We start from the raw sequence: 115,343 nt of genomic DNA, 5'->3' as shown, positions 1-115,343 counted from the left end.
AATATAGAGAAGATATTATAAGAGATTGGAATTCTTTTGATTTGCCTGATTTTATAGAAGAAGAACTAATTTCCAAATTTTGTGATGTAAATTATCATTGTACCACTTTTATAACTTTAACTCCTCATGATCAGATATTAGAGCTTTCTGATAAAGATAGAATAGAATTAAAGGGAGATAGTTCTCTTACATATTTAAGAGCTTCTCTTAGTGGGTTACATAATGATTTAAAGGATCCAGATAAAGATTTTGAAACCCATTTCTTAATTTATGATGCTAGCGGTAAATACGACTTGATTGATGATTTCTTTACTCAGAAAGAAATGAGAAATGCAGACCACTGGTTAAAAGGTGAGTTTGATGAAAATGGTTTTTTCTCGGGAGAGATCAAGGTGTTTAATAAAAGAGAAAAATATACGTTTCGCCCTAACCGCCCTCCAGGTAAAACAACTTATGGCCCTTTTGCTATTGAATGGGGATCTGTTGAAGGTAATATTTCAAGTTCACAGCTTAATAATGAACAATACAGAATTATTGATGAAAAACTTGAAACCTTTGGTGGTTTGTATATTTATAGAGATGATTTTCGCGTTTTACCTTATGGTAGAACAGAAGCAGATTTTTTAGAATTTGAAAAGAGAAGAAGCTTAGGTGCAGGATATTATTTCTTTAGCCATAGAAGGTTTATGGGATATATTGACCTCTCTAGAGAAAAAAACCCCACTTTAAGAGATAAAGCAGGTCGAGAAGGATTTATTCAGAATAAAGCCTATAGGGAGTTTAGAGATGATCTAATTGAATTCTTTATAGATGTAGCTAAACGCTATATGAGAGTTGATTCTAAGAACGAGGAATATTCTACTTATCGAGAAGAACAACTATCTGAAATTCAATCGAAATACAAAAAACAATCCAACGCAGCTAAAAAGAAAAACAAAAAAACAAAAAAGGCATTTCTTGAAGACTTAAAAGAAAACACAACAAAAATTCCTGAACTCCTAAAAGAGATTGATGAATTGGAAGGCAAAATTACCAAAGAATCAGAAGCAATAGAGATCAATTATAACAGTTACAATGGGTTGATTAGTGTGTTAGAAGAGAAAAAGAATGAACTAAGATCATTAAAACTTCAAAAACCTCAGAATGTATCAGTTACCCAAAGGCAAGAAAAAGAATATCATTCTTACCAAAAATCGTATCGCGCTACTGAGGATCGAGTTCGATCCTGTGTTAAGATTGTAGAGAAAACAAGAGAACGTATAAATACAGAAAATCTAAAACTGGAATTTAATGACAAATTCCGATCTCATATAAAATTTTTAGGAAAGCAATTTTCTAATTTTCAATCTGTTTCTAGTGAGGGTTTTGATAGAATATATAAGTCTTTGGGAGAGGAAAAAGATGTACAAATTGATCTTTTTAAAATACAATCTGAACCTCTTAAACTTAATACTTCAGATACAAAAGAAGACATTACCGCGAAAATAAAGAATCTGGAATCAATTATTGAGGAGCAGAAAATTACAATTCAGGAATCTTTTGGAGGTTTTATAACCCATGTTTCTAATCTACAGATTGATGTTGATGATGACTTTTTGAGGAGTTGGTACGAAAAGCAAAATATAGAATTAGAGAAAAGAATACAAGATTATGAAGAACTTGCTCAATTAGGTATGTCCATTGAGATTATTGATCATCAATTTAATGTCATGTATTCTCAAATGAATGACGCTATTAATGAAATAGATCAATTTGCTCGAAAGAATAAGGAAATAGATTTCAGTTTCAAACAGCTTAAAAATGCTTTCCAACATATGGAAGGTAATTACAAGTTATTAAAACCTCTATATAGGACTAGTAGAAGAGTAAGAGAAGTAATTTACGGACATCAAATAGAAAAATACATCAAAGATTTCTTTAAAAATGATTTTAAAAGATATAGAATTGATTTCTCAGTAAATGATGCATTTAGAGAGTACGACTTCTTCTCTTATGATTCCATAGTAAAACCGGTTTTTTTGAATATAATCAGTAACGCAAATTATTGGTTGATTCCAGTTGAAGATCGTAAAATAAGAATAGAACTAGAAGATCAGGAAATTAGAATTATGAATTCAGGTGAACCTATAGATGATTCTCACCTGGAAGATGTCTTTACTATTTTCTTTACCAGAAAAAGGGATGGTAGAGGTATCGGATTATATTTAGCTAAAAAGAATTTACAATCGATAGGTTACGAGATATTTGCTTCTAACGACCCCACCAAGAATAAACTTAACGGAGCTTGTTTTATTATTAAAAAATCTAAATAACCTACTAAAATGACTTTTGAATCCATTGCAAATGAGGTAATAAAACGATCTATTAGATCTGCAGTTTGTCTTGATGATATGTTTGAACAACCATATATGACAGAGAAAGGAATAATAGAAAGAAATCAAGAATTGTCTGAAAGGGATAACCGGAAAATACAATTATTTAAAGATATTCCCGAAAAACTTTACAATTCTTTTAGAGAACATGGTTCTTGTGATATTGATATTTATAATTTTAAAAATATTGAAGAAAGTTGGCGCCCTGATTATATGCTTAACAATAAAGATCTTCTTGTAATAGACTGGGAGTTAGAAGGAAAAGGTAATTTTGAATCTACTATTGAAATATTGAAACAAGCGATCGAATCTAACGAATATACTAGTGTTCCATTTATAATAATATATACTCACTTACCAAATGAAGATTTTAAGTCTATAATTGTCCAATTAATTGAGCAATTTAATCCTTTTCTGAATAAAGATATTGAAACAAAAAGAAATGAATTTAGTAAGAACTTCAAATCAAGTTTTGAAGGCTGTTTTGAGGAAGAACCGGATGAAGAAGAAATAATTGATTGGCTTAATGAAAATAACAATCTATTTTTTGAATTTTGGAATCAAAATGCAGAAAAATTTAGAGACGAAACCAAAGGTAGAATAGCGAGAAGTATAAACGAAAAATTTAATACCATTACTAATAAACAAAGTAAGGTGTTGACAAAATTAAAGGGATCTCTTAAAGAAACTTTCTCTATTGAACTTAATGAAGGAATTGAACTTCTTCTTTATTTATCCCTTGAGACTAGAAACAATATTACATCTTTCTTTAAGCGTATCGACTCTTCTGATTTAGGAATGAAAATTAATGATTCAATAGTCACCATTTTTTCAAAAAATACAGACAACGGTGATGGAGTTAAGCCAGAAGAGGTATTTAAATCGTTTAGCGATTTAATATCCAAGGATCCACATAATTTTTTAACACTTCTTAGTATTGAAATGAAAGATAAGCTAAGAGATGACTTGTCAAAAATTGGCAATTCAATTTCTTCACTAAATGAGAAAGCTTTTTTTCATCATTTGCAGAATTACCAAAAAAGATCATCAAATCCAGAAAATGAATTTTTTGATTTTCTACTTAAATGTTGGATGAATGAGGTAGAATCTTATAATTTTAACAATCCACCTACTATTTTTAATACTATTAGTAGCTATGTAGAAACAAGAAACTATAAAGATCTTAAAGGACATGAAATAAAAGCTGAAATAGGTGAACTGGGCTATAAGCTTTCGACAGTAAATAGAGAAAGTAGACTTCTGAATTCCCCCAAAATAGGTTTTGGGGATATTTTCAAAGTAAATTACTCTGGCGATCAAGAAAATCAATCAGATGAAGATGAATACATGATTTGTATTACCCCATCATGTGTTTGTGTGGATCCAACAAAGGTAAACAACAACTTTTATTTTATAAAAAGTGAAAATGTAAAGGAGTATACAAAATCATCTGCAGCAAAGGATATTGAGACGAATTATTTTTCGCTTATTAAGCCAAAAAGCTCTGTTTGGGCTATAAAATGGGAATGCAAACCCTTTTCTATATTTATTCCTGAGAATAATTTAAATAATTTAAAATCATACTATTGTTGTAAACCAATGATTTTAGAATATGTAACTACTTCAAAAGAAAATTTCACACAAAGAATAGCTAATCAGTCATTTGCCTATGGGAACTCAATAGGTATTGATTTACCAAATATGAAACTTGGATAACAATCTAAAAAACATAATTTCAACTATTACCAGGATAAAATTTTCTGGGAAATTCAAATCATATATTGACTTTATACAGTTTCCGTATTATAGAAACATGGAACTGGACTCAAAAATAACGTTTGATTTTCCTTTAACGATTTTTATCGGCCAAAACGGATGTGGTAAAAGCTCTAGTCTTCATGCGCTTTATGGTGCTCCAGACAGATATACTCCTTATCAATTTTGGTTTGATACCAAAGTAGATCCTGTTGACTATTACAATAACAAGAAAAAAAGACATTCATTTTGGTATGGATTTGTTGATGATAATGGTGTTGAAAAAGAGGTGTTAAAAGCGAGGATTAGAAGAGAAAACGACCCTAATTATTGGGAGACAAGTAGACCTTTAAAATGGGCAGGGATGAAGACCCGAAAAAATAAGAATGACCGTGATTCACCAATAAAAAAGAAAGTAGTTTATTTGGATTTCAGAGCTGAACTGAGTGCTTTTGATAAATTCTTTTACTTTGGTAATGTAAAAGATAGAAAATCTAAAAATAAGCAAGAATTTATTAGGACAAAATCGGCTTCTTTAAAAAAACTTCTAGAAAAAAAGAAAAAATTCATTAATTCTAGTACAAGACAACTCAATGATGAGGTTGAGGTATTTTCTCAAGACATTTTAAAAGCAATCTCTTTTATTTTAGGACGAGAATATACTTCGGGCGTTTCCGTATACCATGAACTTTTCAGGAATGAAGGGTATTCAGTTCTTTTTAACACTTCATACGCTAAATATTCTGAGGCGTTTGCTGGAAGTGGAGAAATGGCCGTTTTTAGATTAGTTACAGAAGTGTTGTCTGCACCTGATTATTCATTAATCTTGTTAGATGAACCGGAAGTTTCTCTCCATCCTGGAGCACAAAAAAGGCTAAGAGATTTTTTATTACAACAGATAATAAAGAAAAAGCATCAGATTGTCTTAACTACTCATTCACCATCAATAGCAAAAGGGATGCCTAATGAGGCATTAAAGGTGTTTTATCAAAATCCTAACACAGGTAGATTTTTTGTAAAAGAAAATTTGTCTCCAAAAGAAGCTTTTTTTTATGTTGAATATCCACAGGAGAATAAAAAAAATCTTATAGTTGAAGATATACTTGCACAGAATATTATTGAAGGAGTACTTGATAAAATGGGTGAGGCGACAAGAAGCTTATATGATGTAAAGTTTAATCCCGGTGGTGAAACTGTTATTAAAAAAGAGTTTACCACCGTTTATAGCAGGGAACCTAATTCAAAAAATTACATATTGTTTGATGGTGATCAAAAGCCACCTCAGTTACATTATAATTGGCGTGACTTTAAATCTAGCGATCTAACCATCACCAACTTTACAAAAAAAATTAAAGATCAAACAGGAGAAAATATTAAATTTTCGGTAGATGGTGGCTCATTGGGAGGAAACAAATCACAACAAATCGAACTTTTGAAGTCTTACTTAGATTATTATTTAGCAAATGTTTTTTATCTACCTAAAAACATACCTGAAGAAATTATTTGGGATTCCGATATGGCTAACAAACTTATTAGTGTTGTTACGTCTTCAAGTACTAAGCTGGATGAATATAGGAATGAAATAGAGTCTGCAAGTTCATTTAAAGAGAAGTATGCAAAAATTGCTTTAATTACTCAAGGAATCAGTAATTCTGAAACTATTGCATCTATCCACAAGATGTTTTTGAAAAAGTGGTTGTCAATGGAAAATCAAGATTATCAAGATATAAAAAAGATAATCACTAAAATCACCTCGATTTGATTAAGATTTCCATTAATTAATGCAAAATTCTGAATACTGTTTTAACAAACTTTTTCTTTTTTTAGAGAGTTCTCTTAATTCTTTATTTTTCAATAATTTATTAAACTTTTTGCAATCTCCGAGTTGGTACAGACATAGAGCTTTATAAAAAATAGGATTATCGCGGGGCTTAATAGCGTAGCTTGAATCGTAATATTTTATAGCATCTTCGTAAAAATAGTCATATTCAGAATATAATGCTAGGTTATAGTAAACTGTTCCTAATTGGTTATAAGTAGTATATCCATTTTTATTTATGGCTATAGATTTTGTGAAGTTCTTAATAGCATTTTTATAATTCGTATAGATAACCGAATCTCTTACATGCTTGTTTTTAATAAGACTATCATTATTCTGATACTTGAGTGCTCTCATAAATTGGATATCTCCCTGTAAGAAATATTCGGAGTGATCAGAATAACTTGTTAGATGTTTTTCCAAGGATTCAAGTATTTCTCCTTTTGAATCTTCTCCTAGTAAACCCGCGTCTGTTAAAAACTTCATCTTCTTTCGAACCTCATAGTATTCCTCATCTGATTCTAGGAAAGCAGAAATTTGGTTATTTGTAAAAATTCTTTTGTTAGAATCCTCATTATTAATATAACTGAAAATATTTGAGACTAGTGATATTATCAAAGGAATTAAAATAGCCAACCAAATAGTTTTATTTTTAATTTGATGTTCTTTAATTTCAAGAAGTTTTTTTTGTTTTTCTAATTCTTTTTCTGATTGATCCATGGTTTTACTTTTAAATAAATCTCTTAATCTTTAATTGGAATTGTTAAGAAAAGGAACGTCATAACAATTTATCATGTAAAAAATCTGATGAAGAATCTTCTAATATTTCTATCCAGATAGGTAGGTGATCTGACATCTGATTTCTCTTCCAGTATCTATTATAATATTTCAAAAATGCTATATCATCTATCAAAGTAGACGGATCATCTTTATGCAAAAGCATCTTATTGTGATAATAAGAAACCATTTCTTCCGTGTAAACGTAATCATAAAGATTGAAGACACTTCCACTTTCTAAATTATTATTTTTCTTTAACTTGAAATACTTATCAACACTTAGAAAAATCCTATCGTAAGCTTCAGTTAGACTAGCATTTGTGGGTTTTCCTTTGAGACCGTCACATTCTATGAATTCCTGCTCTAATAATAGTTCAATAATATCTTCATTGTCATTATATAAATTTGTGTCTCCTAGAATAATCAAATTCTCACTCCATAAGTGCTTCTTAGCTTTTTTCTCAGAATAAAGGTCTAATAATAACTCAATTTCTTTTTTTCGAATTATTTTATCATTTGTACTATTACCTGGATGCAAGTGTACACCAACAACTGCAAATTTTTTCCATCCACATTTGAATCCTGTTATAGAAGGTGTTCGCTTTAATTGTTTGAATTCATCATCATCTGTCATTTCTGGAGATACAACTAATTCTCCCGATAATCCCGAATGCTTTATTCTTCGGGTATCATAAATGAATCCAAAACGTTCTCTATTACCATTTTTCCCCTCAGTTATATCTGTAATTATATAAGACCAATGATCTCCTAATATTTTAATAATTTTACCAAGATCAAAAAGTGAAGTTTTAATTTCTTGAATTGCTATTAAGTCAAACGAGTTTATAATCTCAGCTATATAATAGTATGATTCAGGAAGTCGTTCTTTTAAATGTCCAAATTCTTTAATATTCCATGAAGCAATTAGAATGTTATTATCTATTTTTTTACTTGGAACGTTATTGTTTAGTCCAGATTTTAGAGTTAGTAAATTAGTAATGGTTCGCTTTTTATCAGCATTACTTAATAATAATTTTTCTTCATAAAACGTAAGGTTATATTTATTTGGGATTAATTCTTTTTTTGGACGCAAGTCATTGTACCACATAAAAACTATATTTTAATATTACCTAAACCCTTTTTAAACAAAACACCCCATATCCAAAATGAATCTGGATACAGGGTTTCTGTAAATTTTACGTTGCTCTAAGTTAATAATAAAAATTTAAAACACTATTATTTCCCCAAAAAAAAACTTGTTTTTTCTAAATCAAATAACTATGCAGTCAGTCAGGAGGATTAATAAATTTAGTCATTGCCTATATTCAAAAGTGTTATAACTCCTCCAAGTCTTCGTCTCTGGTTCATACTCGTATAACAACATTTTCTCTTGAAATCTTTTGGTAGTAAAATGAAAGCGACCGTATTTTTGGATTAAACCAAAGAGGACTTTTTTTATATAATAATCATCTTTTGATAGATCAGGGATACCATTAAGCATAAAAATGCCCATACTCATCTCAGCTCTTCCTTTTTCGTTAGAGATTACTAAAACACCTTTTCTTTTCGCATCTGAGTAAAACGTATCAAATAATTCTTTATCCAAAATGATATTTTCCGCGACTAAAACTTTTTTCATAACTAGGATTATTTCCTAGTTAAAAGTATAAAATTAGGAAATATTCCATCATTAAAGTTGTAAACAGATTTTTATTTGTTAAAAAGTCTTTTTAGCAATCCTTTTTTCCGCTCCAAAACAATTGTAAACAAACTATCCGCTTGTGATCCGTGGTTATGAAATTTGATCTCAGCGACTGCTCTTTTTCTTCGAAATAGATTCCAGGGAGACTTACCAGGCTTTTTGTAATAGTAATAAATATCAAAGTTGTGAATGATTTTATAATTAGCCATTAAAGTATCCAGTTCAGGGACATAGATACCTTCAAAATCCAGATCTGGATTATGGATTCCAAATTGTTTTGCAGGCAATGATTTTAATTCATTGACTACATACATTGTGTCTTTTCCTTTTGCTTTAAATTTGCCTTGAGTAGATGATTTCACCGCTGAGTAACTGATCAAGTTACGTCTCAGGTTTCCAACTTCTTTTTTCAGTAGTTGCCGGAGTTCTTCATTCATGACCAATTTTGCATTTCTGGCATTGATTTCTGCTATTTCTGCTCGGGCTCTGCTTTTACCCTCCTGATCTTTCCATTTTTCTATCTCCTGGAATTGGGCACTCTGAATCTCCTTAAAATCCGAGATTTTTTGGCGTTCTCTTTTCCATTGGAAAAACAATATTACTACTAGAATAACTAACGCTATCGGCAGTAGCCTCCAGATCGTTTTTATAATATTGAGATAATAAGTCATACCATTGCTTTTTGAGGTTGTTCTTCTAATTCTGGATTAGTCTCTGCAGCTCCGATAATTTGTTTGGTAGAAATATTGTATTTGATTCCAGTAATGCCATATCTATTCTTGGAAGTAACAGCATAATTATTCTGGAAGGTATCATCTACTTTGATTACTTCAATATTGATCCCAGCATCGTATAAAGGTGCTGTTCCTCCACGAATAGTTTTCTGAGTGGTACGCTGAAAAATGACAATAAAGATAGTATCCGGATACTGCTTTCGTAAGCGGTCAAAGTCTTGTGAAGGTAATCCCGTTTTATTCCAACTATCGATAATAATAACATCAAATGTACCAACGGCACTTGTAATTGTATTGTATCCATTGGGAAGCCTGTCTGCTCTAGAGATACGATTTCTATTTTGTGGACTAAGGTATTCATTTTTCATCCTGGTGATCAAGTCTGATTTACCGCCGATCTCCAAAGTGAAAATGGCAACATTATTTCCCATTTCAGCAAATGCATCTGCTAGTTGATATGTAAATCTTGTTTTACCACCTCCTTGATCACCTTCAATGGTGATAGCTAATTCAAACTTTTCTAAATCTCCCAACAGTTCTCCCATTGCTCCAGGTAATCGAAACGTAGGGGTAGTGCTGGTCAAGGGCTGTTGATCAAATGACGTAAACAATATATTATTCTTGGTATCGGTAATAGGGATGTTTTTATTCTCTTTAGAAACCATATACTCAATACCTGATAAACCCACTGTTGGGTTTTGATTCACAATAGTTTTAAGTTCAGATCGCCATTTGCGATTGATGATAATTTTTACCTGTTCCTGCAGGATCATTTCATTATGCTGTTTGATCAATTTATGTTGTAACTTATCTATGTGCATAGCATAAGGATCATTTTTGGTGATTTCTTTTTTAGATACTGCTTTTTGTAATGCATAAATGAAGCTCTTTAATTCATTTTTAGATTTAATGGTGCTATGCATATCTAGAAAAGTCCTGATAAAGGAAATAGAAGCATTATTCTTAATCAAGTTTTCTTGAACAGATAGATATGCGTTCAACTGCTTCAGATAGATGTCAATAGTTTCTTTGATTTCTGGTTCTTGGTGATAAAAGTCTTTGGCTTCTATAAAGAATTGATGTCCTTTTTGCAGGATCTTTGGTAATGATTTAATGCTGACCTGAAGGATAGCATCGTTGTAATTTTCAAATGAAATAACGGGTTTTTCCATTTGGTAATAGTATCCTAAATGATCGTATTACTTTCTGGATAGTTCGGGATGGGTTATGATTTTGAGAATAAAAGTTGAAGTCGTAAAGCTTTTGATTGTAGCTTTAGAATATTTCGATCGTTATTCTTCTTTCTACTATTCTGCTTGAACATACTTTTTATAAGTTGTATTCCAACCATTTTAACTACAGGAACGCTAACCGCGTTTCCGATCAATTGATACCGTCTACTGTCACTAAGCTCTATTTGTTTTCCATCCCGAACACCATATTTTGTCCAATGATCCGGAAAACCCTGTAAACGTTCACATTCTAAAGGAGTGAATTTACGGATACACTCTAAATTGGTTAATAGGTTATCTCGATATCCTTGTGCCAGAATAGCACTTGTTTTACCATCCATACGAGGCACAAATTGCTTTTCCTGAAATGGAGCATAATCATTTCCTTCTTTTTGATGATTTTTTCGAATTCTTTTAGCTTTCTCCGTACGTTCCTTTCTTAATGGCATCCAATTATTGTGCAATAAATTGTCTTGAGGAACTCCGGTAAGACAATTGGTATTAACATCTTTTCTAAACTCTACTTTTGATCCTCTTTTTACATTTCTACCGCTTCTAATGGTTAATATATAAGGATTATCTTTTACGTATGAGTCACCTGCTTTGGTATGTATTGTTGAAGAAATGTTGGCTTCCGAGAGTTTTTTTCTAGTGCAGTTTTCAGTCTTTTGACAGCTTTCTCCGATAGGAAATACTTCGGGGCGGGTTTGTCCTCTAAGTGATCCGACAAGGTAGATACGCTCTCGATTCTGGGGGAGAAACCAGGAAGTATTAAGCAATTGCCATTGGATGTCATATATCCCAAGGTTGGCAAACGATTTAAGTACGATTTCAAAGTCTTTGCCCTGGTTACTAGAGAAAAGTCCTTTGACGTTTTCAAAGATAAACAGACTGGGTTTATAGAGGTTAAGGATTCTAATTGCTTCAAAAAAGAGTTTGCTTTTACTTCCTTTGATCCCTTCCCGTTTTCCAGCAATCGAAAGATCTTGGCAAGGGGAACCGAAGGTGATAATATCTGGTTTTGTGATTGTTCCTTTTTTGATGTCTTCGATAGGTCCTGCATAGATTGAGTTTTTGAAATTGTAAGAATAATTAGCGATTGCAAAAGGATCAATTTCACTGAAATAATGTTTTTTGAATCGAAAACCAGCCTCTTTTAATCCTTCAGGAAATCCTCCAATTCCAGAGAATAAGTCTAATAGAATTAGTTCTTTCATAATTTCCCTTCTTCTGCAAATGAGTAAAAGCTCTCTTTGGTAAGAATGATGTGATCTAATAACTGAATATCTAGTAATTCCCCTGCTTGTTTAATTTTAGAGTTTATTCGAATATCTGAAGTACTTGGTTTTAAGGTTCCAGATGGATGATTGTGCGCGATTATGATACTTGTCGCCAAACTTTTTAGTGCAACGGAGAAGAGAATTCGTATATCTACAACACTTCCTTTGATGCCACCAACAGAATGTGTATGATATCCCAGAACTTTATTACTATTATCTAAATACAACACAAAGAACTGTTCTCTAACTTCTATAGTATTCTTTGTATAAAATTTGGATACCGTCGTAGCTACATCCTTTGCTGAGCCTATTTTCCCGTTAACCTTTCTTTTTCTCGAAAACGTGATATTAATCTCTGGAATTGGAGTAGCGTTAGTAGATTCTTTTAAGCCACCTAATCCGCTGATGGTATAAGAAGGAGTTTTTGAAGTTGTTCCAAGAGTATTCTTCTTGGATTTTAATTCTTTAGAAGCTCTTTTGATCGCATTGGTCCATTTCTCTCCTTTCTTTCGGATTTGTTTGGCTCTTTTGCTAATTTGAGCAACTGTATTTTTTTTCTTGATCATTATTTAGGAATATCTAGACGTAATGATATGGCATTGCTAGATCTTAGTTTCTGGTTGGGGTGTTATTCTTATAAAAATATCTTTTAATTTGAAGAGGAGATAAGATTCTTAAAACAAGTAATACAATTGCGACATTAGAAAGATAGGAAACAATATATTCTCCTTTTTTTCATAATAAGTAATATCTACGGCAATATGCTTTCCAACATTATCACAGAAAAATATTTTTTTACAATAATATTTCCCCATTTTATTACTTGTTGTTACCTTTAAGAAAAGATACATAAACAATGTTTTTCTCTTATGAATAATCAGTATTCTGTAGGCACTTTGATGGATATTTATTCTCAAAGCTTATCTTCATCTCTTGATGCTCAGTTGATAAATATAGAGGGCTTTTATTTTGATCAGGAAGGAAAATTGTATGGTAAGGTTTATTACGACCGTTTGACAGATAAGAACAAAAGAAATCAGCTTACCATCCAAGTCCCTCAAGAAATCAAATCAAAGCTTGTTTCAAAACGTTTCTATCAATTTCAGGGATATATAAATAAAGCGCAATCAATAGATAATGATTCGAGGCTTAAGGTATATTTCAGAGTTACCAAAGTGCTAAAGCTTGAAAAAGATGTTCAATTAATTGATAAAGTAGAATACGATATCATCCGGGAACGTTATGACCGTGAATTTCCAAGTATAGAAGACTTATTAATAAATACTATTGAAAGAAAAGATAAGCCTAGGATCGATATTATAATGGGTGAGAATTCGACATCCAAGGATGATTATTCGAATGCTCTATATGACAAAGATTATTATGAGATTTGTCACCATAAATGTAGCCTTTCTTCTCAAACAGCGATGCTGAACTTTATGAACTCTTATGATTTTTCAGAGACGGACTTATTGGTATTTGTACGAGGAGGCGGAAATGGATTGGAGGTTTTCAATGAATTGGAACTTTGTAAAAAAGCAATTGAACTTCCGGTTCCTTTTATTACCGGTATTGGTCACGATAGTGATGTGACATTATTGCAAAGGGTATCTGATAAATCATTTTCTACTCCAACTGCTGTCGGTGTGTTTTTTCAATCTACAATAGATATTCATAAAAAACGCCAAAATGCTTTAAGGGATAAAGATCAGAAGATGGAATATGCAGAACAACAACATCAAAAGGATCAAAACCTATTAAGAGATCAAATAAATAGTCAACAAAAACAGCTAAGGAATAGCTGGATTATTCTTGTGCTACTGGTTTTAATTATCGCAGGGTTACTATATATATTATTTTAGTAATCCGTTCATTACCGATTATAGCCTGACCTATGGTTCCCCTAATCGTTCGAATAGAAAGCGTACCACTTCAGGGCGTAGTAATTTTGTGCTTTTTTTATACCCAAACTTTTGCAATTCCTCTAAATAAGTGTGAATCCAAGAAGAAAAAGTTTTGGTGCATACATTATACAAAGCTGCTAGTTCATGTTTATAATAAGCTCTTAGCTTAATAGGTTGCTCGCCTTCAAAATATGTTCCTTTTAACTGTGAAGATTCCATACTATTTTGCTAAGTTTTTATTTGCGAAAGAATCATATCCTTCTTTGCCTTCCCATAACGATTCCAAAGATTCTGTATCATCATCTACTTCATAGGTAATCCTTTGCGGGTTTTCTAAAACATATGGAGCTCCAAAGCTATCAATCGCTACTCCATACTTAGATGATAGTTTTTCCAAAGCTTTGATAAAAGCTTGGCAACGTTTTCTTTTATCTTTTTGAAGTTTGATATTCCATTTCATAGTACGTTGTTGTCTGTATTTAATTCTTCACCCAGGCAGGTCCCGATGAACCCTCCAATTAATATAAAGGGATAGGTTTCCTTTGGAACGTATTTTTTAGCTACAATAAATCCAAGCATACTCCCGATGAGTATCCAACCAGCTTTCTGTGTGTTTTTCGATATTCTCATAAGTTCATTCTGTTCTTATTCTGAGCTTGTCGAACGGATAGTAATAGCAACCCTCCGGCAGCGGCTATTGATCCCCAAGCAGCTAATTGTAAACGTCTTCTTCTTTCATCTCTAAAATCTACTAAGGTTACCGTAAAAGAATTTCCATATCGTTTTCTGTGTTCATTAGAAAGTTTTAGAAAACTTTCAAAATCATCAGCATTGGCAAATACCAAACACCCTGCAGAAAAATCATCAATCACTTTGGTTGTTCCTTGTTTTCTAGCTCGGTGGATGTTGATTCCAAATCTTCCTGTATCCTGAAATCCAGATTCAAACCATTTAAAGAGTCCCTTTCGTTCATAGTTACGAATGACGCTTACTGGTTTTTTTTGGATTAATGCCTGATACACTCCTCGATGTAATCCTAAACTGTAGGCATCTACATACTGTCCTTTTTTTAGAAAAGCAGTTCCTTGAGAATGCATAGGGTTATACAACCAATATTGCCCAGGATCTGTAGTTGCTTTAAACATATGATATACCCATTTTCCTTTATCATTGGTATAGAAAACATGTATCTCATCATCAAAATGGTTACTATTTATAAAACGACTGCGATACCCCACAATATTGAGTCTATAAGGTTCTCTATACACCTTGTATCCTTTGCTTTGTAATATTTGTAAACTCTTTGCCAGCATAGTTGATGGTAATTTTTGCTTGTCGGTGCTACCGACTACCAATGAAATCAGATACTGCCCATATTTGTTTTTTGAGCCTTCGTTTTTTGTAAACACCATCGCCTTCTCTGGATCCATTATCATTGGTGTTCCCTTCTACAGTAACAATCCAAGTAGAATTCCATTCATCTATAAAACCAATATGTGCCGGACGATTTAATTTGTGATACCAAATCATAAATACATCTCCTTTTTGTGGCTCTTTTGCTTCAAACTTTCCTTTTTGATAAATACGTTTACGCTGTAATGCATAACTCGGTACCCACCCGCTGAGCGGGTTCTGAATACCTACATTCTGATAAACCCAAGAAACAAAAGCTGCACACCAAGCATATCCAGGACCTAAATTCACACTCTCCAGATACATCTCTACGTGAGATCCTCTATTAGCGCCACCAACTTCGCGAACTCCTATCTGAGAATCATACAATTCTTTCACGCATTCACGTTTGTGTCGCTCATTAATTTGAGTTTCTGTCTGGCTTACAAAGTCCTGGCTAATAATGCTACTGCAAACAAGAAAGCAAAGAATATAAAAGTAGATAATTTTAGCTTTTGCCATGGTGTTATGGTATTAAAATCGTTTCTAAAATGATGGTCTAAATAATCTTCTGAGGTGGGCCAGATTAGTTTCATTAGTATGCGTACAATTCCGTGTAGAATAAAAACCCCAATGATTGCAAATAGATATACCTGAAATACTCCGGCATCATAGGTTCCTGCTGTAGGATCTATCCATCGAAGAAATACGGCACTATGGATCCATAGAATTAATCCAACTGCTAAGGAAGAAAGCTCTCTCCATACTTTAAAGTAGCTCCAAAGCGGTTTGAATTTATCAAAGATTGGTTGTAACCATCGAATTACTTTTTTCATGTGTTCTATTGTTTTTTTTTGAGATTCGTTTTCCGTTTTACTTATAAATAATAAACCTGTCTCTGACAGTTAGAAGGAGGATAGGTTTCTGGTAGGAGCAAAGACGGTTTCTCCGGATTGTGTTAGAATCCTGGTAGTACCATTCTCCATTCCCGTGATATATCCTACGACTGTATTGGGAGCTAGTTCTGGAACAATAAAGGATCCATCAGTTGATTTAAGCAATGTCGGTTTTACAGCAATTGCCAAGTTCCATTCATTATTAATACGATCCTGATTATTTATAAAGGTGTCGATGACACCTCCTAGTCCTGGGATAAACCACACGCCTCGTGCGTTTTGTTTGAGTCCCATACGTCTAAACTCTGATCGAATTTTTACTTTCTCTAACTCTTTTTGTTTGAATGCCACACTAAGAAGTGCATTTACTAAAGAAGTGACCCTGATCCCGGCAATCCGCACTCCCTGAAAAAAAGTACTCACAGATTGATACTGGCTTACGGAATTTATTTTCTTTAATCCATTCAATACGCCAAAAAGGTTTCTTTTATTGGCAGCATCGATGATTTCTTTAGAGATCGATGCTGCATCAAATCCTGATGTTGTGGTTTTGCCAACTAAAGTGGTAAAATTAGATTGTGTTATGGCAGAAGGAAATCCAGCAGCTCGTAATGCTCGTTCTGTTCCTTTTCCAAAAATCCCATCCACACGACCATTTCTAAAACTTGTTTCTTTGATGATCATGGCGGCTTGTCCACCTTTAGCCAGGAGTACATTTTGTATCATACTCACCAAAGCACCTCGAGCACCTCTCTTCACCGGAAAGCTACCAGAGGTAGCAATTGGCAAGTTTGGCGTTGTTATCGTGTCTTCAGAAGGAATTGTAATTGGATCATTTGTAAAGCTTCGCCTTGTAGCAGCTTTATTTCTGAAGTGGTTATACGCTAGATACCCTATTCCCAGAATCACGCCACCTCCTAATCCTATCATTACAATCTGCTTTTGAGTAAGTGGTTTCTTTTTATTTTTATTTGGCTGTCGCCCTGCGACTCCGCCTCGGACTTTCTTTTTTCTGCGGATCGCAGTTGTTATATTTTGTCGCATAGATCTTATCTTTTTGAATTAATAATTTCATTAGCAATAGCAAACTCTTCAGTAGTGAGTTCGCTTTGCAAGTCAGCTGAAAGATTTCTGCCTTCCAGATCTCTATAAGCACGTTGTACTTTTCGCATCATACTAGCAGTTGGGATTTGCTCTAAGGTTCTGAATAAGGATTCTTCATCCGTTCCCCATCCAAAAGCATTATCATTTTCAAAAGCCATGACTAAACGAATAGCAAAATTGGCTGGGTTTCCTTCCTCCAAGGCTTGTCCCTCACGAATATCCTTTTTGAATTTTCGAACTAATGCTCGGATTCCCAAAAAGACAACAGCTCCTAATCCTGTAGCTAGTAGCACAGAAATAGTAGTGCTACCAATAGTAAGCTTTGGTCTTTTCTTTATTGCTTTCACTGCCAGTGCTGCGGGGAGTGCCATGAATTATCCTTTTTTTATTTTGATTTTAACCAGATTTCGGATAAAAGCATCGTTTAGAAATAGATGTTCCATCCTTATAATGCCTTTAGCCCCAAAATTCCTATTCATCGTTTCAAAAGCTTTTTTTACTTGATGTGCTTCTGCTTTATCTTTGACTGCTATGTTTACAGTGATTGGTGTTTGCATAATTTCCTTTTTTAGTTTTTATAAGTTTCAAAGTGGCAAAGAATCAAAGTTCCAGAGTTAACATTGTTTCTATGCTTCTTTTTTATTTTGTGACTTCTTTTCTTGTAATTGATTTAAGTAATATCCTATCTTCTGGAGAAGCCCTTGATCATCTTTGATCTGACCCCCTAACTGGAGCATCAATTGAATGACTTGTTCAAACTGCTCTTCAGTAAACACCTCAGTGAGGTGATTTAGAATTTGAATTAGATAATCTTGATCTTCCTCTTTATCTATATTTTCAGGTGCATCGCTGATACCTAACCTCCCTAGTGTTCCTGCGATCCCTTTCATCTGATTGGGGTACTGTTTGGCTAATACTGAGATAGCACTAGGGAGGAGGACTTTTCCTAACTCTACAAACCCTAACTTTTTAACCAAGGTTTCAATTTCTTCTTGTTTGATTTCGGTTTCTTTCTTGGATTCACTGAGGTCTTTTTCTAATTTATCTATCTCCTTTTTACTTTTTGCAAAAGACTCTTTGAGTTCTTCAAAGTCTCGTTTCTGGAGTTCTTCCTGAAGCATACTATGCACTTTATGATGCACTCCGTTTAAGGTTTCCTGACTACTTTTGGATACTTCTTCCAGTTTCTCCTGTAACTTTCGATTCTCTATGGATAGCCGTTGAATAGTAAGCTTGTTTTCTACCTCAGCACTTCCCCGACGAGACATACCATCTGCAGGTAATTGTCGAATTGTATCATTTTCAGAAGTTGTTTTCAGAACTTCAAGCTTGGACTGACCTTGTTGCATCTTATACTTTACATAAGCACTTTCACTAGTAAACCCCAATCGATCCATTTCTGCATACTGCTCCTCGTTCAATCTTACTGATCCGGGTTTTCTATGCCTTGCTTCCATCATCCTTTGTTTTTAGAATCACTTGTAAAAAGCGAATGGTGCGCTGATACTTTCGGGTATTGATAATTTCTATCCGATCTCCATGTTCGTGAGCATTCTCCGCAATTCCCTGTGTATACCAATTATCATAGCGTCCATAATCCGATTTCACGATCAGTCCCCAAGAGATATACGTCACTAACCATATTTCATTATTTGCCTGAAACTTCAACACCCCCATAGGAGGTATCATAAACTCCCGATAAACAATCCTGTAGTCCTCGTACCCTCGTTCCTTGGCTCTTCTATCTGCATACTGCAGTGCAAATTCTTCCCTCATCACACATTGTGTGTTTTATTATCCCACTCTTATGCACGCATTGCGTGATTTATGTATTTACTTTAGCGGAGATAATTGATTAGTAATTCCTTTTATAAAAGCTCTTCTGGAGCCTCTTCAATTAATAGCCATACGGTTACTTCGTATGGATAAGTAGCTTGTCCTTCATCTTGATAAAAAGCGGTGATGTAATCCGTGTTTCCTGATTCATCCACCAGCGTCAATTGTTGATGTTCTGGAGTATCTAGTAACTTCAACCCCTTGTCCGGAACTAATTCTTGAGCAATAACTTTTGAGAACTTGTCTTCAGAGGATAGTTGTTGTTCCTTATAGAAAATCCCTCGTTTCTGAAATAATGATAGTGTTCCTAGTACCATACTGTGAGATGTAGATTAAGTATATTCTTCAAAGGTTATAAAAGTAGAGCCCGTATGAATTCCACTCCATAAAAAGAAAAGATCAGGATTACATTGTCCTTCGAATTGAAGGTTTAACTCCTTGTATTCTTCAAGTGGTTTCAAAAAACCATCTCCCTGATAAAAGGGAAACCTATCTGTTGCAGGATGTGCAAAATACCACCATCCTTCGGTTTGCTGCTCTACATAAATATCAGGGGAATAGGTGTCATTATATTCAATACCATCATCAAATTGAAGAAAACGTTCGTCTTCCATTTTAGAATCTGTAATTCCAAAATAATATCTGGGGGTGATAGGTGAATCACTACATTTTTTTTCGACTCTAGAAGTAACTAAAAGTGCATTGACTTTTGCAGTAGTGAATGGAAGTTTTGCCCCTGCGTTCAAAAATTGGTTTTCCCTTTGGATTGTAAATTTTATAGGGACAAACTTCCTCCGCACTATAACAGTACTATTACTACTTTTATTGTTTTCTTCTTTAATTATACATTTCATAACTAGAAATCGTTAAATTTTCCTTTGGTTAACTTTATCTACAACCGTTCACTAATTAGTAAGATAATTGTAACTGTGTAACCTCTTTCGAAAGTTGCATTACTATGATCTTTATCTTCAAAACGAACCTTTACCGAAAGGTCTCCAGGTAACACATCACCTAGTTCAAAAAAACGTTCTCTGGGAGCTACACTTAAAGAAGACATCAAAATTTTACTCTCAAAACCATCAGGAAAGAGTTCTTCGCCACCAATCTCAATACGTTGTTTTCCTCGGTAGTATAATCGATCTGGATACTCTGATATTAGTTGAATCCCTTTAACTAGGTTGGTGTGTTTTGGCAACTCAAAATTATCCACGGTAACAAGTCCGTTCTGCTTTTCCACCTTAAAGGAAAATACAACCCTTGTTTCCTTTGTGTTTTCTTGTTCTTCTGCGTTCATCTAATTAGTATTGAATATTCATTTTAATTTTTGCCCGGCACGGCTCGTGCCTAGGCGGGGACAGTAGCTGTTCCGGCGAGTACTACTTTGATCAGTGCTTTCTCAGGAGCATCATCACCAAGTTCGATATTGAATTCGAATTCTTCATCATCACGAATAAAGCGTGGACTTTCTAAAAAATACGTTCCAAGGTTCAGCATCGTATTACCATCGGTGGCAAATTCCTGCATCGGACGTTCATCAATAATAATCTTCTTATTAGCAATCAGTGAGAACACTCCGTTTTGCAACCCACCTACTTTTTTGATACTATCAAAATTGGTTTGTTTGATGACTCTTTTAAGCGCTGAATCACTTCCTGGAAGATCCCCTTCAATTTCTGCAGCTAACAGGATAATACGGTTGCACAAAAACAATCGATCTTTCTGAAGCTTGGCTTGTGTGACATTAGTAATCCCAATTTCTTTAGCATCCTGAGTCTCGAACATATCAATATTAGCTTTGTTTCCTGCAAACTTGATCGCATAGTAAGCGGTATCAGCTAGTTGCAGTCTACCTTCTTTGATCCCTGTCGCTACATTCACCATAGCGGGATCATATTTCTTAGCCTGATCTCTTAGTGAGATATGAGCATTCACAATTTCTAAGAACTGTGATCTTGAACTTTTTTTAATTGTATTCATCATAATTAGTATTAAGTATTTAGTAATGAGTAATGAGTATCGAGCAGTCAGAGTCTTATACTATGTACTCACTACTCGATACTCTGTACTATTCTTATGCTACCGCATTGAGTTCACTGATATCTTCTGATCCGCTGAGTTGTATGCTATCAATTCCGCTGATATCCCCATCAAATCCATTAGCAAAATCCTGCTGAATATCGATAGTGGGTAATTGTTCCCCGTTTTCAATTTTTCGGATGATCTCATCAACTTCGCTGGTATCAAAATCTCCTGTATCTACAACTTCGGATCCCATAAACACGAGTGGACGATCTTCAATATTTCCAAGTGCCAGTTTCTGTGCCAGGGAAGGGGATAACTTATCCAGATATAATTTTTTACCTATGGCTTTTAGAGAATTGATAGCACGATCTTTGGCATCATCAAGATTGTCTTTAATTCCATCAACACCATTAGCGGTTTGTGGTTTTCCTCCAAATCCGTTTGAAAATGCCATGCCGACCCCAGCTGAAGTGATCCAGTCTTTACCATAGTAGGCTCCCCCGAAAATAGTCAACGCACCCAATCCAAGGGAGTACCTTCCTACAGCTGATCCTGCGATCATTCCTAACATTCCAGTACTGAGATGTTTTCCAACTTCCAGAAGGCTATTTTTTGTATTTGCTTTTGTTTTCATAATAAATTTCGATTTCTGTTTTTACAATAATGCTTTTGGCACAAGTTTCTCTGGAGCTTTTCTTGTTGGGTCTTTTTTTCTACCTCTCCGGGTTCCGGAGCCTTTGGTAAACCTTCCTAAAGCATCTCTTGATGTTGTTTTTTGTCTACCTCTCTGTGATCGTCTTTTCGGAGTTCCAGAGATTGTTCTAGTAGTTTTCTTTTTACCAGATCGCATTGCAATGGCAACACCAGTTCCGACTACCAATATTCCAGCTCCAATAAGAATGGGTGTTTTATGCTTTTTAAAAAAGCTTTCCTTTGCTGGAGTATTGGTATTTGTATTTTGAGGTAATGCTTTATTTTGTATCATCTGTTGATTAACCGGTCTTCCCGGAAAAGCAGGTCCAAAATTATGTACAGGAAATTGTTGCTGTCTTGGATCTCCAAATCTGACAGGAGATACTTGCTTTGGTTTTTTAAATAAACTCTCCGCTTGTTCTTTTACCTCTTTTCCCTTAGTGAAAATGTTACCAATCTTTCCTACTAAAGCTGCAACTCCTGCCACAGCACTGGTTGCTGCAGCAATAGACGCACTAGTCGCTATAGCTCCCAATCCTTCTATCTGAATCTCATTATTCAAAAATGCTTCCACCACATCAGGATCTGATTCTACTACAAATTTTTCGAAAGGATCATTAAAAACATCCGGTTCTCCATCATCGAATGGGTTTCCTAAAGCATATCCACTAAGTGGCACCTGCTTATCCTTATTTCCTTTTCCTTTGAGAATTGCTTTTTTAAGATTCTTGACTTTGCCACCAGCCATATCATAAATCTTCTCTGCTTTAGAAATGGCTTTACGCATTTTGGCAAACTTGCGCATATCTCCACCTCGTTTTCTGGCTTCTGCTTCACTGAGATATCCATAGCGTAATTTCTCTGCTACCTTGAACATATTGATCTTCATCGCTAATAGAAATCCGTTTCTAAGTAAAATCGTAGCAGGATTTAAAAATCGGTTGAAAGTTTTTACAACAGGTTTAATCACTTTTTTACCAAACTTTTTTAGACCTTTTCCGATCTTTTTAAAGAAACCTCCCAAACCATCAATCACATAAATGTTTTCATCCAGGTCAGCATACATAACCACATTTCCATCATCATCTAATATCTCATATGCAATCTCCGGGGCGGAGTCAGAGACTCCATTTATTATCTCACTCGAACTTTGGATACTACTAATATCCAAACTATCTAATCCTGTGGCATCAAAGCCGTCTAATCGGTGTAATTCCATACTATTCTTATTATCAGGTCAATGACCTTTTTCTATTCTTATGTTGCTTCTTTTTACTAGCATTACGAGTTTTGTTTCTGGTTCCGCCAGTTTTGCTTTTTGTATTACGGGTGAGGAGCTTTAAAACTCCAATTCCTGCTGCTACTGATATTCCTGAAAGAATTAAAAAATTTAATAGTTTAAAATCTTTTTTAGGAGCAATGGTTTTGATCTGTTTTCCATCATTCAATCGAAAAGGAGACAGGACGCGTCCTGATTTCTCTGCCAGAGGCAGTTTGGCATTTTCAATTGGGATGGGACAGCGTGATTGTTCTCTTTTAGGAACTATTATTTTTCTTAATGGAATCGATGATCCTTCTAGTGCATTCAGACTAATATCGGCCATATCTACTCCACTTAAGGTTCCCAGGCCATCAATACTAAATGAGCCTATAGCTTTGATGTCTTTTTTTTCGGAATAGGGGACTTCATAATTGAACTGATCGGCTACACAATCGATGGCAATATGTCCATTGGGAATAGGGACTATTGGGTATACATGCTGAAAATGATGTTTCCCTCCGTATTTGGTAATTCTCATTTTAAATGGAATTCCAAGATTCGTAAGAATACTTCCTATAAACACAGTGTAACAATCACAATCTACACCCGTAAAACGATCCGCCCAGGTTCTGGAAGGCCTGCGAACCTGTTCAACACCGATTTTGTCCATTTTGTACTGGATGTGTTGATACACGAAATTCCAAATCCTTTTGCAAGTGTCAGTCACATTGTGGCCTTTTAATTTAGAAGCGAGATTCTGAGTGTCTTGCAAAGTCTCTCCTACTACGAGTTGCATTAATTGTAAGGTGTCTTCTAATTTTGCTTTGCCAGCACCGACCATAACGGTATCCTTTTGAACACTTGATGGAATCAAATGATCAAAGCTTCTAGTAGCACGGATATGTCTTTTTGTTTGCGCTTTCATTAGAGTTGTAGTGTAATCGTATCTGTTTGTTCATAGGGCAAGCCATTAACACGGGTAATGATTTGCGTTTGCAAGTTCAGTTGTATGGGATTTCCCAAACGTATGTCGCTGGCTACTTTGGTGCCCAATATTTGAATCAATGTTAACCACCCCGCAGATTGAATATATAGATCAAAATCTTTTTGGCTGTTTTCTGTAATCTCGATTACTGTATTTTCTACCGTAGAGCTTCCTAGAAGTTTGTTTTTATGCAAAATCTTGACAAAAGGATGTTGTAATCGTAAGGTTACTGGATTAGGGTTTTGTAATTGTACCATCGCTTTTAATTCAATACCCATTAGGTTCACTTTATGAATCCGTACCCGAATTCGAGAAGTGATATTGGTACTCGCTTTTTGTAAACGAGACAAGTATCGAATAGAAAATAAAGCAGCCAATCCACCAGCGATCCACTTAAACATACTCTTTGTTTTCTATCAAAGAAATAGTATGTATAAATACCCTGCAAACAAGCTTGTATAAGCTTGTTTTAGTTATGGAAATCCATCATTATTGTGATAATTTGGTAGTGTATAAGTGCTTTTTGAGATTGTATTGTAAACATTTGGTTCTTGCATCTTAAAAAACACTTTTGTGAACCCATAACACCCATAAAATGATCTATAGATTTTGGAGTAAGGCCGAGTTGGCAATCCGTTTTGGAATTAGCAGGGAAACGCTGCGATTGCGGTTAAAGAAAATTAAAGGATTGAATACGGGTAGGAGACAGTTATTATACCCTTATGAGGTTCGGATGATATTTAAGGAGTTCGGGGTGGAGGAGTGAAATTAACGTTCCATTAAAAAATATAAATAAATCTGGGTAACAAATAAAATTATCAAGAACTACCTAACAAGTTAAGTGTTTAACAAAAATAAAAACATTATGAAAGTATTAAATTTTTTAGCTCTACTAGTATTAGTATTGCTACTGGGTTCTTGCGAACTCCAATCTGATTCTGACATTACACAAGGTATTACTGTTTCAGAAGTAAAAGACATTTTCAATAAAAAACAACATCAAAGACTGGAAAATGGAGTAGAGTTTATAGAAATTAAATGGGATCAAGCTATTTATAAAATAATAGATGAAAAAGAAGTGTTAATTTTTCCTATTAGTGGATTAGATGATGAATACATTAGTAAAAGTGCAAACAAAAATAAACTATATCCTATTTCTAACAATTCATATGCTATTGCATATAGAGAAGAAGGTAATTTGCAACTTAAGTTGATAAAAGTAATTCCTACAGAAAGTTCAAAACCATTTACAGGTTTTATAGAGGTGGAAGATTGGAGCGGAAAAACAAACGGAAGTTATGAATATAAAAATGGAAATCTGGCTTTAAATGATAGTTTAAGTAAATCTCTAGACTGCACAACAACATATTATTATGCCTGTACCGAAGTAAGTGTTGGAGGAGAAGTAGTTGGAGATTATTGTGATTTAATAAGAACAGCTACTAGTTGTGTTAGTTCTGATGCTCCTTCCATAATATTTCCAGATGATCCATTAGGAAGTGAGGGAGGAGGCAGTAGCAGCTCTTCAGATGATACTGAAGATCCAAGTTGTGAAAGTTTCAATTTTCAAACTTACCCAGGTTCTTTATATCAAGAAGCCGCAGTAAAAGGTGTTCATTTTAATATTGTTGTGATTTCACAAAATGGAATTCAAAGAGCGACTAATATTAGTTTTCCTCAGCCAATTCTTTTTGGAATTCCAACTAACTATAGTATTGGGGGTGATTTTTCTGCTGGAGCAGCTGCAGAATTATCAGCTGAAATCTTGGAGATCACCATGGATGAGATCGTGAGACTTTATGGGACTGGAAATTATGCCCCATCATTTCTTCGCACTCAATTTAGAAATCTTCTTATATCAAACTACAGAAGTTATACGGCTGGAGGAGGCAGAGTTCAATTCAATTACTCAGGTAGAATACCGGCTACTCAATACCAAACAAATTGGTTTACTAATGGGGATTGTGATTAATACATAAAATTTAAAAAGAGTAGTATTTTTATTTGATTGGGATAAGAATCATAGTTCTACTATGAAATTCTTATCCCATTCTTATACTTAGCCAATTCTTTCCCATTAATCTTATTCTCATAAATAATAGCAGTCTCCCAGGTACCTTTAAAATGTTGCAATAGCATTTTTTCCAATCTTCGGATTCCTAATGCCTGATTAGGTTTGGATCTTTTATGTTTTTGGTCAAATGAATAAAAGGTTCTGGAGTTACCATCGTGAAAGTATACAATGCATTTACTCAATGCCTGATCTGGATTGGGATGTATCATTGTTTACGTGTTTACGACTTTATGTAAACTCTTTTCATACTGACTAAGTAAACGGTCGTCTTTGTACTGTGACAAGCGTTGTTGTTGTATTCTAAAAAGTTGTAAACGTGTTTTGTTTTTGTGTCTTCCTTTCCCTTTTTTATGATCATTCCATTCGTATTCAGTTTTCTGAATCAGGATCTGGTTTCTGATTTCTTTCTTCAACAATTCTTGTTTTAAAAACCATTCATAGGTTTTATTAAACCCATTGCGTTTGTTTTCTGGATTGAAATACAAATGTGGCGGTGGAATCCAGCGACTGGGATTCCGTTCCAGCCATCTGGAAACCATATCGATTCGTTTGTAAAGAATCTCCTGATAGCCTTCCCAATCTTTTTTGCTTCCAGTTATTTTAAATTTTCGATATACGGACGACCAAATAGCGTTTAGGATTTCAGTTTCTTCAGGTTGACTCAATTTAATATCTGGGTACAGAAGTATTCTGGTGTAGTTCCAAAAATCGCGCACTAGTTGTAATAAAAAAGCCGAATCCACTTCTTTGGCATTTGTAGATTTTGCAATCTGTTCTTGCTTTTTAGAAGCAGAATTTCGGCTTTCCCTGATGTTCTTGTGTTGTTCTTGTGGGGTTCCTGTAACGGCAGTTATTTCTTGCCTGTGAGCTGATAAGCGAACTCCTTCTTTTTTGGTTGTTAACTTATTCACACTGCTATTATTATTTTTTAGTTCTTGTTGTTCATGAACTAATGGGTGAAAATTTTTCACTTTGAGGTTATAAACCTCTTTTATTATTTGAATATTGTTATGAATTGTTGATACTTTTTTAGCCTGAAAAATGCTTGGATTGATCCATAGTTCTATCCCGGATTTCCCTCTATGGATCTCATTGGTTATAAATCCAGCTGCTTTTAAACGTTCTTTGTGATTGATGATCGTGCGAACTGTACATCCTTTACAAGAGGCTAAACTTGGATTAAAGGTCGTAAACCCAGGAAGACTTTCTGTGATATCTTCACCCAATGTGATCGCCTGATTCAATTGTTTTGCATACAGTCGTGTAATTAATTCTGCGGTGGCCCTATGATTAGCATTTAAGCGTTTTGTGAGCTGATCATGGTTTCTGTTATGGGTATCGATAAACGTTTTTGTTGCCGTAAACAACCTACTAAAATCATAATAACCTTTTAGTGCTTTACTATTTTCCATAAGATGTATTTTTAAGAGATTGAAGTTCCTTTAAAGAAGATAATACAGAGTCACAGCAGAAAACAGTATGATTCACTTTCTCTGTAAATATGTGTCTGTATCGATCACCAAATTGTTCCTCTAAGCATTGTATCAATCTTATGGAATCTTTGCGTTGTTCCTTTATAAATAACAATTGTTCTTCTAGTGTTAGCATAATAATCTGAGATGTTTACAAAAGTTTACAGTACAATATGTCTATCGAGATATTCCAAAATACTTCTCTTAGAATATCGAATGACTTTTCCTGCTTTAGAATATCGGATTTCATCACAATCTCGCAATTCCTGTAATTTGGTTTTGCTTTTGATTCCTAAAAGTTCCTTAGCTTCTTGAGCTGATAACCAATCATTAGCTGGATCCATATTCGCCATGGCTTCTTCCTTTGCCTCGCGAATGGTGGTTCTTACCATTTGCATCATCTCTTTTTGTAGATGTTGATACGCTTCTGATTCTAATACGATTACTTCCATATTACTATTTGTTTGCATTGATTTCTAATTGTCTGAGAAATTCTTGTCTTGAAATAAATAAGGAATCAGTATCTATTTTGTCACTAAATAGATCAAGATGCTGTTTCAGAATTTTCTCTCCGAATGGTAATTCTTTCTGAAGTAATACATTCTGTTTTGATCCGGTTGATTCCATTATTATTTAATTTCTCTTTTATCTGGGTGTAAAGAGAAACAATAGAATCATACCAAAACAGTGGTAAAAGGGTTTACAACCCCTGAAGAAAAGTTTAAAGAATTGTAAATCAATAATTTGAAATTCAAAAAAACATGGTATTTATCTAAAAAATAGTGTTTAGATACCACTCAGCCCACAAAACACGTTGAAAAACTGAACCCTTTTACAACCCCTTATTTTCATAAAATTTTGTGAAATTTTGGTTGAATTTGTCTTTGTGAGATTGAAACACTAAAAATTAGCTTTCGCTTTGAATCGAATTAAGCTGTCTTAGTATCGCTCTCAACATTTTTCTTACCGAGATTTTAGCACTTTCAGGGATGGAATAATATCGGTTACTTAAACTTTCCGGAGAAATTATATCCCTTTTAGATGTCTTAAAATTATTAGATATAAACTCAAAAAATGTTTTTTTAGACCCGTCTAATAATCCCTGCTCATATAACAATCTGGTGATCAAAGATATTTCTGAAACGGATATCTTAAGAAGTTTTTTCTGATTTGAGTATATCTCATTATTATCATTTTGTACTTTGACTTGAGGTTTTCTATCAATTACTTTTTGATAAAACAGGATTTCCTCTGTAGTCTTGACCAAGAGCTGTTCTTTTAATGAAGGTAATTCTGGATTAAATCTTTGATTACTAGTTATGGCAATGGCTTTGAGTTCTTTTAAATATCCAAAGAGAATCACCAGTTTTTTATGGATACTCGATACTCCGTTCACTCTTTTTTTAGCTCTTTTTGAAATGTAGGAGAATATATGGAATGTATTAAAATCCAGACTAATCATTAGTGCATATATTTCCGAAATATTCGGATTTCCTTTAAGGAAAAGTTTTCGCAACACCTTTATATATAACAAGTAATATGATTTCTGAGAATAGGTAAGTTTTACCAGTTCATTTTTTGAGATGCTTTTTAATGGAGCGCTGATCAAATGTTTCAGTTCTGTACTGATATTAGATTTTTCAATTAATAGGGATAATTCGGTACAACGACTTTTCTGGTTATAGGCAAACCATAACTTTCGCTGATATGGCATCTCAAGAGAATGCTCCAAATATTTGTAGAAAAATGCTTCTAGGTAGTCTAAAATCGTATCTAGAGTCTGATATACTAATTTGAAAATATCAGTGATGGACTTATCCTCTGAAATTTGATATTTCTCGTTTTTATCATCCGGAAGATAGGTTTGCTCAATGACCTTGCAGTAGTTAAGAAGTAAAATTTGATGATTCTGTATAATAGAATTAATACTACTGGGATCATCAATACATCGAAATACCTTATTATGAATATCTCTCTTTACTTTTTTTAAAGTATCAGATAACAGGTTTTCATAAAATGAGTATCTCTCTTTTTCTTTACTATTATTTTCTTCTTTGGTTAATTCATGATTTGGTTTTTGGTTTTTAGAGTTTGGCGAATTAAATTTTTGAGTTGTTTGGCTGGTCAATGGATTCAGATCTTCGTGCAGAATCTGATAAAATATATCCATAGGTTCCATAGACGATGTGTGTTTGATACCATCTCTCACATAAAATAATCTTATAAAATTATTTCTTTTACTCTCATACTTCGTCATAAAATATATTGATAGCTATGGCTATCCAGATATTTTCATTCTCGTCTGAAACCAAAATAATTTAATTTTATTGGGCGATCATTTTATATCAGAGTTGGTATTAGTTATTTTCCCTTTTTATGTATTTATAGGTTCATAGTGCTGATTTTTTTAAGTTGTTAGTTTCTATACTGCTTTATATTATAATCCCAATAGCAGTAAATTTCCTTGCGAATCCCTTTTTGAAATATTATGTGCCATTAAAAAAGCACTTATCTCAATTTCGTGAGGGGTATTTTGTACATTTTCTAAGAGGTTGCTTTTGTTTAGTCTTAAAAGTTCTAATGGTGCATATTTTGTTTTAAAATAATAAGTAGTGATAGGGTTCCACCAACTAAAACCTCTTCTCACCTCTTTATAAATATGAATCCAGTCATTAGATCCCTCAAACTCACAGAAGTTACCGTTTGGTAAGATTGTAAACCCAAAAGGATCTACAGCGCTTTCTTGATCCATATCAGATGAAATAATGCGTTTAAGATGATCCGATTGTAAGGGGCTTTTTGCATAGTATAACAAAACTTCCATTCGATGCAAAAGATCAAATACTTCAATCTTTTGCATTCCTTCAAAATTGCGCATGACTTTATATAATAGTTGTTGTTCTTGTTTCATTTTTGTTATTATTAGGTCATAAACTAGCCCCCTCTCTTTTGATTAAGATCCAAAGGAGGTATAATTATTTTGTTTGTTGAATTGAAAACACTAATCTATTTGCAAATTTGGTAGGATGTTTTGAAAATAAGATAGGTTTGGTTGACTATTGATATAACCGTTCAGTTGAACCAGCCACAAATCAATGTAACTGGTCTTTACTTTTATATTCTTACTCTTATCGCTGCGAAGTCGCGAGATATTCGTAGAGCCTTATATTACTTAGTCAATCTCGGATTCCAAATCCGAATTATCTGACTCATATTTCTCTAATTCTAATTTTATTTTATTTAACCACTCTTCAGTTGCTTCAATATTTTCAAAATAAATATTTGACTCAAGACTAATTTCTTTCCAATGTTTATGAACATTAGGGATTAAAGTATTAAGCTCTTTCTTGGCTTGTTCTAATTCTCGCATTGATTTCTCAGATTTATTGCAATCGGAAATATAATTTAATACTATTTCTTCATCACTTAAACCTTCAAAATCTGCATCAGGAAAATAACCGACAAAAAATTGAAACAATTCAGGGTATTCTTTTTTTAATATCATTTTTATAATTTTATTTAGGAAACGCTGTTAATATGTTATAGCTTCCACTACCTGTAGGTTTAAGAATTATTCTTGCATTTGTTAAATTCGAAACAGCACTTTGCCCTCTCATTATACCACGACCAATAACAGTATTACCTGTATATTCTAGAACAAGATTTCTTGTCGAGCCACTTTTAAGCCATGTATTTAGTGTAGAACGATTTGACCTAATAGCTGATGAAATTATTACTTCAGCCATTGGTTGATTAGAGAAAGTACTTGCTCCTGATATCCTTCTAGAAGAATTTAGTCTAGCTATTAATTGAGCATCAGTTTTTGCAATGTGTCGTGCAATTGTGTGACCCACACCTTCGTGAAAACTCAGCCATCCAGCATTACTACCAAAAATACCAGCTTGTTCTGACGCACCTAATACAGTTCCTGAAATATCATCTAACTTACTGGATGCTTTTGCAAACCAACCCAAACCACTAATTCCTCTACCAATCCAAGCAAACACTGCCTCTCCACTAAGGATTAAAACAGCATTATCAAAAGCTCCCATACCAACCCCCTCGGTATGTCTAATTGAATAACCTTCAGATTCTAAACGTGATTCTGTATTTCCTTTGGGAGAATAACTTTTTACACCATCAGTTACTATGGTATCATAATCATTATCATCTGCAAAAACTTCTGCTTTTTTAGTCTTAGTATTTATTCTAATAAAATCATCTGGACCACCATCCCCACCATCAGTTTCACTAACAGCTCTTTGCCAATCATCAGTTGTTTCACTTGTTCTATTATTTTTATACTCTCCATTACCAACATAAGTCCAAGCATCTGCTCCACTAGGATCAGCCCAAAAAACGGGATTATTATCAAAAGCAGTATAGGTAGACATCGAATGATGCGTAACAGGATCAATACTTGTCCATCTAGCAATTGTGGGATCATATTGACGTAGTGGCATCTCATAAAGATTTAATCCTAAATCCTCATTCAATTCAATACCATTATATTTATACTTAAGAGCAGGATTTGTGCTGGTGATAAGGTTGTTATATCCTTGATGTTTTAGACCAAAAGGATAATAGTTATTTTCCTCTAAGATTTCGTGAACCAGATCTCCATCACCGTCTGCATCTACGTTATTTCTCAGTACATCAATTTTACTGTCATTGTCCTTATCTGAGTATGAGAGCCTGATGTTGCCAAGATGATCCTTATATTGATAAACGTAATTAAATTCACCAGTTCCATTCGGTTCTATATATCCTTCTGGATGGTTAAAGAACTTAAGCTGTTCGTTTTCATAGATGAAATTACCAGCATATTCAGTTGCTATTAAAGAACTTCCCTCTGTTACGATCTTTTTTAGTTTCGCTCCAGTAGCGTCGTAAATATAGCTAATATTTCCGGTATGCTCTGCATTATCAATGACAACTGCACTCGGTAAATTTAAATAATTATACGTAATACTGTTGATCCCTTTATTATGATCCACAGTCATATTACCGTTCACATCATATTGATACTCATCTTCTGTAACTGTAGTTGTTTTAGAAAATCCAAAAGGTATTAATACCTGATCAGTAACATTACGTAATTTATTTCCTTCATCATAGGTATATGTAAGATTATCCATCATACCAAAATCACTAGATCTACTATAATCAGGGTTTGTTACAATCGCTCCGGTTCTCCGTAGGGTTTCAATATTTCCGTTTTTATCATAAGATACATTACTTAGGTTATACCTACCATCACTACTAGCTCCTGCGAGAATTCTATTCAGTGCATCATACTGGTATCCATAAGCGCGTCTGGTATTGTCATTAGCAGTTTTCCAACTAGCTTCACTAATATTACCATTATACAAGGCAGTTGCTCCTAAGTTTTCGGTAGTGGTATTGTAATTAATGGCAAAACCAAATAGATCTCCATTATCAGTAGTACCTTCATTAATGGTTTTTAACCAACCTCTTACGTTATAGGTGTAATCTACCTTTTGTAGTCCTCCTTCTACTCGGGCACTGAGCGAAGCGGAAGTGCCTCCTACGGCCTTAGACTCCAATTGTCCCAATTCATCATAGGTATTAGTAACAATACGTTCGGGAGCTTGTGTATTAATCGTTTGAATTTGCTCTAGCAATCTACCAATATGATCATACGTAAAAGTATCTACTGTTACAATTGGGTCATTACTATCTTTGGTATGCGTCATTGTGCTTTCTAAAACCTTACCAGCAAAATCTAGTTTAGTTGCTACGACATCTACTGTATTTAGATACTCATTTTCACTTACTACATATACCGGTTGTGCCCTTTTATCATAGTAGGTAACGGTAGTAATCCAGTCTGAGGTATCCAACACTTTTACTTTAGATCCGGTTGCTAACGACTTGGTACGACTACAGATCGGTTGCTCATACACATTTACAGGATTCACAAAAGATGCTACAGGGCTAGTGCCTAAAAACTGATAATCATTATAATAATTGATGGTTAATACCTCTGCATTTTGCACATCAGGATACCCGCCGTTCGTATAATACATGGTAGTGCCGCCAATCATTCTTTCCGAGCTGCTTTCTACCCACAAAGCTTCTGTAAATTCGTTGGCTTCCGTTTGTAGTTCTGCTCTTGTTTTATCATTGATTACTATTTTACCTGTGTAGGCTACCCTTCCCAATGCATCATATTTGGTAAAGAGCCAGGCAGAATCTGCCTTTAAAAGTGCATCCTGAGTCAATACAGGTTGATTCAATGTATTATACACAATAGATTCCCATCCTTTGCCCGGTATTTTCTTTTTGATCATTCGATTTCTGTAATCATACTTGTATTGGTAGCACAGTTCGGAAAGCTCAGTATCAGAGACAGCATTTGTTACATCCACTTTTGGTGGGATGACAAAGGTCAAATTCCCAAAATCGTCATATACATAATAAGTATCGTGAGCTTCTCCTTGATCAAAAGTTCTTTTTAGAATAACTCTTCCAGATTTGTCTTTATATTCTCTAGTAGTATGATCATCTTCATATGTTTGACCAGGTTGCCAGTTTTCATCCTTGGCAATGGTTACATATAATTCATTGGGATTATAATACCCATTTTGTGATAAACTTGGCGTTTCTGTATTTGTAGAATCATTAAAAATAACTGAGAAATAAGCTACTTCTTCCAGGAAATTACTACTCCAACCAAACTTAATCGTATGATCCGTATCCGAGTCTTTATCAGCTTTCCAATCTTTTCCTGGGGCTCCTTGTTCTAAAACTCGTTGTAAAGGAGAGGCCTCAAAAATACTTTCTGAATAGGCATTGACATCAGCTTCTGCCATTCCGTTGAAGTCATTAGAGTACTTTGTTTGATAATGCCTATTGATATCTTCAATAACATCTACCGTATGATAACTACCTATGGCATCATTTTGTCTTTCAAAAGGTAAATACTGTTTTGCTTGTCTTCCATAGGTATCATATTCCATATGGATCACAATATCCTTTTTATCAGGAGAGGCTTTAATTCCTATTTGTTGTTTAGGACGACCTAATCCATCAAAATAACTAATGCTTTCCATTACATCTTTAGTATATCTAATAGAATCTGATGATGTCATCTTCCTTTGATATACTTTGGTATACACATAGTTTTCATTACTGAAAGTTACATCTTGATAAGGTGTTCCTTCACATCCTGCGATCGTTCCTGCTACATCAGGACATTGATCGGTGCTATCAGAGACATACCCTACGGGTTGAACACATTGAGTTTTTATAACTGTGGAATCTCCAAAACCATCTCCGTCCGTATCCGCATACCATATTGTCATAGGATTGATGGTCGCATTACTGTCATTACAATCTGTTACCGGTAGTATCGTTTGTGTATATCCGCTACCAGGATTATTACATTGAGTTAGTTTTGAAATGGCAAAACCATCTCCATCGGCATCTAGGTACCAATCAGGAATAGGAATGATACTGTAATTAATTGTTCTTACAGGACTCCAACATAAAGAATTATTGTTTCTTGCCCTCAAGTAATACGCACTACCACTGGTTCTACTTACAGTAGAATTGCTATTAGCGGTGCTTGTCCCTCCCGCAGTTTCCTGCCAATACCAGGTCACTCCACTTGGTGGATTGCCTCTAGATAGGAGACTATTTCCACAATTATTAGCAACTGAAGGTGCCGTTGGTGTTACAGGAACTGATTTGATAATATAATTTACAGTTCTAGCAGGACTCCAGCATTCAGATGCATTATTTTTAGCTCTTAGATAGTATGTACTACCGCTAGTTCTAGTTACGGAAGGACTACTATTAGCGATGCTCGTATCTCCAGCAGTTTCCTGCCAATACCAGGTAACGCCACTTGGAGGAGTACCTCTGGATAGCACACTATTCCCACAATTATTAGCAACACTTGGTACTGCTGGTGTGATAGGAACTGATTTAATACTATAGTTTACCGTTCTTGCAGGACTCCAACATCCTGAACTATTATTTCTTGCTCTTAAATAGTATTTGTTATCGCTAGTTCTGGTGATAGAAGCACTACTATTAGTGGTGCTAGTTCCTCCAGCAGTAGCTTGCCAATACCATGTCACGCCACTTGGTGGATTGCCTCTGGATAGCACACTATTCCCACAATTATTAGCAACACTTGGTACTGCTGGTGTCGCAGGCACAGCTTTGATACTATAGTTTACAGTTCTAGCAGGACTCCAACATCCTGAGGAGTTATTTCTTGCTCTTAAATAGTATTTATTATCGTTAGTTCTGGTAACAGAAGCACTACTGTTAGCTGTACTTGTTCCTCCAGCAGTAGCTTGCCAATACCAGGTAACGCCACTTGGAGGAGTACTTCTGGATAGCACACTATTTCCACAATTGTTTGCAACACTTGGTGCGGCTGGTGTCGTAGGCACAGTTTTGATACTATAGTTTACAGTTCTAGCAGGACTCCAGCATCCTGAAGCGTTATTTCTTGCTCTTAGATAATATTTGTTATCACTAGTTCTGGTAACAGAAGTACTACTGTTAGACGTACTGGTTCCTCCAGCAGTAGCTTGCCAATACCAGGTAACGCCACTTGGTGGAATACTTCTGGATAGCACACTATTTCCACAATTGTTTGCAACACTTGGTGCGGCTGGTGTCGTAGGAACTGATTTGATACTATAGTTTACCGTTCTTGCAGGACTCCAACATCCTGAACTATTATTTCTTGCTCTTAAATAGTATTTGTTATCGGTAGTTCTGGTGATAGAAGCACTACTATTAGTTGTGCTAGTTCCTCCTGCAGTACTTTGCCAATACCAGGTCACTCCACTAGGTGGATTACTTCTGTTAAGCACACTATTGCCGCAGTTGTTAGCAACTGAAGGTGCAGTTGGTGTTACAGGCACTGATTTGATACTATAGTTTACTGTTCTTGCGGGACTCCAACATCTTGAAGAGTTATTTCTTGCTCTTAGATAATATTTGTTATCGGTAGTTCTGGTTACAGAAGCACTACTATTAGAAGTACTGGTTCCTCCTGCAGTACTTTGCCAATACCAGGTCACTCCACTTGGTGGGTTGCTTCTGCTAAGCACACTATTTCCACAATTATTAGCAACACTTGGTGCAGCAGGTGTTGGAGGTACAGCTTTGATACTATAGTTTACTGTTTTTGCAGGACTCCAGCATCCTGAAGAGTTATTTCTTGCTCTTAGATAGTATTTGTTATCGGTAGTTCTGGTGATAGAAGCACTACTATTAGAAGTACTGGTTCCTCCTGCAGTACTCTGCCAATACCAGGTAATCCCGCTAGGAGGATTACTTCTGTTAAGCACACTATTTCCACAATTGTTAGCAACAGTTGGTGCAGCTGGTGTAGGAGGAATTAATTTAATAGTATAGCTTACCGTTCTAGCAGGGCTCCAGCATCCTGAACTATTGTTTCTAGCTCTTAGATAATATTTACTACCAGAGGTTCTGGTAATGGATGCATTACTATTCAAGGTACTGGTGTCTCCCGCAGTTTCCTGCCAATACCAGGTAACTCCACTTGGTGGAGTACTTCTGCTAAGCACACTATTTCCACAATTGTTAGCAACACTTGGTAAAGCAGGTGTCGGAGGTACAACTCTAACACTATAGTTTACGGTTCTAGCAGGGCTCCAGCATCCTGAGGAATTATTTCTTGCTCTTAGATAATATGCACTACCAGTTGTTCTGGTAATAGAAGAACTGCTATTAGTAGTGCTAGTTTCTCCAGCAGTACTTTGCCAATACCAGGTAACCCCACTTGGCGGATTGACTCTAGTAAGAACACTAGCCCCACAATTATTCGCAATACTTGGTGAAGTAGGTGTTGGAGGTATAGCTCTCACGTTATAGTTGACGGTTCTGACTGGACTCCAGCATCCTGAGGAATTATTTCTAGCTCTTAGATAATATGCACTACCAGTTGTTCTGGTAATAGAAGAACTGCTATTAGCCGTGCTAGTTCCTCCAACAGTACCCTGCCAATACCAGGTAACGCCACTTGGTGGATTGCTTCTGCTAATTACACTACTACCACAATTGTTCGCAACAGTAGGCGCAGCAGGTGTTGGAGGTACCGCTTTAACACTATAATTAACTGTTCTAGCAGTACTCCAACATCTTGTCGTATTGTTTCTAGCTCGCAAGTAATATCTACTTCCGCTAGTTCTAGTAATAGAAGGACTACTATTAGCAATGCTAGTTCCCCCAGCAGTACTCTGCCAATACCAGGTAATGCCACTTGGAGGATTGCTTCTGGATAGCACGCTACCGCCACAATTATTAGCAACGCTTGCTGCGCTTGGTGTTGGTGGAGCGGGAGATTCATCAATCGAACCATCCTGATCATTATCTTTTCCATCGCATAATTCAGTAGCTCCGGGATAAATCGTAGCATCATTGTCATTTTGATCCCATTGAAATTGTCTTGCAACATAGCCAGCAGGTCGAGTGCGATTACAAACAGCCTCATGTGGATTTCCGTACCCATCACCATCGGCATCTAAATACCAGGCTTCTCCGCCAAAATCATCCCCTCTACAAGGGTTTAAAACAATTTGAGCATTAGCAAACTGAGCAATACACAGAAATATAAAAGTTATATAATAATATTTGGAATTCATTTTCTTAGTTGTTTTTGTAATGGTACTGGTTCTCTGATAGTATGTTACCATCTTCATCTTTTACTACGGATAATCGATTAAAACCACCATATTCATAATACATCGTATAGCCTCTGGGATCTGTCATACTGGTGACCCCAATCATGGGATCATAGGTGTAATAGCTCATTTCCGCATCCGCAAAGAAGGCGTGAGATCTTAGTGTTTCTAGTTGCGATCTCAAGGTGGCTTCTTTTGTACTATTGTTTTCTGTGTTAGAAGTAGTCTTGATCTGATCAATCAAATTGGTCACTGTTGTTGGCATTCCATCGTAGCTGGCATTATCAATCTTCGCAATGGGATATTTATCATTGTATCCCCAGATATAGATGGAATGTATTCCATTGGTTTGTGATACTTCTAGCGGATTACCTTTCGTGTCATACTGATGATATCGCATGCGCTCTTCCAGCGTTGCATTTCCTTTGCTGGTATACACAAATTCTGGAGATACGTGTTTTTCGGTACCCCATAATTTATAATCTGTTCTTTGTTTAGCCAGTAGGATGTTTTCAGTTCCTTGTTTGATGTACTGCTCTACTTGTAAAGGCATCCCAATACGATGGGTATCTATCATTACATCAATAGCTTTGTTGGCATTAAGAGGTAAAGTACCGAGCGCTGCTCTATCCTGAGGATAATACATTTTAGAGATCCCGATCTCCCCATTGTTTTTGGTGGTTTGCGTACGTGTCATTTGTTTATGAGTATCGTTATCATAGAAGTATTCTGTTTTTTGCTCTATGAGCTGATCCTCAAAAAATTGTTTTTCTGTTTTTGCCTCTAATCGTGTCCATATAGGTGTTAAGCGGTACTTGTTGGCGAAATAGGTGGTATATGGCCCTGATTCTCCTCCTCCAAAACAACCACCCACTATAGGGTCAGCAAGTGAGACGGAAATGGTATACGTACCATTTCCGTATATTTTTTTCTTACAGGCCTGGTGTGCAACTGCCTCCGGGATCATAAAGACTCCGTTGTGTGGCATGGTGGTACTCAGGGTTTGTTGTGAGTACAGCTGTGAGCTTTGCTGCACCATTTTTCTTTGATCATTATAGTGGGTAGTCGCTCTCAGTCTTCCGTTTAGATGGTATCTGGGGAAATAAGGACGGTTTGCTACCGCAACACCATCATCTTGATTGTAAAAGGTATAGGTGGTATGCCCTTGATATTGATTATTTTTGAATTGTATTTCAGATACGTTGGTATAGGCGATATTGTATTTTGTTTTTGGAGCCAGGTTGTTGCTATAAAACTTATACAAATTCACTTTTGCCCCACTAAAAGAAACATCATGTGTATCTCCTAGAATACCACTATGTTCTTCTACATCAGAAAAGAATAGTTTTTGATGCACCACTCCGGAAGAAGCATAGTTACCTTCTATAATACTAGGAGTAATTACTCCATTTTCAGGCAACGTATTATAATAATAATACTTAGTTAATACATCATTAGCATTTTCTGAAGGTTTGTCTTCTGTTTTAACCAATCGTAAACCTCCTACCATATTGTTTCTTCGTATTTCTCGTTCTACCAACAAGTCATACTGAACATTCAAAGCTGTATTAGCATTTCCATTGACTAGTAAAATGCGATAATCTCCTTCTTCTAATTGTAAAATAAAATCACTATCAGGAGTCGTACTGAAGTATACAATCTTTGGGTTGGTAGTAGGATTACTAGTCATAATATCGCAATAGGTCAGTGGTGCTTCTCCTCTATCACAAATCGTATAGGTATCACCTGATACATCCAAGGAACATCCATTAGGTTGTAAATCTCCTTCAGGGCAAGGACGTGTCTCACACTGACCCGTTCCTATTCGAGATTTATACACACAGACAAAGGTTACTGCATCCTGTACTAATGGTGGTCCGGGATTGTAATTATTGAATGTGGCATCAAAAGCAATTGCTTTATTTGCATTTAAAGCATCAATGGTAAACTCCCCATTGGCAATATTCTGAAGGTTGTGTAAGTATCCGATATCATCAATATTAGGACAATCATCGAGATCATTGGTACTGGCTATTGGGTTGTCACTTCCTCCCTGAACCGCAGTGGTGTATCTTTGTAGATTAATTGTTGCCTCTTCTTCTAAAGGACCACTATGTCCATTAAAAAAGAATTCAGTGCTTCCTCCGGTAGGATAGGTGATTTTTTGTAGCGTTCCGTTAATTGCAAATTGAGGTTTAGATGTTCGGTCAGACCCTGGGAAGTCATAATCTAATCGGCTCAATCCATATTGTTGGTTAAAAAGAAACAAGTTCCCCACCACATTGGTGATATGTGCTCCTCCACCATTATAATATCCCCAAAGATCCATATAATGAGAACTTATGTGAGGAAGTTGTGTCGGGTTAAAATAGTCAAAACTATGCGTTTTCTCTTTAGGAGTTGTAGGTGATGTATTAACAGTTCCTTGATCACGAAACACCTCAACTTCACGAATTGCATCTAGTTTTAGACGTTTATCACCTGCTGGATATATCCCAGAACCGGATTCTGACACGAAATATGAATACTCAAATTCAAAGGATTTTATAGGCTGTCCTAAAATGTTATAGGCATTGATACCGGTAATCGCAGATTGCCCAAGCAAATCTTCTCGCTGCAGACTACTTCCAAAATCTACTGCCAAGGTACCATTATGAAAAATAGCTGTTGGGTTAAATTGTTTGATCTTATAGATCGTTTGCTTATGTTGTTCTACAATTTCTTGTATAACAGTTTCTCCTGAAGCGCCTCCACTCGTATGAGGATGGTAATAAAACTGAGTGATATAGTCTAAAGGCAACCGCTGATTCTCTGCATAGTAGGCTCCATTACCGTAGTAGTATACGATTGTATCTTCTTTATCAGCAGTTTCTATGTTGGTAACATACCAACTGGAGATATATTCTGCGGTATACTCATTCTGTTGGGTGCTATAGGATGTATGGGTGTATTCTGCTTTGGCAAACTCATATCGTGTTCCCTGGGTATCAGTAATAATCCAATTGGTGATCTGATCTCCTAACAAGGTATAATCAATTTTGACTTCTGGATTATCAATACAAAAAACTTGATATTTTCCATTTTCAGTTACATCATAGTTGATTCCGATGGTACCTGATAATCCGTTAATAGAAAAACTAAAGGTATCTGCCTGGATATCGATATTGTTCATACTATAATTGGTTAACAAAGCATCGGCAGCATCCATCGCCTCTACGGTAGAAAAAGCAGTCATATGCGCATTGTTGTAGGCAGCATCAAGACCCGCTCGAGTGCCTGGGTCTGTAATTTTAGCATAGGTTCCATCCGCTTGATCAGGAAGTCCATGTACCTGACGAGAAACTACCCCACCATAGTTCAGGTTCCATCCCAAACCAACCTTAGTAGCTAATTGATTCACCTTGATCCCAGAAGCGTCGTAGGTCATCGATATCGGTAGCGAAATACTTTTACCAGAAATTTGACAAATCGGAATCGAAATATTAGGAGTACCTGTATATTGGTTTAATGGAACATTTCCATATTTAATAAATGCTGCTGCTTCTGGAGAGTTAGGAATCGTAACTGCTCTAGAAAGCTCTGCTGTATAATCAAATGCAGTAGTGCCTCCACCGTCATCGCCAGTCTGTGCATATCCCAAACTTGTAATCAAAAAAAGTGTGAGAAATAATGAAATGTTTTTCATAAAAAATACTATTTAATAATTGTTGCCTTACTTAATTTTTTAAATGGATAACCCATCAGTTTCTTAATATGTTTAAGAATACTACTGAGGCAATTTCGCCTCCCTACTTGTACGTGTCGTTAGAAAGAGAAATGTTACCTCTGTTTTTTACTTTTTTTTAAAATTCTATACGATATGATGTTTTTAAGTGTTTTTTAGACTTCCGACTTCGAGACCTGTCTGTCTCAGGAGGAACCTCAGTCCTCCAAACTTCACCTCTCACATTCCCAAGTAATCTTTAACTAACATGTTACCAACTCTCCATATACCGGATCGCTCTGTACCATCTTCTGTAAACGTTCTTTTATAATGCATTTCTTTTTACGTGTATATCCTTCTGAACATCCAGTGATATTAGCAATGTCACGATTACTTTTTTCTTCAAAAAATAACTTGAGTATACTTTTATTACCTTTACTAAGGTTATCCAAATGCTTGTTAAACAGGTTTTGTTGATGCTCTTTTGTAATTGTATCTATTATAGAATCTGATGGATCTGGAGTACTTTTTTCGCATAGTTGATAATATTCTGAAATGCGTTTTTTTCGTAATTGATTTCTCCACATATTTTTACAAATTCCTATGAAGTAGCTGTGAATAGAGGTATACACATCCAGTTCGCCAGACTTCAATTTATGATATAGCAATACCAATGCCTCCTGAAATATATCCTCCACATCTTCCGTAGTACCATTATATTTAAGAATTAATCTTCTTACTAGAGGTAGATTTTTTTTATAAAATGATTTAAGAATACTGCTATCCCCAGCAATAATTCCATCGATGATTTGTTGATTTTTTGTTATATTCATTGTTGTTTTTTATAATTTTTCCCTTTAAAATTTGACATAAAAATATCCTTTCGGTATCCGGAAACACCGTTTTTAAAGCCTGCAAATCCGTAGTTGCAGTAAATTGTTTTATGGATTATTTAGATCATTGAATTGTTAGATCGATAAGATCTTTTTCTTTCTTATGAAAGTTCTTTTTTTAAAATCATTACGGAAACCTATAAAGTTGTTATTGATTTTTATGGTAGTTTTGTGACTGATCAGATTTTCGAACTACGTTTTTGTTGCGAGGCAAATATAGAATAGGAAACAACTGTAAATCAAGACAAATAGATCTATATTTATAAATTCTGGATGCGGAATTTATAAATTTCGAGTTGTTTTCTCAATCTTTGTTCTTATATCCATTGCTATTGTAGGTAATTAATTAAATGAAAAATCCATATAAATCTTTAGATTCTTTTTGCCTTAGAACTCCTTTAAAGCCTTTTGATTTCTTTGAAGAAATATTCTGTCAGGAAGAAGTTAGTAGTGAATCATTAAAAAAAAATTGGAATTATAACGAAATAATCAATGAGGCAATTTTTTTAGCATCACCAACTTTATATTTAGAAATTAGTAAATGGGTAAAAGGAGCTATTAGTAATCCTAAAAGGGAGGAAAAAATAAAGCTTTCATTGATAAAGTATTTAGTTCGTTTGTCAAGTAGGAGCACCCCGTTTGGGTTGTTTTCAGGATGTAGTATTGGAAAAATTGTAAATGATCCGTCGTGCTTAAATTTTAAACCTATATCTCAGTTTAGAAGAACTACAAGTTTGGATATTGAGGTTATCGACCATTTAGTTGAAATTATTAATCAGGATATTGAGGTTAAAAAGGATTTAAATTATCAAATTAACTCTAGCATTTATAATTTGGGTCCTGAGTTACGGTATTATGAGAAGTATATTTATAAAAATGAAACAAGTTATACAATTGAAGGATTAGAAAAAACCAAATTCTTATCAGAGCTTTTACATTGGATAGGTTTAAAAGGAGCAACTTTTTCTGAAATCATTGAAAAACTTACTGAGTTAAATTTTACAGAGGAAGTTGCTACAAATTTTTTTAATGAACTATTTGAAAATCAAATATTAATAAGCTCATTGTTTCCCAACTTAACCGGTGTTGATTGTCTAAAAAGAATAATAGGTATATTAAAAAAAGTAAAAACAAATAAATACATAATTTTAATTGAGAATATTGATAGTCTTTTGCAAGGGCTTGATGAAAAAATCAATAACCCTGTTGAAAAATATCTTGATATTTTAGAGTTGTTAAAAGAGAAAATTCCAAATGAACAGTATTCGAATGTTTTTCGATCCGATTTAATAAAGACTACTCAAGATAATAAGCTAAACAGAAGAATTATCTCAAAGAGTATTAGTGCTTTATCAATATTGAATCGGCTGACAGTCTTTAAAAGAAATAGTAATCTTGAAAATTTTAAAACTGCTTTTAAGGTAAGATATGGAGATCGAAGAATACCTTTATCTACAGCTCTTGATATAGAAACTGGTATTGGGTATATGCAAAACAGAGAAATATACGATACTGCACCTTTCTTGTCTGATATAATTTTTAACAAAAAAGAAGGGAGTAACTATAATATTGTGTGGAATAAAGTTTATGATATTTTACTTCAAAAAGTCACTAATTGTTTATTTAATGATCAATATGAAATAAATATAACAGAAAATGATTTTAGTGATATAGAAGAAAACTGGAGTGACCTTCCCGACACACTTGCTATGTCTTTAGAACTTATAACTTTAAATAAAGAAAATAAAATTGTTCTAAATTTTGCTTCGGGATCTAGCGCAGCTAATTTGATCTCGAGATTCTGTCATGTTGATAATGAAATAAAAGAGTTAACTAAAGAGATTGTGGAAAAGGAATATGATATAAATCAAAACAAAATTTTAGCTGAAATTATTCATTTACCAGATGTAAAAAAAGGAAATGTTTTGAAACGACCTGCGTTAAGAGAATTTGAAATTCCTTTTCTTGGGAATTCTTTATTAAATACTGAAAAACAAATTAGAGTCGAAGATATACTTGTTGAAGTAATTAATGATAGAATCAAACTGGTACATAGAGATAGTAGTAAAGAAATTTTACCTTGTCTTACAAGCACTCATGACTTCAATTTAAACCCTTTACCAATTTATCATTTTTTATGTCATCTTCAGAATCAGAGAAAAAGAAATACTATTTCTTTTAAATGGGGGCCTTTAGAGGATAACTTTTCTTTTCTGCCTAGAGTTTTATTCAAAGATATTATATTAGCAAGGGCTCAATGGCATTTCAAAAAGGAAGATTTACCTTTCCTTACAAATCGTATTACAAAAAAGGATGAATTTCTTGAATTGGTTACAACTTGGAGGATTAAGAATAAACTTCCAAAAAGGGTAGAATTAATAGAAAACGACACACAATTATTAATTGATTTCGAGAATATAACCTTAATTCAGATGTTTATTTCTGAAATTAAGAATAAGGAAAAAATAAAGTTAAGAGAATTCCTAAAACCTGATAACTTAAGTAACGAATCTAGTTATGTAAACCAGTATTTAATCCCTATCTACAATGAATTCGGATGTAACCAACCAAAATAGAAATGTCAATATTCAAAGAAAGTTTTTAATCAATGATGGATGGTTACATTTTAAAATCTATTGCGGAGTAAGAATACAAGATCAAGTTCTGAAAGAAATCATTGATCCTCTAACCAAAAAACTTCTAACTGAAGATGTTATTGAAAAATGGTATTTTACAAGATATAGTGATCCTTACGAAAGTATAAGGTTAAAACTGAAATTATTTAAAAAAGAATATCATTCAAAGGCTTTTAATTTGGTAATGGATTCCTTGGAAAGGCATACAAATTACGATACCATTTGGAAAGTGAAATTAGATAGCTACGAAAGAGAAACCGAGAAATATAGTCAAAATGATATTCACCTTGTAGAAAGTTTCTTTTACTATGACAGTACTGAAGTTATTCGTTTATTAAAGTACAATGATAATGATTATGATTTATTTTTCTCAACACTGAAATATATTAACTATATCTTAAATAATTTTGAATTTGATATAAGGGATAAACTTATGTTTGTCAAAAAGAACAATAAAATTTTTAAGCGCGAGTTAAATGCAGATAAAAGAACCAATAAATCGTTAAGTTTGAAATACAGAAAGTTAAGACCCAAAATTGAATCATTGTTATTAACAAGTGACCAAGAAGTTTTTCTCAACGAAGACTTAAACAACCATAGGTTTAAAGCTCAACAAATTATAGAAAAATTAGTTGTCAAGGATAAGAATAATGATCTAAAAGTTGAGAAAAGTAAGCTTTTAATAAATTTCATACATATGTCTATAAATAGAATTTTTAGATCAAAACAAAAGTTTTATGAATTGGTAATCTATGATTTTCTGTTTAGATATTACACCTCAATAAATGCTAGAGAGATATAAAGTATGCTTAATTCATTGAATTACTTCAAATATTTATTGATTTTATTGCCAGAAATTATTTTTTCTAGTCAAAGGAAAAAGGTTGATGATTCTTTAAAAATCAAAACATTCACTTATTTAAAAGAATCTTTTGAAAATAACAAGTTTTCAAACCCTGATTTAGCAGTTCTGTATGCAGAGGTTTATCTGGAAAAGGCAAAATCGAAAAATGATAATATTGAAATTGCAAAAGGGTATGAACTTTTTTATAAATTAAACCGTACAAATTCTAACGCTCTGGTGTATTCTGATAGTATAATTTCTCTAACAAAGGAATTGAAAGATTATGTTTATCCTGCTAGGGGTTATTTTTTGAAAGCGGCTTATTATTATAGACAAAGTAATTACGATTTAGCGCTAGAAAATTATTTGTTAATGGAGAAATTTGCCAAGTTAAATGGTAATCCATTTCAACAGAATAAGGTTAAGCATTCGATGGGGCTTCTTAAAAATGCAAGTGGGGAGGAAAAGCAGGCAGTTCCTTTATTTGAAGAGTATTATAATTTTATAAAAGATCATAAAGATACTCATCAAACAGAATATTTGGTGTCATTAATAGCTCTTACGGATGCATATGTCAGAAAAGAGGATTTTGGATCTGCTAAAGAAACAGCTTTTTTAGGCATAAAGGAAAGCTACCAGGATTTGGATAAAAGATTATATTCTTCATTCTTGCTATCACATGGAATAGCTGATTATTATTTAAAAAAAACAAAAACTTCTATCGATACTCTTAAAAAGGCAGAAAAGCTTCTATCTAAAGACTTGAATAACAATGATGTAGGTGATTTATTGGTAACCTATTTATATTTAGCAAAGGCTTATGATTTTAAGAATGATAAGGCTGAAAGTGTAAAATATCTTGTTAGTGTTGATTCTCTTGCTCAGTCTAAAGATGTCGTTTATCAGGAGATTAGAGATGCGTATGGGCTATTGATTGATTACTATAGAAAGGTTGATGATAAAGACAAGCAGCTGAAATACATAGAAAGATTGTTAAGTGTCGACAGTATTCTTTATAAAAATGAAAGATATTTATCCAAAAATATTTTAAAGAGTTACGAAACTCCTAAGTTGTTATCTGAGAAAGAAAAAATTATTCAGGACTTGGATGAAGAGAAAGGAACTTTTAGACTTTTGTCAATTTTCATATCTGTTTTGTTGTTAATCACAATCAGTATCATTCTTTATTTAAACAAAAAGAGAAAAATCTATAAAGAAAGATTTAGCGATTTAATGTCTAAGGAATCCAAAAGTGAGATAAAACAAAAAGAAATAAAGATTAATTCGGATCAAATTGGGATTCAGGATTCAGTTATAAATGAAATTCTTACCGAGATTAACAACTTTGAGAAAAACCACGGTTTTTTAGAAAAAGAAATTACTCTAGTAAAAATAGCAAAACAACTTAATACAAACTCAACTTATCTATCTAAGATAGTTAATACCTATAAGGGAAAATCCTTTAACAGTTATATAAATGATTTGAGAATTGACTATGCTATCGAAAAAATCAAAAACGACAAGAAGTTTAGGTCTTACTCAATAAAAGCAATAGCTATTGATTTGGGTTTTAGAAATTCTGAATCTTTTTCAAAAGCTTTTTACAAAAATACTGGGGTTTATCCTTCTTACTTTGTAAAACAAGTGCAGAAATCAAATTAAATGATGACAGAATAGGTCTGATTTTATAAATTCCGACTAGTAAATCAATTCGGTAAACAAAATATTTAATTAAGTTTGACGAAATTTAAAAACTATAAAAATGAAAAAAGAGACGAAGGGAAAACTTACCATTAAGAAAATTCAAGTAGCTAGACTGATAAGTTTAGATAAAATTTATGGAGGGCGTGATGGGCATTGTAATAGACCAGGCACTAAATTAACTAACGAAACAAAACACACTGACGATTGTCCTTAAATCAAATTTAAAGAAGCTAATAAAAGTTACTTTCTGGAATATTTAAACAAGAAATTTTTAGAAAGTGACTTTTTTAATAATCATTGTTTTGCCTTAACGATTATTAGTATTAATAATAAATTTGTTTCAGGTTAATATCAAAGAGCATCTTATATTATATAAATCACTAATTATACTCAATGAAAATATTCTCAATTACAACGATAGTCGTTTTATCATTTTTAATCTTCGGTTGTGAAGAAGATATTGAAAAGAAAGATAATTTATCCATTCCCTCCGTGGAGGTTGAAGATTTATATTGTGGGATTAAAATTAAAGATTCTTATCGCAACTTTGAAAATCTAAAAGATACAGCAGTTGTAAATTGGTTTAAAAACCAAACAAAAAGATCAAAAGAATTCATTGAGACTATTCCTGGATATAAGGACTTAAAAAATCGAATGAGTCAATTAGAGAAGAGAAAAGAATCATCGATCAGTAATTTGCGAGTAACCAATCAAGATGAATATTTTTATTTAAAAAAGAATAAAGCAGATAAAAGCTATAAGGTGTTTTTCAAACAGAATATAAATTCTAATGAAGTCTTATTATTTGATCCTGCTACCTATAAAAAAGAATTGCAAAAGGATTACGTTGTTAACTACATAAAACCAAGTTGGGATGGTGAGTTTTTGGCCATATCTTTAACTTCTGGAGGTTCGGAAATAAGTGAAATGGTTTTTATGGAAACTGGTACAAAACAAATCTTGTCTAACACAATTACAAATTGTTGGCCTTCCGAGTTTGGTTTAACCTGGCTTCCGGATAATAGTGGTGTAATATATCTCCATTTACCCACAGTAGATAATACCTCTAACGATTTTTTATTGAATACAAAATCTGTTCTTTATAAATTGAATAATGATCCAAAGAAGCTAAATATAATATTATCTAGAGAAACTCATCCAGAACTTAATTTAAATCCCGAAGATTTTCCAGTAGTATATTTGTCCAATCAGAATGATAAATATTTTTATGGATTCGCTGGAGGTTCTTCCGGATATAGTAATACCTTTTATGTTGATTCCAATGATTTAGGAAAAACTGATAAAATTAAATGGAAAACACTTTTCAATGGAGATAGTGGTATAAGCTATGGTAATTTTCTAGATGACGATTATTATTTATATGTTTCTTCTAAAAATGCATCTAATTTTAAAATAGAAAAAGCAAAAATTACTGATAAGGGATTAGTTGATAAAACAATAATTGTACCTGAACAACCTGATGAAGTGATAACAGATTTTCAAGCAACGAAGGATGGAATTTATTATACCACTTCTAAGAATGGAGTTGAAGCTAAGTTATACTTTTTATCTAAAGGGTCTGATAAAACGAATAATATTAAATTACCTATTAAATCTGGAAGAATCAGATTAGATATAAAAGGTTTGGAATATGGTGATATATGGGTTAATATTAGGGGATGGCTTAATGATTCGAGAAGGTATTATTATGATCTAAAAAACGATAAATTTATCCTTCAGGAAATTATCGAACCTATTGAATATCCTGAATATAAGGGTTTTGTAGTGGAAGAAATTGAGATAGCCTCGCATGATGGAGTTAAAGTTCCTGTTTCTTTAATATACAAGGAAGAATTATTGAAGAATAAAAATACACCTATTCTTTTCTACGGTTACGGTGCTTATGGAAGTTCGATTGATCCTTTTTTCTCAACCAGATATCTTTCATGGGTTGAAGAGGGAGGTGTTTTTTGTGTAGTACATGTTAGAGGAGGAGGAGAAAAAGGAGAGGAATGGCACAAAGCGGGTTATAAATCTACGAAGCCTAATACTTGGAAGGATCTTATTTCAGCAGTTGAATACATGATCAAAGAAGGATATACATCGAATAAAAACACTGCAGTTTTTAGCTCAAGTGCTGGTGGTATTCTAGTTGGAAGAGCTATGACCGAAAGGCCGGATTTATTTGCCGCATCCATGATTCGTGTAGGTAATTTAAATCCTTATCGACGAGAATTTTCTCCTAATGGGGCTAATAATGCAAAGGAATACGGATCAATTAAGGATTCGTTGACTTGTAAAGATCTCTTATATATGGATCCATATCTGCATTTGAAGCCTAACACAAAATATCCTGCTACTTTTCTTACAGCAGGAATGAACGATGCAAGAATTTTGCCTTGGATTCCTGGTAAGTTTGCTGCGCGTTTAATGGAATATAACACCTCAACTAAGCCAGTTTTATTTGATGTTGACTTTGATGGAGGTCATGGATTTGGAGAATCTGATGAAAAAGGAATTATTGAATATGCTAGTATTTTTGCATTTGGCCTTTCACAAACAGGACATCCTGATTATCAGCCTAAAAAGTAGTTTTATTTAAAGAATACTGTTTCAAAGACTTAAATTGGAAAACTCCAAATTGCAATTCTATCAAAAGATCAGCAGTATGTAGTTTTTGGAGGGGATGATGACGACAACAGCGAATTAACTGTATTTACGGTACAGACTAATAATGAAAATTGTGATAAATAGTAACCTTTTAATGCATTAAGTTTCGAAAAATAAACTTAGCACTTATTATATTTACATCTTATGAGATACATGTTTGTTATTGCTATTATTTTTTTTTCAAGTTGTATGGATTCCGTGAAATCACCTAAGTTCAAAAAGCAAAATATATCGGAAATTCATTTTGGACAACAACTTTCGGATCCATATAGAGCTCTGGAAAATTTAGACGACTCGCTTGTAAAAGGTTATCTTAAGGAATATAACGAATATAGTAACAATTTGTTAGGTGGATTAGAACAAAAAAAACAACTTATTAAAGACCAAAACGTTTTTGAAAAAAGAAAAGGAATTGCTTACAGAAAAATACAATATGTGGATGATAATATCATCTATTTAAAAAGAAAAGCTCAAGAAAATTATTTCAAATTATGTTTTATCAATAAAAGTAAAAACAGTAATGAAATCCTTTTATTAGATCCAAAAACAATAGATCAAGATTACAAGATTAATTATTTTAAACCTAGTTGGGATTTTTCGCACGTAGCTATCAGTCTTACAAAAAATGGTGATGAGTTTTCCAAAATAATTGTTTTAGATGTTAAAAATAGAAATGTACTACCAGTCGAAATTATCAATTGTGCCCCGACAGTATCAGGAGGAATAAATTGGTTACAAGATAATTCTGGTTTTATTTATTTAAGGTTCAGTGGTAATGATTCCTTAGAAGACAAATTTCTTAATTCCAAATCTGTAATTTATACGTTGGGAGAAAAAGGGGATAAATTTCAGGATGTTTTTTCAAAAAAGAATAATAAAGAAGCATCTATACAATCAAATAATTTTCCTGTTGTTAAAGTTTATAAAGATGTGGATAAATATCTTTTTGGCCATGTTGCTGGAGCAGGATCTTATCACGACGCTTATTTTAGGAAATACTCAAGTCTTTCGTTAAATTCAAAGTGGAATCTTTTATTCGAAAAGTCAGAAAAGATAAAAGATTATTTTCTAAAGGGAGATACTTTAGTGTATAAAACCGCAAAAAATGCTTCTAATTTCAAAATTTGTAAGACTTCAATTGTACATCCAGATTTTAGTAATTCAGAAGTAATTGTAGGTGAAAAACAAGATCAAGTAATTCAGGACTATATTGATATAGATAATAATTTTTTCTATAGTACGGTTAAAAATGGTGTTGAAGCTAAAATGTTTACAATTTCATCAAGTGGGGATGAAAAAGAAATTTCGATTCCAATGGCTTCAGGTAAAATATCTTTTGAAAAAACAAATAGAACCAATCTCTTAGCAGTATATCTTCAAGGTTGGATTACACCAAAAACTAGGTATTTATATGATATAAATACATTAGAATTCATAAAAGATTCGAATTATCCCGCTAATTTGGATATTGGATTCGATGATTTGGTTGTGGAAGAAATATTAGTTAAATCTTCTGATGGAAAGGAGGATATACCTTTATCGCTTGTTTACAAAAAAGGACTTAAGAAAGATGGTACCACACCTGTACTGATGAGGGCTTATGGCTCTTATGGAATAAGTATGACACCCAATTTTTATTATGGTTTTTTATTGTGGGCTGAAAAAGGAGGAATTTATGCTGTAGCCCATGTCAGGGGAGGAAGAGAAAAAGGAGATGCTTGGTATTATGGAGGTTATAAAACCACTAAACCTAATAGTTGGAAGGATTTTATTGATTGTACGGAGTATCTGATAGATAATAAATATACTTCAAGTACTAAAATGGCTATATGGAGTGGAAGTGCAGGAGGAATTGTTATTGGTAGAGCTATTACTGAAAGACCAGAATTATATGCTGCTGCAATTATTGATAGAGGTTGTCTTAATACAACTAGATTGCACGTTGGTGCTAATGGTGCTAATAATGCAAGGGAGTTTGGAAAGTATAGTGATTCTATTGATTTTAAAAATTTGTACAAGATGGATTCTTATCATCATATTGAGAGAAATGTTAAGTATCCATCTATGTTAATAACTACAGGCTTTAATGATTCAAGGTTGCCTCCTTGGCATTCAATAAAGTTTGCAACGAAATTAAATAATTCAAAACCATCAGATAACCTTGTTCTTTTAAAAACTGAATTTGATTCTGGACATGGTATGGTTTTCGATAAGAAAGATAAAGAGTTTAACATGGTTGCAGAAGTTCTTTCCTTCGCTCTATGGCAAACTGGGCATCCGGATTATCAACTGAAAGATTAGCGTTTAAGAATTCAATCAAGATATACGCCAGTATCGTTCAATAGGTACTGGTTTTTTTATGGTTGATATACTGTATTGCAAACTATTGTAAAAGCATTAAAATAAAATAATCAATAAAAACTTCAATTTTATAGGTAACATATCCCCTTATCAGTACACTTACTAGTACAGTATAGACCTAAAAAAGAAAAGTAGGCAATTAAAACAAAATCATCCCATGAAAAAAATTTTAAAGCTAACCATACTGATTTTTCTGGGGTATCAATGTCCACTAGCAGCACAGACGACCAAGGCGTCTTCTGCGAATAAAAAAGGTCTAATCATATCAAAAACGCTATCCAAAGAAGAACTAAAAACCTGGTATCATAAAGATTTTGCAGAGGATACTATCCCAGGTGTAAGTTTAGAAAAAGCATATAGAGAAATTATAAAAGACAATAAAGGACAAGAGGTTATTGTTGCAGTGCTAGATACAAAGCTAGACATTCATCACGAAGATCTGAAAGATCAAATATGGCGCAATACTGATGAAATCCCTGATAATGGTATTGATGATGATAAGAATGGCTATATCGATGATAGTAATGGGTGGGATTTTCTAAGTAATACCAAAAGTGAATTTGTAAAATATGAGCATTTAGAAAGTACTAGGATAGTTAAAAAATATAATACTCTTTTTAAGGGTAAAAAGGCGAACCAAGTATCTGATCAAGATCAAAAATCTTATGGGTTGTATACAAAAGCTTATAAAAAATGGGAAAGTGATATTGTCGAAAATAAAGAAAGCCAAAAAAATATTCAGCTGCTTAAAGATGCGATCATATATGGTACAACCTTATTAGATAGTATCTATCCCAAAAAAGAATATAAGCTTGTGGAATTAGATAGTTTATTACAGGTGTATGAAAACGATTCGATTGCCAAAAATGCTATAGAAGGAGTTCAAAAAGGGATACGATATGACCTTACCCCAAAAGGATTGGACGTATATATCAGCAATTATAAAAATAGAGAAGAAACAATTCTCCGTGTAGATCATAACGAACGAGCGGTACCGGGAGATAATCCCGATGATATTAATGATAACCACTATGGAAGTCCTGTAGTGTATGGAGATGTGCCTTTTCAGCACGCTACCGCAGTTGCTGGAACATTAGGTGCCAATCGCTCGAATGATTTGGGCATAAAAGGTTTTTCGGATCATATCAAGATAATGCCCGTGGTGATGGTAGCCACCGGTGATGAGCATGACAAGGATGTTGCTTTAGCCATACGTTATGCAGTAGACAATGGAGCCAAGGTGATCAATATGAGTTGGGGTAAAACTCTATCGCTACACGAAGATTGGGTACAGAATGCCATTAGATATGCTGCGGAGAAAGATGTACTTTTAATAACAGGAGGAGGAAATAATAATATGAATAATGATCTTCAAAAATCGTATCCAAATGATTATACCAAGGAAAAAGAGTTCGTTGATAATTTTATTGTTGTTGGTGCCAGTACCTGGGATTTACAAAATCTGAGAGCTAGTTTCTCTAATTATGGAAAAAAGCATGTGGATGTTTTTGCTCCTGGAGTTGATATGTATACTACAAAGTATGGTAATGATGCCTACACTTCTACCAGAGGTACATCTCTTGCTTCTCCTGTAGTTGCCGGAATTGCAGCTTTGATAAGAGCTTATTATCCTAAACTTTCTGCAAAAGAGGTAAAACAAGTTATCTTGGATTCTGGAACTCGTTATGACTTTGATGTAGTCGTACGAAAACAAAAGGACGAAGGTAGTACAATGGTTCCTTTCTCCGAACTCTCTAAATCCGGTAGAATAGTGAATGCTTATAGTGCATTACTTTTAGCAGATCAGATTTCTAAAACTAAAAAATAGATATTCGAACACTTATGAATGAAACCCTTTTTAGCAAAGAGTTACGTATACTGTTTTTCTACTTTGTAATTTTAACGCCATTTAAGTTTAATGCACAGGTTCAGAGTACTAAAAATGATTCTTCCGAAAATAAAAAAACAGATCCTTGGTATTTTAAAGATGTAACGAAAGATTCTGTTTTTGGAATAAGTTTAACTGAGGCCAACCAGGTTTTAACTCAAAAGAAATTAAAAGGTAGAGAAATAGTTATTGCGGTAATTGATACAGAAATAGACATTAATCACGAGGATCTCAAAGATCAAATATGGCATAATCATAAAGAAATACCTGATAATTCTATGGATGACGATGATAATGGTTACATCGATGATATTGATGGATGGAATTTTTTAGGGAATACTAATGGAGAAAATATAATTCACTCCAATTTTGAAATTACCAGAATTGTCAGGAAGTATCAGGAAAAATTTGAAGGGCTTAACATAGATCAAATTAAAGTTCCAGATACTTCAAATTTTAAGTTGTACAAAAAAGCAAAAAAAGCTTATGATGATCAACTTAAGGAAGCCAAATTTAATTATGATTATGTTAAAAATATTGATCTAAAATACAAAACCGCAAGAAAAGAATTAACGGCTTATTTTCCTGATAATGATTTCAGTAAAGAACATTTGGATAGCATTAAAATAGATACTACAGATAGTAACTTAAAAAAGCATTATCTAGCTGTAAAACAAATGATTGATTATAAAGTGACGCAAAATCAAATTGATCAAACGCTTAGTATTTATAAGAACTATTTAGATTTCTATCTCAATCTGGAATATGATGAAAGAATCCTGTTATCCGAGGACAACAAGAAAAATTCTAACTACGGTAATCCTAATGTTTCTGGGAATACCGATAAGTTATATCACGGAACTTTAGTGTCTGGTGTATTAGCCGCTAATAGAAATAATCAATTGGGTATAAAAGGTATATACGATAAAATAAGAATTATGCCATTGTGCATATCTTCAAATGGTGATGAATATGACCAAGACATAGCTCTAGCTATTAGATATGCTGTTGATAATGGAGCTAAGGTGATTAACATGAGCTCGTCAAAAGATGTTTCAATGTATAAAAAAATGGTATATAATGCTTTACAATATGCCTATGAAAATGATGTTCTCTTCGTAAGATCTGTAGGTAATGACAATTTAGACTTAGATCAAGAACAAAATAGATGCTATCCAGAAAAAAATAAAAACTACGATTATAATAAAATTTTCATATCTGTTGGAGGTTCTACCGAAGGAATAAATAAAAGTTTAAAGGCTTCCTTTTCTAGTTACGGTAAAAATTCTGTTGATATCTTCGCTCCCTCCGTCAATATAAAAACGACTAGCATAAATAACGAATACACCATGGATGAAGGTAACTCGATGGCTGCACCAATAGTTTCTGGCATTGCTGCGCTTTTATGGGGATACTATCCTAATTTAAGTGCCGTTGAAATAAAGGATATTATTATGAAATCTGGTAGGGATTATAAAAATAGTGTAGAAATCGAACAACAAGATGGAACTAAAATACAAATCCCCTTCTCGGAACTTTCTAAATCCGGTAAGGTAGTTAATGCATATAATGCATTATTATTGGCGGATAAATTATCAAAAAGCAAAAATTAGTAATATTTATTATAGTTTATATTAAAATGAAAAAAATATTCTTTGTGTTTTCAATGGTTTCTATTTCTTGTTTCGCTCAGGATATAGATATCCTAATTTGAATGCTTCAGATGTAAAAAATATAATCATGAATTCAGGTAATAGTTATCATTTAAATGTTACAATTCCAGGCAAGAGGAAAAGTCCTAAAATTCCATTCTCAGAACTTTCTAAATCCGGTAAGATAGTAAATGCTTATAATGCGTTAATTTTAGCAGAGCATATTTCTAAAGTCAAAAAATAGATATTTAATTCTGGTACTTATGAAAAGAATTTTGTTTTATAAAGGTTTATTTAGTATTCACATTTTATGTTTATTTATTGTTTCATGTGATAATAAATCAAATACGATAAACAAACCTCCAATAGCACCATCTGTATCAGCTGTAGATACGTATCATGGTCAACAGGTAGAAGATCCCTACAGGAATCTGGAAAACTTGAAGGATTCTACTGTACTAAATTGGTTAACGGAACAGGGAGATTATGCATTTGATTATTTAGAAAATATTCCCGGTAAAAAAAAGATCATTGAGCAGTTACAATCGTATGATAAAAAACAAAACTTTTCATATACATCATTTAAAAGAACCAAAGGAGGAATTCATTTCTACAGTAAAACTATTGGAGATGAAAAAGTAGCAAAACTTTATTATAGAAAAGATTTTGAAGATGAAGAAGTTTTACTATACGATCCTTCAGATTATGCTGAGAAGGAACAATATAGAATTAGCTATATCCAACCAGATCGCAATGGAAAAAAAATTGTAATATGTTTAGGTGAAAAAGGCCAGGAGCTTTCGCAAGGTCTAATAATGGATGTTGCTACTAAACAAATATTACCTTTAAAATTAAAAAATGTATTGCATTCGTTTATTGGGGTTAGATGGCTATCTGATAGTTCTGGGGTTTTTTATTTGTATTCGCCTATTACTGATCCAACGGATAAAAATTTCTTACTTGACACTAAAACAGTTTTGTGTAAAATAGGTCAAAACCCTGTAACTATTTTTTCTAAAGACAGTAAAGTGGAAAATAACATAAACCCAGAGGATTTTCCTTTGATATACAACTATGACGCTAAGGATGGGTATCTGTTTGGTGTAGTAGGTGGGTCAGACTCTTTTTATGATATTTATTATGCTAAAGAATCCGATGTGGTGTCAAATAACGTATCCTGGAAATTATTATTTAAAAAAGAAGATAAAATAAAAAGATTTAGGGCTACCAGTGAAGGAGATTTAATTTATCTATCTTCTAAAGATGTCGTCCATAATCAAATATTAAGGACTTCTATGGAAAATCCTGATTTGGTTAATGCCGAAATTCTTGTCCCTGAGAAAAAGGATGCAACCATTATCACATTTGCATTAACAAAAAGTGGGTTGTTTTATACTACCTTAAAGAATGGAGTAGAAGCTAAATTATATTTTGTGACCCACCGAGGTGAAGAAAAAGAAATTATCCCACCCAGACAATCTGGAAACATTAGTATTGGTTCTTATGGTCCTGATAGTGATTTTTTAAGAGTAATTACTCGAGGCACAACCTCTCCTTCTGTTAATTATTTCTATGATGTTTACCAAAATGAGTTTAAAAGAGATCTGTTTATCCCTGTCAATGAATATCCGCAATTTGATAACATTGTCGTTGAACAAAAGGAAATTCCATCTCATGATGGGGTTAAAGTTCCTATTACCATCATTAGAGATAAAGACCTTAATAGGGATGGAGATACTCCTACTTTATTTTTTGGGTATGGATCTTACGGACAAATGGCAAGAGCTTCTTTTAATCCAAACTTTCTAACCTGGGTTCATAATGGAGGCATTTTGGTTTTTGCCCACGTTAGAGGAGACGGATATAAAGGAGAAGCCTGGCATAAAGCAGGGTTTAAAATGACCAAACCCAATACTTGGAAAGATATGATTGCCACCACTGAATATATGATTAAGGAAGGCTATACTAATCCCGATAAAACTGCCTTATGGGGCTCAAGTGCTGGAGGAATCTTAGCAGGAAGAGCTATGACGGATCGACCGGATTTATACAAGGCGGTTATCATGACATCTCCAGCATTAAATATGGTTCGTTCTGAGATACAACCCAATGGAAAAAATAGTATCAAAGAATTTGGAACTGTAGCAATAAAAGAAGAGTTCGAAGCACTATTAGAAATGGATTCTTACCATCATATTAAAAAAGGAGTGGAATATCCTGCTACTTTAGTCACAGGAGGTATGAAGGATGGGCGTGTAGTTATCTGGGATCCTGCAAAATTTGTAGCAAAATTACAAGCATATAATGCTGCAGATACTCCTATTCTTTTTGCAGTTAAGACGGATGAAGGGCATTCTGGATCAAATTCAGGTAAAATGGCTGCATATGAATTGTATGCAAATACTTTTTCTTTTGCATTATGGCAAATGGGATACGAGGAATATCAACCTAAAAATTAATAACACTATCAAGAGCTTCATCGGTATCTTTATGAATGAAGTTACCTTGATATCCAATAGTGGTGGTCAAATGAGAATGTCTGTAGAGTTTTTGAAGCATCTGAGGAGATATTTTATCACCCGCAATATTACCAAAAGAATGTCTTGCAATGTGGGTAGTCACTTTTTTATCAATTTCTGCTTGGAGAGCAATATCTTTTAGATATTTATTGAACTTTTTAACAGCGGTTTTTACTTTGGCATTGATATCTTTTAGGTCTTTTTGATTGGCTTTTTTTAGCTCAGGAAAAATATAATCGTGTTTACTTTTTTTGTCGTGGCGATAATAATTGATGATAGACTTTACTTTATCAGATAATTTTAAGGAGTCTACTTTATTGTTCTTATTCATTCTATAAATAATACGATCATCTTGTATATCGGACCATCTAACATTTAATACATCAGAGATTCTTATACCAGCTAGGTAAAAAGAAAAAAGAAAAACATTACGGGTATGCCAAATAGGAGAGTAGTGTTCTAATTCTAATGATTCAATTTCGGAAATCTCCTTTTCATCTAATCCAATCTTGACTGTTTCGGGAAACTTGATCTGGATTCTGTTTTTTCCGAAAGGGTAATCTTTTTGGTCAGCTCTTCTTTCGGTAATTGCTCGGTTAAATAGTGTTCTAATTACTACAAACGTATTCATTACAGATCTTTCTGCAGATGTGTTACCTCGTTGATTAGTTTTGGTAAGTATATATGTTTTAAAACGTTTTAAAAGCGCAGTGTCGATTTCATGAAATTGAATGTCTGAACCTTTAAGAAATTCTTTAAATAATTTTATCCTACTACTGTCTGGGTTTGCTCTGTTGAATTTCCCTTGTGTCCTGAGTTCATTTATATATTCCTCTGCTAGCTTAAAAAATGAACTATCTTTTCTCCCGTCTTTAAGAACATTGACAATATCTGTAGATGTAAATGATTTTCTTTTGGTTTCAAATTCAAGGATGAAATCATTTGCTTCTGCTAACTTTTGTATGATTCGATGATTTAATCGTTGTGCATTAGGATGTGATTTTTTAACTCTCATTTGATTACTATCCCAATGTTTTTCTGACAGCCAATCAAAAAACAAATAACTCGCTTTTCTATTGTGAGTAATTCTAAGTGATAGAAGGAGTGTCCCATCTTCTTTTTTCTTGCCTTTATATAACATTAGTTTGGTAGTAGCCATACAGATATTTTACTTTTATAATGCAAATATAATCAATCTGGTTTCAACATAGTTTCAACATTTTACGGTTTTCCTTGGTTTTTTATGATTTTTAAAAAACCTTGTAAGTATTGATTTTGCTAGTGTTATTGGGGCGTTACGGTTTTTTTTGGTTTTTTTGAGACTGTCAAAATTTGGACTTAAAATCCAATGTCCATTAGGACGTACGGGTTCAAGTCCCGTCCCGAGTACTTAAAGCCTTCTTAATCTTTTGATTTTGAAGGCTTTTTTGTTTTAAGAAATTTCTTGTCTTTATTTTGTAACTGTTTGACACGTTTCTTATCTCCATTTAATATAGTTTCTGCATTTTATCTAAAAACGTTATCTTCCTTTAATTAAATCTAATGAAGAAGCAATCGTTTTATTGAACTTCAGTTATTATCTAATAGATTTATTAGGCTTTCATTTGTAAACAAACAACCCCATATCCAAATTATTTGGATATGGGGTTGTTAAATTTTTCGTTGCTCTAAATTACAAAAATAAATAACGAATTGATAATCTTATTACTGAGCTTCTTTTTAAGAAAATATTAACTCTTCTACCAAATGGTTTTAATTGTTTTATTTCATTATTTTAAACTTTGTGTAAAACATTACACACATTGACCAACGCCACACTTCCATGCATACGCACAATTCATGCAATAATTATAATTACCGTTATCCGAGCCATGCCAGCAATTATTATGTGAACTAACAACATAACTAGCAGTTATGCCAGCGCAAGTAACTGTTCCACCTCCACCTCCAGAGGCAGTGCCACCACCATTTCCTACGATGTATTTTAATTGTTCTCTTGATAGTATTGTAAACTCATGTAATTCTAGAAATTTAGTTTTCATAATAACATTGTTATAAATAAGACATATTTTTAGTTTATAAATATAGGTAATAACAGCATAAATTTTCCCACCCTCTTAGGGTAGTTTTTGGGTTTTAAAAATTAAAGGGAGAAGTTTTTTATTAACCTTTTACAGAACACACCTTATGTTGTTATTACCTAAAAGAAAGTTGGACGTCATCTTCTTCATTACTAAGAAAGATCTACAAAATATTTATTAATTACCAAAAGTAAATGCATGTAGCTTTATATAAAAAGATTCGAAAACCATCGTTTTATTGAACTTTTATTGTGTTAACATCCCTTTCTATTTCCGAAATAAACTTTTATCTTTTGATTCTAATATTTTGAAATTATAGGTGAACCCGAAAAATTGACCAAAGGAAAATTTTTCATCGATAGGTATTGATTCTGAGGTTGTAAAATCATAATTTCTGGATTCATTAACTTTAAATCCAGAGGCTAGTTCCTTAATTGATCCCATTGATAATCCGTAGTGAAACACCCATCTTTGACTTTTTCCTAAAATTATATTAATCCCTGCTAGACCCTGAAAGCTTTGATTTTCAGAAAAAGATAGCCCCAAACTAATACCTGGTCTTACCCAAGACCCACCTCGAAGAGATAAATTCAACATTGACCCTATGCCATAATCAAAATCACCTAAACTTCTCTCTTTTATAATTTTGTTTCCTGAATCACTTGAAGGATCATCTATTAGCAAATATTGTTTGTCACTCAAATTAGTTATAAAAATACCAGCGCTTACATCAAACTTAAGTCCTCCTCTAATCCATACTTTTGGAGAATAAGAATCATAAGGAGTTGAACTATTAATTTCAAATCTTTGTATTAAAAACTCTACGTAGTCTATATTTTGGCCATTAAGATCGATTGGCAAAGTATAATAATCCGTTTTGACGCTCATCAACTCTATTAGGATAACATTTATTTTTTTTATTTTGTCTTCAATGCTGTCCTTTAATGAATCGATGTTAAATGTTTCAAAACCACTCGATACCACACTATTATAAAATCTATTTGGATTTTCTCTATCTTCTTCTCTACCTCTTAAATAGCTAGTTCGTGGTTCATCACTCAAGTCTGGTCTATTTTCTTCTATATCCTGTTCTTGTCGGTACTCATTTTCTTCATAGAGAGTAGTTTCTGGCTGTTCAATGCCATCAAATTCTAATTGATCATAGATTTGAATAATTCTCGTAAACTCTAACAGTCCACTTTCAAAGCTTTTCTTATAATTTAAAATCTGCTTTTTATATTTTTCTAAGTTCAAATCATCATACAATATCAAAGACGATTTATATGTTTTAATACTTTTTTCTATTTTGTCAAAATCGCGATTTAATCTTTTTAGATTTAGTTCTATTTTTTTTAAATTGTTATTATCAATCAAAGAATCTTTAACAATCGGATCAGTTTTGGATATTCTCTTAAATCGATTTTGCAATGAATCTAATGGATCGTACTGTATAGCCTCATATTGGTTAACTAATTTATAATTGAGCAAATATTTGTACCGAAAAGGATTCCCTCCGGTCAATCGAATTGCAAGTGGTGATTCTGTTGGTACTACCAAGCGTGGTATCTTTTTAGAATTAGAGTTCATAATACTATTCTGAGAAGGCTCTGATAGGTCAAATGTTATTACCGTTGTCTCGATAATTTCTTGGCCAGATAAAAATGAAAAATAGAAAAAAGAAAATGTGTAAAGTAATTTTTTAATCATAATAGTAGTAATTTTAAAACAATGATTGAATTTGTTTTACGTTTTTTAAATAAACATAACTTTTTAAGGTTTTTAGATTTATTCTTTTTCGTATATAATTCTAATAAATCACCCCATACCCGAAGAAATCTTCAGATATGGGGTGATTCATAATTTTTTGTTGCTTTTAAAGTTAATAAAATAAATTTAAAAGACTAATTTTTCCCTTAATTTTTACAGGTTTTTCATAATATGAGTTTTGTAAATCTAATTTCTGGGAAGGGGTACTAATTCGTGCTTATCCAAATAACATATCGGTTCATTTAAGTGTTAAATAGTAAACTTAGGAATTGAACCGATTTATTGAACTTGCTACGTTTTAATATCCGGTTTCTAACCAAAAGTTCACTAAAACCACCCAATTTTTTAACTTAGATTTTATGAATTGAAGATTACTAAAAATTGATTATAGAAGTGTAATATAGACATAATAAGTTCCTGCGATTGTGTTCTTCAACATGTTTAGCATGGTCCCTCTTACATTAATTTTGCCAGGCTTAAGTTTTACATCAAATATAATTTGTTTGTCCTTTTTACGAACTCTTTTAGTCTCAGAATAGTCACCTATTTCCATTTTTATAAATTTAATAGGTAACGATTTTATTTCATCGCCGTAAATCAGCTTTTCAATACCACCAGAGGCACTCCAAGCATCTATTTTTTTATTAAAAGTTGGAATTCCATTGATAGTAGCATTGGCTTCTTTGGGCCATCTCCTAACTTCAAATCGATACGTACCTTCTTGATGTATTTTAATATTCCATTCTCCTATTTCTGAGTTTCCCTTAGCCAATTGTGCGTGGTTCCAGGGAACATTGGGAAGGTACCAATCTGAAGTTGTTAGATAGGTTTCAGTATCATCTGGGTGTCCAACTATAAAAAGTGGTTGCTCTCTATCTCTAGGGGAAACAAGTGACCAATATTTGTTATGCTCCTCACGGATTCTTTTTACGACGCCTGGATGTTCATCTATTATATTATCAGATTGATCAGGATCCTCCGAAATGTTATAAAGCTCCGTATTATCAATTAATCTCCAATCATTGGTCATACCTACTGTCTGTAACCATGGTTCTGATGTAAATGTGCGTTGAGTTTCTACAAACAAAGTTCTTTCTTCTAATGGGATTTCCGGATTATATAAGTGCCTTTTTAAGCTTACACCATCAAAATCAATTTTGGTATCAAGGGTGAGTCCACATAATTCTATTAATGTAGGTAGCACGTCTATATGAGCGGTCAAATTCACAATATTAGTTCCTTGATTAATTTTTCCTTTTGGCCAATGTATAAAGAAGGGAACACGATGACCACCCTCATAAACATCTCCCTTACTGCCTCTCATTCCTGCATTGAATAATTTTACGCCTGCAGTACCACCATTGTCAGTCATAAAAATGATAATCGTATTTTCTGATAATTTGGATTCAGCAAGTACCTCTCTTAACCGACCTATATTTTGATCTATATGTTCTATTCCTTTGAAGAAGTAAGAAACATAATCTGATACTTCTGTGTTGTTATTCATCGCTGGCAATTTCTTTGGTAATGTGTGCGGATGATGAGGTAGATATGTTGGTAAATAGATAAAAAATGGTTTTTCGCTCTGTTTATTTTTGGTTATGAAATCTATCGCTTCATTATAAAAAATATCTGGTGCAAAACCTTCCTTTTTTTCACGCTCACCATTATGCCAATAGTAATCATTGACTCTGTCATTATCAAACCAGTCATCGGTAGTGCCCGTTCCTCCATCACCCTGACCTAACCATTCATCAAATCCTCGATCTATAGGCCTGTATGGATAATTAGAACCTAAATGCCATTTTCCGAATAACGCCGTTCGATATCCCGATGATTTGAATACTTCGGCCATAGTTTTTTCATCGGTGCGAAGATGATTTCCACCACTAACGGTATGCCAAACTCCTACGTGGTGCGAATATTTTCCTGTTAGTAACGCAGCTCGGCTCGGTGCACACGTTGGATCTACGTGAAAATCTGTAAATCGTGCCGATTCTTCATAAAGCTTATCTGTGTTGGGAGTTTTTACATATGTATTACCGTGACAACTTAAATCACCATAACCTTGATCATCAGTGACAATCAAAATAACATTTGGAGGTTTATGGACACTTGAATTTTGAGAATACGATACAGATATTAACCCGAAAAAGAGCAGTAAAAGAATTCCAAATTCTTTGAGTTCATTTAAAGTTTTGGGATTTATATTTATTAATCTTGGCATTGATTGATACTAATTTTTAAATTATTTTAAAAACTAATGTATGCTCTAACCCTGTTGATTTAGGCAGTTCAATAGTAAGAACATCTGAAGTTTGTTCAAAGGTAATATCTCCATCATATCCTAATAATTCAATAGATGTAATATCGATGTTTGAACTGTTTAGGTATTTGATTTTCACTTCGTCTTCAGAAGGAATTAATGCAAACGCATAAAGAGTGTTATCTTTTGTAGTAAATCGAATATCCTCTTTGGTAAAACTTTTATTTTTACTTTCTGAAAGGTGACCTAATTCAGTTTTTGTAGGTCCTTCACCATATACTTCCCAATATTGAGAACCGTAAATGGCTTCTCCATTTATTTCTAACCATTTTCCGATATCCAAAAGTGTTTTTTTCTGATCCTCAGGAATAATTCCATCTTTTCTAGGACCTATATTTAGTAATAAACATCCATTTTTACTTACAATATCTACCAAATCAGCAATTAATTCTCCTGAAGATTTAGGGATCCAATTTTCTGAATAATACCAAGAATTTTTTCCTATTGAAGTGTCTGTTTGCCAGTATTCTTTTCGAATATCATCCAATTTACTTCGTTCTAAATCTAGCATATGTGTGCCTTCTGGATAGGAAGGATATTTGTGATTTTTGGTTTGTAATACTACTTCTTTCCCTCTCTTTAATCCTGAGTTATAATAATATGCCGCTAATTTTTTATGATACGGCGCAAACTCAGGTCTGTCTAGAAAAAAGTCAAACCAAAGAATGTCTGGCTCATAGTTATCTATAATTTCTTTTGTTCGAGGCCACCATATAGTGGCTAACCATTCTTCACTTACAGGGGTGCCTGGCTCATGAAGTGGTGCATAGAGATCAGAATATTCGGGATCTCCGGTATCAAAGTAATCTTGTTGATTATAAAAACTCCAATTATATGCCAGATGAGAACTTGCTCCGCAGACTAAACCTTGTTTTTTTATTTCATCTGTTAATTCCTTAAAAACATCTTTTTTAGGGCCCATATTAACAGCATTGTATTTTGTTATTGAAGATTCATACAATGCATAGCTATCGTGATGTTCCGCAACAGGAACAACATATTGAGCACCAGATTTTTTAAATAAATCAACCCAATCTTTAGCATTAAAATTTTCCATAATCCATAAGGGAATAAGATCTTTATACCCAACATCTTTATGATCTCCAAACTTTTTTTTGTGATACGCAAATGCAGGATGGGGCTTATCATTGATCCTTTCTCCTGTTTGGTGATTAAGGCTTCCTTTATCCAGGTACATCCATTGCGGATACCAATCGGTATGCAACTCAGCTACCGAGTTTGGTCCCCAGTGAATAAAGATCCCAAACTTTCTGTCTTTAATCCATTGCGGAATTTTGTATTGCTCTAAACTTTCCCAATTCTCTTGGTAGGTAATAAGTTCTTTTTTCACTTCTGTAGCATCCTTAACCACTTTACTATCTTTACAAGCAAATAATGATGTAAAAAATAAAAGGAACATTAATTTTTCGGTTACTGCCTTCATATATTTCAATTTTATATTGAATGTGAAATTTTCACAAGCATATTATTTCTTGTTTACATTTACCTTCTTCATGTCTGTCCATTTTTCTTGAATGGCGCTTTCTGGACTTGTTCGTTGAAACTTAGCCACATACTCTTGCCATTCAGATTCTTTTGGAAGATTTTGCCATATTGGAGCTACTTTTTCCAAATCAAAGTCGGGCTTGGTGTCCATGATCAAGATAGCTTGATTGCTATACAAGTATATTTCCATATCCTTAACACCTACCTGTTTCATGTTTTTAGTAATCTGTGGCCATGCTTGCCCAATGCTATGAACTTTTCTATATTCATTTATTAATTCTGGATTTTCTTCTAGCAGTAATGTCCATACAAACCTTTTGCACTTCCCTAATTTTGTTTTTAATTGTCCCTTTTGCGGCTCGTAACTTTTTTTTTGATCAAGTTCGAAAATGCGTTCTAAAGGAGCTACTTCTATAAGTGAGTTATGGTTTATGTCTTTTTGATTTTCGAGAGAATTTAGCATACGTTGAGCCCTTATAAACGCTTTTTTGACATCCGTATGGCTCATTTCTGGTTGGGCATCCACAACAAAAAAAAGTTGATGCTCCTTTTGATATTCTTCTACATTAAGAATTCCAACGGTATTCAGCGTGGCCCTATCTAATTTAGAAAAGGAAGGCATCGTTTCTTTGGAATCCGTTTCCAAAAAAAAGGTAAAACGTCTAAATTGATTCTCTAAATACTCCATAAAAAACTTAAACTGTTTTGTTAGATGTACCTTGGATATTTACTCTATGCCCCCTAATCGCAAAAAACAGGAGGTACACATAACAAATAAGTGGAATGATAAACGAATAACGGATGTTAGAAATATCAGAAATATAACCCATTAATGGTGGAACAATCGCCCCACCAACAATCCCCAAAAGAAATACTGAAGAACCTGTTTTGGTATACCCTCCCAAATCTTTCATACTCAAGCTAAAAATAATTGGGTAAACTATAGAGGTAAATAATCCAACAGAAGACAAGCATGCTAATGATAAATAACCATTGGTACTCATAGAAATTGCTACCATAACAAAGGCTCCAATACTACAAAAAACCAAAACTCTCGCAGGTTTAAATACGTTTAAAATATACACTCCTAATAAGCGACCTATCAACACCAAAGCCATAAAAACAGTAATAAAAATAGCTGAGTTTTGCTCTGTTAGATCAGGGATATTCAACCATTTGGCATAGCGAATAATAAAACTAACAATACCCACTTCAGCACCTACGTAAAAGAATTCTGCGCCTACTCCATAAAGAGTATGCTTGAATTTAAGAATGTCTTTTAATGGTTTTTTTTGTGAAGAATCACCATCATCATCCTTAATTTCAGGTAAGTTGACAAAAACTACTATAATAGCAATTACAGCTAGAATGCCGCCTAATATTAAATAAGGTGCTTTTACCAAATCTGCTTCGCCTGATAAAAAGGTTTGTAATTCTACCTGCGAAAAAGCATCGATAGTAGTTTGTTTGATATCCTCTTCGTGTAGTAAAAGTTGTGCTGCAAGAAAGGGAGCGATTGTTGCACCAACGGATCCTATTGCTGCAGATAAGCTAAGCCTACTTGAAGCCCCATCAGGATCTCCTAATTTTGTAATATATGGAGAAGCGGTTACTTCTAAAATAGCGAAACCAGCCGCCATAATAAATAATGCTGCCAGGAAGAAAGAATAGATTCTGGTTTCGGCCGCAGGGAAAAATAAAAATGCTCCTATTGATGCCACTATTAGACCTGTTATAATACCTATACGATACCCTTTTTTCTGAATATACCATCCTGCCGGAAGCGCCACGATAAAATAGGCGCCAAAAAAAGCAGATTGCACTAATGACGACTGAAAATCAGTTAGTTCACATGCCCGTTTTAAATGAGGAATAAGTACATCGTTAATATTTCTACTCAAATTCCAGAAAAACATCAGTGCCATAATGATGATTAATGGGACTAGATATTTTGAAGATGTTATACTTTTTGATTTGGACATTCTTATATTTTGATTTGTTGTTTACATTTTTACAATTCAATTATTGCTTTAATCAAATCGCCTTTACACGTATATAGTTTTTCAAACTCATCGGGAATATCATCAAACTTTATTCTATGAGTAATAAAGGAGGTTGGGTCTATTTTACCAGCTTCTATTAATCGAATAATGCGACCAAAATCTGAGCTTAAAGCAGCTCTGCTGGCCTTTAGTGTTAATTCTTTTTTATGGAAATAGGGATCATTAAAAACGACATTACCCAAAAATAATCCTATAAAAACAATCGTACCTCCAGCAGCAGCATAGTTAAAGGTATTCAACATAGATTTTTCACTTCCTGTAGCATCCATAACGATGGTCGGTAAATCACCATCTAGTAATTCTGTTAATAATGTTTCCACATCCCCAAGAGCATTAATTGTATCAGAGATCTTAGTTATTTTCTTGCATTTTTCCAGTTTAGCATCATCTAGATCCATGGCAATTACTCTGGCACCTGTTAATTGAGCAAATTGAATGGTTGCTAACCCTATAGGACCGACTCCAATAACTAAAACAATATCTTTATGGGATATGTTAGCTCTATCTACTGCATGACATCCTATTGCTAAGGGTTCTATCATTGCCAATTGGTCTTCTGATAATGTGTTGGATGAATGAAGAAATTTTGCTGGATATTTGAAATATTCCTGCATCCCACCATCTACATGCACGCCCAAAACTCTTAAGTTATCCCCGCAATTGGGTTTGCCATTTCTAACTGCTTGATTTATGCCCTCATTATAATAAGGTTCTACAGCGCATTGATCTCCGACTTTGATCGTTTTAACATCATTGGCGACATCAATTACCTCTACAGCTAATTCATGGCCTAAAATTCTAGGATACTTAAAAAAAGGTTGACTTCCTTTAAATGCGTGTAAATCTGTCCCACAAATCCCTATTTTCTTTACCTTAACTAATGCTTCTCCGGGTGAAAGCGTTTTATCAAATTTTGAAACTTGAAAGGATTCCCATTTTCCTGGTTCATTAAGTCTAATTACTTTCATGTCGTGATTATTTCGGTAATTTCATTAAATATATCCTCTGGCAACTTTCCTAAATTCCAATCCTTGATTGTAGATTGTATTTGTTTTAAATTCCTAGCTCCCATAACTACTCTGTCCGCTTCTGCTATAGAAAACAGATAACGTTGTGCCAATGTAGCTAAGGGCATAGCTGTTTTATCTGCAATTGCCTTAACTTTTATTGCATTATCCAGATCCGTTTGCGTTATCCACTCGCCATCAATGCCTTCTTTTACATATTTTTCAAATCGATTTCCAAGTAAGGAAAAATGTAAGGCTGATGCGGCATAGTATGCAATACCACCTTTTTTATATTGCTGAATTTCTCCATTATAGGCACTAAGATTACAGGCATCCATTCTTAAAAAACCAGATACAACGTCAAAATTATCATTGGTTATAAATGGTTTAAATTCTTCTGAAGGATTTCCTCCAACACCTATTTTTCTTGCTAAACCTTCTGATTTAAAGCTTTTAAGTGTATCCAAAATTTGTTCAATTTTATCTAAAGGAACGAATTGAGGCTCGTGTAGAAATAGTAGATCAATGTGTTCTAAACCTAAAGTTTCTAGACTATTGGATAGACTTCGCTTCATCGATTCTGGCGAATAGTCGAGTTTAACATCGAATGCATCATCACCGCGCAAGCGACCTACTTTGGTACTAACAAATGGTTTTTCTCCTTTCCATTGTCGCAATGCTTTACCTACGTATAATTCTGAATTAGCATAAGAAGGTGCGGTGTCTAAAACAGAGATCCCATTTTCTAACGCAAATAATAACGCATTTACAGATTCTGATGCTTCTACAGGTCCCCAAACACCACCAAGTGCCGAAGTGCCATATACTAAGCGACTTTGATTATTAAAAGCTATACTTTTAGAATAGTCTCCTATATATGTTGGTTTCATAATTTTATTTTCCATAGAAATTAAATAGCATATTCCATCATATGGGTTAAAAATTTACGGCGGCCCCACCATCAACAGGTAACACGACTCCCGTGATATATTTTGCAGCTTCCGAACTTAAAAAGACAGCAGCATTTCCTATATCACTAGTTTGCCCAAAATGATCCATTGCAATTCTATTAGTGATTTGCTCTTTCCTTTTTGGGTCATTGTTTATTGCATTCAAAAACATATTGGATTCTATCCAGCCTGGCGCTATAGCATTTACACGCACATTGTCTTTTGAATATTCCGTAACCAATGCATTTACTAATCCTGTTAATGCCGTCTTAGAAGTGCCGTAAGCGATTACTTTATCTATTCCGAATAAACCGGCCATAGAACCTATCATTATAATTGAACCCTTTTTTCTGGGTAACATATACTTTGCGCATTCGCGCGTTAATGTAAAAACACTCATTACGTTGGTTTGCAGAATTCTTTCAAAATCTTCATCAGTAGTATCTTGAGCCATTGCTTTATGATGAATACCCGCGTTATTCACCAATATTTCAATAGGGCCAATAGTGGTTTCAATGTCACTCACTAAACTCGGGATTTCCTTTTTATTCGTAATATCATTTACGCGATACGATGCATTTTCACCTAATTCTTTTACAGCTTCCTCCAATACTTGTTCTCTACGGCCTGTAATAATTACTTTTGCTCCAACTTCTATAAACGCCTTTGCAATACCAAGACCTATACCCGTGCCTCCACCAGTAATCAGTGCAATTTTATTCTCTAATGAAAAATCTAATAGTGCCATATTATTTTATTTCAGTTAAGTGATCATCTATAAAGGTAAATCCCCATCCAGGTATATCATGAGGTTTTGCATAACCGTCATCTATTTTCATTGGATTATCAATTAATGGGTCTACCCAATCAAAAGATTCAGCTCCAACACCATTGGGTATGGTACAAAGTAATGGTACATCATAATCTTTGTAATAGTGTGGTAAAACAGGTAAATGAAAACTATTTGCCAAAGCAGCACTTTCTCTCCAAGCTTCAACACCACCAATTCTTAAAATATCTGGTTGCCAAATATCTAATGCATTTCTAGTTACCAATTCGCGAAGGGGGAGTGTATCAAATTCTCTTTCTCCCATGGCCAAAGAAATACCTGTTTGATTCTTTAGACTTTGGTACGCTTGAAAATCTTGATGATGCACAGGTTCTTCAAACCAATTAATGTTTAAGTCTTTTGCACCATTTGATAATTTAACCGCAGAAGTTAAATCCATGCCTTGATTAGCATCCATCATAATATCAATTTCATTTCCTACGGCTTCTCTTACTTTTCTTAAACGCTCTAGATCTGTGCTTACTTTTGGCGACCCAACTTTTATTTTTACTGCTTTAAATCCTCTTTCTGCATAATTGGTAACTTCTTCAATGAGTTCGTCTATGGTGTAGGAGATCCATCCACCACTACCATAAATACTCACCTTCTCTTTAGTGACACCTAATAATTTATAAACAGGCTGATTTTGTACTTTTCCCCAAGCATCCCACATAGCAATGTTTATTGCAGATTGTGCCCACCTCAATAAACCTTGATTTCCAAAATATTCAAACAAACCTTCAAGCTTTTTGTATACTAAAGCTGTTTCATAAACTTTATATCCTTTAACTATTGGAATTAAATCTTTTAATGCCCCTATTATTGCATTTGGTGAATATTGAAACGATAGTAAGTAAGACTCTCCAACTATTCCATTTTCTAGTTTAATTCTCAAAACAATAAAAGAAATTTCTGTGAGTGTATGGGTAGCATCAGAAATTGGTTTTTTTAATGGAGTAGAAGCTTTGTAAATTTTTAAGTCTTTTATTTCTAATTCCTTCATTTTAATATTGCCTATTTAGTACCACAAATATCTTTAAATTGATTTTTGCATTACTATATAATATTACACTTATTGTACACTATATTGATTTTTAAAAGTTTTATTACTGCTTTTACATCAATATTTTACATTTTTAACTACTTTTATTCTATGAAGGCTCAGCTAAAACAGGTTACTACATCTCCCAATAATTCTTTTAAAGTTAAAAGATTTGAAGAAAAAGAATTTAAGGCAGAATGGCATTTTCATCCACAATACGAACTAACCTATATAATACAAAGTACAGGAATTCGATATGTAGGAGACTCCATGCAATCATTTGAGAGAGGAGATCTGGTTTTAGTAGGCAAAAATGTACCACATTCTTGGAAAACTATTGATGCGAAAAACGAACAAGTTAAATGCGTTGTTATTCAATGGGATGAAGACTTATTTAAATATTGGATTGATAAACCTGAGTTTATTAGTATCAAAAATATGCTTCTAAAATCTAGCTATGGTATTTCTTTTGATTTAGAAACAGCCCTTTCTTTAGAAAAATCATTTAGTTCTATTTTTAACCAAAATCCATTTGATCGATTCTTAAACTTATTAAATATATTAAACATTTTGGCTACTAAAGCTTCTATGAAACTATTAGCAGGACCTAGTTTCGGTAAAGATCTTTCTTTAAAAGAGAGTCATAGAGTAAATGTGATTAACAATTATATTAAAGATAATTATCAAAATGAACCTTCTCTAACTGAATTGTCGAATATGTTATCGTTAAGTAAAGAAGCCTTTTGTAGATTTTTTAAGAAAACCTTTGATAAAACGTATTCAAATTACGTAAACGAATATAAAATTACGATAGCTAGTAAAATGCTAATAGAAACCGATTTGTCAGTTTCAGAAGTAGGTTATGAATCTGGATTTAATAACTTATCATTTTTTCACAGGAAATTTAACAAGTATAAACAAATGTCCCCTAATACCTATAGGCAAATCTATCAAAGGATTTGAATAATTTTTAGGATTAAAATGTTTATACAATCCTGTTTTATCTGCTCTAGTGGAGTTATGAATAGGTTATGTTTTGCATAAACTCAGCTTAATAAAAAACAATAAATTCTTCTTTTTCACCCAATTTTAGTATTGTTTTTATAATTTTAGTTTCAGTATGTACCATAACCATACTCAATATATAACTCAGGTAGGATATCATTTAGAATTAATTGTGAGTGTAATGTATTTGCGAATTTTTTTATTCCATTTGTATTTATTAAACTAGGTGCTTAAAAAAATCTTTTATAGATAGACTGGCAATCATAATTTAATACAAAATTAATTAAGTACGATCGATCTCCTTAAAGTTAATCTAGTAGTATAGAAATGGGTTTATCTAAAGTAACTTTTTTGTCAAAATATGTTTTTTTCGAATTAGCATCTATAATTCGGATGTGTGTTTTTATACCGACACGTTTAACCTCGATATCAATATCTTTCCCATAAAGACGTACATGACGTAGTGCCATTTCATTCCAATTTTGGGGTAGCCTTGGTTGAATATTAAAGCTATTAAAACTAGTAGGGGTGATCGCAAATAAACCTTCAGTAAATATGCGACAGTATAATCCACTCTCAGCGGATAAATGCGCCATATCTCCTTCCGGAAATGCTTCTACTACATAAGGAACACGTTCGCCTAGCAAACGTTTTTTCGAAAATTGTACTAAATGTTTAAGGGATTTATCGGTGGCACCAGCTCTAAAAGTACCTCGTAAAGCGTATAAGGTACCTCTATCCCAGAAAATTTGAGAAATATCATAATTAGAACTGTTTTTTTCTACGTGCACTCCGTTTTCTGTCCATAATCTTTCAAGTAAAGCTTCTATGGTAGCATCTTTCCGTTTATTGATATCTACTACTAAGGGTAGAGCAATCCAATGTCTCAAATATGTATGTTCTTTGTAATATTTATATGTGTCTAGTCCTTCTGTTCGGGCTCCAAAATAACTTTCAATAGACATTTTTAGTTTTTCCTGACGAGTCTTATAAGTGTTGATTTCTTTAGTTGAAATGTTAAGTTCTTTTCCAAGATATATAGCATTTGTTAGGGCTCCATAATATAAAGAGGAAGTTGATAGATTCGCTTTTCCGGTTTCAATTCGGCCTTCCATTTCATCTGATTCTGATATAACGACACCTTCATCGTTAAGCTTAAGGTGGTTATAATCAAGGCACCATTTAACTAGAGGCCAAATCTCTTTAGCTTCTTTTAGGTTTCCTCTGGCAAGTAAATATTGACTTGCTCCATAAGCTATCATCGCGGCATCTCCACGATCTAATGGAGAAGGAGGAGAAAGGGTTTCGACCTCAAAAGCGTATTGGATAGGTTTAAAATCTGGAGATTTTACTTTATTAAATGCTTTATAACAATTATAGGCACTTTCATTACCTAATTCATAATTCAAATATGGAAATAAAGGACTAACATATTCAGCCTGATCATTAGCCCATATTCCAACATAGTAGCGTCCTCCACCAGGAGAATGAATAGGTCCCAATTTAGAATCAAAGATACTTTCTGAGGCTCTAATTTTAGAAAATTCGAATAACTGATTAAGGATAGGATTAGGAGTTTCTAGAATAAGATTAGACTTCATCTTCTGTAAGAATGTATTTCTTTGATCAGATAAAAGTTTAGGAGTTACACTTCCAGAAATATTGGTGTTCTCTTTAGTACAGGAAATGCGTACATAAAAAACAACAGATTTTTTCGCAGGTAGTATTACACTTTTGCCATCATATGTTACAGGTCCTTCCATGATTATTTGATATTCCCCATCGGATCCTCTGGACTTATGGATATACCTCTGCGAGGAAGGTGTAATTGATATTGTTTTGTTAGTAGTATTAATAAATTCTAAAGCTTCTAAAAAAGCTGGTGTTGACGGAGAAGGGAATAACTTTCTATGAAGTACAATTCCCTGTTGATTAGGTTCATGTTCAAAATTTATAAAGCCATTAATATTTATTTTTTTAATTTTTCCCGGAGAAAATTGTTTGTTTTCTACATAAAATTTTGGAAGTATATCATCACTATATTTTTTTTTCAAATAGGATCGATATATAAACCAATCAGGATCACTATCCTTAATATATGGATGAATCTGAGGAAAAATAATCTCTCTTTCTATATAAAGTTGTTGGTTTTTATCTACTGTATAAGAAACTATTCCGGATACTTTTCGACCAGACATTTCTATATTATCTGTATGAGGGAGTTTAGATCCGCTAATTGTCCAGGTAGTACCATTGTTCTCTGTTAGTTGCCATCGAGTATCCTGGCTCTGACTAATTATAATATTAGAAATAAAAAAAATAAGTATACTAAGAAAAGTATGTAGCATAAAACTAATTTTTAGAGATGAAATAGGTATATCGTTGTAATTTTTGGTAAAATAGGTGTTAAATTTATTTTTTTGTAATTTATCCTATTAATCATTTTATTTCTATAAATATGAAAAAACATAGTTTAACTTCGAAGATTAAGTTAGATAAAATTAAAATTGCAACTTTAAATTGTCAAAATTTGCATAACATTAAAGGTGGTGATCTTTACATACATGCTACCCTTCGCTGCCCTCAAAGATCCGAACGTTCAAATTGTTGTTGATACTTGCTTTTATGATTTTACTGAGTAATTTATTGTAAAAAAACCTGTGAAACTATACAAATAGTCTAGAGAGTAAATATTTTTGATTGTTTTTTTACTTTTATCAATATACCAATCTCTTCTTACAAGAATTTTTTCATGAAATCACTCTTATAAGCTCTGCCTAAAGGGATTGCTTTCTGATGTATTAAATAAATTTGATTAGCAGACACTCTCTCAATCTTTGAAGTGTTAATAATATACGATTTGTGTACTCTCACAAATTTTTTCGAAGGCAAAATTTTCTCCCAATAACGAAGTCTTTCAGATGATACGTGTTTTTTGTTTTGTAAGTGAATTTCTGTATAATCTGCATCAGATACGATATAGGTGATATCATCAATAAGAATGCGAACTAAGTCATAGCCTACTTTCATATATACTTCATTCATTTCTGTAGTCTCTGCACTCGGAATTAAATTTTGTTGTTTGGTCTCGACCTTCGAAATTGCTTTAATGAACCGCTGAAATGAAAATGGCTTCAATAAATAGTCTACCACATCAAATTCATAACTTTCTAAAGCATACTCAGAGAAAGCTGTGGTAAGTATAATTTGGGGTGGATTGGATAGTGTTTTTAAAAAGTCAATACCTGATATCTTGGGTAAATGAATATCCAAAAAAATCACATCTACTTTAGTCAATTTCATCATTTCCATAGCTTCCAGAGCATCAGTAAAAGTTCCTATGAGTGTTAGCGAACCTGTATCTTCAATGTATTTTTTTAAAATACGTTGCGCTGGTAGTTGATCTTCTATGATGATACACTTCATTATTCCTGAGACTTTTTTAGATCGATAGTTAATTCCACTTCATAGGTTTCTTCATTAGCCTCAATTTGTAATGTATGTGCCTTTGGATATATAATCGCAAGCCGTTTTTTTACATTTTCCAAGCCAATTCCGCTATCTAAATTGTTTGTATTGGTTTGTGTTTTATAAGTGTTCGAACATTTAAAATAAAGCAATCCGTCTTCGGTAATCTTGATATCCACAACAATGATTATACCCCCTGTTTGACTAGAACTCCCGTGTTTCAATGCGTTCTCAAGAAAAGCAATCAAAATAAGTGGAGCGATCCGAAAATTTGATTGGATGATACTTTTTGAGAAAGAAACTGTGCCACGCCCTTCTATTTGCAAACGTCCAAGATTGATAAAGTTCTCTAATTGTTCCACCTCTTTGGAAAGCGAAACGTATTTTGCCTTGCACTCATAGAGCATATATCGTAGCACTCCGGATAACTCTAAGATAACCTCTGGCGTGCGTGGGGATTTTTCGATGGCATATGAATACAGGTTGTTCATATTATTGAATAAGAAGTGAGGATTAATTTGCGACTTCAGGAATTGGAGTTCGCTTTCCTTTACAGAATCTTTTAATTCTTTGACCTCTTTTTGTTTGATAAGTGCGTCCCAACCAAATTTGAATCCCGCTAGGACCGATAAAGTTGGCAAAGTGCTCATAAGATTATATGCTACGCCCAGAAACCTAGCACCACGCGTATCTGGGAAGTAGATTTTTTCTAATATAACTTCTTCCACAAAAATTACCCATACTACTACCAATGCAACATAGAATGCAAACTTAAGATATACTCCGGGATATAGAAATTTTGGCAGAAGTACATAATTGACCACAAGACCGGCAATTACAAAATTCAAAAAGAATACATATTGATAAGGTTTTATTTCAGGATTACGACGGTCAAATGAATAAAAAGTAAATACCACAATATGCAATATCACCTGAAACCAAACCTCTTTATTTAAGAATATTTTTTTCACAATATCGAAAGCTGTATAACAAATATAGTTTTTGCTTCTTCAACTATAAGATTTAAAAGGTAATCCTCTTAATAATTACTATAAACGGCAGATCTATCGAGGTCAATTACAATAATGTCGTTTATGGGATTACAATAGTAGTTTACCCAAATGAATTTTTATAAATCTTTTCTTCTCCTTTTCTTTGAGTAATCAAATTATAATTAAAATATAATGAACATACGGTTTCTTTTAATCCTATTCTTTTTTACGGTTGGCATCTGTGCTCAAAATAAGGAAATACTAGTTTCTGGATCATTAGTGGAAGCCGAAACAGGTCAACCTATTCCTTATGCCACAGTTGTTTTGAATGATACAGGTTCTAAAGCTACAATTGCTGGGGCTATCACCAATGATGACGGTTTATTCGAGATAAAAACTACAAAAAAATATTTTTATGTAGAAATAAGTTTTATAGGGTTTAAAACCATTCAGCTTAGAGATTTTAAAATAAAAGATAATGAAGTTTATTTAGATAAGATTAAGCTTTATCAAGACAGCCAAACACTGGATGAGGTTGTTGTGAGAGGAGAAGTTTCTAAAACAGAGTTTAAATTAGATAAACGTGTTTTTAATGTCGGAAAAGACCTGAGTACTGCTGGAGCTAGTGCCTTAGAGGTGCTTAACAATGTACCATCAGTTAATGTGAATATAGAAGGTGAGATAAGTTTGCGAGGAGCTGGAGGAGTCCAAATCTTGATTAATGGAAAACCCTCTGTATTAGCCGATGAATCAAGTAATGCTTTGGGAACTATCACCGCAGATATGATTCAAAGTATCGAGGTAATCACTAATCCTTCTGCCAAATATGAAGCCTCAGGTACTTCAGGGATTTTGAATATTATCTTAAAAAAAGAAGAGAAAAAAGGCTGGAACGGTTCTGTTTCGCTTAATACTGGTATACCTGACAATCATAGTATAGGAGCTAGTCTTAATCGAAGAACTGAAAAATTTAATCTGTTTACGCAAATGGGTGCAGGTTATCGTTCGCTGCCTAGAGATAATGAGGCGATCAACCGAAACCTTGAAAATGGGGAAGTAATTTTTAGTGACGGAGAAAACTTTAGAAATGAGACTTTTTTCAACCTTACCTTGGGTACAGACTACCATTTGAATAAATACAACGTTTTTACGCTTTCAGGAAACTTCGCCTACGAAATCGAGGACCAACCTTCTGAAACTAACTTTCGTTTTTTTGATGTAAGTAACTCTTTGGTGTCTAGGTGGTTGAGAGACGAAATAACCGAAGCTACCAATCCCAAATGGCAGTACGAATTTAATTGGAAAAAACAATTTAAAAATAATAAAGACCATACATTCCAACTAAGTGCTTTAGGAAGTTTCTTCGGAAAAGATCAGTCTTCCTTATTTACAGACACTACTTTAGAAGGAGAAGATGTAGATAATAATCAACGGACTGCTACTAATTTTCAGCAAGCAGATTTTACCTTCAAAGCAGATTACACCAATCCATTAACTAAAGAATATACCATAGAGACCGGAGCACAATATGTTATAAACGATGTAGGAAATGATTTTGAGGTAGAGGATCTTATCGATGGAGAATTTGTAATCAATGAAAATCTGACCAATGACTTTGAGTGGAATCAAAAGGTATTGGGGATTTATGGAACTTTAGCATATGAAAATAAAATTTGGGGAATCAAGGCAGGCCTGCGTATAGAAAATACTGATTTAGAAACGTTATTAGCAAATACTAACGAAGGTAACTCCCGAAATTTCACCAATTTTTTTCCTAGTTTTCATACTTCTTATACGTTTAGCGAGAAGTTTTCGCTTCAAGCTGGCTACTCAAAACGTATATTCAGACCTAGACTTTGGGATTTGAATCCTTTTTTTAACATTCGAAATAACTTCAATATCCGCACTGGAAATCCCGAATTACAACCGGAGTTTACCAATTCCTATGAATTAACGAGTATTTATAAAATAGGAAGGGCAAGTATGAGTTCCAGTTTATACCATCGCTATACGACAGATGTAGTAGAACGAGTATCGACTTTTGTAGATAATGTGAATTTTACTACCCCCGAAAATATTGGTACAAATTCTTCTATAGGTTTTGAAACAAATGGGAAGTATAATCCTGTAAAATGGTTGACTTTTACTGGAGATTTTAATTTTAATTATTTTGACCGAAAAGGAACTTTCGAAGGTCAGGTTTTTGACTTTACAGGAAATCAATGGTCCACTCGTTTAGGTTCGAAAATTAGTTTGCCAGCTGATATTGATTTAGAATTCAATGGTAGCTACCGCTCTGGATTTGAAACAGTACAAGGGGAGCAAAGTGGTTTTGCCTTTCTCGATATAGGTATGCGTAAAAAAATCCTAAAGGGAAAAATAGTAGCGAATCTAGGAATCCGCGATGTTTTTGCTTCCAGAATTCAAGAACGTTTTGTGAACCAACCCACTTTTGAAACGTACAATTTTGGACAGCGCGGACGCTTTTTTACTTTTGGACTAAGTTATGCTTTTGGCAAAGGAGAGGCAATGACTTATTCGGGTGGGAGAAGAAGGTAAATGTAGTGTCTAAAATTTAGACAATTAATTATTTATCAGTTATTCAACTATGCTCACTTCTGAGCTTTAAACTATTGAAAGATCTAACACGTATTTTATCTTGCTTGTTAATTATTATAAACGCTATTGATGGAATAAAAAAGCATACTCCAAAAATAAAAACCAAGCCACTACTATCTGATAATTGTAATGTTCTGTAGGTTAGGTATATTGTTAAAGAAATACCTGTTAAAAAAAGAAGTACTGCAATTTTTTTAGCAAGTTTTGACCTTTTCGTATAAAACTTATCTACAAATATATTATCTAAATTGCCACATTTTTTACATTCAATCATTTTGAATTCACCTTCTTTCATTACAAATTGTACTCTAGTGGAGCAATTTGTTTTATATTTATTCTCGTATTGACAAATGCTACATTCCGTATAAATATTCATCAGTTAATTAAACTTTTAATTATTTTCTACTTTTGATGTTATCAATTAATTCTTCAATTTGCATTCTTAAATATCGATTTCTCGATTTTCGCTTGCCTTTTTCTAATATTGGAATCGTTTCTTTTGTTGATGTTTTCCAAATTACTCCTAGTATTTTAAGCATAAAATCATCACCACTGCTTTTAAATTCTTCTAAAAGAAAATTATGAATTTCTGGATGATCAGAATTGTTTAAAGCTTCGATAGCAGCTAATCTTTCGTAATATTTTCCATTTATTACAATATTCTTAATGGGATTGATATCATAATCTATTGTTTTATGAAATTTCCATAACCCTTGAAGAATTTGTATTTTATAATTTACTTCTACATCCAATTTTTTCATTAAAAAATAATAAATCTCTTTATTATTAGTATTTCCACATAAAGACGAAAGACACCAATAAATATCATCTTTTTTATCAGAATATTCTTTTTGAGTTAAAAAACTTATAAGCTCATTTTTAAATTCTAACTTTTTTAAGTTTCTTATCTGATCTCTAATGTAATAACTTATATTATCTTCTGATCCATAGCTTCTTAAAACTCTTCGTTTTTTTACAACTAGATTCGAGAAATAGGCTGAAGAATCTATATTGTTAAGCAAAAAACTAATATCTTTTTTCTCTAACTCTGCAATATACCTTTGCTTTTCGTTCTCGAATTCTTCTCTTAGTTTGTCCTTTTGCTTATTGTTAATTGATTTAAAAAAAACTGAAAGAAAATTCTTCATGTTCAGGTTGTCGCTTTATTAAACTTTTATTTTTATTAGTCTTACCAATGTTCTGTTCCCATTTCTCCTTTAAAAGGTCCTACTAAGTCTGGAGTAATCCATCCTGCATAAAATTTACTCGCTTGTGCTTCGACCTGTTTTCCATCTATATAACATTCAAGATGCTGAGGATAGAATGCTATATGATCTTTTAATGCTGAAAATTCTGAAAAAGGATTCGGATAGGACCAAGCAATGGGTTGGTCGATCAAGGCTTTTAAAGTCCAATAAATTGCATTTCCTTTCCATTCACACAAGGAGGTCTTACCAAGTATTTTTACCAATTTGTTTATTTCAATATCAGATTTTGGTATATAATATGTTGGTGGACTAGCAGTCTCTAAAACAGCTAAAGAATTGTGAGAATCTACTATCTTTTTGCCTTGACAATTCACTGTTATTTGTTTGTCGATTTTTTCGATAATTGGTGGACGGGGAAAATCCCAAACAGATCGCTGACCTTTTTTTGGTTCTATTGCGAATGGAGGTCTTTCTTTACCTGTATTGTTCCAGTGTTCACGAGCCTTCTCTAGCCAATTTATACTTACTTTTCTATCGTCTTTTCGTTTCATGGATTTGCCCTAAACATTCATTGGTTTATTGAATTTTATTTTTTATCTGTTTTTTACATTATAGGTGAAGATACTTATTTTAAAATCGTTCCGTTCTATGCATAATTATAATTGTTTGATGAAATTGTAAATATTCTTCAGGGAGAAAACATCTTTTATGAGGATGTAATTCATTCATTAACTCCTAAAGATGTATCTGATAATTTGATGTTGTTTACTTTGGATGAGCCGTTATTATCTGCACTATTTTTAGTTTAATACTTTGATTATTCTCTAAAACGATAAAAATTGCCTTTTATCGGAAATCTACATTTTTATAAAGTTTTATATTCATTTTTAGGAAGTTAGAGTGTTAATTTCAATATAGATTTTAGTAACAAGTCTAAAGTTGATACAATGAAAGAGGAGTTAAATATTTCGGATTTAAGACAGGTCATACGTAATCTAATTACTTTCATAGTGGTGGATGGAAAGGAATATGTGGATGATGATAAGAAACGTGAATATGTGTCAAGTTATGTACTTCTTTTGGTCAAAATTGTAAATCAATTGGATAGTGAAGAACAAGCTTCTTTGATAGAAAATATTTCAGAAGATATATCTAATTACATGAAGTAAGGGATACTTTTTGGAGTATATTTTATTATGTTAGATTTGGAAAGCCTTTTTTTTAATTAAAAAAGGCTTTCTTTTTATTTTGGCATGAATCATATAACTTTAATATATTGAGCTTTGTAAATCCCGAAATCTAAGATAAAGTGACTGAGCAAGAACGAATTGAACAGCTAGAGCAAGAAAAAAAGCAATTACAAGATCAATTAGATCAAATAAAAAAAAGAAAAGAGAAGAAAAAGAGTATTGGATTTTGGATACTTAAAAAATCCAGTGTGCCTCTTCTCGGGGTGAGACTGAAGAGTAGTATTAATAATGCTATTACAGAATATAAGGAAAATAAATCGGTATCTGTGGATACGGTTTCTGATGTGTCCTCTAATATTATTTGGCGTATTACCAGAATTGGTCTTTTTGGGTTACTGGTAACTCTTATTCCTTCTATTATCTTAATATACCAGACAAAACTTGTTATCAATCAGAATACATTAGTAGATAACCAAAATGAATTAATAGAAGCAGAAAGAAGGTCTTCTTTAGTTTTTATTATGGATAACCTACTTTCTGATCTTAGTGAAGAACTGAAATATAAAGGATCAAGCGAACGTAATGTTAGCCCGGTTTTGGAAGCTAGAATAGCAAGTTTATCTAGAGCAATGAAACCCTATAAGTATAAAGAAGACGGGGAGTTAATTGATAAAAAAATAAGCCCAGAAAAAGGGCAATTATTATTCAGTTTAATAAGAAGTGATTTGGCTGATCAATCCTATAGAGAAATCTTGGATGCTTCGGATTTTAGTTATACCTATTTTAAAGATATTTTTTTAGGTAGAGGAGTTAATCTTAGATATGTTAATTTAAGTCATTCAAATTTATCTGAAGTAAATTTACCTGCCGCTAATTTGGAAAGAAGTGAATTGGTAGAAGCTAATATGGAAAAAATAAACCTTTCTGATGCTATTCTTAAAAGAGCTAACCTTACAAATGCTAATCTTAGTAATTCGGAGTTATTAAGTGCCGATCTAACAAATGCCAAGTTATATGGAGCGGATCTAACGGAAGCAGATTTAACGGAAGCTACCTTATGGGGAACAAAACTGGAGGATGCTAACCTCACAGATGTAGTACTAGATAATGCCATCGTACATCGACAAGATTGGATAACCTTTATAACAGATTCATTAGATCTAAAAGGAGCTAGAACGATTCAAGATAAATACCTGGTTAAAAAACAAGGAAAACAACAGTTTATTCTTGTTGCAAGGTAGAAGATGAATCTATCTCCTGCTTTTTAAAAATGAGACCGTGAATTTTACCAACCAACCAATTTCCGGCTGGAAAATACAAAGCAAAGAATAGAGCCATTCCTAAACTAAAATTTTGAGGGTTGAATAGTTGATCAAGAATATTATTCGGATAGACATAAGAGGTTTGTAACCAATAGCCTAAAAATTCTAGAATTCCCATAGCTACTAAACCATATGCGTATTGATTAAAGAAGTTATATTCTTTTAGCATAATAGATATAGGAACCATATATAAAATATAACAGGTGATAACTTGCCACCAGTTCGCAAATTTTGCTATTTCCATTTCGGCTCCAAATTGATTCATTCCTAATCCCCATAAAAAATAGATAGTAATATAAGAGAAAAGCAAAGTTTTAGGAGTTTGTTCTAATTTTTTTAGATTTCGAAATAGGATTTCTTTCATAATTAAAGGTCAATTTTTGTTAAGGTTCTAAACCAAGGTTTTTTATTAATACTATATTTTTTTGTATTACTTTCATTCAGAATGAAATCTAATTCACTACGCGTAAAAGCTCTTTGGATAGCTATTAATCCATCTTTTTTTGCGAGACTAGAAATCGGCATTATATAACTCGAATATTTAAATAATATATAAGCTACTTTACTTCTTCTTAATTCACTTAATATAACATGGCTAATTCCTTTTTGTTGTGCTTTTTTTAAAAAGATTGGTAAGTCATTACTCTTAAAGTGATACACAAAATGACTACTTATAACAATGTCACATTTTGGTATAGAAAACTGTTCATCTAAAATATTATCAGTTTTAAACTTTATAGTATTATGATCTTTATATTTAGAAGTCGCATAGGCAATGCTTTGCGGATTACCATCGATTCCAAGAAATGAAGTTTTTATATTATTTTGGTTAAGTTTTTTCGAGATATAATGAATACTATCGCCTCCGCCACAACCCAAATCTATAATATGAAAAGTCTTTTTCTCTGGGTTTGCCTGGCAATACTCAAGTATACTATTAGCTAAGTGTTTGTGATTTCCAAAGATTTTATTAATGAACTTGAGACTAGAAAGTGTTTGTAACAATACCTCACCGGATAAAGATAGATTATCCAGTTGTTCACTTGAATGTGCACGTTTATTAAAATTCAAAATAGGGAGTAAATATTTGTTTTCCTTAGTCTCAATATTAATAATAACTTTACACTTAAAAGAGAATTTTATGAATAAAGAGTTTTTGAATCAAATCATAAGAGAACGTCGAGCCATATTTCCTTCTCAGTATAATGATAAACCAGTTTCCAAAGAGTTTATTAAGATTTTATTAGAAAACGCGAATTGGGCACCAACGCATCGATTAACAGAACCATGGCGTTTTAAAGTTATACAAGGAGAAGCAAAGGATCGTTTAGGAACCTTCTTGTCTGATACGTATACAGATATTACTCCAGAGGAAAGTTTTTCACCTTTCAAGCATAAAAAAATTAAGGATAAGTGTACAGCAGCGAGTTCAATTATAGTAATATGTATGCAACGTGATCCTAAAGAGAGGGTACCAGAATGGGAAGAAATTGCTGCTACTGCAATGGCAGTTCAAAATATGTGGCTTACTTGTACAGCAAATGAGGTAGGTTGCTATTGGAGCAGTCCTGCATTGATAAAATATATGAATGAGTTTTTCGAGTTTGAAGAAGGGGAGCGTTGTCTAGGATTTTTGTATTTAGGAAATTATAATAAAGACAAAACGTTAAATTCTAAGCGAAATTCTATTGAGGAAAAGGTAGAATGGCATGATTAAAAGCAAAAAACCATCCGCCGCGGCGGATGGTTTTTACATATATACTTCTTTTGTATATTATTGCTTTTTTAATGCATCAGTAGCTTTGTTAGCTCCTTCTTTTACAGCATCAGTTCCTTCTTTCACTGCATCTTTTGCAGCATCAGCTCCTTCTTTTACTGCGTCTTTTGCATCTTCTACAGCGTCGCCTGCAGCGTCTTTTACGTTTTCTACAGCATCTTTTGCATCTTCAACTGCTTCACCTGCAGCATCTTTCGCGTCTTCTAAAGCATCTTTCGCTTCTTCTTTTACTTCTTCTGCTGCTTCTTTTACTTCTTCCACAGCATCATTAGCAACATCTTCAGCTTTTTTTGTATCTCTACAAGAAGTTACTGAAACTGCTAACGTTAGAGCAATTGCTCCTAAAAATAATCTTTTCATAATTGATAGATTTAGTTAATTGGGTTATTGAACGCCAAATTTAACATTTTATTTTACATTTCGTTTTTTTCTGTCAAGTATTTCCAATAACGCTTGGGAAGATGCTGCATATGTAGTTTTGAGTTTTTTCTGGATTTGATATTAACACTGTTAAAATAAGTTTGCCATAGCTTCTGAAAATCTAACTCGTTATCAGCATAATTTTCCTTTTGAATATTTGTATTTAGTTTTGAAAAAAAGTCTAAGGTTATAATATCTACTTTATCAAGATTATAATATAGTCCGTATGATCTCTTAATATCATAGATTAACCATTTTTGGTCAGCATATCGATCTTTGAAATGATGTATCAACAATGGCAAAACATTAAAGTCAGGTTCAACAGTGGAAACAAAAATATCATCTTTTGTTCGTTGGAATCGAACAAAAGCCTCCATTCTATGTTTTTCCCTTCCAACCATTTTAGCTACTTGACTTATTTTAAGAATATCTTTATTGCTGTAATCAATAATAGTAGAATTGGGTGTGTCGAAAATATTCTGAATATAACATAGAAGCGTGTTTTCCACTCCTTTAATCTCACTTAGAAAAGCTTTAAAAAGAATTTTCTGTTGAGAGGATGGTATTTTAGTTTTTATACCTTTCCATACTCGGTTAGATTTTGTTTCATCAGTAATAATTGTTTCAGAAATTGTAAATAGCTGATTATTTGGTTCAGATTCTTTTCTAATAATAGGAGCATCTATTTTTTGCTCATATACAGTAAATATGCAGGTTAAAAATCCATCAAAACTTCCGTCATATAATAAAATGGTTTGTGGATTCATATCTGGATGTACTAGAAAAGACTCAATTGATTCGTAAAATACTTAGTGTATTTACTTTTAGAATTTTTTAGAATGATATTCTTAAGCGTTAGTGGAGTAAGATCTTTGTGGTAGAAGTCTTTGGAGTTGCAGGTAATGAAGTATTGTGCTCTATTTAATGCGATACCAATTGCTTTAAGATGTGTCCAATCTAATTTTCTAAATTTTCTTGCCTGAAGTATTTTTGAAACCGATTGCATCCCAATTCCAGGTATTCTAGCCAAAATGTTTTTGTCTGCCTTGTTAATGTCAACTGGGAAAAAATCCAAATTACGTAATGCCCAACTTAATTTAGGATCAATATCAAGTGCTAAGTTTTTATATTGGTCATTTAATAATTCGCTAATCGAAAATCCATAAAATCTTAATAACCAATCTGTTTGATACAATCGATTTTCCCTGAGAATGGGTACTTCGGTCTGTAAAGAAGGTAAACGATGATCTGTCGTAACCGGAACATAACCAGAATAATATACCCTTCGCATATTAAACTTTTTGTAATAATAAGTAGCAGAATACATAATGTCTTTATCGCTTTCTCCCGTAGCGCCAATAATCATTTGAGTGCTTTGTCCTGCTGGAGCATATCTAGGTGTACTTTTTATAATTTTTCGTTCTGCTTTGTATTGAAGGATTTCATTTTTTACCTTTTGCATAGGTTTCATAAAATCCTCGTGTTTTTTATCGGGTGCTAAAAGTTTAAGTCCCGATATAGTGGGTATTTCTATATTAACACTTAGACGATCAGCGTAGAGTCCAGCTTCTCTCATCAGTTCATCACTGGTTCCTGGAATTGACTTTAAATGAATATATCCGTTAAAATTCTCTTCTAACCGAAGTTTTTTGGCAACTGCAACCAATCGTTCCATAGTATAATCAGAGTTTTTAAAAATTCCTGAACTAAGAAATAATCCTTCTATGTAATTTCTACGATAAAAATTAATGGTTAGGTCTACAACTTCCTGTATTTTAAAGGCTGCTCTTTTTATATCATTACTTTTACGGGTAACACAATACGCGCAGTCAAAAATACAATGATTGGTGAGCAAAATTTTTAATAACGATACACAACGACCATCTTCGGTATAACTATGGCATATACCCATGCCCGTGTTATTACCTATACCTTTACTAGTATTTTCTCTTTTTCCTCCACTACTTGCACAGGATACATCATACTTGGCGGCATCCGCAAGAATCGAGAGCTTTTCACGAGTTCTCTCAAACGACATATCTGCTTCTATTGGATAGCTTAATTTGATGTTTTAAAGCTCTAAAAATTTCTTCTATATCTACTAGAATTTGATAATCAGTAAAACGTAATACTGTTATGCCTAAGGAATGGATGTGTAGTTTTTTCGGAGTATCTTGACTATAAACTTCAGAGAATTCGTGCGCGTATCCATCAATCTCTATGGCAATTTTTAGTGAAGGAGAGTAAAAATCAAAAGTGTAGTTATGAATCTTATGGTTTCTTTTAAAGAGAAAACCTTTTTCGATTAACCGTTTGTAAAGTTCCTCTGTCGCAGGAATTGAATTATTTAACGAATATCGAATAGTTTTTTCTGATTCTGGTCGGTGTAAAACAATTTGTGATGCCATATGTATTTGGTTAACTAGTAATTTTTCCAAATTTATGGAAATATTCCAACAAAATAAAAATGAAATGGTGTTAAAATTGGAAATATTCCAAAAAATAGTATATTTGTTGCATAATTATCCCAAATCCGAGTAACAGAAATGTATACTAATTTATAAATCAAAGTTGTATGGATAATTTAACTAACCAAACCATTCAACGCTTTAAATCGATCCGTGAGGAAAATCATTTTACACAATCTGATTTTGCTAGAATTCTTAATATTAAAAATTCTACTGCGGATATAGAAAGAGGGAAAACGAAAATTTCAGGGAAAGTCGTTTCTAAATTACTTCAGGAGTTTGGAGTAAATCCTCTTTGGTTGTTTGGCGAAAGTGAGCAAAAGAGAATTCAGTTGCATAATGGTGATGTTGCACCAAAAATAGTGACTGTAGATTCAGAAAATAATGAGAACATAGTTCTTGTTAATGTAAAAGCAGCAGCTGGTTACCCGCATAATGTTCAGGATGTGGATTGGTATCAGCAATTACCTGCTTTTGATATTCCTCTTCCAGAATATAGAAATGCTACTTATAGAGGTTTTCAGGTAGAAGGTGATAGCATGTTACCTGTTTTAGAGCCCAAAGAATGGGTAATAGGTAGAGCTGTAAATAATCTTTCTGAATTACGAAGTAATGCACTCTATGTGGTGGTGTTGCAGGATAGTGTAGTGGTGAAAAAAGTGAGGAAGAATGAGGATTCTTCTGTGTTGACATTGATTTCTCTTAATGTTGATTATTTACCGTACACCATTCAAACACATCAGGTTGTTGAGGTTTGGGAAGTGAATAGTAAGCTTAGTTTCAATATTGATGCTAATTCTGATGCTGCAGGTATTAAGCAGTTGCAAGATGCAATGTTAACGCTTACTTCAGAAGTTAGAAGTTTGAAAAATTAAGAAATAAACCCGTGTTGTCTTGCGTGTTCTTCAGCTTCTTGTGATGAGTGAACAAGAAGGATGGGAGTGGTGGTAAAAGAATTGATGATTTTGGTGATTCTTTTTTCTTTTCTTTTATGATTTACACTTCTCAGGTAAATGGCTAAAATTCTATTAGGGTGTTTTATTGCTATTTCGGTATAGATGTCTGCGTCTTTTTCTCCACTATCTCCAATAAGAATAAATTTCAAATTGGGATATATTTCTATGAGATTTAAAATTTCAGATTGTTTATGAGGTACTATAGGCTTAGGTGTTTTATCAAAAGGTGTTCTAAAATCTCTTAGTAAAATAGGACCTTCAGGAAAATAGTGTTTTTTTAGGAAGGCCGTTAAGTAATCATATAAATTCCAGGGACTATTACTAACATAAAATATAGGGTTAATTGGTGTAGTGTTTTTACCTAGTTTTAACTTTTGATAGAATTGAACAGTTCCTTCTAAAGGCAATCTTCTGTCAAAATTTTTTAAAAAAGTATTTGTAATCACTCTCCATTTGAATAATGAAGCAACTCCAGTATGCAAAATAGTATCATCAATATCACTAATGATACCATATGAAGCATTTTTAGAAGGTGTTAGCATTCTTCCTTCAAATACATTGTTCTGTATGATCCTTTTATTATCGCTTTTGTAGGAAACAATATAGGGTATCCACTCTTCTTTATCTGCTAATAGAAAAGTATCAGATAGAAGTTCATCAAAATGGTAGTATCCTTCCGAATCCGTAGACGTAGAGAATTTTTGACCATTTGATAGTTTTAGCTCGATACGGGCTTTTTTTATTTCATCACTTTCAAACTGTTTAAATATATTATATAGTGTTTTAAGAATTCCTGTATTACCATCAAAGTTAATGTTCTCATCTTCTAAAGCTCTACCAGTTGCTCTTAGTCTGGTTGTTGTTCCATACCCTAGATAAGAGTTAATTCGTAATGGTTTTTTTTTGAACATAGAATTTTCTTAAAGTATAAAGATAAAAAACCCCGCTAATTAGCGAGGTTCTTTATTGGATAGCTTTTGAAAATTATTTTATAGAAGCTCTAATTTCTTCAATCTTAATTTTTACTTCTTCTTCTGTACCTTTCAATTTTTTGGTTTCTACAGCAGTCTTGCCATCTTGGGTTTTTGTAATAGTAACTTCAGCATTGGCTATATCTCCGTGCATATTCATCTTAACTTCGATTTGTTTTTCAACTGGGTTAGAAGATGATTTCGTCTCAATAACTTCGATTTCGTTAGTTGCTACTGCAGTTTCAGAAGTATGACCACCAAGTATAGGTGCAATTACAAGTCCGATAAGACAGGTTAGTTTGATTAATATGTTCATAGATGGTCCTGAAGTATCTTTGAAAGGATCTCCAACGGTATCACCAGTCACGGCAGCTTTATGAGCATCAGAGCCTTTGTAAGTCATCTCTCCGTTAATTTCTACACCAGCTTCAAATGATTTTTTTGCGTTATCCCAAGCACCACCTGCATTGTTTTGAAATATTGCCCATAAAACACCAGATACGGTAACTCCTGCCATATATCCTCCTAACATTTCGGCAATTGCCAAGGTATCCATTCCGAATAATAATGGAACAAATGCTATTACTAAAGGAAATCCAATAGTTAGTAGTCCAGGTAACATCATTTCCCTTAAGGAAGCTTGTGTCGAAATTGCAACGCACTTATCATATTCAGGTTTTCCTGTACCTTCCATAATTCCTGGAATGTCTTTAAACTGACGACGTACTTCCTGCACCATTTCCATAGCTGCTTTTCCAACGGCATTCATTGCTAAGGCAGAAAATACTACCGGTACCATACCTCCAACAAATAACATTGCTAATACTGGAGCTTTAAAAATATTGATTCCATCTATGCCTGTAAAGGTTACATAAGCAGCAAATAAGGCTAAAGATGTTAATGCAGCAGAAGCAATAGCAAAACCTTTGCCAGTTGCAGCTGTTGTGTTTCCAACTGAATCTAATATATCAGTGCGTTCTCTTACGATTGGTTCTTGTTCGCTCATTTCTGCAATTCCTCCGGCGTTATCGGATATAGGTCCGAATGCATCAATTGCTAATTGCATAGCGGTTGTAGCCATCATTGCAGAAGCGGCTAATGCTACGCCATAAAATCCTGCAAATGCATAAGATGCCCAAATGGCTCCTGCAAATAATAATACAGAAGGGAATGTAGAAATCATACCCGTCGCCAAACCTGCTATAATATTGGTTCCTGCACCTGTGCTTGATTGCTGTACAATTTTTAGGATTGGAGATTTACCTAATCCTGTATAGTATTCCGTTACCGATGAAATCACAGCACCAACTACTAGTCCAACAAGTGTTGCATAAAATACGCGCATTGCGGAAATTTCTATAAGTCCTTCTCCGAAGAACTCCATTTTCATTGTTTCAGGAAGCATCCACTTGCACAAACCGAAACAAGCTGCTGCTACCAATATAATTGATGTCCAGTTACCAACATTAAGTGCTCCCATTACTTGAGCTTCTTTAGCATCATTGCTTTTAATTTTCACCAACATGGTACCAATAACAGAGATGATAATTCCTGCACCGGCAATTGCCATTGGTAATAAAATTGGGCCAATGCCTCCAAAAAGATCAGAGATTGCACCTCCCATATCCTTGATTACATAGTTTCCAAGTACCATTGCCGCTAATACAGTAGCTACATAAGAGCCAAATAAATCAGCACCCATACCTGCAACATCTCCAACATTATCTCCAACATTATCTGCAATTGTAGCAGGGTTACGTGGGTCGTCTTCAGGAATACCTGCTTCTACTTTACCTACTAAATCTGCTCCTACATCAGCTGCTTTCGTATAGATCCCTCCACCTACACGAGCAAATAGCGCAATAGATTCAGCTCCAAGAGAGAATCCGGCTAAAGTCTCTAGAACGATGGTCATGTCCATTGTATTGGTCCATTCTCCGCCCATAAAAAAGTGAAAGAAGAATATGAAGAAAGCAGTTAAGCCTAATACAGCTAGACCTGCAACACCAAGTCCCATTACAGTACCACCTCCAAAAGAAATTTTAAGTGCATTTGGTAAACTAGTACGCGCGGCTTGCGTTGTTCTTACATTAGTTTTTGTAGCTATTTTCATTCCTATGTTACCTGCAAAAGCAGAGAAAACGGCTCCGAATATAAAAGCAATTACAATTAACCAGTGAGTAGTAGGTACTACAAAAGAAACAATGGTTAGTAATACACTAACTATTACCACAAATATCGCAAGTAATTTGTACTCTGCATTTAAAAAAGCTAAGGCTCCTTCGTAGATATGATCTGAAATTTCTTTCATTTTACCATCACCGGCATCTTGTTTCATTACCCAAGATTTTTTAACCAGCATATAAATAAGCCCTAATATTGCCAAAACAATTGGCATATAAATCATATTTGATTCCATTAAATGTGTTTTTAGTTAATTAGTGACTAAATGTAGTAAAATAAAGCTAAAAAGAAAAAGCGCAATATTTTATTAAAAATATTGCGCTTTTATTTATTTTTCGTATGAACTTTAGTGAATACTAAATAGACCTTCGGGTTTGTTTGGCATATCTTCAAAACGTTTTACGCACGCTTTAATGATTTCTCTAGCTTCATCTATATTTCCCCATCCACCAACATCAACTTTCTTTTTCTCGAGATCTTTATAAACCTGGAAAAAATGTTCTATTTCTTTTATTAAGTGTGGGTTCATTTCTTTTAGATCTGCTAATCGACTAGCTATAGGATCCGCTACGGGAACACAAATAATTTTTTCGTCAGGGCCTTTTTCATCTGCCATATGGAAAACACCTATTGGTTTTACTTCCATTACACATCCAGGAAAAGTAGGTTCTGTTACTAATACCAAAACATCTAATGGGTCTCCATCCAATGCTAAAGTTTCTGGTATGAATCCGTAATCTGCAGGATACATCATAGAAGAAAAAATCATGCGATCGTAACGAATTTTTTTTATATCAAAATCGTATTCATACTTATTACGACTTCCTTTTGGTATTTCGATTAGTACATCGAAACTTTCGCGGGTTGCTGCGCTCATATTCTTATTCTCATTTTTATGGGCGGCAAATATAAGTATTACAAGGGGTTGGTTAAAATTTATAACCAAAAATAACAGGTTTATACCTTAAATTTTAATGTTATGGTAACCTATAAGCTTTTCGTAAAAATGTATTTGGTAATTTTTTTAGATTGAAATCACTAATAATTAGTACAAATAGATTAGTGTTAACGAATTTATTTCCAGTTTTTAGAAATAGAACCCAAAGGATCCTGTTACCCCAAAATTACGCGCATCCGGATTATCAAAGTAATTTCCTCTGAAGTGGAAGTCAATTCTAAAGATTTTAAAGATATTTCCTACGCCAACGCTATATTCCCAATATATTTCGTCATCAGGAGCTCCAACAGTTTGCAAAAAGCCAGAAGCGTCCAGAGCTATATTTTCATCAGATAGTTCTCCCCATACTCCTCGAATACCGACAAGTTCACGTAAGTTTAATTTCCTCAATAACGGTATTCTAGAAAAAATTCTACCATTAAAGTTATGTTCCATATGAACTGCAGCATAAGTGTCGGTCACAAATTCATAAAAGTTTAATAAAGGAAATGTGTTCTGAATCGATAAATAAGTTTGGTTACCAGGTATTACGCTTAATAAACCAAGCGGAACTTCTCCAAAAGTCTTTCCTACTTCTAAAGAGCTATTTAAGACTCCAAATCCACCAATATTCCAAGGTTGTCTATAAAAAAATTGAAGCTTTTGATACTCAAAATCGCTTTCTAATATATGGTCTAAACCTACAGAATAATTAAGGAATAATTGAGCAAAGTCACCATCATTAACAATAACTCTATCTACACCATATCCAGTAGTTTTTCTTCCAGGGTAATATGCTAAAGAGGTTCCTATTTCGGCCTGCTTTATTTCAGATTTTATCTCACCAGTATCGGGATCAATAAAATCTAAACTAAATAAATCATCATCTGCGGGTTTTAATGTTCTGAAAGACCCTGTAACCCCAAGAGTAAAGTTCTTTCTGGGTTCTACTTGCATGGAAAAGGCGGATAAGTTAATAGAAGTCAGTCTACTGTTATCTCCAGTTGCTACAATAGAGGAAGATGCTAAACTTCTACCTTCTACATCATTAGTGTTGGTAAGGCTGGCTCCAAGTTGTTCTACATCTCTTCGATTCCCAGCAGAAACAATCAGTCTGGATTTTCGGTCAACAAGATATTTTCCGGATAATCCATATTTAAATTTGTTGTCTCTAAAACCATATGCACCATATCCTTCTATTCTCCATCGGTCGTTTGCTGTGAAATAAGTTCTACCTCCAGCTCTTAATCTAAAACCTTCTATAGTGTTATAACCAACGGTAGAAAATAAAGGACCAAAATCCCAACCATTAAATTCTACATACCCTGTAGCTAATATGGTTCCAATATTATATAATCTTTTAAATGCTTTAACAGTTTTTAATGTGTCTAAAAGTTTGTATACTTTTTGTTCATCTTTGTTTAGGTCTTCCATTCTGGAATTTGTCCAAAATGAATCATCACGATTATAAATTTCTTGATTATAAGGATCTACTTGGCTCTGATAGAATTTTCTGCCTTTCTTCTGATCAAATTTATAGTTATCATAAAGAGTTGTTCTTTTGCCATATACTCCTCGAGATTTTTCTTTTTTATTGAAGGCAAAATCTGATTGAAAATAATCTTTTGTTATTAAAAATATAGAATCGTTAAGAACGTCAAATTCTTGTTCAATATATAGGTCTTTTACCCAGTTAATATTAGCACTCTTAGTAACTTCTAGATTAATTTCTTTGATTGCCCAGGTTGTATCATTTACCCAAAAATCTCCTTTAAAAGTTAGTTCGTTTTTTCTTCTTGGATAATATATAATGTTATAGCACCATTTATCACCAATGTAAGCACTATCAGAAAGGACATAGTTATACACGCTGATTCCGGTTCTGGATAATGGACTTGTAAAACTTTTATCAAAGAACTTTAGATAATTATCATAGATATCGTAATCAGAGTATAGATCTTTCACGAAAGCAATAAGTGTTTGGTTATCACTAAAACCTGCATTTTTGTTTCCTTGAAGAACTTCTTTAAGTTCGTTAAGTTCATTATCACCATATACTTTGGATATAGCCTCATTCAGAAAAATGGGTAAGTATGTTTTTCCAGTTATTCTGGAAGTATCGATATCTTCAAAGATAAATTCCATACCATTAAAGATCCTACTATTTACCAATGCACTATCGATAGTATTAAGGTCAAATTCTAACTTTTCATACTTATCGTAGTTGTATTGCTTGAATTTTTTAACGCCATTTACTCTTCTGTTGTCCCAAATTTTACGAAGGATATCTATAGCTGGGTTATTTTTTTTAGAGGTTTTACCTTTGTATATAACAACTTCATCCAGAGAAGCTGCTTCTTCTTCAAGAACAACCTCCATGTTGTAAGTAGTTCGTTTAGAAAGTTTTATTGTTTTTGTTTCAAAACCAACAAAAGAAACTTTAATACTATTGTGGTTTTGGTCAGATTCCATATAGAACTTACCATTTTCATCTGTAATGGTTCCTATTGTAGAATTTACAAAAACAATATTTGCGAAAGGAACAGCTTGTTTGTTGCTGTCATATACATGACCACTAACTTTAGTCTGTCCGAAAATGAAAGAGTTGCTAAAAACAAAAAATAAAAACCCTAAAACCCAATATCTCATCTAATATTTTTAAATAATTATGATTGAACATCATTGGACCGGTTTTTTAATTGAAATAATTCAACCTGTTTTAAATCAAAAAAGGAACATCTAAGTCCTCTTTTTTTTGATATTAATTACCGGTATTAAAATTTAACTCTGTTTAATCAATTTAAATGTTGTTGTTTTTTTAACTTAAACACATCAATACATAAATACCCTACCTTCAATGACGCAAATTTTAAAATGTTTTGTTTTAAGCTTAGTATTAAAGTTTAAAACAAAACATTTTAAATATATAATTCAAGTATTTCAAAGTACCCTAATAAGTATTGATGTTTATAAATCAAAATAGTTTTATCAAATTCCGAGCCAATATTAGTGAAAAATGAATTAAAATCTGAAAACTATCAAACACAAAGAAAAGGGTTCATTTTATTTATACATTACTTTTTTGACAGCTTTAACAACATCTTGGCTATTTGGTAACCATTGTTCAAGTAAAACAGGAGAATATGGAGTAGGAGTATCTGCTGTGTTTATTTTTATAATAGGAGCATCTAAATAATCAAAAATATTAGATTGAACTTGATATGTAATTTCTGACGCGATATTAGCAAGAGGCCATGCTTCTTCAAGTATTACTAATCGATTTGTTTTTTTAACTGAAGAAAAAATCGCATCTAGATCAAGAGGACGAACTGTTCTTAGATCAATGATTTCACAAGATATATTTTCCTTAGCAAGCTCATCTGCTGCTTTATAAGCTTCTTTAATTATTTTTCCGAAAGAAACGATAGTTACATCATTACCTTCTCTTTTGGTTTCTGCTACACCAAGAGGAATGGTATATTCACCTTCTGGAACTTCACCTTTATCACCATACATTTGCTCACTTTCCATAAAGATTACAGGATCGTTATCACGAATAGCAGATTTTAATAATCCTTTAGCATCTTTTGGATTAGATGGAATAACAACTTTCAATCCAGGAGTATTGGCGAACCAGTTTTCAAACGCTTGGGAATGTGTAGCGCCTAATTGACCTGCAGAAGCTGTAGGACCTCTGAAAACAATAGGAATGTTAAATTGACCCCCACTCATTTGACGCATTTTTGCAGCATTATTGATAATTTGATCAATACCAACTAATGAAAAGTTAAAAGTCATATATTCTACAATAGGACGATTACCATTCATGGCGCTTCCTATTGCGATTCCAGAAAAGCCTAATTCAGAAATAGGTGTATCGATAACCCTATCTGATCCAAACTCGTCAAGCATTCCTTTACTAGCTTTATAAGCTCCATTATACTCAGCCACTTCTTCACCCATTAAGTAAATAGACTCATCTCTGCGCATTTCTTCGCTCATTGCTTCGCAAATTGCTTCTCTGAATTGTATCGTTTTCATTTATAAAATAATTATTTTTGTGCTACTCGAAACGCAAAAGTAGCAATTAATACCCTTTACTGATCACTGAAAATTGAAAAATTTACTATGCATGCATAGTAAATTCGACATTTTATTTGTACTTTCGCTTTTATTATTAAATTCTCAAAAAATACCTATATAAAATGAAGATATTAGTTTGTATTAGCCATGTGCCAGACACTACTTCTAAAATTAATTTTACAGAAGGGGATACTAAATTTGACACAAATGGAGTACAGTTTGTAATTAATCCTAATGATGAGTTCGGATTGACCCGTGCTATGTGGTTTAAGGAAAAGCAAGGTGCATCTGTTGATGTAGTAAATGTTGGTGGAGCAGAAACAGAGCCTACTCTAAGAAAAGCGTTAGCAATCGGAGCAGATAATGCGATTAGAGTAAATACAGAGGCTACTGACGGTTTTTATGTAGCTAAGCAATTAGCAAAAGTAGTGCAAGATGGAGGTTATGATCTTGTAATTGCAGGAAGAGAGTCAATTGATTATAATGGAGGGATGGTGCCTGGAATGTTGGCTGCCCTTACAGAAGCTAATTTTGTAAATACTTGCATTGGATTAGAAGTAGAAGGAGATACAGCTACTGCTATTCGAGAGATTGATGGAGGAAAAGAAACTTCTACCACAAAACTACCACTTGTTGTTGGTGGTCAAAAAGGTTTGGTAGAGGAAAGTGATCTTCGTATTCCTAATATGAGAGGAATTATGATGGCACGTAAAAAGCCACTTACCGTTGTGGATGCGGTTGAAACTTCTCAGGAGACAAAAGCGGTTAAATTCGAAAAACCAGCTCCAAAAGGAGAGGTGACTTTAGTTTCTCCGGATAATGTAGGTCAGTTAGTAGAGTTATTACATAACGAAGCTAAAGCAATATAATAATATAAAAGGACACCTATTTTAGTATAGGTTCAACATAAAAAAATAGTACATATGTCAGTTTTAGTATACACAGAAAGTGAAGGAGGAAAGTTTAAAAAAGCAGCCTTCGAAGTAGCATCCTATGCAAAAGAGGTTGCTAATATGCTCGGTACTACAGTTACCGCCGTTAGTGTTAATGCCGATGATAGTAGTGAGCTTGGGAACTATGGTGTAGATAAAGTATTAGAAATTAAAAATGAGAAACTAACTACTTTTAATGCAAAAGCGTATGCGGATTCATTAAAACAAGCAGCAGATAAAGAAGGTGCTAAAGTAGTAGTAGTAAGTTCTAGTGCAGATAGTAAGTTTTTGGCATCTATGTTAGCTGTAAATCTTAATGCAGGATATGCTTCTAATGTTGTTGCTTTGCCAGAAAGTGCTTCTCCTTTTACAGTAAAGCGAACAGCTTTTACGAATAAAGCATTTAACATTACTGAAATCTCAACAGATGTTAAGGTTATAGGATTGTCAAATAATGCTTTTGGACTTAAAGAAGCTTCAGGTGCAGCCGCGGTTGAAGGGTTTGATCCTTCATTATCTGATGAAGATTTTACAGTTAATGTAACTTCAGTGGACAGAGCTACTGATAAAGTTTCTATAGCAGATGCAGAAGTTGTAGTTTCTGGAGGAAGAGGTCTTAAAGGGCCAGAAAACTGGGGAATGATAGAGGAACTTGCAGATGTTCTTGGAGCAGCTACAGCTTGTTCTAAGCCAGTTAGTGATATGGGATGGAGACCTCACGGAGAACATGTTGGTCAAACAGGAAAACCTGTGGCAACTAACTTGTATATCGCTGTAGGAATTTCAGGAGCTATTCAGCATCTTGCAGGTATCAATTCTAGTAAGGTGAAAGTAGTAATCAATAATGATCCGGAAGCACCATTCTTTAAGGCTGCAGATTATGGGATTGTTGGTGATGCCTTTGAGGTAGTACCTCAGTTAATCGAAAAATTAAAGGAATTTAAGGCGAATAACGCATAATTTTCATAAATTGTGCCCAATCAAGGGCTGTTTGAACTTAGGTAAAGTCCATTTGTTCAAACAGCCTTTTTTTTATTGAAAATTACTATGAGTTTAGTTCGTCTGAACATAAAAGGAATATCGTACAGTCAAACCCAAAATGGTGCTTATGCATTGATTTTAAGCGAGGTAGATGGGGAAAAAAAATTGCCAATTGTTATTGGTGCATTCGAAGCACAATCCATAGCAATAGCGTTAGAGAAGGAGATTAAACCTCCCCGTCCATTAACTCATGACTTATTTAAAAACTTCGCTGATCGATTTGATGTAGTTGTTAAGCAAGTAATTATACATAAACTGGTGGATGGCGTTTTTTATTCTAGTATCATTTGTGAACGTGATAAAATCGAAGAGATTATTGATGCTAGAACTAGTGATGCTATCGCTTTAGCATTGCGTTTTCAAGCACCTATATTTACGTACAAGAATATTTTGGATCAAGCTGGAATTTATTTAAAAGTAAATCCTAAAAAAGCCGATGAAGACGATCCCGAAAGCCTGTTGGTAGATGAATTGGTTTCTGATGATGTGGAAATGGTGGGCAAGGAAACCAGTTATCAGGATTTATCTCTCGAAGAATTGAATCGAATGCTTGAACAAGCAGTCGCTAATGAGGACTATGAATTAGCAGCAAGAATCAGAGATGAAATTTCAAAACGTGGTTAAATTTTGATCACTTTTACCGCATATTCCGAAATATTATAATATTACTTCTATTTTATGAAAAAAGGACTATTATCTTTCCTGTTATCATTATTTGCTTTTACTGTAATCTCGGCTCAATCTATTGAGAAAAAGTGGGTTTTAAAAAGTGTAAAAGGAGAGTCTGAAAATACTTTTCAAGTCGGAGAGAAAGATTATTTACTTTTGGATAAAGGTTTGTTTTCTTACTCGTTTAATGACCAATTAGAAATACTTAATGGTGATTATGTAACACAAAATAAGGTGCTGCTTTTTTTTCCAGAAAGAGTTGAAGATTCTATCATAAAATACAAAATTCAAAGCATTACTGATTCTACCTTGGTTTTATCAAAAAAGGATCTTATGTATTCCCTTGTTGTTAAAAAGAAAATAGCTGAAGTAGTTCCAGTAGTAGCAAAGAATGAACTGATCCCGAATCAAGGGTTTTCTTTTACAAGTTTTTGGAGAGGAGTTTTAGGTATGTTAACGCTCTTGTTAATTGCGTTTTTATTTAGTAGCAATAGAAAGGCTATTAATTGGAAAACAGTTGGATTAGGTGTCGGGTTTCAATTAATTATTGCTATTGGAGTTTTAAGAGTGCCTTTTGTTCAAACTATATTTGAATGGGTTGGAGGCCTTTTTGTTAGTGTTTTAGACTTTACTAGAGCGGGAAGTAAATTCCTGTTCGAAGGTTTAGTTGTAGATATGGATACCTTTGGTTTTATATTCGCATTTCAAGTATTGCCTACTATTATATTCTTTTCGGCTTTAACCTCCTTGTTATTTTATTTGGGTATTATTCAGAGAGTAGTAAAAGGCTTAGCTTGGTTATTAACTAAGGCTTTAAAGATATCAGGAGCAGAAAGTTTAAGTGTTGCGGGTAATATATTTTTGGGCCAAACTGAAGCACCTCTCTTAATTAAGGCATATTTAGAAAAGATGAATAAGTCTGAAATGCTATTGGTTATGATTGGCGGCATGGCTACAGTTGCAGGAGCTGTACTAGCAGCTTATATTGGATTTTTAGGCGGAGATGACCCAGTTTTAAGGTTGCAATTTGCAAAACACCTGTTAGCGGCATCAGTAATGGCAGCGCCAGGAGCAATTGTTATTTCTAAAATACTATTTCCGCAAACAGAAGAAATTAATACAGACGTACATGTTTCTTCCGAAAAAATAGGATCTAATATTTTAGACGCTATTGCTAATGGAACAACTGAAGGCTTAAGGCTAGCTGTAAATGTTGGTGCTATGTTATTAGTATTTGTAGCTTTTATTGCTATGCTGAATGGTATGTTAAGTTGGGTTGGAGACATCACCTCTATAAACGCTTGGATAGCATCAAACACAGTTTACGAAAACTTATCTCTTGAGCTTATTTTAGGATATCTTTTTTCACCATTAATGTGGTTGATCGGAGTTGCTAAAGAAGATATTGCTTTAATGGGCCAGCTTCTCGGGATAAAACTAGCAGCTAGTGAGTTCGTTGGTTATATACAATTAGCAGATTTAAAAAATATAACAAATGCCACGCATTTAACCTATAACAAATCTGTTATAATGGCTACTTATATGTTGTGCGGATTTGCGAATTTTGCATCTATAGGAATTCAAATCGGTGGGATTGGATCGCTTGCTCCGGGACAACGAAAAACATTATCAGAGTTTGGAATGAAAGCACTGATCGGAGGAACTATCGCTTCATTATTGTCAGCTACGATTGCCGGAATGATTATTGGATAAAAAATATAGGTTTTTTTTGTAGGAAACACATTTATGAAATAGGTTTTACAACTATTTCATAATCTACATATTAATAGATATCTAGAAACCTATTTTTTGTATATTTGACTAGAATTAGTATTTATTTAACAAACCCAAAAGAAAGTTATTAAGGGAATATGAAGCAATATCTTGATCTAGTGCGACACGTGCTGGAAAATGGCAATGAAAAAGGAGATCGAACAGGAACTGGAACTAAAAGTGTTTTTGGTTATCAAATGCGTTTTGATCTGAGTGAAGGCTTTCCAATGGTTACTACAAAGAAACTACATCTTAAATCAATTATTTATGAGTTGCTATGGTTTCTGAATGGAGATACCAATGTTAAGTATTTACAAGAGAATGGAGTTCGTATTTGGAATGAATGGGCAGATGAAAATGGAGATCTAGGGCCTGTTTATGGACACCAATGGCGTAATTGGAATGGTGATGAAATTGATCAGATTAAAGAAATCATAGACGCGTTAAAAAATAATCCAAACAGCAGAAGAATGTTGGTATCAGCTTGGAATCCTAGTGTTTTGCCAGATACCTCAAAATCTTTTTCTGAGAACGTGGCAAATGGTAAAGCAGCATTGCCTCCGTGTCATGCTTTTTTTCAGTTTTATGTTGCAGATGGAAAACTATCTTGTCAATTATATCAAAGAAGTGCCGATATATTTCTAGGAGTACCTTTCAATATAGCATCTTACGCTTTATTTACTATGATGATGGCGCAAGTATGCGGATATGACCCAGGAGAGTTTATACATACGTTTGGAGATGCTCATATATATAATAATCATATAGAACAATTAGAATTACAGTTATCCAGAACCCCAAGAAAATTACCAACCATAAGGATCAATCCTGAGGTGAAAAATATTTTTGGCTTCGTTTTTGATGACTTCATACTGGAAGACTATAATCCGCATCCTCATATAAAGGGTGCAGTTGCAGTTTAACTCCCCCCTAAATCCCTAAATTTAAACTGAATTTATGATGAAAAAACTACTACTTATTTTAACAATTTTATGCTCAACTTTTTTGTTTGCTCAGGATAATATTATTCTGTCTAAGGAAAATGCAAATGAAAAAGGAATAACACCTATGTGGCCTAAATGTGAAGATTCCAGACAGGGTCCACTTAAGTGTTTTGATAATAGTTTGAGAAATCACATTATTAGAAATTTTAGATACCCCGAAATTGCCGAAAAAGACGGATTAGAGGGTACCGTTACTGTGGAATTTATAATTAATAACAAAGGGAAGCCGGAGGTAATAGATGTAAAAGGCGCTCATAGATATCTTCAGAGAGAAGCTGTTAGGATTATAAGAGCAATTCCTAAGATGAAACCAGGTAAATGGGGTAAAAAGCCCATTGCCGTTGCTTATGAAGTGCCAATTACTTTTATTAAACCAAAATAAATACTTGAAGATTTTTAACATTGGATTAACTCTGCTATAAAGTAGTGTCAAGATAAAAATGATTAAATTTGAGTGTATTCGTAAATCGAATACACTCTTTTTTTATGGTAATAACTGATAATTTACTTTCTTCTTTGTTAGAGACTAGAGCTCATTCAGAAGAAATTTGTGCTTCACTTCAGACCGAAGATTACGTAGTTCAACCTATAGTAGATGTTTCTCCTCCAAAATGGCACTTAGGTCATACTACTTGGTTTTTTGAAGAGTTTATTCTTTCTAAATATAAAGCAGGTTACGCTCGGTTTCACGATAATTTCGCATATGTTTTTAATAGTTATTACGAAAGTATCGGTAAACGTGTGATAAGAACTAATAGGGGAAATCTTTCCAGGCCTACCGTTAGTGAAGTATACGAGTATAGAGATTATGTAACTAATAATTTACATTCTTTATTGGAAGAGGTGGATAATAAAGAAATTAGATCTCTTGTAGAGATAGGTATCCATCATGAAAAACAACATCAAGAATTATTACTTACGGATATTAAATATATATTAGGAAATAATCCATTATTGCCTAAGTATAATGATACTTTTAACGAAAATCCTAATATCCAATCTTCTTCAGGGTATCATACTATGAGTGAGGATATATATGAGATTGGTTATAGAGGCGACGATTTTTGCTATGATAATGAGTTAGGAGTTCATAAGGTGTTTTTAGAAGAATATAGCATAGCCAAAAGCCTTGTAACGAATAAAGAGTATTTAGAATTTATTGATGATAATGGTTATGGAAATAGCCTTTTATGGCATGCAGAAGCCTGGGATTGGATAAAGAATAATCATATAAAAACACCTTTGTACTGGCATGAAATTGATTCAAAATATCATCAATATACGCTAAGAGGATTAAAGACTCTAGATCTTAATGCTCCAGTAACGCATATATCTTATTATGAAGCATTTGCCTTTTCTCAATGGAAGGGAGAACGCATCCCAACAGAATTTGAATGGGAAGCGGCGCAACAATTTTTTGATTGGGGGTCAAGATGGGAGTGGACAGAAAGTGCTTATCTACCTTACCCTAATTATTCCAAAGCTCCTGGAGCTCTGGGAGAGTACAACGGCAAGTTTATGGTTAATCAAAAAGTACTTAGAGGAGGTTCTGTAGCTACTCCTAAAAATCATACAAGACCAACGTATCGTAACTTTTTTCACCCGCAGCTAAGATGGCAATTTAATGGATTGCGATTAATAAAAAATAAATAATTCCCAATACATGAATTCAAAAGATCAAAGCGTATTAACTTGTACTTTCGGTAAAGAAGTGCATGAAGGACTAACAACTTTCCCTAAATATTTATCCTCTAAGTTCTTTTATGATGAAGTAGGGGATAAGCTTTTTCAAAAGATAATGGATTTACCAGAGTATTATCTTACTAATGCAGAATATGATATTTTTCAATTACATAAAACCGATATTTTACAAAGTTTCGATACTCATAAAGAAGGTTTTGATCTTGTAGAATTAGGTGCTGGTGATGGTAAAAAAACCAAGGTATTACTAAACGAATTACTTGATCAAAAATACCCTGTTACTTATCATCCGATAGATATTAGTGAAAATGCGATTGATGGATTAGTCAAAAATCTTTTTGAAGAATTACCTACTCTTAAAGTACAGGGCCAGATAGGAGAATATTTTGAAGTTTTAGATAAACTAAAACATATTAGTGATCGTAAAAAAGTGATTATGGTTTTGGGATCTAATATAGGTAACCTATTACACCCAAGAGCTATTCAGTTTTTGAAAAAGTTGAATGCCGTAATGCATCCCGATGATCTTATATTTATAGGTTTTGATCAAAAGAAACATCCACAGAAAGTTTTAGATGCCTATAACGACAAATCTGGTGTGACTGCAGCATTTAATAAAAATGTTTTAGCAAGAATCAATAAAGAACTTGATGGTAATTTTGATTTAGATTCTTTTATCCATTGGGAGGTATATGATCCAGAAACAGGAACAGCCAAAAGCTATCTTGTAAGTACAAAAAAGCAAACTGTAGATATCGATTGTTTGTCTTTGCAAGTGCATTTTGAAGCTTGGGAAAGCATTCATACCGAGATTTCTCAGAAGTATGATGATGATACGGTTAAGTGGTTGGCAGAGGAATCAGGATTTAAAATTACGAGTTCTTTTACTGATGAAAATGAGTATTATAAAAATTATGTGTTTAAAAAGTCGGAATAGATTTTTTAAATTAAAAAATTAAAAATATGAAAGCAATTTGGAATAATGAGATCATTGCAGAAAGTAATGATACAAAGGTGATTGAAAATAATCATTATTTTCCACCTGAAGCGATTAAAAAGGAATTTTTCACATCAAGTGAAACTCATACTAATTGCCCTTGGAAAGGAGTTGCATCGTACTATACTGTTACAGTAAACGGGAAAGAAAATATGGATGCAGCTTGGTATTATCCAGAAACTAGTGATCTGGCTAAGCAAATAAAGGGATACGTAGCATTTTGGAAAGGAATTGAGGTTGTAGAATAGTGGCTACAACCTCAATATCTTTTTATTAAAGTACAAGTAAACTATTCTCTGCAGCAGCAAAATCGTTCCACTGATATCCATCAGCTTCAGATTCATTAGTCCATTGTCCATCTACAACATATTTAAATTCGAATTTTTGATCCTTCGGTAGGTTCAAAGTTCCTTTAAATGTGCCATTTTTTAATTTCTTTAATACCGTAGCTTCAGTATTCCATTCATTAAATTCTCCTGCTACACAAACATTAATTGCTTCTTTTGCTGGAACTGAAAAAGTAACTTTACAGATTGGCTTTGATTTTAAGTATTGCTTGGTTATTGCCATAATTTTAGTTTGTAATTAGTTTTCTGTTAATAAATTCAGGTTAAATTAGTGTAAAAGATCAAAAAAGAAAAGAGTAAACCGTCAGATTTTCAATAATTTAATCAACATTTAACAATTAAATATTAACGATAACGATGTAGTTTTAATAACCTAAGCATAGTGTTAGAATACTCTAATGATTTTAAAATAGTATAGCGGTATCAAAAAACTACTAATGCTTGACCATAAATCGTAAGTTTTGAGTTTCTTTTTTATGGTAATCGACAGATAATATATACAAACCGTCGACTAAATGTGAAACTTCAATAGTATTCCCATTACTCATAAGCTTTTTAGAATCAATTACCATTTGTTTTCTTCCTTGCAAATCGTAAATATTAATTGCTACAATTTTGTTAGTGTCATTAACAGATTTTTGTATAAAAATTTCTTTGCTAACAGGGTTAGGAAATAGTTTTATATCCTCTTCATTAGTAATAACAAAGTCTCTATTCACTTGATTATCTACATCAATTAATTTCCATTTGGTACAATTACCTGTATATCCTTGAGATACTTGTGTAATAGGAATGGATTCATCATTAATTGCAGAGCACCCTTGCGATCTTATCCAGCTGCTTGTTTGTCTATTTTGGATTCTAAAATATCCTTCTTCATCTGTGGCTACTAATTTCCACTGTTCACACCATCCGAAAGAGCCTGGACCTACTTGAACTATTTCAATGGAATCATTCGAAGTATTACTACAATCTTTTGGTCGGTATCTGCCATTTGTAGCCTTGTTTTGTAGAAAGTAATATCCATCATCTGTTGGGATAAATTCAAACATTGTACAATTTCCTGTATTGTTAGTAGAAGTAACAACTAATGGAATGGTTTCGCTATAATCATTAGAACATCCTTCTGTTCTTACCCATTGTTTGTTTACTTTATTTTCTAACCTCCAAAGTTTACCAGTAATATCGATTTCATTATCCTCTCCTTGCCACCATAAGGCTCCAAAATTTTCTATTTGAGAAAAATTACGTGGTTTAACCCAAGTTGCATAAATAGATCCAATAATATTTTCTACACCTTCAGAAGCGGTTTGCCATTGATTAAAGTTTGTATCGACATCAGCATCATAAAATGCACCTACAATCTGTTTAAAACCTAAATCAGAGAAAAACTGAAGTGATTTTGTACCTCGATCTACAATCTTTTGACCTTCCCACCAGGTAGCAAGTATAACCTTTTCAGGATTGACAGTAACCCATGATTGATCTAATGTGTTGTTAATTTGATAATAATTAGCAATGGCATTATGTTCCGGATCGATCATATCGCTCCAAAAATAATATGATGCATCTGGTGCGACTTCAAAAAGATCTTCAAAAGCGTGTTCTATACTAGTAGCTAGAGCAGTACCTGAATTTCCAATTTGTGTATCTAATGGTTCCCATCCACCTGTTCTTATTTCTGAATAGTTAAGTAAAAATCCATCCGGTTGAAAATCATTATAAAGTTTTTGATGTATGGTACGCATTCTATTATAGATTTCAGGATGATTCCAAGAAGCAGATATTTGACCACTTGCAGTTGGGAGCCCGTGATATCCAGTTATTTTTACGATGTCACCTTCTTTTATGTTTACACCGCTATTAATTATAATTTTTGGAGGTGTATGATGTGTGTCAAAAGAACCAGCAAATCCTGATAATCCTAGTTTAGGGTCCGTAGGAAGTTCAACATCATTCCCAAATTGAAGATTTTGACCATTGCTTTTTGAGATACTAACGGGAAGATCATCTCTATTAATCCAATTTAAAGAAGGAGTATCAATAACTTCAATATCATCCCACCAAATACTTCCATTAGTTCCTCCAAACAGAGATAAGCCTAAATTAACCTTTGTAGCATTTAGACTGTTAAAAGCAATCCTCATTTCTGTCCAATCTATCGTTAAGTTATTTGGACGATTGAAATATGATCTTCCACCATCTGATTTTAGTAATGAAAATCTAAGATTCGTAAGGTTTCGATCTTTATTGTTATCATCTCTAATAATTGGCAATAAGTTCGATGCACTTAAATTTTCTGTTTTAATCCAACACCTTAAAACATATTGGTGGAATGGCTTGACATCGAAAGTTGTAATAATTCTCGACATTTGATTGTCTCTTGCATCTGCTCTAAAAGACGCATTACCGCTTCTTTTTGTATTAGTGTCAATAAATGTTCGTTCTCCTGGTGCATCCTGAAATTGCCAACCATCTGGACGATTTTCTGATGAATTCTCGAATCCTCCATTTACTAGATTAGAAGAAGAAACGGGTATTAGTTCTCCATTAGAAGCAATGAGTTCTTGATCTGTGATTGGGTATGCTGTAGTTAAATTAGGATTGGATGCGATTAGCGAACTTGCAAACCCCATAGAAATAGTAATAAAATGTAATTTCATTCCTCTTTCCTTAATTCCGTCCACTAATATCTGGATTCGTTCATCCCATCTGGATCCTGCTGTTCCATTTAGACCATAAGAGTTTAATTTGGTATCCGAATATAGTACGGTATTTGCTCCTGCAGCTTTAGCCCGATCTATATATACAAATAAATCTTCTGGAGTATCTACGACTAGATTAGCAGAGATATGTAATACTTTATCTTCTTTGCCAATAACTTTTGCAAGTATATCATTTGAGCTCCTATTGGGTATCTGTGTTTCTTGTGAAGTGGTTAAAAGAGCGATAAATAAAAATAAGGATGTGAGAAATAAGTTAAGTTTTTTCATAACATTTTTGTGTTTACGTTTTAAGAAATTGGTTAATCTATTTGGTTATATTGTTATAACAAGAAAGATACTTCTTTGTCTGTATATGTTTGGATACCAAAACAATATCTGGTGAATACCAATTTGTCGTTGTCTGTTATAATTTTGTGGTTGGGAATCAGTTTATAACGACTGCTTAAACACTTTAAAAAATTATGCCATTTTAGAGATTCTAGTAGGAATCATTAATTACGTATTTTAACACGATATCTATTTGTGTTGCCTTTCTACAAGTACTGTAGAAAAAGCGTACTCTTTTTGTAAAGAAAATCTTTTTAAATATTGGCTAATAATTTATCGATATCCTGGATTGTATTGTAAAAATGAAGACTTATTCTAATACCACCTCCTCTAAGAGAGGTAATAATATTTTTTTCTTTTAGTGAAGTGAATAGCTTTTGATCTCCCTTTATATTGAAAATAGAACTATGATTGTTTCTTTCTAAAACGTCTTTTTCCAACAGGTTTAAATTTGCTAATTCGGTTTTAGCGTAATTGCTTAACTCGTTTACATGTTCTTCGATTACAGAAAGTCCTATTTTGGATAAAAACTCTAGAGAATATAGTAAACTTCCGAAGCTGAATGTGTCTAAGTGCCCGCATTCATATCTGGCTTGTGAGCTTGTGTATGAAGAATCATAGTCGACATCATCAGCTGCTTTTTTATAATTTTCAGGAGTAATTTGATCCAAAACACCTTCTTTAAATAAAATAAAACCATTTCCATAACCGCCTAATAACCATTTATAACCACTACATCCCAAAATGTCGATTCCTGATGTATTAAAATTAAAAACCTTAGTCCCGCAAAATTGAGTGCCATCTGCAATGAGTAACAAATCAGGATTTTTAAGTTTTAATTGTTTCAGAAAATTAAGATCAACAGCAATTCCGTTAATGTACTGTACTAAGCTAAAAGCAAAAACATCGGGTGCGTGTTTTGCTATCGCTTCCTCAATGTTTTGTTCTAAAGATGCATTTACTTCAGCATAGCAAATCTTAAAACCTTTATTGATTACCGAAAAGTTTACAGAAGGATAATCCTCATCCAATAGCAACACTTTTTTGTTTTTTTCTAATCCGTTTAGAATGGTATTGAAGCCCAAAGAAAAGTTAGGAGTTAATATTGTGTTCCGTGATTCGTATCCAAAAAAGTCCCCAACTGATTTTCTTACACTATTTAAAAAATCTTGTTGTTTATCTCTGAAGATACTTCCACCAATAAGAAAATCAAGATCATGCTCTTGTCTATACTCTAATAAAGAATCATACAATAATCCAGAGGATGCTGTATTTAGATAAGTGTTTTGTGAAAGTACGGGAAATTCTTTTCTTAAATTCTTCATAAGTTAGTTTAGGGCTTTTTGGCAAAACCTTTATATTTACTAGCGCATATTAATCAAGCATTACTAAGGTACTATTAAAATGTTTTCAAAAAGAAAAGAAACTCCACAAATTGATCCTGTACAGCGAGAATTGTATGAACATGCTCGTAAAAGGATCGTTCAAAAGAAAAGATTATTTCAGCATTTTATCGTTTTTTTAGTTGGTTCTGTTTTTTTTGTTATTCTTAATTTATTAATCGGAGTTGGTAAAGAGATTACTTTTTTTGGCTTAAACTGGTATATTGTAGCAATCGTTTGTTGGGCATTTCTTTTTGTACTGCATTTTTGTAACGTATGGTTATTTCACAAGTTTATGGGAGCCGAATGGACAAGTAATCAGATGGAACGATTAATAGCTAAACAAAAAGCAGAAATTGAATTAATTCAGAAAGATGTAGATCAAATGTATCCAAAAAATGAATTGATCAAAAAGAAAGAAGAGTTCATAAAACAAAAACAGCCAAAAATTATAGAGAAGCCTTTGGTGACTAAATCCGAACAAATGATTACAATGATTGCTGCAGCTGGAGAAAATAATGCTTTAGGTAAAGACAATGATCTGGTTTGGCATTTACCTGATGATTTTAAACGTTTTAAACAGTTAACTACAGGGCATCATATCATTATGGGGCGTAAAACTTTTGAATCCTTTCCGAAGCCATTGCCAAATCGAGTACACGTTGTAATTACAAGAAATCAGGATTATAAACCTGACGGTGCGGTTATTGTACATTCTATGGATGCAGCCTTAGAAATAGCAAAAGATGATCCACAACCATTTATTATCGGCGGTGGAGAAATTTATAAAATTGGAATGGAATATTCTGATTGTATAGAGCTTACTAGAGTACACGGAACATTCGAAGCGGATACTTTTTTTCCTGAAATAAATCCCGAAATTTGGACAATTGAAAATAAAGAACTTCATGGAGCAGATGAACGACATGAGTTTGCCTTTACCTATTTAACGTATAAGAAGAAGTAAACTTCACATTGCTATCGAAACAAACAATAGAACACTTTGAGGATCTACTTTGTGAAAAAGTAATAAAAATAAGAACGCTGTCTGGAGGTGATATTAATGAGGTTTATTTATTAATTACTCAAGTTAGGAAATTAGTTGTCAAGCTTAATCGTGTATCTATGTTTCTGGGAATGTTTGAAGCAGAGGCAAAGGGACTAGAAGAATTAAGGAAAGCAAACATTTTTACTATCCCGAAAGTACTGCATTATGGGAAATACAGTGATGATGCTTTTTTACTATTAGAATATATTCGATCCGGAAATCAAGTAGAAGATTTTTGGTCTTTATTTGGAGAACAACTGGCGATCTTACATCAGAATAGTAGACCATATTTTGGTTTTGAAAGTGATAATTACATTGGTAGTTTGCCTCAGTATAATACGGAGTCGCATTCTGCAGTGGATTTTTATATCGCTCAGCGGTTGTCTCCACAATTTATATTAGCTGAGAAAAAAGGTTTCTCTTTTCATAACCTTGATAGCTTTTATAAAAGTATTGAATCCGAAATTCCAAATGAAGCTTCAAGTTTAATTCACGGAGATTTATGGAACGGTAATTTTATGATTGATCATAATGGATTTCCTTGTTTAATAGATCCTGCTATAGCTTTTGCTCCTAGAGAAATGGATATTACTATGATGCACCTCTTTGGAGGTTTTAATCAGGAATTGTTTGAGGTGTATCAAGATATTTTCCCTCTCGTCGAAAATTGGGAGGAAAGAATTGCTATTTGGCAATTGTATTATTTGTTAGTGCATCTTAATCTGTTTGGCAGTTCATATTTAAAACAAGTACATTCAATCATAAAAAGATATTCTTAGAATGTTTTATGTGCAATCTATAAAGCACTGTTCTTTATATCTTTCCTAAATCGTATTGTGAATTAAGAGTGATCAGCTATTGATTCAGATTGGTCATTCATAAAATTGGGTATTTCAGGACATTATATTACACTCTATATTAGTTGTCTAACACAAATTAATCTTAATTATGAGAAAATTAGACATACTAACTACTTTAATGATGTTATTCATGGTAGCCCAACTAGTATCACAAACAATTGTAGAAAGGCATGGGCAATTAAGAGTAGAAGGAACTAAAATAAAAGATAAATGTAATAGGAATACTCAATTAAAAGGAATGAGTTATTTCTGGCATCAATGGGAAGGTGGAGAATATTGGAATAGCAATACACTAAAATGGCTGAGAGATGATTGGAAAGTAGAAATAGTGAGAGCAGCAATGGGTGTTAGAGGAGGTGGTGGAGATTATATTGATGATCCTGTAGGTTCGGTGAATCAGGTTAGAGCAGTAGTGAATGCAGCCATTGAGCATGGGGTATATGTAATCATTGATTTTCATGCCCACCCTAATTATAAACAAGAAGCTAAAACTTTTTTTAGACAAATGTCTAAAGAGTATGGAGCGTATCCGAATATTATCTATGAAATATGGAATGAACCTATTGGTGAATATAATAATCACGTAGGAACTTGGAACGAAATAAAAAGTTATTCTAGAGAAGTCATTGCAGAGATCAGAGCAAATGATTCTAATAATATTATTGTGGTGGGAACTCCATTTTATTCCCAAAGAGTTGACACTGCCGCGGATAATCCTTTAACCACAGATAGTAATAATAATCCAGTAAGTAATATCGCATATACAATTCATGCGTATGCAGGAGCACACAAGCAATCATTGAGAGATAAAGCAAATTATGCGATCAATAAAGGGTTAGCATTATTTATGACTGAGTGTGGAAGAGTTGGCACTAATTATGGTCCTAACAACAATCTAGATGCTGCAGAATGGAATCGTTGGGAACAATGGATGGACAATAATGATATTAGCTACTGCAAATGGTCTTTGAGTAATAAAAATGAAATCAGCTCCTCTTTAAATAGGTCAGCAAGTCCAAACGGTAATTGGAATTATAATAATGATCTTACTGCAGAAGGAAAATGGAATAGAGATCATTTTAGGTTAGTGAATATTACTCCATCTGCTTGTGACGATACAGGAGGAACGGATGAGGATATAATCAAATCACTAATTGCTCCAGATCAGGTAATACAAGGAGGTAAAGCTTCTGTGGAAATAGCCTATTCCTCAAGTACGAATAGAGATCTAGTAGCTGTATTTCAATTAAATAAAAGCCCTTATACCGTGTATGGGTCAAAAAGAGTAAATGTTACTGAAGGTTCTGATAATATTGAACTAGATATTCCAATTAATGCGAATACTCCGATTGTTAATGAAGATTATAAATTTCAAATTTTTATCACACCACAAGGAGGTGATTGGAACCAAAGGTTGCATACAATTTCTAAAATAAATATCGATTGTGTCGAAAACACTAACAATCCATTAAACGTGGTAGTTAGAGCAAAAGGAACCAACAATTCAAAAATTGAAGTGCGTTATAATGATACATCAATTGATAATGCTGTAACGCTTACTAATAGCTTTGCTAATTATAGCTTTTCAGTTTCTGAGACTTCAGGAAATTTTAAAGTAGCTTTCATTAATGATGATACTGGGAGAGATGTAGAAATTGATTGGTTAGAAATTGGTGGAGAAAGAATTCAAGCAGAATCCAGAGAAGAAAATACGGGAGCTTGGGATGGAACTTGTGGAGGAGGAAGTTTTACACAAGCAATTCATTGTAATGGATATATCAATTTTGGAAATGGTAATAATTTAAATCAAAATGGAACTATTGAAATAGGAGCAAAAGGAAATTGCGGAGGAGAAAAAATGCAACTGTTAATTGACAACAAAAAAGTATCGGAATGGTCATTAGGAAATAATATTTCGGTGTATACATATGAAGGATACAAAAGTAATCAGAATATAAAAGTGTCATTTGTAAATGATGGTAACATAAATAATTGTGATAAAAATGTATATGTAGATTGGGTTAAAGTATGTGAAACAAGATATCAGACAGAAAATGTAGCTTCTAGGAATGGTTGCGGAAATTCAGAATGGTTATTCTGTAATGGTAATTTTGATTTCGGAAGTCCTAGCTGTGATAATAAAAAACCAAATGAGGGTATTCAGAAAGTTTTTGATATGTATCCAAATCCGGTTACTAGTAATAAAATTACCATAAAAGGCTCTGAACTTTATACCATAGCAATTTACAATATGGAAGGAAAAAAGGTTAAAGAAGAAAATAATATTTCTAATACTAGTACCATTATTACAGCACATCTAACCAACGGTTTGTATCTGCTAAAGATGTATGATCATACTACGAAGACCATTGAAACTAAAAAAATAATTATAGATAATCGTTAATTAATTATGCTACAAAAGAAATACTGAGCATAAATACCTGCTCTGTATTTCTTTTTATTACCAGCATATACAAGGTTTACAAAA

Annotated in this window: 100 protein-coding genes (1 of these 100 cut by a window edge); 34 read left to right on the top strand and 66 right to left on the bottom strand. The window is 33.4% G+C overall.

Features of this window, described 5'->3' with window-relative positions:
- The 3 genes from D1818_RS11125 to D1818_RS11115 form a co-directional block, all read left to right on the top strand.
- Positions 1-2,312: the 3' portion of an ATP-binding protein gene (locus D1818_RS11125; RefSeq protein ID WP_118458970.1), read on the top strand. Its footprint begins 562 nt before the window's first position; 2,312 of the gene's 2,874 nt are visible here — the last part of the coding sequence; its start codon lies beyond the left edge, outside the window; its stop codon occupies positions 2,310-2,312.
- 9 nt (positions 2,313-2,321) lie between these two features.
- Positions 2,322-4,088, top strand: coding sequence for a response regulator receiver domain (locus tag D1818_RS11120; protein WP_118458968.1), 1,767 nt, complete (start codon positions 2,322-2,324; stop codon positions 4,086-4,088).
- A gap of 97 nt (positions 4,089-4,185) precedes the next feature.
- The gene (locus tag D1818_RS11115; protein WP_118458966.1) at positions 4,186-5,889 is read left to right on the top strand and encodes an ATP-dependent endonuclease; all 1,704 of its coding nucleotides are present in this window, start codon (positions 4,186-4,188) and stop codon (positions 5,887-5,889) included.
- Between the two features lie 12 nt (positions 5,890-5,901).
- On the opposite strand, the gene D1818_RS11110 is transcribed toward D1818_RS11115, so the two are convergent.
- From D1818_RS11110 to D1818_RS11080, 7 genes are all read right to left on the bottom strand, one after another.
- Entirely contained in the window at positions 5,902-6,666 is a 765-nt protein-coding gene (locus tag D1818_RS11110) for a hypothetical protein (RefSeq protein ID WP_118458964.1), read from the bottom strand.
- Positions 6,667-6,724: 58 nt separating this feature from the next.
- Positions 6,725-7,831: an endonuclease/exonuclease/phosphatase family protein gene (locus tag D1818_RS11105; RefSeq protein ID WP_118458962.1), complete on the bottom strand. Its 1,107-nt coding sequence runs from the start codon at positions 7,829-7,831 to the stop codon at positions 6,725-6,727.
- Between the two features lie 204 nt (positions 7,832-8,035).
- Complete coding sequence (locus D1818_RS11100; RefSeq protein WP_118458960.1) at positions 8,036-8,362, bottom strand: hypothetical protein; 327 nt, start codon at positions 8,360-8,362, stop codon at positions 8,036-8,038.
- Between the two features lie 71 nt (positions 8,363-8,433).
- On the bottom strand, positions 8,434-9,096 hold the full coding sequence (locus tag D1818_RS11095) for a hypothetical protein (RefSeq protein ID WP_118458958.1): 663 nt from the start codon (positions 9,094-9,096) through the stop codon (positions 8,434-8,436).
- Positions 9,093-10,331 (bottom strand): antirestriction protein, encoded by a 1,239-nt coding sequence (locus D1818_RS11090; protein WP_118458956.1) that lies wholly within the window; start codon positions 10,329-10,331, stop codon positions 9,093-9,095. The genes D1818_RS11095 and D1818_RS11090 overlap by 4 nt, the downstream gene beginning before the upstream one ends.
- A gap of 53 nt (positions 10,332-10,384) precedes the next feature.
- A complete protein-coding gene (locus tag D1818_RS11085) occupies positions 10,385-11,608 on the bottom strand; it encodes a DNA cytosine methyltransferase (protein ID WP_118458954.1) in 1,224 nt (407 codons plus the stop codon).
- Positions 11,605-12,237, bottom strand: coding sequence for a RadC family protein (locus D1818_RS11080; RefSeq protein ID WP_118458952.1), 633 nt, complete (start codon positions 12,235-12,237; stop codon positions 11,605-11,607). The genes D1818_RS11085 and D1818_RS11080 overlap by 4 nt, the downstream gene beginning before the upstream one ends.
- Before the next feature lie 303 nt (positions 12,238-12,540).
- Between D1818_RS11080 and D1818_RS11075 the strand changes: the two genes are divergently transcribed.
- Positions 12,541-13,533 carry an exodeoxyribonuclease VII large subunit gene (locus D1818_RS11075; protein ID WP_118458950.1) on the top strand — a complete coding sequence of 331 codons (993 nt, stop codon included), beginning with the start codon at positions 12,541-12,543 and terminating at the stop codon, positions 13,531-13,533.
- A gap of 30 nt (positions 13,534-13,563) precedes the next feature.
- On the opposite strand, the gene D1818_RS11070 is transcribed toward D1818_RS11075, so the two are convergent.
- From D1818_RS11070 to D1818_RS10985, 18 genes are all read right to left on the bottom strand, one after another.
- The gene (locus tag D1818_RS11070) at positions 13,564-13,794 is read right to left on the bottom strand and encodes a DUF4248 domain-containing protein (protein ID WP_118458948.1); all 231 of its coding nucleotides are present in this window, start codon (positions 13,792-13,794) and stop codon (positions 13,564-13,566) included.
- Between the two features lies 1 nt (position 13,795).
- Positions 13,796-14,035, bottom strand: a complete 240-nt coding sequence (locus D1818_RS11065; RefSeq protein ID WP_118458946.1) for a hypothetical protein — start codon at positions 14,033-14,035, stop codon at positions 13,796-13,798.
- Between the two features lie 166 nt (positions 14,036-14,201).
- Positions 14,202-15,005: a hypothetical protein gene (locus tag D1818_RS11060; RefSeq protein WP_233558498.1), complete on the bottom strand. Its 804-nt coding sequence runs from the start codon at positions 15,003-15,005 to the stop codon at positions 14,202-14,204.
- Complete coding sequence (locus tag D1818_RS11055) at positions 14,917-15,366, bottom strand: CHAP domain-containing protein (protein WP_233558499.1); 450 nt, start codon at positions 15,364-15,366, stop codon at positions 14,917-14,919. The genes D1818_RS11060 and D1818_RS11055 overlap by 89 nt, the downstream gene beginning before the upstream one ends.
- 44 nt (positions 15,367-15,410) lie before the next feature.
- Positions 15,411-15,803, bottom strand: a complete 393-nt coding sequence (locus D1818_RS11050; RefSeq protein ID WP_118458939.1) for a hypothetical protein — start codon at positions 15,801-15,803, stop codon at positions 15,411-15,413.
- A gap of 69 nt (positions 15,804-15,872) precedes the next feature.
- Positions 15,873-16,907 carry a peptidoglycan-binding protein gene (locus D1818_RS11045; protein ID WP_118458937.1) on the bottom strand — a complete coding sequence of 345 codons (1,035 nt, stop codon included), beginning with the start codon at positions 16,905-16,907 and terminating at the stop codon, positions 15,873-15,875.
- Between the two features lie 5 nt (positions 16,908-16,912).
- The gene (locus D1818_RS11040; protein WP_118458935.1) at positions 16,913-17,338 is read right to left on the bottom strand and encodes a hypothetical protein; all 426 of its coding nucleotides are present in this window, start codon (positions 17,336-17,338) and stop codon (positions 16,913-16,915) included.
- Between the two features lie 3 nt (positions 17,339-17,341).
- Entirely contained in the window at positions 17,342-17,524 is a 183-nt protein-coding gene (locus D1818_RS11035) for a hypothetical protein (RefSeq protein ID WP_118458933.1), read from the bottom strand.
- A 69-nt stretch (positions 17,525-17,593) separates the two neighbouring features.
- Positions 17,594-18,424 (bottom strand): hypothetical protein, encoded by an 831-nt coding sequence (locus tag D1818_RS11030; protein ID WP_118458931.1) that lies wholly within the window; start codon positions 18,422-18,424, stop codon positions 17,594-17,596.
- Positions 18,408-18,743 (bottom strand): hypothetical protein, encoded by a 336-nt coding sequence (locus D1818_RS11025; RefSeq protein WP_118458928.1) that lies wholly within the window; start codon positions 18,741-18,743, stop codon positions 18,408-18,410. Before D1818_RS11025 ends, D1818_RS11030 begins: the two co-directional genes overlap by 17 nt.
- A gap of 92 nt (positions 18,744-18,835) precedes the next feature.
- Positions 18,836-19,120: a hypothetical protein gene (locus D1818_RS11020; RefSeq protein ID WP_118458926.1), complete on the bottom strand. Its 285-nt coding sequence runs from the start codon at positions 19,118-19,120 to the stop codon at positions 18,836-18,838.
- A 15-nt stretch (positions 19,121-19,135) separates the two neighbouring features.
- Entirely contained in the window at positions 19,136-19,657 is a 522-nt protein-coding gene (locus tag D1818_RS11015) for a hypothetical protein (RefSeq protein WP_120752382.1), read from the bottom strand.
- Between the two features lie 38 nt (positions 19,658-19,695).
- Positions 19,696-20,100 carry a hypothetical protein gene (locus tag D1818_RS11010; protein WP_118458922.1) on the bottom strand — a complete coding sequence of 135 codons (405 nt, stop codon included), beginning with the start codon at positions 20,098-20,100 and terminating at the stop codon, positions 19,696-19,698.
- A 50-nt stretch (positions 20,101-20,150) separates the two neighbouring features.
- Entirely contained in the window at positions 20,151-20,783 is a 633-nt protein-coding gene (locus tag D1818_RS11005) for a hypothetical protein (RefSeq protein ID WP_118458919.1), read from the bottom strand.
- 94 nt (positions 20,784-20,877) lie between these two features.
- Positions 20,878-21,462 carry a hypothetical protein gene (locus D1818_RS11000; protein ID WP_118458916.1) on the bottom strand — a complete coding sequence of 195 codons (585 nt, stop codon included), beginning with the start codon at positions 21,460-21,462 and terminating at the stop codon, positions 20,878-20,880.
- A gap of 21 nt (positions 21,463-21,483) precedes the next feature.
- Entirely contained in the window at positions 21,484-22,740 is a 1,257-nt protein-coding gene (locus D1818_RS10995; RefSeq protein ID WP_118458914.1) for a hypothetical protein, read from the bottom strand.
- Positions 22,741-22,753: 13 nt separating this feature from the next.
- On the bottom strand, positions 22,754-23,707 hold the full coding sequence (locus D1818_RS10990; protein ID WP_118458911.1) for a hypothetical protein: 954 nt from the start codon (positions 23,705-23,707) through the stop codon (positions 22,754-22,756).
- Entirely contained in the window at positions 23,707-24,168 is a 462-nt protein-coding gene (locus tag D1818_RS10985) for a hypothetical protein (protein ID WP_118458909.1), read from the bottom strand. The genes D1818_RS10990 and D1818_RS10985 overlap by 1 nt, the downstream gene beginning before the upstream one ends.
- Before the next feature lie 464 nt (positions 24,169-24,632).
- Here D1818_RS10985 and D1818_RS10980 point away from each other — a divergent pair, with 464 nt between their 5' ends.
- Entirely contained in the window at positions 24,633-25,739 is a 1,107-nt protein-coding gene (locus tag D1818_RS10980) for a hypothetical protein (protein ID WP_118458907.1), read from the top strand.
- Between the two features lie 59 nt (positions 25,740-25,798).
- On the opposite strand, the gene D1818_RS10975 is transcribed toward D1818_RS10980, so the two are convergent.
- From D1818_RS10975 to D1818_RS10930, 11 genes are all read right to left on the bottom strand, one after another.
- Entirely contained in the window at positions 25,799-26,050 is a 252-nt protein-coding gene (locus tag D1818_RS10975) for a hypothetical protein (RefSeq protein ID WP_118458905.1), read from the bottom strand.
- A gap of 3 nt (positions 26,051-26,053) precedes the next feature.
- Positions 26,054-27,253 carry a hypothetical protein gene (locus D1818_RS10970; protein ID WP_118458902.1) on the bottom strand — a complete coding sequence of 400 codons (1,200 nt, stop codon included), beginning with the start codon at positions 27,251-27,253 and terminating at the stop codon, positions 26,054-26,056.
- Positions 27,243-27,449, bottom strand: a complete 207-nt coding sequence (locus D1818_RS10965) for a hypothetical protein (RefSeq protein ID WP_118458900.1) — start codon at positions 27,447-27,449, stop codon at positions 27,243-27,245. Before D1818_RS10965 ends, D1818_RS10970 begins: the two co-directional genes overlap by 11 nt.
- A gap of 25 nt (positions 27,450-27,474) precedes the next feature.
- On the bottom strand, positions 27,475-27,765 hold the full coding sequence (locus D1818_RS10960; RefSeq protein WP_158596894.1) for a helix-turn-helix domain-containing protein: 291 nt from the start codon (positions 27,763-27,765) through the stop codon (positions 27,475-27,477).
- A 4-nt stretch (positions 27,766-27,769) separates the two neighbouring features.
- Positions 27,770-27,940, bottom strand: coding sequence for a hypothetical protein (locus D1818_RS25300; RefSeq protein WP_158596895.1), 171 nt, complete (start codon positions 27,938-27,940; stop codon positions 27,770-27,772).
- A 280-nt stretch (positions 27,941-28,220) separates the two neighbouring features.
- A complete protein-coding gene (locus D1818_RS10955; protein WP_147406102.1) occupies positions 28,221-29,570 on the bottom strand; it encodes a hypothetical protein in 1,350 nt (449 codons plus the stop codon).
- A 180-nt stretch (positions 29,571-29,750) separates the two neighbouring features.
- Positions 29,751-30,224 carry a hypothetical protein gene (locus tag D1818_RS10950; protein ID WP_118458893.1) on the bottom strand — a complete coding sequence of 158 codons (474 nt, stop codon included), beginning with the start codon at positions 30,222-30,224 and terminating at the stop codon, positions 29,751-29,753.
- Between the two features lie 261 nt (positions 30,225-30,485).
- Entirely contained in the window at positions 30,486-30,818 is a 333-nt protein-coding gene (locus D1818_RS10945; RefSeq protein ID WP_118458891.1) for a hypothetical protein, read from the bottom strand.
- Between the two features lie 10 nt (positions 30,819-30,828).
- A complete protein-coding gene (locus tag D1818_RS10940) occupies positions 30,829-37,968 on the bottom strand; it encodes a DUF6443 domain-containing protein (RefSeq protein WP_158596896.1) in 7,140 nt (2,379 codons plus the stop codon).
- Between the two features lie 4 nt (positions 37,969-37,972).
- Positions 37,973-41,692 carry a hypothetical protein gene (locus D1818_RS10935; protein WP_118458887.1) on the bottom strand — a complete coding sequence of 1,240 codons (3,720 nt, stop codon included), beginning with the start codon at positions 41,690-41,692 and terminating at the stop codon, positions 37,973-37,975.
- 281 nt (positions 41,693-41,973) lie between these two features.
- The gene (locus D1818_RS10930) at positions 41,974-42,543 is read right to left on the bottom strand and encodes an RNA polymerase sigma factor (RefSeq protein ID WP_118458885.1); all 570 of its coding nucleotides are present in this window, start codon (positions 42,541-42,543) and stop codon (positions 41,974-41,976) included.
- Positions 42,544-42,953: 410 nt separating this feature from the next.
- Here D1818_RS10930 and D1818_RS10925 point away from each other — a divergent pair, with 410 nt between their 5' ends.
- The 10 genes from D1818_RS10925 (at position 42,954) to D1818_RS10885 (ending at position 58,817) form a co-directional block, all read left to right on the top strand.
- Complete coding sequence (locus D1818_RS10925) at positions 42,954-45,179, top strand: lantibiotic dehydratase family protein (RefSeq protein ID WP_118458883.1); 2,226 nt, start codon at positions 42,954-42,956, stop codon at positions 45,177-45,179.
- The gene (locus tag D1818_RS10920; RefSeq protein ID WP_118458881.1) at positions 45,151-46,041 is read left to right on the top strand and encodes a thiopeptide-type bacteriocin biosynthesis protein; all 891 of its coding nucleotides are present in this window, start codon (positions 45,151-45,153) and stop codon (positions 46,039-46,041) included. The genes D1818_RS10925 and D1818_RS10920 overlap by 29 nt, the downstream gene beginning before the upstream one ends.
- Positions 46,042-46,044: 3 nt before the next feature.
- The gene (locus D1818_RS10915) at positions 46,045-47,745 is read left to right on the top strand and encodes a helix-turn-helix domain-containing protein (protein WP_118458879.1); all 1,701 of its coding nucleotides are present in this window, start codon (positions 46,045-46,047) and stop codon (positions 47,743-47,745) included.
- A 100-nt stretch (positions 47,746-47,845) separates the two neighbouring features.
- Positions 47,846-48,001, top strand: coding sequence for a hypothetical protein (locus D1818_RS25295; RefSeq protein ID WP_158597059.1), 156 nt, complete (start codon positions 47,846-47,848; stop codon positions 47,999-48,001).
- Positions 48,002-48,180: 179 nt separating this feature from the next.
- On the top strand, positions 48,181-50,379 hold the full coding sequence (locus tag D1818_RS10910) for a prolyl oligopeptidase family serine peptidase (protein ID WP_118458877.1): 2,199 nt from the start codon (positions 48,181-48,183) through the stop codon (positions 50,377-50,379).
- A gap of 267 nt (positions 50,380-50,646) precedes the next feature.
- Entirely contained in the window at positions 50,647-52,758 is a 2,112-nt protein-coding gene (locus tag D1818_RS10905; protein WP_158597044.1) for a prolyl oligopeptidase family serine peptidase, read from the top strand.
- A 217-nt stretch (positions 52,759-52,975) separates the two neighbouring features.
- Positions 52,976-54,646, top strand: coding sequence for a S8 family serine peptidase (locus tag D1818_RS10900; RefSeq protein ID WP_118458873.1), 1,671 nt, complete (start codon positions 52,976-52,978; stop codon positions 54,644-54,646).
- Between the two features lie 14 nt (positions 54,647-54,660).
- Positions 54,661-56,319: a S8 family serine peptidase gene (locus D1818_RS10895; RefSeq protein ID WP_118458871.1), complete on the top strand. Its 1,659-nt coding sequence runs from the start codon at positions 54,661-54,663 to the stop codon at positions 56,317-56,319.
- Positions 56,320-56,446: 127 nt separating this feature from the next.
- Entirely contained in the window at positions 56,447-56,602 is a 156-nt protein-coding gene (locus D1818_RS10890) for a hypothetical protein (RefSeq protein WP_162897273.1), read from the top strand.
- A 19-nt stretch (positions 56,603-56,621) separates the two neighbouring features.
- Positions 56,622-58,817, top strand: a complete 2,196-nt coding sequence (locus D1818_RS10885; protein ID WP_118458867.1) for a prolyl oligopeptidase family serine peptidase — start codon at positions 56,622-56,624, stop codon at positions 58,815-58,817.
- Here the strand turns inward: D1818_RS10885 and D1818_RS10880 are convergent.
- From D1818_RS10880 to D1818_RS10830, 11 genes are all read right to left on the bottom strand, one after another.
- Positions 58,807-60,036, bottom strand: coding sequence for a site-specific integrase (locus tag D1818_RS10880; protein WP_118458864.1), 1,230 nt, complete (start codon positions 60,034-60,036; stop codon positions 58,807-58,809). The two genes, D1818_RS10885 and D1818_RS10880, sit on opposite strands and share 11 nt — an antisense overlap.
- Before the next feature lie 634 nt (positions 60,037-60,670).
- Positions 60,671-60,919, bottom strand: a complete 249-nt coding sequence (locus D1818_RS10875) for a hypothetical protein (RefSeq protein WP_118458862.1) — start codon at positions 60,917-60,919, stop codon at positions 60,671-60,673.
- 306 nt (positions 60,920-61,225) lie between these two features.
- Positions 61,226-62,665 (bottom strand): hypothetical protein, encoded by a 1,440-nt coding sequence (locus D1818_RS10870; protein ID WP_118458860.1) that lies wholly within the window; start codon positions 62,663-62,665, stop codon positions 61,226-61,228.
- Between the two features lie 445 nt (positions 62,666-63,110).
- On the bottom strand, positions 63,111-64,952 hold the full coding sequence (locus D1818_RS10865; RefSeq protein WP_118458858.1) for an arylsulfatase: 1,842 nt from the start codon (positions 64,950-64,952) through the stop codon (positions 63,111-63,113).
- 16 nt (positions 64,953-64,968) lie between these two features.
- Positions 64,969-66,495: an alpha-L-fucosidase gene (locus D1818_RS10860; protein WP_118458856.1), complete on the bottom strand. Its 1,527-nt coding sequence runs from the start codon at positions 66,493-66,495 to the stop codon at positions 64,969-64,971.
- Positions 66,496-66,537: 42 nt separating this feature from the next.
- A complete protein-coding gene (locus tag D1818_RS10855; RefSeq protein WP_118458854.1) occupies positions 66,538-67,245 on the bottom strand; it encodes an L-rhamnose mutarotase in 708 nt (235 codons plus the stop codon).
- Positions 67,246-67,252: 7 nt separating this feature from the next.
- Positions 67,253-68,539 (bottom strand): L-fucose:H+ symporter permease, encoded by a 1,287-nt coding sequence (gene fucP / locus D1818_RS10850; protein WP_118458852.1) that lies wholly within the window; start codon positions 68,537-68,539, stop codon positions 67,253-67,255.
- A gap of 29 nt (positions 68,540-68,568) precedes the next feature.
- Positions 68,569-69,588 (bottom strand): zinc-binding alcohol dehydrogenase family protein, encoded by a 1,020-nt coding sequence (locus tag D1818_RS10845; RefSeq protein ID WP_118458850.1) that lies wholly within the window; start codon positions 69,586-69,588, stop codon positions 68,569-68,571.
- Positions 69,585-70,517 (bottom strand): aldo/keto reductase, encoded by a 933-nt coding sequence (locus D1818_RS10840; protein ID WP_233558641.1) that lies wholly within the window; start codon positions 70,515-70,517, stop codon positions 69,585-69,587. The genes D1818_RS10845 and D1818_RS10840 overlap by 4 nt, the downstream gene beginning before the upstream one ends.
- 46 nt (positions 70,518-70,563) lie before the next feature.
- Complete coding sequence (locus D1818_RS10835; RefSeq protein ID WP_118458848.1) at positions 70,564-71,325, bottom strand: SDR family NAD(P)-dependent oxidoreductase; 762 nt, start codon at positions 71,323-71,325, stop codon at positions 70,564-70,566.
- Position 71,326: 1 nt separating this feature from the next.
- Positions 71,327-72,409 carry a mandelate racemase/muconate lactonizing enzyme family protein gene (locus D1818_RS10830; RefSeq protein ID WP_118458846.1) on the bottom strand — a complete coding sequence of 361 codons (1,083 nt, stop codon included), beginning with the start codon at positions 72,407-72,409 and terminating at the stop codon, positions 71,327-71,329.
- Between the two features lie 150 nt (positions 72,410-72,559).
- Here D1818_RS10830 and D1818_RS10825 point away from each other — a divergent pair, with 150 nt between their 5' ends.
- Positions 72,560-73,411 carry an AraC family transcriptional regulator gene (locus tag D1818_RS10825; RefSeq protein ID WP_118458844.1) on the top strand — a complete coding sequence of 284 codons (852 nt, stop codon included), beginning with the start codon at positions 72,560-72,562 and terminating at the stop codon, positions 73,409-73,411.
- A gap of 350 nt (positions 73,412-73,761) precedes the next feature.
- On the opposite strand, the gene D1818_RS10820 is transcribed toward D1818_RS10825, so the two are convergent.
- Complete coding sequence (locus tag D1818_RS10820; RefSeq protein WP_118458842.1) at positions 73,762-75,801, bottom strand: six-hairpin glycosidase-like protein; 2,040 nt, start codon at positions 75,799-75,801, stop codon at positions 73,762-73,764.
- Between the two features lie 110 nt (positions 75,802-75,911).
- Here D1818_RS10820 and D1818_RS25910 point away from each other — a divergent pair, with 110 nt between their 5' ends.
- Positions 75,912-76,067: a class I lanthipeptide gene (locus D1818_RS25910; RefSeq protein ID WP_205487265.1), complete on the top strand. Its 156-nt coding sequence runs from the start codon at positions 75,912-75,914 to the stop codon at positions 76,065-76,067.
- Positions 76,068-76,189: 122 nt separating this feature from the next.
- On the opposite strand, the gene D1818_RS10815 is transcribed toward D1818_RS25910, so the two are convergent.
- The gene (locus D1818_RS10815) at positions 76,190-76,879 is read right to left on the bottom strand and encodes a LytTR family DNA-binding domain-containing protein (RefSeq protein ID WP_199726261.1); all 690 of its coding nucleotides are present in this window, start codon (positions 76,877-76,879) and stop codon (positions 76,190-76,192) included.
- On the bottom strand, positions 76,879-77,892 hold the full coding sequence (locus D1818_RS10810; protein ID WP_233558503.1) for a sensor histidine kinase: 1,014 nt from the start codon (positions 77,890-77,892) through the stop codon (positions 76,879-76,881). Before D1818_RS10810 ends, D1818_RS10815 begins: the two co-directional genes overlap by 1 nt.
- Positions 77,893-78,105: 213 nt before the next feature.
- Here D1818_RS10810 and D1818_RS10805 point away from each other — a divergent pair, with 213 nt between their 5' ends.
- On the top strand, positions 78,106-80,472 hold the full coding sequence (locus D1818_RS10805) for a TonB-dependent receptor domain-containing protein (RefSeq protein ID WP_118458836.1): 2,367 nt from the start codon (positions 78,106-78,108) through the stop codon (positions 80,470-80,472).
- 455 nt (positions 80,473-80,927) lie between these two features.
- Here D1818_RS10805 and D1818_RS10795 read toward each other — a convergent pair whose 3' ends face one another.
- Positions 80,928-81,680 carry a hypothetical protein gene (locus D1818_RS10795; protein WP_118458831.1) on the bottom strand — a complete coding sequence of 251 codons (753 nt, stop codon included), beginning with the start codon at positions 81,678-81,680 and terminating at the stop codon, positions 80,928-80,930.
- A gap of 41 nt (positions 81,681-81,721) precedes the next feature.
- Entirely contained in the window at positions 81,722-82,291 is a 570-nt protein-coding gene (locus tag D1818_RS10790) for a DUF427 domain-containing protein (RefSeq protein ID WP_118458829.1), read from the bottom strand.
- A gap of 396 nt (positions 82,292-82,687) precedes the next feature.
- On the opposite strand from D1818_RS10790, the gene D1818_RS10785 reads away from it, so the two are divergent.
- The gene (locus D1818_RS10785) at positions 82,688-82,909 is read left to right on the top strand and encodes a hypothetical protein (protein WP_118458828.1); all 222 of its coding nucleotides are present in this window, start codon (positions 82,688-82,690) and stop codon (positions 82,907-82,909) included.
- A 140-nt stretch (positions 82,910-83,049) separates the two neighbouring features.
- The gene (locus D1818_RS10780) at positions 83,050-84,171 is read left to right on the top strand and encodes a pentapeptide repeat-containing protein (RefSeq protein WP_118458826.1); all 1,122 of its coding nucleotides are present in this window, start codon (positions 83,050-83,052) and stop codon (positions 84,169-84,171) included.
- Here D1818_RS10780 and D1818_RS10775 read toward each other — a convergent pair.
- Together D1818_RS10775 and D1818_RS10770 are read right to left on the bottom strand one after the other, a co-directional pair.
- Positions 84,152-84,616, bottom strand: a complete 465-nt coding sequence (locus D1818_RS10775) for a hypothetical protein (RefSeq protein WP_118458824.1) — start codon at positions 84,614-84,616, stop codon at positions 84,152-84,154. The genes D1818_RS10780 and D1818_RS10775 overlap by 20 nt on opposite strands.
- A gap of 2 nt (positions 84,617-84,618) precedes the next feature.
- Positions 84,619-85,323 (bottom strand): methyltransferase domain-containing protein, encoded by a 705-nt coding sequence (locus D1818_RS10770; RefSeq protein ID WP_158596901.1) that lies wholly within the window; start codon positions 85,321-85,323, stop codon positions 84,619-84,621.
- A gap of 70 nt (positions 85,324-85,393) precedes the next feature.
- Between D1818_RS10770 and D1818_RS10765 the strand changes: the two genes are divergently transcribed.
- Positions 85,394-85,969: a nitroreductase gene (locus tag D1818_RS10765; protein ID WP_118458820.1), complete on the top strand. Its 576-nt coding sequence runs from the start codon at positions 85,394-85,396 to the stop codon at positions 85,967-85,969.
- A gap of 57 nt (positions 85,970-86,026) precedes the next feature.
- Here the strand turns inward: D1818_RS10765 and D1818_RS10760 are convergent, their stop codons facing one another.
- From D1818_RS10760 to D1818_RS10745, 4 genes are read right to left on the bottom strand one after another with little or no spacing between them, the layout of a single operon-like run.
- Positions 86,027-86,389, bottom strand: a complete 363-nt coding sequence (locus tag D1818_RS10760) for a hypothetical protein (protein ID WP_118458818.1) — start codon at positions 86,387-86,389, stop codon at positions 86,027-86,029.
- A gap of 53 nt (positions 86,390-86,442) precedes the next feature.
- Positions 86,443-87,216 carry a TIGR03915 family putative DNA repair protein gene (locus D1818_RS10755; RefSeq protein ID WP_118458816.1) on the bottom strand — a complete coding sequence of 258 codons (774 nt, stop codon included), beginning with the start codon at positions 87,214-87,216 and terminating at the stop codon, positions 86,443-86,445.
- Between the two features lie 11 nt (positions 87,217-87,227).
- Positions 87,228-88,487: a putative DNA modification/repair radical SAM protein gene (locus tag D1818_RS10750; RefSeq protein WP_118458813.1), complete on the bottom strand. Its 1,260-nt coding sequence runs from the start codon at positions 88,485-88,487 to the stop codon at positions 87,228-87,230.
- Positions 88,477-88,857, bottom strand: a complete 381-nt coding sequence (locus D1818_RS10745) for an endonuclease domain-containing protein (protein WP_118458811.1) — start codon at positions 88,855-88,857, stop codon at positions 88,477-88,479. The genes D1818_RS10750 and D1818_RS10745 overlap by 11 nt, the downstream gene beginning before the upstream one ends.
- A 167-nt stretch (positions 88,858-89,024) precedes the next feature.
- On the opposite strand from D1818_RS10745, the gene D1818_RS10740 reads away from it, so the two are divergent.
- Positions 89,025-89,792 (top strand): XRE family transcriptional regulator, encoded by a 768-nt coding sequence (locus D1818_RS10740; RefSeq protein ID WP_118458809.1) that lies wholly within the window; start codon positions 89,025-89,027, stop codon positions 89,790-89,792.
- Here D1818_RS10740 and D1818_RS10735 read toward each other — a convergent pair.
- The 5 genes from D1818_RS10735 to D1818_RS10715 all read right to left on the bottom strand — a co-directional run bounded on the left by D1818_RS10735 (position 89,789) and on the right by D1818_RS10715 (position 98,006).
- On the bottom strand, positions 89,789-90,784 hold the full coding sequence (locus D1818_RS10735) for an App1 family protein (protein WP_118458807.1): 996 nt from the start codon (positions 90,782-90,784) through the stop codon (positions 89,789-89,791). The two genes, D1818_RS10740 and D1818_RS10735, sit on opposite strands and share 4 nt — an antisense overlap.
- A 73-nt stretch (positions 90,785-90,857) precedes the next feature.
- Complete coding sequence (locus D1818_RS10730) at positions 90,858-93,263, bottom strand: sodium-translocating pyrophosphatase (RefSeq protein WP_118458805.1); 2,406 nt, start codon at positions 93,261-93,263, stop codon at positions 90,858-90,860.
- A 111-nt stretch (positions 93,264-93,374) separates the two neighbouring features.
- Positions 93,375-93,905, bottom strand: a complete 531-nt coding sequence (locus tag D1818_RS10725; protein ID WP_118458803.1) for an inorganic diphosphatase — start codon at positions 93,903-93,905, stop codon at positions 93,375-93,377.
- A 210-nt stretch (positions 93,906-94,115) separates the two neighbouring features.
- Positions 94,116-96,614: a DUF5686 and carboxypeptidase-like regulatory domain-containing protein gene (locus D1818_RS10720; RefSeq protein WP_118458801.1), complete on the bottom strand. Its 2,499-nt coding sequence runs from the start codon at positions 96,612-96,614 to the stop codon at positions 94,116-94,118.
- 414 nt (positions 96,615-97,028) lie between these two features.
- Positions 97,029-98,006: a pyruvate dehydrogenase complex E1 component subunit beta gene (locus tag D1818_RS10715; protein ID WP_118458799.1), complete on the bottom strand. Its 978-nt coding sequence runs from the start codon at positions 98,004-98,006 to the stop codon at positions 97,029-97,031.
- A 164-nt stretch (positions 98,007-98,170) separates the two neighbouring features.
- Here D1818_RS10715 and D1818_RS10710 point away from each other — a divergent pair, with 164 nt between their 5' ends.
- From D1818_RS10710 to D1818_RS10670, 9 genes are all read left to right on the top strand, one after another.
- Positions 98,171-98,917 (top strand): electron transfer flavoprotein subunit beta/FixA family protein, encoded by a 747-nt coding sequence (locus tag D1818_RS10710; RefSeq protein ID WP_118458797.1) that lies wholly within the window; start codon positions 98,171-98,173, stop codon positions 98,915-98,917.
- Positions 98,918-98,971: 54 nt separating this feature from the next.
- On the top strand, positions 98,972-99,940 hold the full coding sequence (locus D1818_RS10705; protein WP_118458795.1) for an electron transfer flavoprotein subunit alpha/FixB family protein: 969 nt from the start codon (positions 98,972-98,974) through the stop codon (positions 99,938-99,940).
- An 87-nt stretch (positions 99,941-100,027) separates the two neighbouring features.
- The gene (locus tag D1818_RS10700; RefSeq protein WP_118458793.1) at positions 100,028-100,645 is read left to right on the top strand and encodes a bifunctional nuclease family protein; all 618 of its coding nucleotides are present in this window, start codon (positions 100,028-100,030) and stop codon (positions 100,643-100,645) included.
- A gap of 54 nt (positions 100,646-100,699) precedes the next feature.
- Positions 100,700-102,403 carry a NupC/NupG family nucleoside CNT transporter gene (locus D1818_RS10695; protein ID WP_118458791.1) on the top strand — a complete coding sequence of 568 codons (1,704 nt, stop codon included), beginning with the start codon at positions 100,700-100,702 and terminating at the stop codon, positions 102,401-102,403.
- 158 nt (positions 102,404-102,561) lie between these two features.
- A complete protein-coding gene (locus D1818_RS10690) occupies positions 102,562-103,386 on the top strand; it encodes a thymidylate synthase (protein WP_118458789.1) in 825 nt (274 codons plus the stop codon).
- A 37-nt stretch (positions 103,387-103,423) separates the two neighbouring features.
- Positions 103,424-103,849: an energy transducer TonB gene (locus D1818_RS10685; protein WP_158596900.1), complete on the top strand. Its 426-nt coding sequence runs from the start codon at positions 103,424-103,426 to the stop codon at positions 103,847-103,849.
- Between the two features lie 104 nt (positions 103,850-103,953).
- Positions 103,954-105,120 (top strand): ergothioneine biosynthesis protein EgtB, encoded by a 1,167-nt coding sequence (egtB, locus tag D1818_RS10680; protein ID WP_118458785.1) that lies wholly within the window; start codon positions 103,954-103,956, stop codon positions 105,118-105,120.
- A 10-nt stretch (positions 105,121-105,130) separates the two neighbouring features.
- A complete protein-coding gene (gene egtD / locus D1818_RS10675; RefSeq protein WP_118458783.1) occupies positions 105,131-106,105 on the top strand; it encodes an L-histidine N(alpha)-methyltransferase in 975 nt (324 codons plus the stop codon).
- 26 nt (positions 106,106-106,131) lie between these two features.
- On the top strand, positions 106,132-106,413 hold the full coding sequence (locus D1818_RS10670; protein WP_118458780.1) for a DUF427 domain-containing protein: 282 nt from the start codon (positions 106,132-106,134) through the stop codon (positions 106,411-106,413).
- 25 nt (positions 106,414-106,438) lie between these two features.
- Here D1818_RS10670 and D1818_RS10665 read toward each other — a convergent pair whose 3' ends face one another.
- From D1818_RS10665 to D1818_RS10655, 3 genes are all read right to left on the bottom strand, one after another.
- On the bottom strand, positions 106,439-106,735 hold the full coding sequence (locus D1818_RS10665; RefSeq protein ID WP_118458778.1) for an isoamylase early set domain-containing protein: 297 nt from the start codon (positions 106,733-106,735) through the stop codon (positions 106,439-106,441).
- A gap of 211 nt (positions 106,736-106,946) precedes the next feature.
- Positions 106,947-109,505 (bottom strand): T9SS type A sorting domain-containing protein, encoded by a 2,559-nt coding sequence (locus tag D1818_RS10660; RefSeq protein ID WP_118458776.1) that lies wholly within the window; start codon positions 109,503-109,505, stop codon positions 106,947-106,949.
- A 314-nt stretch (positions 109,506-109,819) separates the two neighbouring features.
- Complete coding sequence (locus D1818_RS10655; protein ID WP_118458774.1) at positions 109,820-110,890, bottom strand: aminotransferase class V-fold PLP-dependent enzyme; 1,071 nt, start codon at positions 110,888-110,890, stop codon at positions 109,820-109,822.
- Positions 110,891-110,969: 79 nt separating this feature from the next.
- On the opposite strand from D1818_RS10655, the gene D1818_RS10650 reads away from it, so the two are divergent.
- The 3 genes from D1818_RS10650 to D1818_RS10640 all read left to right on the top strand — a co-directional run bounded on the left by D1818_RS10650 (position 110,970) and on the right by D1818_RS10640 (position 115,259).
- On the top strand, positions 110,970-111,914 hold the full coding sequence (locus tag D1818_RS10650; protein WP_118458772.1) for a dihydrofolate reductase: 945 nt from the start codon (positions 110,970-110,972) through the stop codon (positions 111,912-111,914).
- An 8-nt stretch (positions 111,915-111,922) separates the two neighbouring features.
- Entirely contained in the window at positions 111,923-112,774 is an 852-nt protein-coding gene (locus D1818_RS10645; protein WP_118458770.1) for a fructosamine kinase family protein, read from the top strand.
- A 169-nt stretch (positions 112,775-112,943) separates the two neighbouring features.
- Positions 112,944-115,259, top strand: a complete 2,316-nt coding sequence (locus D1818_RS10640) for a cellulase family glycosylhydrolase (protein ID WP_118458768.1) — start codon at positions 112,944-112,946, stop codon at positions 115,257-115,259.
- The last annotated feature ends 84 nt before the right edge of the window (positions 115,260-115,343 follow it).

Origin of the sequence: Aquimarina sp. BL5 (assembly GCF_003443675.1) — a bacterium.
GTDB lineage: Bacteria > Bacteroidota > Bacteroidia > Flavobacteriales > Flavobacteriaceae > Aquimarina.
The sequence above is the reverse complement of the archived record's forward strand: the minus strand, read 5'-3'. Positions and strand labels throughout refer to the sequence as shown.

What these genes read in the sequence shown, in the direction of transcription:
- D1818_RS10870 (WP_118458860.1), bottom strand. Translation starts at nt 62,665, where the DNA reads ATGATTAAAAAATTACTTTACACATTTTCTTTTTTCTATTTTTCATTT.
- D1818_RS10790 (WP_118458829.1), bottom strand. Translation starts at nt 82,291, where the DNA reads ATGAAACGAAAAGACGATAGAAAAGTAAGTATAAATTGGCTAGAGAAG.
- D1818_RS25910 (WP_205487265.1), top strand. Translation starts at nt 75,912, where the DNA reads ATGAAAAAACATAGTTTAACTTCGAAGATTAAGTTAGATAAAATTAAA.
- D1818_RS10740 (WP_118458809.1), top strand. Translation starts at nt 89,025, where the DNA reads ATGGATAATTTAACTAACCAAACCATTCAACGCTTTAAATCGATCCGT.
- D1818_RS10920 (WP_118458881.1), top strand. Translation starts at nt 45,151, where the DNA reads ATGAATTCGGATGTAACCAACCAAAATAGAAATGTCAATATTCAAAGA.
- D1818_RS10955 (WP_147406102.1), bottom strand. Translation starts at nt 29,570, where the DNA reads ATGACGAAGTATGAGAGTAAAAGAAATAATTTTATAAGATTATTTTAT.
- D1818_RS10695 (WP_118458791.1), top strand. Translation starts at nt 100,700, where the DNA reads ATGAAAAAAGGACTATTATCTTTCCTGTTATCATTATTTGCTTTTACT.
- D1818_RS10775 (WP_118458824.1), bottom strand. Translation starts at nt 84,616, where the DNA reads ATGAAAGAAATCCTATTTCGAAATCTAAAAAAATTAGAACAAACTCCT.
- D1818_RS11120 (WP_118458968.1), top strand. Translation starts at nt 2,322, where the DNA reads ATGACTTTTGAATCCATTGCAAATGAGGTAATAAAACGATCTATTAGA.
- D1818_RS10760 (WP_118458818.1), bottom strand. Translation starts at nt 86,389, where the DNA reads ATGAAAAGATTATTTTTAGGAGCAATTGCTCTAACGTTAGCAGTTTCA.
- D1818_RS11060 (WP_233558498.1), bottom strand. Translation starts at nt 15,005, where the DNA reads ATGGATCCAGAGAAGGCGATGGTGTTTACAAAAAACGAAGGCTCAAAA.
- D1818_RS10825 (WP_118458844.1), top strand. Translation starts at nt 72,560, where the DNA reads ATGAAGGCTCAGCTAAAACAGGTTACTACATCTCCCAATAATTCTTTT.
- D1818_RS10725 (WP_118458803.1), bottom strand. Translation starts at nt 93,905, where the DNA reads ATGAGCGCAGCAACCCGCGAAAGTTTCGATGTACTAATCGAAATACCA.
- D1818_RS10755 (WP_118458816.1), bottom strand. Translation starts at nt 87,216, where the DNA reads ATGAATCCACAAACCATTTTATTATATGACGGAAGTTTTGATGGATTT.
- D1818_RS11020 (WP_118458926.1), bottom strand. Translation starts at nt 19,120, where the DNA reads ATGGTACTAGGAACACTATCATTATTTCAGAAACGAGGGATTTTCTAT.
- D1818_RS10830 (WP_118458846.1), bottom strand. Translation starts at nt 72,409, where the DNA reads ATGAAGGAATTAGAAATAAAAGACTTAAAAATTTACAAAGCTTCTACT.
- D1818_RS11080 (WP_118458952.1), bottom strand. Translation starts at nt 12,237, where the DNA reads ATGATCAAGAAAAAAAATACAGTTGCTCAAATTAGCAAAAGAGCCAAA.
- D1818_RS11045 (WP_118458937.1), bottom strand. Translation starts at nt 16,907, where the DNA reads ATGCGACAAAATATAACAACTGCGATCCGCAGAAAAAAGAAAGTCCGA.
- D1818_RS11015 (WP_120752382.1), bottom strand. Translation starts at nt 19,657, where the DNA reads ATGAAATGTATAATTAAAGAAGAAAACAATAAAAGTAGTAATAGTACT.
- D1818_RS10730 (WP_118458805.1), bottom strand. Translation starts at nt 93,263, where the DNA reads ATGGAATCAAATATGATTTATATGCCAATTGTTTTGGCAATATTAGGG.
- D1818_RS10915 (WP_118458879.1), top strand. Translation starts at nt 46,045, where the DNA reads ATGCTTAATTCATTGAATTACTTCAAATATTTATTGATTTTATTGCCA.
- D1818_RS10700 (WP_118458793.1), top strand. Translation starts at nt 100,028, where the DNA reads ATGAGTTTAGTTCGTCTGAACATAAAAGGAATATCGTACAGTCAAACC.
- D1818_RS11115 (WP_118458966.1), top strand. Translation starts at nt 4,186, where the DNA reads ATGGAACTGGACTCAAAAATAACGTTTGATTTTCCTTTAACGATTTTT.
- D1818_RS25295 (WP_158597059.1), top strand. Translation starts at nt 47,846, where the DNA reads ATGAAAAAAGAGACGAAGGGAAAACTTACCATTAAGAAAATTCAAGTA.
- D1818_RS10640 (WP_118458768.1), top strand. Translation starts at nt 112,944, where the DNA reads ATGAGAAAATTAGACATACTAACTACTTTAATGATGTTATTCATGGTA.
- D1818_RS25300 (WP_158596895.1), bottom strand. Translation starts at nt 27,940, where the DNA reads ATGGAATCAACCGGATCAAAACAGAATGTATTACTTCAGAAAGAATTA.
- D1818_RS10820 (WP_118458842.1), bottom strand. Translation starts at nt 75,801, where the DNA reads ATGCTACATACTTTTCTTAGTATACTTATTTTTTTTATTTCTAATATT.
- D1818_RS10995 (WP_118458914.1), bottom strand. Translation starts at nt 22,740, where the DNA reads ATGGAATTACACCGATTAGACGGCTTTGATGCCACAGGATTAGATAGT.
- D1818_RS10765 (WP_118458820.1), top strand. Translation starts at nt 85,394, where the DNA reads ATGAATAAAGAGTTTTTGAATCAAATCATAAGAGAACGTCGAGCCATA.
- D1818_RS10990 (WP_118458911.1), bottom strand. Translation starts at nt 23,707, where the DNA reads ATGAAAGCGCAAACAAAAAGACATATCCGTGCTACTAGAAGCTTTGAT.
- D1818_RS10795 (WP_118458831.1), bottom strand. Translation starts at nt 81,680, where the DNA reads ATGAAGAATTTTCTTTCAGTTTTTTTTAAATCAATTAACAATAAGCAA.
- D1818_RS10860 (WP_118458856.1), bottom strand. Translation starts at nt 66,495, where the DNA reads ATGAAGGCAGTAACCGAAAAATTAATGTTCCTTTTATTTTTTACATCA.
- D1818_RS10905 (WP_158597044.1), top strand. Translation starts at nt 50,647, where the DNA reads ATGGATTCCGTGAAATCACCTAAGTTCAAAAAGCAAAATATATCGGAA.
- D1818_RS10880 (WP_118458864.1), bottom strand. Translation starts at nt 60,036, where the DNA reads ATGGCTACTACCAAACTAATGTTATATAAAGGCAAGAAAAAAGAAGAT.
- D1818_RS11100 (WP_118458960.1), bottom strand. Translation starts at nt 8,362, where the DNA reads ATGAAAAAAGTTTTAGTCGCGGAAAATATCATTTTGGATAAAGAATTA.
- D1818_RS10805 (WP_118458836.1), top strand. Translation starts at nt 78,106, where the DNA reads ATGAACATACGGTTTCTTTTAATCCTATTCTTTTTTACGGTTGGCATC.
- D1818_RS10715 (WP_118458799.1), bottom strand. Translation starts at nt 98,006, where the DNA reads ATGAAAACGATACAATTCAGAGAAGCAATTTGCGAAGCAATGAGCGAA.
- fucP (WP_118458852.1), bottom strand. Translation starts at nt 68,539, where the DNA reads ATGTCCAAATCAAAAAGTATAACATCTTCAAAATATCTAGTCCCATTA.
- D1818_RS10965 (WP_118458900.1), bottom strand. Translation starts at nt 27,449, where the DNA reads ATGCTAACACTAGAAGAACAATTGTTATTTATAAAGGAACAACGCAAA.
- D1818_RS10720 (WP_118458801.1), bottom strand. Translation starts at nt 96,614, where the DNA reads ATGAGATATTGGGTTTTAGGGTTTTTATTTTTTGTTTTTAGCAACTCT.
- D1818_RS10785 (WP_118458828.1), top strand. Translation starts at nt 82,688, where the DNA reads ATGAAAGAGGAGTTAAATATTTCGGATTTAAGACAGGTCATACGTAAT.
- D1818_RS10950 (WP_118458893.1), bottom strand. Translation starts at nt 30,224, where the DNA reads ATGAAACAAGAACAACAACTATTATATAAAGTCATGCGCAATTTTGAA.
- D1818_RS10710 (WP_118458797.1), top strand. Translation starts at nt 98,171, where the DNA reads ATGAAGATATTAGTTTGTATTAGCCATGTGCCAGACACTACTTCTAAA.
- D1818_RS10745 (WP_118458811.1), bottom strand. Translation starts at nt 88,857, where the DNA reads ATGGCATCACAAATTGTTTTACACCGACCAGAATCAGAAAAAACTATT.
- D1818_RS10655 (WP_118458774.1), bottom strand. Translation starts at nt 110,890, where the DNA reads ATGAAGAATTTAAGAAAAGAATTTCCCGTACTTTCACAAAACACTTAT.
- D1818_RS11035 (WP_118458933.1), bottom strand. Translation starts at nt 17,524, where the DNA reads ATGCAAACACCAATCACTGTAAACATAGCAGTCAAAGATAAAGCAGAA.
- D1818_RS10890 (WP_162897273.1), top strand. Translation starts at nt 56,447, where the DNA reads ATGAATTCAGGTAATAGTTATCATTTAAATGTTACAATTCCAGGCAAG.
- D1818_RS10975 (WP_118458905.1), bottom strand. Translation starts at nt 26,050, where the DNA reads ATGATACATCCCAATCCAGATCAGGCATTGAGTAAATGCATTGTATAC.
- D1818_RS11010 (WP_118458922.1), bottom strand. Translation starts at nt 20,100, where the DNA reads ATGAACGCAGAAGAACAAGAAAACACAAAGGAAACAAGGGTTGTATTT.
- D1818_RS10865 (WP_118458858.1), bottom strand. Translation starts at nt 64,952, where the DNA reads ATGCCAAGATTAATAAATATAAATCCCAAAACTTTAAATGAACTCAAA.
- D1818_RS10935 (WP_118458887.1), bottom strand. Translation starts at nt 41,692, where the DNA reads ATGAAAAACATTTCATTATTTCTCACACTTTTTTTGATTACAAGTTTG.
- D1818_RS10900 (WP_118458873.1), top strand. Translation starts at nt 52,976, where the DNA reads ATGAAAAAAATTTTAAAGCTAACCATACTGATTTTTCTGGGGTATCAA.
- D1818_RS10925 (WP_118458883.1), top strand. Translation starts at nt 42,954, where the DNA reads ATGAAAAATCCATATAAATCTTTAGATTCTTTTTGCCTTAGAACTCCT.
- D1818_RS10815 (WP_199726261.1), bottom strand. Translation starts at nt 76,879, where the DNA reads ATGAAGTGTATCATCATAGAAGATCAACTACCAGCGCAACGTATTTTA.
- D1818_RS10665 (WP_118458778.1), bottom strand. Translation starts at nt 106,735, where the DNA reads ATGGCAATAACCAAGCAATACTTAAAATCAAAGCCAATCTGTAAAGTT.
- D1818_RS10910 (WP_118458877.1), top strand. Translation starts at nt 48,181, where the DNA reads ATGAAAATATTCTCAATTACAACGATAGTCGTTTTATCATTTTTAATC.
- D1818_RS10895 (WP_118458871.1), top strand. Translation starts at nt 54,661, where the DNA reads ATGAATGAAACCCTTTTTAGCAAAGAGTTACGTATACTGTTTTTCTAC.
- D1818_RS10945 (WP_118458891.1), bottom strand. Translation starts at nt 30,818, where the DNA reads ATGATATTAAAAAAAGAATACCCTGAATTGTTTCAATTTTTTGTCGGT.
- D1818_RS11000 (WP_118458916.1), bottom strand. Translation starts at nt 21,462, where the DNA reads ATGAAAACAAAAGCAAATACAAAAAATAGCCTTCTGGAAGTTGGAAAA.
- D1818_RS10985 (WP_118458909.1), bottom strand. Translation starts at nt 24,168, where the DNA reads ATGTTTAAGTGGATCGCTGGTGGATTGGCTGCTTTATTTTCTATTCGA.
- D1818_RS10660 (WP_118458776.1), bottom strand. Translation starts at nt 109,505, where the DNA reads ATGAAAAAACTTAACTTATTTCTCACATCCTTATTTTTATTTATCGCT.
- D1818_RS11070 (WP_118458948.1), bottom strand. Translation starts at nt 13,794, where the DNA reads ATGGAATCTTCACAGTTAAAAGGAACATATTTTGAAGGCGAGCAACCT.
- D1818_RS11090 (WP_118458956.1), bottom strand. Translation starts at nt 10,331, where the DNA reads ATGGAAAAACCCGTTATTTCATTTGAAAATTACAACGATGCTATCCTT.
- D1818_RS10960 (WP_158596894.1), bottom strand. Translation starts at nt 27,765, where the DNA reads ATGGAAGTAATCGTATTAGAATCAGAAGCGTATCAACATCTACAAAAA.
- egtB (WP_118458785.1), top strand. Translation starts at nt 103,954, where the DNA reads ATGGTAATAACTGATAATTTACTTTCTTCTTTGTTAGAGACTAGAGCT.
- D1818_RS10735 (WP_118458807.1), bottom strand. Translation starts at nt 90,784, where the DNA reads ATGTTCAAAAAAAAACCATTACGAATTAACTCTTATCTAGGGTATGGA.
- D1818_RS10705 (WP_118458795.1), top strand. Translation starts at nt 98,972, where the DNA reads ATGTCAGTTTTAGTATACACAGAAAGTGAAGGAGGAAAGTTTAAAAAA.
- D1818_RS10885 (WP_118458867.1), top strand. Translation starts at nt 56,622, where the DNA reads ATGAAAAGAATTTTGTTTTATAAAGGTTTATTTAGTATTCACATTTTA.
- D1818_RS11110 (WP_118458964.1), bottom strand. Translation starts at nt 6,666, where the DNA reads ATGGATCAATCAGAAAAAGAATTAGAAAAACAAAAAAAACTTCTTGAA.
- D1818_RS11040 (WP_118458935.1), bottom strand. Translation starts at nt 17,338, where the DNA reads ATGGCACTCCCCGCAGCACTGGCAGTGAAAGCAATAAAGAAAAGACCA.
- D1818_RS10750 (WP_118458813.1), bottom strand. Translation starts at nt 88,487, where the DNA reads ATGTCGTTTGAGAGAACTCGTGAAAAGCTCTCGATTCTTGCGGATGCC.
- D1818_RS10845 (WP_118458850.1), bottom strand. Translation starts at nt 69,588, where the DNA reads ATGAAAGTAATTAGACTTAATGAACCAGGAAAATGGGAATCCTTTCAA.
- D1818_RS10855 (WP_118458854.1), bottom strand. Translation starts at nt 67,245, where the DNA reads ATGGAGTATTTAGAGAATCAATTTAGACGTTTTACCTTTTTTTTGGAA.
- D1818_RS10930 (WP_118458885.1), bottom strand. Translation starts at nt 42,543, where the DNA reads ATGAATATAACAAAAAATCAACAAATCATCGATGGAATTATTGCTGGG.
- D1818_RS10970 (WP_118458902.1), bottom strand. Translation starts at nt 27,253, where the DNA reads ATGGAAAATAGTAAAGCACTAAAAGGTTATTATGATTTTAGTAGGTTG.
- D1818_RS10650 (WP_118458772.1), top strand. Translation starts at nt 110,970, where the DNA reads ATGTTTTCAAAAAGAAAAGAAACTCCACAAATTGATCCTGTACAGCGA.
- D1818_RS11075 (WP_118458950.1), top strand. Translation starts at nt 12,541, where the DNA reads ATGAATAATCAGTATTCTGTAGGCACTTTGATGGATATTTATTCTCAA.
- egtD (WP_118458783.1), top strand. Translation starts at nt 105,131, where the DNA reads ATGAATTCAAAAGATCAAAGCGTATTAACTTGTACTTTCGGTAAAGAA.
- D1818_RS10835 (WP_118458848.1), bottom strand. Translation starts at nt 71,325, where the DNA reads ATGGCACTATTAGATTTTTCATTAGAGAATAAAATTGCACTGATTACT.
- D1818_RS10690 (WP_118458789.1), top strand. Translation starts at nt 102,562, where the DNA reads ATGAAGCAATATCTTGATCTAGTGCGACACGTGCTGGAAAATGGCAAT.
- D1818_RS10875 (WP_118458862.1), bottom strand. Translation starts at nt 60,919, where the DNA reads ATGAAAACTAAATTTCTAGAATTACATGAGTTTACAATACTATCAAGA.
- D1818_RS11095 (WP_118458958.1), bottom strand. Translation starts at nt 9,096, where the DNA reads ATGACTTATTATCTCAATATTATAAAAACGATCTGGAGGCTACTGCCG.
- D1818_RS11030 (WP_118458931.1), bottom strand. Translation starts at nt 18,424, where the DNA reads ATGGAAGCAAGGCATAGAAAACCCGGATCAGTAAGATTGAACGAGGAG.
- D1818_RS11105 (WP_118458962.1), bottom strand. Translation starts at nt 7,831, where the DNA reads ATGTGGTACAATGACTTGCGTCCAAAAAAAGAATTAATCCCAAATAAA.
- D1818_RS10980 (WP_118458907.1), top strand. Translation starts at nt 24,633, where the DNA reads ATGAAAGTATTAAATTTTTTAGCTCTACTAGTATTAGTATTGCTACTG.
- D1818_RS11005 (WP_118458919.1), bottom strand. Translation starts at nt 20,783, where the DNA reads ATGAATACAATTAAAAAAAGTTCAAGATCACAGTTCTTAGAAATTGTG.
- D1818_RS11050 (WP_118458939.1), bottom strand. Translation starts at nt 15,803, where the DNA reads ATGAAAAAAGTAATTCGATGGTTACAACCAATCTTTGATAAATTCAAA.
- D1818_RS11065 (WP_118458946.1), bottom strand. Translation starts at nt 14,035, where the DNA reads ATGAAATGGAATATCAAACTTCAAAAAGATAAAAGAAAACGTTGCCAA.
- D1818_RS11085 (WP_118458954.1), bottom strand. Translation starts at nt 11,608, where the DNA reads ATGAAAGAACTAATTCTATTAGACTTATTCTCTGGAATTGGAGGATTT.
- D1818_RS11025 (WP_118458928.1), bottom strand. Translation starts at nt 18,743, where the DNA reads ATGAGGGAAGAATTTGCACTGCAGTATGCAGATAGAAGAGCCAAGGAA.
- D1818_RS10940 (WP_158596896.1), bottom strand. Translation starts at nt 37,968, where the DNA reads ATGAATTCCAAATATTATTATATAACTTTTATATTTCTGTGTATTGCT.
- D1818_RS10670 (WP_118458780.1), top strand. Translation starts at nt 106,132, where the DNA reads ATGAAAGCAATTTGGAATAATGAGATCATTGCAGAAAGTAATGATACA.
- D1818_RS10685 (WP_158596900.1), top strand. Translation starts at nt 103,424, where the DNA reads ATGAAAAAACTACTACTTATTTTAACAATTTTATGCTCAACTTTTTTG.
- D1818_RS10840 (WP_233558641.1), bottom strand. Translation starts at nt 70,517, where the DNA reads ATGAAACCAACATATATAGGAGACTATTCTAAAAGTATAGCTTTTAAT.